Genomic DNA, 110,422 nt, shown 5'->3' on the forward strand with positions numbered 1-110,422 from the left:
TGCCCAAGCTGCACAAGTTCTGCGTTCTGCTGGTTTTGTGCATGTTTCTCAACTGAAGGGTGGTTTAGCTGCCTGGAAGGCGATCGGCGGCTCAACAGAAGGTATTGCGGAATCTAGAACTCCCGCAGGTGCAGATGACTATAATGTTGTCTCTCGGCTGAAAAACCACGCCGAAAATCAGCAAAAAGAAGTCTAGATTTTGGTCAAATAGCACCAAGCCCTAACGAATAGAATTCGTGGCTATACAAACAAAGTCCGCCTACGCGGACTAACGCTAAATCTGGGGTTTGAAACCCGCGTAGCCCGCATTTCTCACAAGCTTCAGGCGTTTGATGGGGCAGAGGGGCAGAGGTGCGGAGGGGCAGGGGAGAGAGTACCTCATTCTCCCCTGCTCCCCTGCACAGGCTTTGAAAGGTGTAGTGAGAAACCTGCGTAGGTGGGTTTTGTTCGTGTAGCTGCGACTTCAGTCGCTTGGTGCAAGAGGTGAATATAGGAGAATGCTTTGACTCTTGACTATTGACTTTCAATCAATGTTCAAATAAATCTTTGAACTGTAATAAATCTAATGCAACAATTGTTGGTAAGACTTGAAAGCATTCTTGTGCGAGTTGCCAACGTTCTTCTCGTTTGAGCATTTCACTCAGCTTGTGTTGGACACTAATTAAATAACGCACATCATTAGCAGCATAGCTTAATTGCGCTTCTGTTAAATTAGCAGCATTACCCCAGTCAGAACTCTGGGCGCTTTTATCAAGTTCTACTTGTTCTAATTCTTGTACTACCTCTTTAAGTCCGTGACGGTTGGTATAAGTCCGGGCTAATTTACTGGCGATTTTGGTACAAAAAACAGGCTGGACGAAAATTCCTAAGTTGTGGCGTAAAGTAGCAACATCAAACCGCGCAAAGTGAAATATCTTTAGTATATTTTTGGCTTCGAGAAGCTGTTTTAAATTGGGAGATTCTGTTTGTCCTCTGGCGATGCGGATGGCTGTGACTTTACCTTCCGGGTTGCACAACTGCACAAGACACAAGCGATCGCGCTGTGGTAATAATCCCATAGTTTCCGTATCAACTGCGATCACCTCGGCTTTTAAGTACTCACTGAGGGTAGAGTCATTAATGTCGCGATCGCAAACCTGAAAATCTGGTAATGTCATAAATTACTAAACCATAAATGCAGTGTCTTCCACAAAAGAATACCCTTAGACACTACATAATTTCAGCAAGTCAATTTATCTAGTCAGTAAGAAAATTTGCGTTAAGTAGACTTCACCTTGCTGATTAGTCGCCACACCAACACCAGTTAAGTTGTAATTTCCCTTGATATTCTTCAAATGTCCCGGACTTTCTAGCCACCCAATTACAGCTTGAGAGGCAGGATTACTATATCCTTGGTTGACTGCCACATTTTCGCCTGCACTATTAAAGCGAATTGTAGTCGCCATAACACGCTTTTCAAATCCGTTATGACTGAAGGGAACTTTCCCTTTAGCCATATTTTGACTGTGAATCCTGGCTTGTCGAGAGATATTGGCATTCAAAGTTAACTTTGGCAGTTTTTTAGAAGCTCGATAGCGGTTGATTTGTTCAAAAACTGATTTTTCTAATGCAGTGGTGTTAAAGGTAGTAGTGGATGAGGCTAGTTGACTAGAAGCAATGGGATGAGTTGTGCTGTTGGTAGATGAGTGGCTTGGTATCGGAGTAGTGATAAATCCACTAGCAAGGACAAGCGTACTTAAAGCGATGCCAAAAGCAGGTTGTCGTAACATGGAGAATTACAAAGTATAGATGATTAAGACCTATACTCTACCTTCGACTTCCTTGAATCTGTAACAGGATATTATTAAAAATTGCTCAATCTGGGAAAGAGGGGTTAGGGATTAGTACAACAATTTTTTAACTATTTGATGGACTGTCTCGGTCAAATCGTGCATTTCGCCATGACCTTTTGTGGCGATCGCAATTTGTTCTTGATAAACCATAAATTATGCCAATCTCAAATGAGGACACTTAGCAAGAAACGTTGCTGCTTTGTTTTCAGCATCTGGGTTGTGAATATGGGCTGGTGTTGGTCGAATAATTCCAGAAAACAGGTCATCTAGTCCGTAAGGTGTCAAAAACTCCCATTCACCTTGGCTATTTAACCTGACACCAACAGCAGTGGCAGTATGTAACCAATCTTGTATACCATCTTCAGTACTAGTGTAAGTCCGCCTACCAGCCCGCCACAGGGCAAAACTAGCCTGATTTTTGACATCGAACTTATAGTTAGGGAATTTTTCTGTGAGAATGGTTTTAGCCGCTAATTCCTGAGAGCGATCGCCATCTGCATCAAAAAAGGCAATATCAAAGTCATTGATGACTAAGGCGCAGTCTTCGCCAAATATTGACCGCCAAACGCTGTTACGGACTGCACCTCCAGCTAACCACCAGTTAGGTAAGTTGACTTGGGCGATCGCGGGTAACACAGTTGCGATCGCTGTGTCAGTTAAAATTGCTTGTAAACGAGCATTCGTATTCATCGGCAACTTAAAGAATTCTTCGCTTGAATGTGAAGATATTATGAGTTATCTTCGACACCAAGAAAACTTTGATCAAGATTTTTTGAGAATTTTCATAATTCCCCAACTAAACCTACTGTTATTTGCGGAAAAGTAATGTTTACTTCAGTAGTTTACTGGGTGAAATTAAAACCCTATATTGCTTATTCACCGTACATTTCCCGATTACAACTGTGCTAGGCATCAGTGTAGGCTTGAGTTGCCAAACCCAGCTAATTGGCTGGTTAGTTCCATTCTCTGCCTATTGTTTATTCTTTTTATGTAAAAAAAATATTCCCGATTGTGCTAGACTTGACAAAATTACTGATAAATTACAGTTCTTTCACAAAAACGTGCCAATGCTCCAGATCAACCTCAAGAAAATTGCGGGTAATCACGTAGAGCAAAGCTCATCTACTGCTAATTATCACCAGTATTGTAAGCGATCGCTCGTTGATGAAAAAGCTCTAAAATTACGTTTCAGTCCTAAGCATAATCACAGATTAACGCTACAGTGGTTATCTGCCTGTAGGAATACAAGCTGAGGCGATCGCTGTGTAAAAAATATCCTTGATTTCAGCAAACAACATCTACCATCGTGATTGACAACTGTTGCACAATTACACTAGCTTTCTATTTCAGTACACATTGTGAGTTACACAGTGCAATCAATAGAGTATCAATCATAAATTGTTTCACTGTCTAGCATTTATCCAGGCAAAAATATCACGTTTAAGTAAATTTTTCAGGAGTAAAAAGTTTTGATGAAATCAATTAATTCGGCAATAAATAAACTTAAAAAAGAAAATTTTCTCTCAAAACAAAAACTTAAAAAAAAGTAAAGAGTTCCGGCGTTTACTCAATGTTAAGACGTGGTTAACTTGTTCTTAATAATTAATAAGAGCCTGAATACATATCATGATTTTGGTACATAATTTTTATTATATGAATCATCATTTGTGATAAATTAACATGGTTTTCCCACAACAACAACTAACTTTTTTTAAACAACTAAGGAAACTCACAAATGTTTAGACAGGGTTATCGAGCAGACAACATCCGCAAAATTAACAAGCAGCACGCTGGACAGAAATTGCCTAATTTCAAAGAAAACTTGGAATTTTGGCGGATGACTTTTTTAGAGTCAGTGCCATTTTTGCTGGCTTGCACTGTATTTTTGAGTGTGATCAGCTTACACAGCCCAGTACTGCTTTTTTGTTTATTAATTGGTAGTTTAATTGTTATATCGATACAACAAATTGGGCAATTAGTCAACTTACCAAATCGGTGGCGGATTGCCTTACAAATATTGGCACCAATCGTAATTTTAAGCTTATTTTGGTTAGATTACTTGGCTGCCCCAGCCCAAGCCCAATTTTTTGGTAAAGCCGAAAGATTTTTCAAAACTAATCTGACACAAGGTGCTAATACCAATACTGCTGGTACAGAAACAGCCGTTAGTTTAATATTCAACGTTCTGAGAGGAATTTATCTGCTTTATATTGCAGTTTCGTTAATTGGGGTAATTAATGCCGTACGGAAAGATGAAGACTGGCAAAGTATTGCGAGAACCCCATTATTAGTTGTTTTGGCTGTCACAATTGCCGATGTCATGACAGGCTTCGTGATTGGTAATTAATGGTATGTCTGAAGAACGAGAACAAGATTTTCGACCAGTAAATCAGATTTTAGGCGCACAACCATCGTTAGGGCCAATTCCTGCCGATCAAATTTTTCCTTGGTTAGTAATTGCCCTAACTGCATACTTTATTATTAATGGCGTTTTTGGTGGCTTGTTCACCGATGAATTTCAAAAATGGTTGTGGACATTTTTAATTGCTGGTTGGGGAATCGCTACTTGGTGGATATTATCTGGTGGTAGGAGTTGGCGTTTTTTAAGCAAATTTATCGGAGTTCCCACTTGGACTAGAGGCTTTGCTCGTTATCAAAGCTTGCTGGAAATTAATCATGAAGCAAAAAATCGGAAAAAAGAGCATCGGCACCCCAGGAAACGAAAGTAGATTAACGCCATTTGAAGACGCTTTACACCTAGCAACAATGCTCCGTATTGCAGTGGATGGACGTGATCTTGGCGCTTATATTTTAGCGAAAGGCACACAAAGAGATAGATTTTGCTTTGTCTTTGGCTTTGAATGTAAAGGCATCCATACCACTTTAAGAAGTGAACAGATAAATACTATATTTAATAATATTGAATCTGGGCTGAAAGATATCCCTGAAGGTGAAAGAATGACCTTACATATAGGGTCTTTTAGTTCCGACAAACAGCGTCAACAAGAACTAGCAGATTTAATTAAAAGCACGCCGTCGAATGACATTAAATATTTAATTATGGCAGAAAGAGCCAGAATTAGAGAACTGACTAACGCTGGCATTCGCAAACCAAAATTTTTACGGATTTATGTTACTTATACCGTAGAACAAAATTCTACTAATGCCGATGATTGGATTGAAAAACTTTTGGCTAGAGCAGAATCTTGGTGGCTGAAATTTAAAGGCGAACTTGAAGAAATTGAGAATCAACGCCTTGAAACTGTAATTACTGAGGCTTATAAACAAGGTTTTTGCCGTTGGGAACAGTTGTTATCTAACAAAATGGGTTTAGATATTAAACCTTTAAATGCAGAAGAACTTTGGGAAGAAGTTTGGTTGAGATTTAACGATACAACCCCCATAGAAATTCCGCAATTACTCACCTTAGATGAAACAGGATTACACGAACAAGTTAACTCTGATTTATCTAGTAGTAAATTATTGGTCGAGAATGTCCACAGTACAACTTTACTGATGGAATCAAGTGTGCCTCGTGCCGATCGCCGTTGGGTATATATCAACAATCACTACGTCGGTGCGATGACCTTTTTAGAAAAACCAGGTGGCTGGCCGAATAAATTTTCGCAACTGCGGTACTTATGGGAATTATTGGCGAGGGAAAGTGTCGTTGATACCGAAATCTTTTGCCAATTAACCGCCGCCAATCCTGCCATAGTCAAGACTACATTACAACGAGTGCTGAAACAATCAAATGTCTCAGCACTTTTGGCACAGGAAAAAAGTAAAACAATTGATGTCAACGCCCAATTAAAATTAAAAAAATCGGTCGCAGCCCAAGAACAATTGTATGAAGGAGCCGTACCGATTCATACAGGAATTGCTATTTTTGTCCATCGTCCCAGCCAAGTCAAATTAGATGAAGCCATCAGATATATTGAAAACTGTTTTCAACGTCCAGCGCAGGTAATTCGAGAAACCGAATATGCTTGGAAAGTTTGGTTACAATCTCTGCCAATTGTTTGGGAAGGTTTGTTAGTTAAACCCTTTAACCGCCGACAGTTGTATTTAACCAGTGAAGTGCCTGGATTAATGCCGTTAGTAATGACTAAAGCCGGCGATAAATATGGCTTTGAGTTGATTGCTGAAGAAGGTGGGACACCCATACATTTAGATATGTTTCACCAACACAAAAACTTGGCGTTGTTTGCTACTACCCGCGCCGGAAAATCAGTGTTGGTATCGGGAATTTTAACTCAGGCTTTAGCTCATAATATTCCCGTCGTGGCTCTAGATTTCCCCAAACCAGATGGCTCATCGACCTTTACCGACTATACCGAGTTTATGGAAGGGAATGGGGCGTACTTTGATATTTCCAAACAATCGAATAACTTATTTGAACAACCAGATTTGCGATCGCTCTCTGCGGAAGAACAACGCGATCGCCTCCTGGATTATGTCGCCTTTCTCGAATCAGCCTTAATGACAATGGTCTTAGGCTCATCTACCGAAAATCAACTCCTCTCCCAAACTGTACGTTCTCTCCTCAACCTCGCATTGGGAGCCTTTTTTGCTGATGAAGGTATTCAAGAAAGATATCGCCTCGCTATTAACGGTGGATTTGGCAGCCCAGAATGGCAAAAAACCCCAACTTTACAAGATTTTCTTTATTTCTGTTCACCAGAACATCTCCGTCTCGATTCTGTGAGTGGTCGAGTTGAAGATGCACTCAGTCAAATTCAACTGCGCTTGCGGTTTTGGCTATCCAGTCGTGTAGGACAAGCGATTTCTTCACCGTCCAGCTTTCCCACCGATGCTCAATTATTGGTTTTTGCCCTGCGAAACCTTGCTGACAACGAAGATGCAGCCGTCCTTTCCCTAAGCGCCTATTCCGCCGCCTTGCGCCGCGCCTTAAGCAGTCCAGCTTCTATCTTCTTTATTGATGAAGCGCCAATTTTGTTTGAATTTGACCAAATTGCCGACTTAGTAGGCAGAATTTGTGCCAACGGTGCCAAAGCCGGGATTCGCGTTATCTTATCAGCCCAAGACCCCGATACCATTGCTAAATCGAAAGCCTCATCCAAAATTCTGCAAAACTTATCCACCAGACTCATCGGCCGGATTCAACCAGTCGCCGTTGATAGTTTCATCAGTATTTTGAAATATCCCCGCGATATTATTGCCCGTAATGCTTCTGAAAGCTTTTTCCCGCGCAAAGAAGGAGTTTACAGCCAATGGTTATTAGATGATAACGGCATTTATACATTTTGCCGCTACTATCCAGGTTACGAACAATTAGCGGTAGTTGCCAATAACCCCAATGAGCAAACTGCCCGCAAAAAAGCCATGCAACAACATAGTGATAAATACGAAGCAGTTTCTATTTTTGCCCGTCAATTATTAGCCTCTCTGCGCGGAGGATAACATTCTAGTTTCGTAATCTAAAATCATTTGTAAGAAACTACAAATGACAAATGAAAATTAACAAATGACAATTGAAACTTATGCGGAAAACAACTTTATTCACATTATTATTTTCTAGCTTATTAATTTTGCCAGCAATGGCACAACTCGGCAAAGTTTGGACTGATTTTCAATATTATTCGGTAGATTTACAAAACTATCTCAGAAGTAATGTCAATGAAACTTTTAGACCACTAGATATTAGAACTCAAGGGGCGCTGAGTAATTATAGTGGTGAATTGAATTTACCTGATCCAGTTTCAGCAGGTAAACAAGTACGCAGCGATATTATTATCAACTCCATCTCAGGAAGATATGAAAATAATTCCGCAGTCAATGGCGCAGGCGTGAGTAATGAAGTTAATCGCGTAGTTACTCGCGGTGCTGTAGTTGGGGTGCTGGGTAGAGAAGGACAAGTACGCTTAAAAACCAAATTAGAAGATACAGAAAGAAGTATTGAAACTATTGCCCAGACTATTGAAGATGCTGATAATTTTCTGGATGATTTGAAAGACCAGGTATGTAAGATAACAGGTTCAGCCGGCGCTGTAAATGTTGCCAATCAAAGCTTGTGTCAATCGAGTATCCAACAAGATACAACTGTTAAAATTCTCCAAGAACAAGCAAAAATTAACGCGGAAAATCTTGCTCAAACCATCCAAACAAATCAGTCAATACAATACACTAATTTAAATTTAGCGAATATTTCTCAGCAAGTTGAAGAAGCCAACCGCGCTCGGCGAGTTGATTCTGCTACAGAAGCAGCCAGACTTTTAAGAACTGCTTCACAAACAGATTTATTTGGACGCGAACCATAATCATTCATCATCAAACAATGTGATTTAAAATGCAGCTTTATCTTGCACAGGTTTTTCCCGGTATTACAGATACTCTAGAAAATGGAGCAACAACAGCTAAAAGTATCGCTGAAAGCTGGGATAATCAATGGGTGAATTTATTACAAAATGACACTAGTAATAACTTATATGGAGCCATCACCAATTTAGGTGTATTTTTTGCTGTTGGGACACTGTTATTTTTTATGGTGCAGTGGCTAAAAGATGTTATTTATAGTGAATATTCTCGCCCAATATCTGGGTTAATTTGGCCGTTTGTGGTAGTAGTTTTATTAAGTAATCCTGGCAATGGTAGCGCACTTTCTAACCTGACTTTGGGTGTGCGGAATTTTATTAATACGGTAAATCAACAAGTAGTCACCACCGCCGATGCTGAACAAACTTATCAGCAAGCCATTAGTATGAGTGTGGCGGAAGAAGTTGCAGGTTCCCTACTGCGTCCTTGTCAAGCACTGACTGGTGAACAACAAACTCAATGTTTAAATAAAGCCACTGAACAAATTGATGACCTCTGGCAAGAATATAGAAATAGATACGGTAATCGAACTTGGATAGATAGATTAGAAAATCAAGTTAATCAAATTAAATTCGGTACAGGAATTATCACCGACGCAGCATTTAACGCGCTGTTAGGCAATACAGGACAAACAACTATTAAAAACTTTTTAATTTCATTACAATATGCTTTTCAAAATTTGCTAGAAGCTACGATGTTGCTGATAGCAGCTTTAGGCCCCATAGCAGTCGGGGCTTCATTATTACCTGTAGCTGGTAAACCTGTTTTTGCTTGGATTACTGGATTTTTAGCGGCGGGAATTGCCAAAATTTCTTTTAATATTGTGGCTGCATTAACATCCGCAGTGATTATCAATGGCCCAGGACAAGATATTAACGCTAGTCCTGATTTAATGTGGTTTATTATCTTTTTGGGAATTTTAGCGCCGTTGTTATCGTTGTTTTTAGCTGCGGCTGGAGGGTTCGCAGTTTTCAGCGCGATTAATAATACTGAAAGTTTAGTGAGGAATAGAATATAGCAAAAAAAGTCTGAAGTGTGAAGTCTGAAGTATGAAATGGAGAAACTCTTATAGTAAGGTTTTCAGCAATTTAAAGACAGACTTTCTTCCCCTACTCACCATTCCCTACTCCCTACTCCCTAGATCGTATGGTCAATTTACTTAAAAAAAGACAAGCCAAACAAACAGGAAGTGTATTGACAACTTTTGCGATCGCCACTTTCAGTTTGCAAATCTTAGTGTTAATTTTATTTATTATTCAAGGTTTAAATATCCGGCAACTGAGTCTGAGAAAACCACCTAACTTTGTGCAGATGATTGATGGTAAGACACCCACAGCCACTGATGAGTTAGAACGAGACACGGAAAGCATCAGCCAATTTGTCAGTAAAACCATGACGGCTATGTTTAACTGGTCGGGAAACTTACCACCCCAAAATATTGAAGAAGTCGCCAAACCTAAACCAGACCCAGGAATTCAAGTGCGAACTCTCAAAGGTGGTAACAGAAACGTCACCACTAGCACTTGGATAGCGAGTTTTGCAATTTCCGAAGACTTTCGTAAAGGTTTGTTAAGTGCGATCGCGGAACTTACACCCCCAGAAGTTTTTGCTAACAACTCCAGCCAAAGCATTACTGCTCAATTAGTAATTAAGCGCCTTTATCCACCCCAAAAAATTTCCCCTGGTAAATGGCGTGTCAGCATGGTAGCAGACTTAGTACAAACCAAACGTTCCGATAATCGCCGCAAAGTTACAGCATTTAATAAAGATTTATTAGTCCGTGCAGTTGATTATTTTCCCTATCCCTTGAGTGAAAACAGCACAGACTTACAAAAAGCCATATACAGCACCCGCACAGATAAATTAGAAATTTATGAAATTCGGAACTTATGTTTAATAGACGAATATAATTCCCCAGACGACCAAACCAAGCAATGTCTCAATAATAAATCAAACAGTAATTTTCTCAGATAAATTTTAGCAATAATTAAACCCCATTCTCCACTCCCTACTCCCCACTCCCACAAAAATATTATTCATGCAAATCCTCAAAACCGAAAATAAAAAAAGCAATATTCTCCCCTTATTTGCCGTCGCTACCTTTGGGTTAAATATATTTGCCTTACTGCTATTAATGTTTCATGGGTCAATGTTACAAGCTCTGAAACAACAACTAACGCCCCAAAGTTTGGTACAACTAATAGATGGTCAAGCTGTAACAGTAGATCCTAAACCCAGCTTTGAAAGATATCCCGAAACCATTCGGCGGTTTGTTGGCGAAACCATAAGCCTGATGCTCACTTGGTCGGAACAACAACCACCGCAAACAGCCTGGGATATTAGTTCTCAGATGGTATCCAATAACATTAAACAAAAATTACTCTTAGAAATCACCAGTTTAAAATCAGGTTCACAATTTCAAACTATTAATAAAGGTAGTGAATATGTATTAGTGATTGATAGTATTTCCCAACCTACCAAAATCACAGAAGGAAGCTGGAAAGTAGAAATGTATGCTCACCAATTAAGTTTTACAAATTATGACAAACTAGGAGTGTCCAGTCCTTTTAATAAACAAATTCTCGTCCAAGTTGTTGATGAACCCTTAGCATCATTACCAGACAAACCCCTATCCTGGGATTTTGCTGCTTACCGTCTTGGCGAAGCAAGGCTACAAATTTACAATATATGTGACATAAAAGACAAAAATTGTTCTTAAACATTATTACCAAAGCCATATACCATGACTTCATATTCCATTTCTTCAGAACTTAACCCCCAAGGGCTAACAAATCGCTCTCATTCCGATTCGCAAAAACATGCAGAATCTTCCGATTGGGAATCAAAAATCGCCAGATTGGTAGGTTTTGAAGATGAATCGAAAACGGTGAATGTCGAAGCCACCGAAGAACCAGACATTCCCGAAGCTTTAATCGAAGAACCACAAGAAGTTAAAACCACCCAACCCCTATCATCAAATCCTTTTGCTAAATTAACTTTAGTCGGCTCTGCCACCTTAGTAGTAGTTTTGTTAGCTGGTGGCTTTTTATCGCAAATTATGAGCGGTGGTCAAAAATCGGCAACTCGTCCTGTTTCCGTTCCCACTCCAGCCGCAGCCAATACAGCACCCCGCCAGCAAGACTTACAACAACAAATCGAAGATTTAAAAACCAAATTAGCCCTATCCGAACAAGCTGATGAAGTCGCTGCATCCCAACAAAGTTTGCGAAATCCAGTTAGATTGGTTGCATCAGTAGATAGTAGACCGAACCGTACAGCCAGAAATGTCCGCCCAGCAGTCCAAGCGCCAGCCCAGGTAGTGTATGTTCCACGTCAAGTTAATCCACCTCTAGCCAGACCTGCTGTTGTTCCACCTTTTATCCCCGAAACTCGCTCAGTTCCAGACATTCCACCACCACCACAAGCAGTTGTGACAACTCCACCTGCGCCACCAGATCCGCTACAAGAATGGGCAAAGTTAGCTAAATTAGGCAGTTACGGTCAAGTTTCCACCACTGGAACATCGGGAGTAAATATTAGTCAAGTTCCCCCAGTTGACAATAACGATAGAGTTACGCCACCAGAAGTCACACCACCCCAAACCCAACCACAACCTCAAACAAGTCCTGGAATTGGTACAACCCAAACTCAAGGGCCGAAGACAGTAGCAGTTGGTACTAGTACTAAAGCCGTAGTTGCGACAGCGATTTTTGGTGAAACTACCAGAACCAGAGGTAACGCCAGAGATGATGATGATGATGATAAAAATGTCTTTGTCATTCAATTAAAACAACCTTTAAAATCCATCGACGGTCAAGTTGCGATTCCCGCAAAAACTGAGTTATTAGCTGAAATTAAATCTCTGTCTGATCAAGGTTTGTTGCAGTTGAATGTGACCAAAATTGTCTCGCAAAAAGACGGTGTTTTAACAGAAACAACCTTGCCCAAAAATGCGATTATTATTCGTGGTGTGAGAGGTAGACCGTTAATCGCAAATAAATTTCCTAATGCCAGTGGTGCGATCGCAAGTATGGATTTAGGGTTATTTGTCTTGGGTGGTATTGGTAAAGCCGCAGAGTTATTTAACCGTACAGAGGCTCAAGTAGTCACAACAACTGCTACAGGTACGATTGTAAGTAACACTAATCCCAGACGTAACATTGCAGCTGGGGTATTAGAAGGTGGTTTTAACTCTGTAATTCCCCAAATTTCCCAACGAAACCAGCAAGCAATTGCCCAATTAACTCAACAAACCAACGTGTGGTTTATCTCTGCGGGTAAAGAAGTGGAAGTCTACGTCAATCAACAGTTACAGTTTTAATTTTGACTTAGTTTAGCGATCGCAGTCATGAAAAATGCCAAATTTCCTCCTTTCTTCTCTCTGGCCTCCTTAATTGTTTCCACTGGAGTGATATTATTAGCTGGCCGTGCTATTGCTCAAAATACCGTTTTGCGTTCTATGCTTTCTTGTCAAGCACAAGGCTTAAGTGGTATAGAACCAACTATTACCGTATCTTATGTCCAAGGTACAAATTTAAGCTTTTTACCTGCTGGTGAAACAATTAAAAAAGTCTGGTTAAATGACCCATCACAAGTAACCATAGACTTTGATGGGCCAGTTTGTACCCAATTCGGACAAAATCAAAATTTTAATTCTGGAGATTGTAAAAACTCCGCCGCCAATGTCATCCAAATGCGACGCATTCCCAAATTAAAAATTCCCGGACTTCCCAACACAGATAAAACACTGTTAACTGTAATTACTGAAGGGCAGGGCAAAAGTAAACTGTACACATTTCGCGTACTGTATACAGATTCTGACCCCGGATATCATACCTTGGCAATTTATGGTGATGAAGCCACCACCGATAACAAATCGCCTTGTCTCAGATATCCGCGATGATATAGCAGAAGGCAGTGGTTCGGCTCCTTTCGGCTTCTCCTGACGGAGACGCTGCGCGAACGCTCAAGGCAAGTCGCTCACCAACCGGAGGCAGGAGTAAAAGTCTTACTATTCCTGGCATTCGAGCGTTCAAATTGTCCTAACATATCTGACTCCCGCTATTGTTATAGCGCAATACGGTTCAGTTAGTGAAATTTAAACATTGCAGATCCCCCTAAATCCCCCTTAAAAAGGGGGACTTTGATTCTAGTTCCCCCCTTTTTCAAGGGGGGTTAGGGGGGATCAAAACCTTAACTGAACCGTATTGTGTTATAGCGGGAGTCGGGAGTAGCTTGTAAGGCTAAAGCCAAATCTTTATGAAATCTAACCTCTAGCCTCTAGCCCCTAGCCCCTAACCCCTTTCTATTGTTTAGACTCCCCAGGCGCAGCAGCAGGCGCAGACTCAGATGATGGTCGAGAACGACGCAGTGCATTCCGCAACTTACTAGCACTATCAGATGTAGTAGCAGAATCTGGACGACGACGGCGGCGCACCCTTGGCGCGTTATTTTCACCACTAGATGTTGTTGCTTGACTCGGACGTGATGCTGGCGCAGGAGTTTCAGTACGTGGGCGCAACCGACGACGCAACGGAGTACTTTCGGATGTAGCGGCTGCTTCTCTGATTGTTCTTCTTTCTGGGGGAACATCAACAATAGTTCCAGAAGTTAAACGCCGCCTACGTCTAGTAGTTTCGCTGGTTGTACTTTGATTAGCAGTAGCTGTCGCTTGATTTCTTTGTTCGGTTTCTCTTGCTTGTCTTTGTCGCTTACGTTCTTGGGCTTCTCGATATCTCCGGGAGCCACGAATTGCATAATCTGTAGCAATTGATACGCCTTGTCTACCACTTTCACTTGGCTTTAATTTCCAATCACGAGCTTGTCTCAGGTGGGCTTCATCTAATTCTCGATTACCACTCGAACGAGTTAATCTCACATTAGTAACATTACCTTTAGCATCAGTATCAACTGCAACCTCTACCTTGCCTTCAATACCTCTGCGTCTGGCTTGTTCGGGATACTTGTTATCGCACTGACGGCAGGCGGCACGGCCATTACCGCTACTACGATTGGTCGATGGTGGCGCTGGTGCTTCAATTTTTGGCTGACTGGGAGCAACAGCTACTGGATTAGGATTGCTTGTACCAGTACCGTTACCGTTACCAGTTCCCGTGCCTGTACCACTGCCACTCCCAGTCCCGGTGCCAGTGCCAGTGCCTGTACCGTTACCGTTACCAATGCCAGTGCCTGTACCACTGCCACTAGCAACACCAACACCACTACCACTCCCAGTTAAAATTCCCGTACTACCACTTGATCCTGAACCGCCACCGTTATTAGTACTGGTTGATTCAGATGTAGTACTAGTGCTGGTCGATGTCTGGGTAGTTCTAGCCGTAGTAGTGGAAGGCTTATCTGATGAAACAGGCTGTTTTGGTTGTTGAACAGGCTGAACTTGAGGCTTTTCAACAAATTTTTGGACTGGAGCAATTGCTACTGACTGTTGTTGAGGAATAACAGGCGACCTTTCAGGAATCTGAGTTTCAGACTGAGATACAACTTGATCAGGCGGCTCCTTTTTTTCTTCTATCGGAGCTTTTTCTATTTCTGATTCTGGAGTAGCTGGAGCTTCTACGATCGCTAATTCTACTGGTTCACTATCATTAGCAGGTAATCTTGCCAAAAAGTTACCTATCCCAGAACCCAGCAATGCAATATGCAACGCCAGAGAACCCACCAAACTGTAACCCAGAACAAACTTCAGAGCCTGAGCTTCTTTAGAACGTTGCTCAATAGCAATGCTGGAAAAGCTCATAGTTATTGCCACCTATTATCACTAAACTATGTCATCTTATAATGACCTCTGACAAATATCAAGCTAAAAGATTTTTGAGAAATAATGTCATTTGGGAGAGAAAAATAAAAAATTGGAGTAGGTAGTGCTACTCCAAAAAAATCACGCGGTACGGTACCTGGGAAACTCAAATTTAGAAAGGACGGCTACCTGCGAGGCTAACTCGCTTCATCACGCGGCGTTCATTTGCATCAAAAGCTTGACGGTAGTGTAAGGTAGCTTGATTGTCCCAATAAACAATATCGCCGACAGACCATTTGTGTTGGTAGTAAAACTGCGGTTGATTTAAATGTTCTCGCAACTGTTCGATGAGTTCTGCACCCTCTTCTGGTTCTAAACCGACAATTTCAACTTCTGTGGCGTAGTCCAAATAAAGAATTTTCTTACCGCTTTCAGGGTGTGTTCTGACCAAAGGATGGGGGAAAACAGGACTAATTAACGGAATATTGCGGTCAAGACGATATTTGGTTTTGGGTGCGTTACGTTCCCGTAAAAATGGATTGTAGGTAATTAACTGTAAATCTGCAATTCGGCGTTTAGTTGCTTCATCCAAAGTTTCATAAGCCAAATTCAGGTTCAACCAATAAGTATCACCACCTTGGCTTGGCACTTCCAAAGCATAAAGCAACGAACCAGCAGAAGGACGCGGAGTCCAATGGTGGTCGGAATGGAAGGCTAATTCTCCCGTACCTGTATAACCACCATCAACATTAGAAACGTTAATTACTACTGGTGTGACACCTGGTTGAGAAGCCAACACAGGAACATCATCTGGCGGAACATATAAATCGCCAAAATAATAGGCAAAATTCACCAGTTGCTCATCAGTCAACTTTTGATTTTTGAAGATTAAAATGTGGCGATCGCGCAAAGTTTGTTTCAGTTGTAAAATTACTTCCGGTGCAACAGGTTGACTCGCATCCAACCCAGTCACTACTGCACCTAAAGGTGCATCAATTGGTGTAATTTTTACTTCTGTTAACGTCAATGTTGGCATAATCTCTCCTCACGGTTGCACGAAAAATTTCTACAAAATCCCCTATTCCCCATTCCCTACTCCCCACTCCCTATTTCTCACTTTTTCGCCAACACATCCGCCGGAGTGATTTTGGCATATTCTTCAGGAGTTAAAAATCCGTCTCTCACATTTACTTTTTTCGGTATTTGACCTAATGCAAACCATTTATCTGCAACTTCTTGCTGTTTAGCAATCACTTGTTCGGTAATTGGTTTCAAGCCATAGTCATACTTTTCGTGCATAATTTCTAGGGTAGGCGCATCAAGCTGAGTCACTGGAGCTAGTAATTTTGCGACTTCTGCACGATTCTCCTTAGTCCAGAGTTCTGCTTTTTCTAGCTCCTCAAAAAACACTTTAATGACATCAGGATGTTTTTGATAAAACTCTCTTGTAGTTGAGTAAAAATTACCTGTATCGCGTAAACTTCCCCCATCTAAAAGTACGCGACCAACTTTCTTTTGTACGGCTCTAGTTACAAATGGTTCCCAAATAAACCACCCATCTACTTTGCCTTGGCTAAATGCTACGTTAGCATCAGGTGGAGGTAAGAAAACAGACTGTACATCACTTAATTTTAATCCATTTGATTCTAAGGCTTTAACTAAAAGATAGTGACCAATTGAGGCTTTTTGAAAAGCAACTTTTTTACCTTTCAAGTCAGCAATAGATTTCACAGGAGAGTTACTTGGAACCAACAGTGAGACAGCTTTACCACTAGGTTGCGTAGTACCTAGATAGACCAGAGGTGTGCCTGCGGCTTGGGAAAATACTGGTGGTGATTCTGCGGTTGATGCAATATCAAGTCCACCCGCATTTAAAGCTTCTAACTGTTGTGGCCCCGCAGCAAATTCTGGCCATTCTACTTTATAACCTAGTGGTTCTAATCGTTTTTCTAAATTACCTTGTTTTTCTAAAACAGCTAGTGCTGAAAGTTGTTTTGACCGCACAATTCGCACCACTTTTTTTTCAGTATTAGTGTTAGTTGGTGCGGCATTATTGGGTGCAGATGCTTGCGGTTGATTATTATTAGATGGTGCATTACAACTAAACAGAGTCGTTGATAATGCTAAAGAATAACCAGCTACAAATAGTAGAGAACGACGGTTAATTTTGAGATGTTTCAGAAAATTAAATTTTTCGGGTGAGACTGACATAGTTCGCTGAGTAATGCTTGGATAAAAATTAAGAAATAGGGTGGATATTACTTACCCACCCTGTATTGACTCGATGAGGGACTGAAAACTCAATCAACTGTTAGGAGGCAACTTTTAAAAACTTATATTCTGGAAGGTTACAGATTAGTCAAAATCTCTGACATCAACCTTCTCTTAACTTTTAAATTTTGCTTGGTTAATGCTTCCAAACCACATGAATATTAGCTGTAATTTCTTCTGTAAATTTTCCAGAAGGTTCAACTGCTAATAATGTCTCTTGTAAATCAGCTTCAAATGCTGGAGCATTATCACCAAAGAAAATTTTTAAGGCAAAAGCTGTAGTGTATAAATAGCCAAGGTAACTAGAGACTGTCCAAGTTTTTTGAAATGGAACTTCAAACACTTCTTGACGAGCAAAAGCAGAATTAGCAATTACCACTTCATGAGGTGGATCTACTGGTTTACGAACACCTTGTCCCCTTTGTCCAGTCCGACGTTCTTCACCTAACCATTTTTTGACAACACTAATAGCGGCTTGTTTCCAAGGAAGAGAACTTGACCAAGGGTTTTCGTTAGTATTAATTAGAGCTATGCCACCATCATCAGCAAGTAGCTCATAAAGTTTCTCTAATACTAATTCTCGCTCCATCCAATGAAAAGCTCTACCGATGGTAACTAAATTAAATATTCCTAAACTAGAGTCAATAAGTTCTGCACCTTTTTCTATCCAAGTAATATTATTAGCTCCCTCTGCTGCTGCTTGACGTTGCGCTTCTTGCAACATTTCTGAAGAAGGATCTATCGCAATTACTTCGGCAAATTGAGTCCGCAAAGGAATAGAAATTAATCCTGGGCCACAGCCTAAATCTAAAAGTCTGCCTTGACCGTTAAGCTTAAATATTTCTGTTAATTTAGCAAATAACTCAGGTGGATATTTAGTTCTGTACTGAGCGTAACCTTCCGCAGCACCTTCAAATAAGGTTGGGTCATAATTAGGAAGGGTTTTTAATGCTTGTACCATTATAAAATTTCCTTTCAAGTTAGGAAAATAGGATGGACATTTAATTATGCCCACCCTAGAGTTAACGAGTAGACAACTGTATTGAAGTGTGAAGTCTGAAGTATGAAGTGGAAAATTTTTATCCTTCAGACTTTTACTTCTTAATCATGATTTTTTTGACATGATCAATTGCAGAAAACCTGATTTATGAAGTTGTATTGATTTCAGAATTCATACTTCATACTTCAGACTTTTGCAAATATTTTTCTGCATCTTTTTCAACTGCTGTACCTTTGAAAAAGTCGCGGTTGAGGCTGGTGTACAACTCTAAAGGATGGATGGAGAGGAAATAACGTAAATCTTCTGCTGTGATGATTTCTTGTTCTACCATTGCGTAAGCATTGGCAACAACAGCAGTAATATCCGGCACATCCCAGTGACCAGCATCGGAACCTAAGAAAGCTTTGACTCGATTGCCAAAAGGTAAGGCTGCTCGGTTAAATGCCTGTGATACCCGTGTATCATCGGATTCTGTGCCGAAGTAGAAGTGATTCAAGAAGCGATCGCGCACATCTTCTGGTTTCTCAATCCCCGCCAGTGCAAATTCATCTAGTTCACCTGGGTCTTCAGGAGCCAATAAGTGATGGTGGAATCCCAAACCATCGCCAATTTGATCCAACCGACCATGCACTAATTCGCCACCATAACGCGCATAGTATTCGGTGAGGGCTTCTTTATCTACCAATCTGGGGTCATTCCCACTTAACAAATGCTGTTTGTTGCGGGTTTCCCAATGCCAGATAATATCGGCGTATAAACTAGCACCCCAAGCTGAACCGCCTTCCATAAAGGCAAATTTTAAGGAGGGGAAGCGACGGGTAACACCACCAAAGAATAGGGATTTACAGAGTGCTTCGGCAGCGATCGCAAAGTGGTTGATGTGATTATACTGGGCGTTAGTAACGGAGCGTTGAGTCGTCCAACCTTGGCTAGAAGCGTGCGTCGTTGGTATCACCTTTAATTCAACGCACTTCGCCCAAAATGGATCGTAATCATACTCACTATCCAAGCCAAAGTTATCAATCCAAACCACCTCATTGGCTACTTCCGGGCCATACTTCTCAAAAGCCGGAATCGGACGGCGCACATAACCAGGGATTTGAATTGTTTTCAGTCCCAAAACATTCACCGCATATTCCAATTCTTCAATCGCCTCTTGGGGCGTGTGCATTGGGATAGCTGCAATTGGGGTGATTCTATCAGCATAGGGACGGAAAATATCAGCGTGGTAAATGTTAATCGCCCGACAAACAGCCCGACGCATTTCTTCATTGCCAATATTGGGAGCCATCGTCGCCAAGTTAGGATAGACGACAGCAAAATCTGTACCCGATTCTTGCAGCCGTTCGTGGAGTAACTTCGGCAAGCTGATAGTAGCTAGATTTAAAGTATTTTTGGTAGGACGACCCCACCAGTTAGGCCGATTGGTGCGATATGCAAAACGCTCTTCCCAGCTTTGCTTGTACCACTTAAAGCGGGAAGCCCCTGGTAAATGTTCCTTGAATCGTTCGGCAATCGCACTTCCACCAACTTGTTCTAAATAATCTAAGACTGCTGGTTCAAATTCCTGGGTATGGACATCGGTATCGATGACCGGATAACCCAGCTTTTCCCGAATCTGCGCCGACCTAGATTTTTGTGGACGTTCTAAGGCAATGGTCATGATGGTTTACCTATTAGACTTCTGGTACTGATGTTGGAGAAGAAGAATTTTTTTTGTCTCACGCAGAGGCGCAAAGGCGCAAAGAGTTATGGGATTTATGCAAGAACTCTCTCAAACTCTTCTTCGCGCCCTACCCTGCGGGAAGCCGCTAACGCGTCTATGCGCCCTTTGCGGTTCGTTAAACTGATTGACTTGCCAAATACTCTTCTGCTGCTGTTTCCACCGCCGTTCCCTTGAAGAAATCGCGGTTGAGGCTGGTGTACAATTCCAACGGATGAATCGACAAGAAATAACGCAAATCTTCTTCGTTCAAAATCCCGCGTTCGACAAAAGAATAGGCATTAGCCGCAACCGCAGTAATATCAGGCACATCCCAGTGACCAGAGTCAGAACCTAAGAAAGCTTTGATGCGATCCCTGTATGGATTCGCCTTTCGGTTAAAGGCATGGGCAACACGGGTATCATCTGATTCTGTGCCGAAGTAGAAGCTATTTAAGAAGCGATCGCGGATATCTTCTGGCTGCTTCACTCCTGCTAACGCAAACTCATCCAGTTCACCAGGATCATGCGGTGCTACCAAATCGGCGTGGAAGCCTAAACCACTACCCAAGCCATCCAAGCGGCCATGTACATGTTCGCCACCATAGCGGAGGTAATACTCTAAGAGTTCTTCGCGGTTGACATTAGCCGGGTTGTTAAATTCCAGCATGTGGTCTTTGTTGCGCGTATCCCAGTGCCAAATCAAATCGGTGTAGAGACTCGCACCCCAAGCCGAACCACCTTCTAAAAAGGCAAATTTCAAGGTCGGGAAGCGATGAGTCACACCACCGAAGAACAAAGCTTTACAGAGTGCTTCTCCAGCAGAAGCAAAATGTCCAATGTGGTTGTATTGATAGTTGGATATAGAACGACGTTGTATCCAGCCCATACCACTAGAATGGGTGGTAGGAACAACTTTTAATTCGACGCACTTCGCCCAGAAGGGGTCGTAATCATATTTACTATCTAAGCCATAGGTATCAATCCAAATAGCTTCATTGGCAACTTCTTGGCCATACTTCTCAAAGGCGGGAATCGGACGGCGGACGTGTCCAGGGATTTGAATAGCTTTTAATCCTAAGACTTTGACAGCATATTCTAATTCGGCGATCGCTTCTTCGGGAGTGTTCATCGGGATTGCTGCGATCGGTGTCAGGCGATCGGCATATTGGCGGAAAATGTCGGCGTGGTATGTATTCACCGCCCGACAAACAGCCAACCGCATTTCCTCGTTACCGATGTGGGGAGCCATTGTTGCCAAGTTAGGATACACAACTGCGAAGTCTGTACCAGCTTCTTGCAGTCTTTCGTGTAGTAACTTTGGCAAACTAATAGTGGCTAAATTCAGCGCATCATTGGTTGGACGAGTCCAAAATGGTGGACGCGCAGTCCGATAAGCGCGACGTTCTTCCCAAGATTGTTTAAACCATTTAGAACGAGATGAACCTGGTAGATGGTCTTGGAAACGTTCAACAATTTTGCTTCCAGCAACTTGCTCTAAATAATCTAAAAAAGCCGGGGGAAATTCTTGGGTATGAACATCTGTATCAATGATGGGATAACCCAATTTTTCCCGAATCTGCGCCGATTTAGTTTTTTTCGGACGCTCTAATGCAATAGTCATAGGAATAATCCCGGTTATATGTTTTCAGTACATGGCGGGGATGGCAATGTTTTTTAACTCAGACTAGTAGTCTGCCAAGAGAACTTTGTGTGGTGGCTGGCAGAGGGGCAGAGGGGCAGAGGAGAGAGTACCTTCATTCCCCCCTGCTCCCCTGCTCCCTTACAGGGTCTACACAGCAATATTGGGTTGGTGGACTACTAGAGATGATGCAAGACTATTTCACCATCCAATCTGATAAAGCAAAGTCTGACTTCGCTAACTTTTGCGCTACCAGAAAATTTTTCGTACCTTCTAAAAGTTTCACTCCTTCAGATGGAAATGGTTCTTCAGGAACTTGATTGAGTGGGTAAGATGTCTTGATAATGTTGACTGGATATTTACTAGTCTGAGCGTGATATTTGTAATATTCTTCGGAGTTAGCTTTTAAATCTTTGACAGATGTTGTCAGGATTGTATTGAACTTCTGGGGAAAATCTGGCTTTTGGGCGAGAAACTTTTCTGTTGCAACTACTAATGATGTCCCCGACAAACCTTGATGATCTGCCGATGAATCAATTATCGGAAACCCTTGGGATTTGAGAAAAGGCCCCATATCGCTAGAAGTTGCATAAGCCGCAATATCACCACGTTCTAAAGCTGACTTTGCCTCGGTACTCATTAAGTGAACAACTTTGACATCTTTAGCCAATTTTGTCTGATCTAATAAACCCAACAGGTAGCGGTGCATATATGAGCCTTTTTGGGTAGCTATTCTCTGCCCTTTTAGTTCAGTCAAAGAATTTGCCCCGTTTTTCTTCGCTACTAGCCAAGCGGTGTTATTAAATTGAGTAATCCGCAGCAACCTAGTATCAATACCCCTAGCTTTCAGAACTACGGCTGGTGTATCCCCCAAAAAACCAACATCTATTTGTCCTGCAACCAGAGACTCATTTAAATCTGGGCCGTTACCAAATCTGGCAAAGGTAATATTCTGAAATCCAGATTTTTGCAGTTCTCGTTCTAATATTCCTTGTTTTTTTGCCCAACCTAAAGGCCCTGTAGGTTCTGCACTCCCCACATAGCCTATGCGTAAGGTAGTTACAGCCGGACTAACATTTTCCGCTTGGACTTTAGAACTATTACTGCCTTGGCTACAAGCTGTTGTTAGTAGCAGCAGGAAGCAAACAACTACAGTTGATATTGTTTTTGGTCTGAAGAAACTATTTCCTACTGCAAACGACAGCATATCTATATTGATTACTCCTTATTTCATCTGTTTTAAGACTTGAAAAGTTTGGTCGGTTTTGGCAGTAGAAGTTTGCTGCTTTCCCCAACCAACATTTTTGCGGTAACTGCCCAATAATCCGGTAGCCGCCAATTCTGCCTCGTTAACTGAGGTTTGTAGCTCCGTGTCTGGTGCTACATAAAGAGCGTCAACGGGGCAGTACAATTCGCACATAAAGCAGGTTTGACAATCGCTTTGACGTGCAATTGTGGGCGGTGCATCAGGTACAATATCAAATACGTTGGTAGGGCAAACGTTAACGCAGAGATTACACTGAATACATCGTGACTCGCTGACTAACTCAATCACGCTGCTGCTCCTGCTACTGATAAAGATTTATCGGTACTGCTGAGTGGTTGAGTTTTGACCCAAACTTGATCTAAACCACCGCTAATTAAGTAATGCTGTTGATTAGCATCTTGTTGGGGATAGTCTTGGTGTTTGTGCATACCCCGTGTTTCTTTGCGTTCTAAGGCACTGTTGTACATCCATCTTGCTGTCGCTACCATTGCGGCGGCTTCTCGCGCTCGGATGAGTTGACTGTCTTCTATTTGGGTATCGCGGATTATTTGCCACAGGTTATCCAGGCGGGAAAGAGAATCGGATAAGCCTTTTTCTGTGCGGAAGTAATTGCGATTGTAGGGGAAGACTTCGGTTTGTACGGCTTGGATAAATTCGTTGATGTTTGGGCTAGAAGCGTTCTCAGCTTTGGGTTGTAATGCTGCTTCACCCACGCCGCGAACTAGGCGTTGATTTGCTTGCTGTCCTAAGTTTAAGGCATACTGCGCCGCCGAATTTCCCGCCCAATAACCAGAGGAAATTGCCCAAGCTGCATTATGGCTACCGCCACCTGTAAACCCACCACAAATTAATTCGCGGGTAGCCGCATCACCAGCTGCATACAATCCAGGGACGGAAGCAGCGCAGGTGTCATCGGTAATCCGAATGCCACCTGTACCGCGTACTGTACCTTCTAGGCGTAAGGTAATGCGAAAACGCTGGGTAAATGGGTCGATTCGCGCTCTATCAAAGGGTAAGAAGAAGTTGGGCTGGGCTGAACGCATAGATGAGCGCATTTCTGGGGACGCTTGATCTAAAATTGCGTAAACAGGCTGTTGCAGTAAGGTTTCTGCAATCACAGAACGTCCACGTTGGGAACCTGCGCCAGGTACGGGCGTGCCATCTTCGTAGGTAAAGGTAGCCCAGTTGTAGAAGAGGGTTTTGGTGACTGAGGAAAAGGCAGGAGAGATGCCGTAAGCATTGGAAAACTCCATACCCGACATTTCGGCACCTGCTTCTGCCGCCATCAAGTAACCATCCCCAGTTAGGATGTTGCACCCTAACGCTTTGCTCAAGAATGCACAACCACCTGTGGCGATGATGGTCGCTCCCGATATGACTTTCCACTTTTCATGAGTTTGGCGGTTAATCCCCGTTGCGCCGGCAACTTTGCCTTCTGCGTCTACCAAAAGTTCTAAGGCGGGGCTGTGGTCTAAGATTTTGACTCCAGCCCGTTGAATTTGCCGCCGCATTAGCCGCATATATTCTGGGCCTTGGAGCGATCGCCGATATGGTTTACCTTCATCATCGGTGGGGAAGGGATAACCCCAATCAGCTAATAAGTTGACGTTCGTAAATGTCTGATCCAAAACACGCTTCATCCAACTGCGATCGGCTAAGAATCCCCCCAATGATTCTCGACTCGCCATTGCAGTCTCTCGTGCTTCTGGTTCGGGTGGTACATACCACACGCCATTACCAGAGGCCGCCGCACATCCCGACGTACCACAGTAACCTTTGTCTACCAATACCACCCTCGCCCCACCAGACGCAGCACTCCAAGCAGCCCATGTACCTGCCGGGCCACCTCCAATTACAAGTACATCTGCCTCTAAATTGAGTGCAAAATTATTTACCAACGTCTTCAACATTCACCTTCTCTCCCCATTGATAGCTGCACACCGGAGAAAATTCTTTTCTTACTCTGCTAACTGCTTAATAACAGTCCTAGTACATCAGTTTTTGTGGCTGATGATTAGCAGATTTGTCTTATTAATACGGTAACTTGACCAATTTACCGTAGTTTTAACCATAACGAAGTCTCTCATGGTTCTCTAAAAAAAGCAAGCCTCTTTGATCAATTCCCAAGTAACGTTATATGAAGCAGCCTTTATGCCCAGACAAATGGCTTGCTTTTTACATTAGTTTATGCAAATATCACAAGAGTAATCACAAACAACATAAACTCTATCGATTTACCGTTGTTTAAGTATCTAGTATCAAACATAAACCAAGTTTGGGCTATTTATCTATCATTACCAACCCGACTCAGATGTTTGTTGAGTTGGCAGAAATTGATATCAACTAGGTACTACGAGATATTATCACTAGATTTACAAGCCGAATTATGCCAGTTAAAAATTTTTACTAGAAATGTTTAATTTTCTCCAAACAACTTTTATTTGTCATGAAATTTGTATAAAAATTTGAATTTTTCGCTTGACAAATACACCATAAAATCTGAAAAAATGAATCATCAATAATATTTTATTAGTTCAATCGGGGCAATTGAATTAATAATCTATGGAACTAAAGGATTTGGATTGTCGGAAACAAAATTTATCAGCATTTGCATTGATTCAGTGTTTAATTATTTTTTAAGAATTCAGCAATCAGGAATCATAAATAGGAATTTCCCAAAAATCCAGGATAATCGATTCTTTGCTTGATCAATGTTTTCTGTTTTGTCTCAGCATCTTAACTCCTAAAATTATTATTCCTTCATGCTGACAAAATTGTTTTGTAAAAATTGATTGATAGTTAACAAGTAAATATTGCAACTAAATAACTTGGAAAACATAAATTCCAGGAATAATATCATCCCTATTTTTGCTCTTACATAAGGTTTTATTACCTTTGCTAGAACATAAATCCAGATTTTGTGAGAACAACCCATGTCTAAATTTTTGTGGAAACATTTGCTAGTGATCCCCACCGTTTTTTATGGATTTTTATTTCTATCTTCAGTAGCAAATGCAGATGTTTCTAACGTCACACCAACAGAAACTCAAGCAACACAAGAAATCCCCAAGACAATTACGCAACTTGAAGAAGTCAACAATTCTGCCACTGAAATGACTGGACAAGTGACATCAGTTTCGCAACTATCTGATGTCAGACCGACAGATTGGGCATTTCAGGCCTTGCAATCTCTGGTAGAACGCTATGGTACGATCGCAGGCTATCCAGATGGTACATTTAAAGGCAACCGTGCTTTAAGTCGCTATGAATTCGCCGCAGGTTTAAATGCTGCACTTGACCGCCTGAGTGAGTTGATTGCTTCTAATACTGCTGATTTAGTTAAGAAAGAAGATTTAGCGACACTGGAAAAACTACAAGCAGAATTCGCCCCGGAATTACAACAATTACGCGCAAGACTAGATAGTTTAGAAGCGCGGACTGCGGAAGTAGAAGCCAATCAATTTTCTACTACGACTAAACTAGTGGGTGATGCTGTATTTATAGTAGCTGATACCTTTGGCGATCGCGCCAACAATCGCCCCGCCAATGATACAAAAGATGATACTCAAACCGTTTTTGGCTATCGCTCTCGGTTAATTTTACAAACTAGCTTTACGGGCAGAGACCAACTTTCAGCCATCTTATCATCCAATACTATTCCTAACTTAACCAGCAGCACTGGCACAGCCATGACGCGGTTTACATTTGATAGAGGTAATGATGAAGGCGTATTTCTAAGCCAATTAGTCTACCGTTTTCCTCTAGGGAAAAATGCCACTATTTGGGTAGGGCCAAGAGCATTGCAACCAGCTCTTTATGCTCCAACTTTAAACTCTGCTATAGGTGGACTGAATGGTGCTGTTTCTCGATTTGCCACATTTAACCCAACTGTTTACAGACCTGGTTTTGATGGTGCTGGTGCGGCTTTGGGTTACAAATTTAGTAATCAAATACAATTGAGTTTAGGCTACACAGCCGATAACCTCCAGGCTAGTAATCCTAGTGGCACAGGTAACGGATTTACTGATGCTAATAACATCATTTTCAGTCAGCTAACTTTATCGCCCAGCCGTCAGTTAGATATTGGTCTCACCTACGCACATAAATATTTTGGGACTAGAACTGGGTTTAACTTAACTGGTGGTACAGGTAGTGCTTTCGCCAGAAATCCGTTTGAACAAAACTCCACCTCAACCGATAACTTTGGGTTGCAATTTAATTGGAGAGCCAGCCGCCGCGTTGTTGTCGGTGGTTGGTTTGGCTATACATTGGCTCATCAAGAAAGTGGCCCTGATAACGATGCCACAATCATTAATGGCGCACTCACACTTGCTTTTCCAGACTTATTTAAAGAAGGTAATGTTGGTGGATTTATCGTGGGTGTACCACCAAAAGTTACGAGCAACGATTATCGGCCTAGAGCAAACGCCGCACGTCGGGAAGACCCAGATACGTCTTTACATTTAGAAGCTTTTTATACATTCCGCGTGAATGATAACGTGCGGGTGACACCAACTTTTTATGTGATTACAAGTCCAGAACATAACGATGCTAATGATGCAATTTGGGTAGGTGCATTGCGGACTACCTTTAGCTTCTAAGACAAAAAAAAGAAATTGTCAAATTTGGACTTGTGTTTCTCATGATTTACGGTATAATCATCACTATTAAATACGGTAACTCTACCGAAAAACCGTAGTTTATTAAGTTAGCTTAACAATAATGCAAATTCTTTGGTTTATACCTACGGCGCGTGACGGACAATATTTAGGAACACAACTTGGGGGACGGGATGCAACTCCAGAGTATTTACAGCAAATTGCCCAAGCTGTAGATAACTTAGGCTATACAGGCGCTTTATTGCCCACAGGGCCTTTTTGTGAAGATGCTTGGATAACAGCCGCCTCACTCATCTCTGTTACCAAAAGGATGAAGTTTTTAGTAGCGATTCGTCCTGGAATTAGTTCACCCAGCTTTGCGGCACGGATGGCAGCAACGTTTGACCGAATGTCGCATGGGCGATTGCTAATTAACGTCGTCACAGGTGGAGAACCAAAGCAATTAGCAGGGGATGGCTTGCATCTAAGTCATGACGATCGCTATGACTTAACTGATGAATTCCTCACAGTTTGGCGGGGAATTATGAGTGGGGAAACAGTGGATTTCCAAGGTAAATACCTTGATATTCAAGGCGGTAAACTGTTATTTCCACCCCTTCAAAAACCCTATCCGCCACTGTGGTTTGGCGGTTCATCAGCAGCAGCCCAGCGTGTTGCCGCCAAACACGTAGATGCTTATTTAACTTGGGGAGAACCCCCAGAACAAGTCGCCCAAAAAATTGCTGAAGTTAAGCAACTAGCAGCAGCCCAAGGTAGAAGCGTGCGTTTTGGGATTCGTTTGCACGTCATTGTGCGGGAAACTGAGTCCGCCGCTTGGGATGCAGCCAACGAGTTGATTAAATACGTCGATGAAGATGCGATCGCCCAAGCCCAAAAAGCCTTTGCTAGTTCCGATTCCGAGGGGCAGCGACGGATGACGCAACTACACAACGGCAGTCGAGAAACTCTAGAAATTAGCCCTAACCTCTGGACAGGAATTGGATTAGTCAGAGGTGGTGCTGGTACAGCATTAGTTGGTGATCCCGATACCGTAGCCGCCAGGATGTTGGAATATCAAAAACTAGGCATAGAAACCTTCATATTTTCTGGATATCCCCATCTAGAAGAAGCGTATCGGACTGCCGAATTATTATTTCCGCACCTGCCGTTACAAACTGAATCGGCACCATCCACACAACCAGTTTTGACTTCTATCGCCAGTGAAAAATTTGCGAAACAACTAACGAGTGCCTCATGACTATTACCTTAAAAAACACCAAAAATATCAGCATCTCGCTGAGTGAGTTATTCCAAAATCAGCAAGTCCAAAAAATAGTCCCTTGGATTGTGCCGATTAGTGTAGTCATACTTTGGGAGTTATCATCCAGAGTTGGTTTACTTTCCAATCGGATTTTACCTGCGCCCAGTGGCGTAGTAATTACAGCACTTAGATTAGCTGCCAGTGGCGAATTATTTCAACATATAGGAATTAGTGCCGGAAGAGCAATTTCTGGTTTTTTAGTTGGGGGCAGTATTGGGTTTAGTTTGGGTTTACTCAATGGGATTTTTCCTGTTGCAGAGAAACTCTTGGATAGTTCATTACAAATGCTGCGAACAATCCCTAACTTGGCATTAATTCCCCTAGTAATTTTATGGTTTGGTATTGGTGATCAAGCCAGATTATTTCTTGTCTCTATGGGTGTATTTTTCCCTTTATATTTAAATACATTTCATGGAATTCGTAGCGTCAATCCAGGATTGATTGAAATGGGACGAGTCTATGGATTAAAGCCCGTACAACTTTTGTGGCAAATCATTTTACCAGGGGCATTATCTTCAATTCTTGTCGGTGTACGCTTTTCTTTAGGAATTATGTGGCTGACACTGATTGTTGCCGAAACAATCGCTGCTGATTCTGGATTAGGCTACATGGCGATGAATGCCCGTGAATTTATGCAAACTGATGTTGTAGTTTTGAGTATTTTTATTTATGCCTTGTTGGGCAAATTAGCAGATGCAACTGCCAGATTTTTAGAAAGAAAATGGTTGGCTTGGCATCCTAATTATCAAAATGTCTAGTAATTCTCACTTCTCATCAGAAAAGAGAGTAGGGAGTAGGCTTTCTCACAAACAAAAATGGACAATGTACTAAGGAGGTATTATGAGTATTCATCCACAAGGAACCCAACTAAGTATTTTAGATTTAACGAAGGCTTTCGGTAAAAAAACTGTTTTAAATTCCATTAATTTGGAAGTATCACCTGGAGAATTTGTTGCCATTGTTGGACGTAGTGGTTGTGGTAAAAGTACCTTATTACGCCTTGTCTCTGGGTTAGAAAAAGCAAGTGCTGGCGGGATTCTGTTAGATGGAGAACCATTACGGAAATTGAGTAGTTCCGTCAGAGTGATGTTCCAAGATCCCCGCTTGTTGGAATGGAAGCGCGTCATTCAAAACGTAGGCTTAGGATTACAAAACAATTGGCGCGAAAAAGCCCAGTGGGCATTAGAACAGGTGGGATTGGATGATAGAGGGGAAGAATGGCCATCGGTACTCTCTGGAGGACAAAGACAAAGGGTATCTTTAGCTAGAGCCTTAGTGAGTCAACCCCGTTTATTACTATTAGATGAGCCTCTAGGCGCGTTAGATGCTCTGACTCGAATTGATATGCAAAAATTGATTGAAAAACTGTGGCAAGAACAGCAGTTTACAGCTTTTTTAGTAACTCATGATGTGGAAGAAGCTGTAGCCTTAGCAGACCGTGTAATTTTAATTGAAGACGGCAGAATCGCTCTTGATTTACCTGTCAATCTCCCTCGCCCCAGAGATAGAGGTAATGAAGTATTTGTGAGCATCAGAGAAACAATTCTCGACCAAGTAATGAATCGAGAAGGTAGCTATGCTTACAAGGAATTATTGCAGTTGGGCAGTTATTAATTCAAGACTAATGTGGTGATAGGAAAAGTAAAGGGTGTGACAAAGGAGTGTAGGGGTTGTGATGGTGTAGATAGAACAGGACTTACGCACAAAGATTATCTGTGGAGATTGGGTGTAAGGGTGAAAGGGTTTGGGGTGTAAGGATTTTGAATCAGTACACACGCCACTTGGCTCAAGTCGGGAAACCCGCCCACGCCAGTGGCTCCCCTATACCCCTGAACCCTCGCCACAACCCTTGATTTTTCGTTTTGAGGCGTAAGTCCATAGAAAAATCTACGCCATCATATCCTGATCCCAGTCAAGTTTCCGCACAAGAAAAAACGACCCTGTAATTCGGTGACTTAAACTATGAAAATCATTTTGCCTATCGAAATCGCTGCCGAAATTGAGCCACATCTATCGGCAGATACTAAGGTTGTACTGGTTGATAGTGATGGCAATCTTGATCAAAATGCGACGGATGCAGAGATTTATTTAAGTTGGTTTTTTCTCAAAAGCAATGTGTTGCATAAAGTGTTAGCAGCCGCACCCGCTTTACGTTGGCATCATGCGCCGAATGCAGGAGTAAATCATATTTTGACTCCGACTTATTTAGAACGGGACTTGATTCTGACGAATGGTGCAGGTGTTCATGCAATTCCGATCGCAGAATTTGTTTTAACTTATATACTTGCTCATGCTAAAAATCTGGCTGAATTGCAAGCCTTACAAGCAGAACACCACTGGAAAAGAGGTTTTCCGATTCAAGAATTAACTGATGCTACTTTGTTAATTATCGGTGCTGGTGGTATTGGTCAAGCGATCGCTGCTCGTGCTAAAGCTTTTGGGATGAAAATTATTGGTACTCGTCGCCACCCACAAGAATTAGCAAATTTTGATCAGGTTGTCGGTGTTAATGAATGGCGTTCATATTTACCAGAGGCGGATTATGTTGTAGTTGCAACACCCCTGACAGCAGAAACCCATAATTTAATTGATGAGACTGTATTGCGATCGCTGCCGCCTCATGCTTATCTGATTAATATTGCTCGTGGTGCTGTGGTTGATGAATCAGCTTTAATTAAAGCCCTCACCGAAGGTTGGATTGCTGGTGCTGCTTTAGATACAGTAGTTACAGAACCATTACCAGATGATAGCCCTTTGTGGTCAGTCCCCAATATTTTTATTACCCCTCACTGTTCTGGTCATTCTCCCAAAGTCAAACAGCGTTCAGTGGAATTATTTCTGGACAACTTCAACCGCTACCAAACTTCTCAGCCTTTACGTAATTTCGTAGATAAGCAAGCAGGGTATTAGAAAGAAGGTAGCATTCTTAGCTGATTGTCTGAAATAAACCTGCCCTAGAGTAGCAAGAGCAGGTCAAGGAATTTGTATCAGGAATTCCGTGGAATAGTATTCAACATTATCCTCAGTTTTGCATGATTCGTTGATAATTCTTCACTTGCAAATCAATGCCAGTGATTGCAGTACCAACTACAACAGCATAAGCACCTAAATTTAAAGCGTGACGTGCCATTTGCGGTGAAGAAATTCCTCCTTCACAAATTATCGGAACTTTTAACTCCTCTAATATCTGAGTTAAAAGTTCCCAGCTAGGTGGAGAATCATTATTAGTTTTGGGAGTATAGCCATAAAGAGTCGTTGCTACAATATCTGCACCAGCAGAGGCGGCGGCTTTAGCGGACTCAATTGTATCCACATCAGCAATCACTGGTTTCTCTAATTCCTGATGTATGCGGCTGATAATCTCTGCCACTGTCTCACCATCAGGACGATGCCTTGTTGTAGCATCGATCGCAATTATATCGGCTCCAGCCACCGCCACAGCCGTAGCATGATGAAACTGGGGTGTAATGTATACATCGTATTTAGGAATTACTTGTTTCCATAACCCAATAATCGGCACTTGCACTCGCTCTCTTACCGCACGGATATGAGTTGGAGTATCTATACGTACACCAACAGCACCATTATTAACCGCAGCCTGCGCCATTGCAGCAATAATAGTTGGTTCATGTAGAGGTGAATCAACAGGCGCTTGGCAAGATACAATCAGTCCGTTTTTTAAGGTATGAATTAAGTGGTCATTGGTCATTTGAGATAGAACTACTGTATATATAGGAATCCGATTTGATTTCTGAATCTAGTTGTGTAGGCTGGGAGTAGGGAATGGGGAGTAGGGAGTAGGAAAAAAGCCTGACCTGGGTGTACTGATTTTTTTCATAAATCAAATATGAGTCCTATACAATCTCAATTATTCCAGTTGCTCTCTGAGAGATGGAGTCAGAATCATTAATCCTCTGACAACTTCTTCAGGAGTAGCTGTGCCATCAATTACTTTTGGCGTAATTTCCATCAATTCTAAAGCTAAATGGGTAGGAATCCCCTTGGCTTCTAACCGCTTCAATTCCAAAATGTCAATGCCTGCGGCCAATCCATCTAAATATTCTTCTACACTTACACCCAAGTCTTCAATTTCTGCCATAGTAGAATTTTTATTTGTATTTGACTTTCATATTCACATTGATTACGTATAGCAACCCTAAATCATTTACAAATATCTATCTCCCTTGTCTCCCTTTTCTCCCTTGTCTTTACGTGAGCAAACAAAATATTTTTTTAACAACTGAACTGGAGCGATCGCAAAATTCATCAGTTATGAATCAGCACTGAGAACTTTCGCAGACTGGGGAGGTATCCAGACAGTAAAAATAGAGCCGATACCCACAGTCGATTCTACTTCAATTCGACCCCGATGCAATTCTACCAGTTGTTTAGTTAAAGCTAAACCCAATCCGGTACCTTCATAACGGCGACGATAAGGCGTATCTAACTGCTGAAATTTCTCAAACATTAATGGTAATTGCTCTTCAGAAATCCCAATTCCTGTATCTTCAACTTGAAAAACAGCAGTATTATCTTCTACCCAAATTCTGAGAGTAACACTGCCACCTTCTGGTGTAAATTTAATCGCATTGGTTAACAAATTCCATAAAATTTGTTCGATACGCTCGGCATCAGCACTAAAGATATCGCGTCGAGGATCAATTAGTAAATCCAGTTTGAGGGTAACTTGTTGGTTATTCGCTTTATCAATTAAGGCGGATATAGCACTTTCCGCTATCTTTGCCAAAGAAAATTCATTAATATTTAAAACTGTTTTTCCAGCCTCGATTTGTGATAAATCCAGGATGTCGTTAATCATTTCTAATAAATGTTCGCCACTGTCGTGGATGGTTTGCAGATAATCTCGTTGTCGTTGGCTCAATTCACCTATCGGCCAACGTAACAAAGTAGAAGACATCCCAATTACATAAGTTAACGGTGTGAGTAATTCATGACTAATGGTGGCAAGAAATTCGTTACGTAAACGGCTGGCAGCTTCAGCAGCTAATAAAGCATCACGTAAAGCCATTGTACGCTCTAACACTCGTTGTTCGAGCGTTTGTTTTTCTTGAGTGAGCGATCGCATTAACTCTGATTGATGAATAGCGATCGCTAATTGTTCAGCAATTGAAGAAAGTAAATTTCGCTCATTGTCAGTCCACTGGCGCGGAATATCGCACTGATGAGCAATTAACAAACCCCAGAGTTTTTCCTCAAACATAATTGGGGCTGCTAACTTTGCCCTAACTCGATTAGCGCGGAGAAAATTCAACAAACACTCTTCCAGCGCATAAGTTTTTTCCACATCTTCCACCACTAAGGTAAAACCTTGGCGATACTTCTCCCAGCAAAGCGAATGGCGAGTAAAGCAAGTTGTCTCTTGGGAATGTAACACCGAAGAAATCTCATCCGTCGCCCTGACTTCATAAACAATGCAACCACCATACTTTTGCCAGTCTGAGATCAGGGATGGAGTAGGACTCTGCCCATTTGCTGTAGAGTTTTGGGTATTGACCCCTGACCTTTCAAATTTATATATTACTAACCTGTCTAACTTCAAAAACTCACGCACTTGGGCGATCGCAGTTGCCATAATCACTGGCAAATCTAAACTTTTGCGAATCTGAGTTGTAACTTGATTTAACAATCGCTCTTGGGAGATTTGTTTTTGTAAAGCAATTTCAATCGCTTGACAAGCATTCTCTGACTGACTGGTATTAAAAGATTCTGTTACCGCCTGATGTTTTTGAGGTAGCAGATACTCTAATAACAACAGCGTGAATCGACTTTGAAGGGTAGCATCATTAGGGCGGAGAATTTGACTGTAGTAGTCAAGATTTTGATAAGTCTCGGAATCACTAGCAAACAAACCCTTCAAATTGTTAATAAAATCGGCGATCGCTTCTGAATTAAACGTCAAGCTAGTGCTGAGTTGGGAGTTGGGAGTTGGGAATGGGGAGTGGGGATTTTCTTCTGCTTCTTGCTCCTCCTGCGTCAAAGCGCCTCGTAACAGCGCACTAAACTGTTCTGAAACCACCAAAATGAATCTTTGACTTTGCCATTCTTCAGTTATGAGAACTCTAGCCAGCACAGATTCTGTCAGCACTAGCACAGAACTTTCAACAGATTGAGCCATTTGCTGTAACAATTCCCCAAGCTGATTAAATACAACTAAAGGCAAATTTTGAGAAAAGCTCAAATCAGGTGAACTAAGCATTTTCAAAGTCTAGTGAGAGGGGTTGAAGAACCAGTTTATGGGAGGTGTTACCTCTTGTTTAGCAACTGGCTGTGCTAGGCTGAAATGTTCTTTAAATCGTGTTCTAACCAACAGTTTAAGACGGTAAGGCGGGATCATGCACCGAATAAATGCTAAATCAGTCGGATGGAATCAGTCAGAAAGTTTAATGTTTTTAGAACAAACTCCAGCACCGTTTATATTTATTACGGCTGCGGATACTGACATTCAAACTTTGGCAGCAGCAGTTACCAAATTACCGACGAATTTTCCTGCATTAAGAGTCGCTAACTTATTGCAGTTACAACAACAAATCACTATTGACACATACAGCGAGCAAGTTTTAGAACTTGCCGAGGTAATTATTTTACGTCTTTTAGGCGGACGTGCATATTGGGGTTACGGTTTAGAAGTCGTGCAGGAAATTGTACAACGTAACGGTACAACCTTAATTGTAATGCCTGGAGATGATGCCCTCGACCCAGAATTAGTTGCTCAATCTACTGTACCTGTAGAGATTGTTAACCAAGCATGGCAATACTTCAATGAAGGCGGTGTTAATAATTTTGTTAATGCTTTGCAATTTATTGCTGACACTTGTTTAGAAACATCCTTTCAACCCCTACCACCGCAAATTGTTCCTCGTGTGGGTTTGTATGAATGGACAATTGGGAGTAGGGAGTGGGGAGTGGGGAGTGGTGAAACAGCCTTACTCACACAGGAGGAATACAGAAAGAAAAATCCCGAACTTCCTCTTCCCGATTCCCGACTCCCAACTCCCGACTCCCCAATCCCCAAAGTGGGTATTTTGTTCTACCGCGCTCATTATCTGGCGGGAAATACTCAGGTAATTGATGCTTTGTGTACAGCTTTAGCGCACAGAAACTTACAACCAGTGCCAGTGTTTGTTTCTTCATTACGTGACCCCAGCGTACAAGATGAATTGAGTGAAATTTTCCAGCCAAAAGATGCTGAACAAATAGCCATCCTGTTGAATACTACTAGTTTTTCTTTGGCGCGTTTAGACACAGAAGCACCCGAAACAGAAATTTGGCAAAAACTAGATGTGCCAGTTTTACAAGTAATTCTCAGTGGTGGTTCGCTGGAACAGTGGGAGTCACTGTCTCAAGGTTTGTCTCCCCGTGATATTGCCATGAATGTGGCACTACCAGAGGTAGACGGCAGAATTATCAGCCGCGCAGTATCTTTTAAAGCTTTGCAAACACGCAATTCTGACTTAGAAACAGATGTCGTTGTTTATGAACCAGTGAGCGATCGCATCGATTTTGTCGCTCAACTTGCGGCTAATTGGGTACGTCTCAGAACTAAACCACCACAAGAACGGCGCATTGCCCTAATTTTGGCTAACTACCCAAACCGCGATGGTCGCCTTGCTAATGGTGTTGGCTTAGATACTCCCGCCAGTTGCGTAGAAGTTCTCAAAGCCTTACAAATGGCTAGTTATGCAGTAGATGACTTGCCAAAAGATGGTAACGAATTAATCAAACGTCTTACAGATGGCGTAACCAATGACCCCGAAGCCAGAGAATTACGCCCCATTCAGCAAAGTCTTTCAAATGAAGCATATCAGGAATATTTCGCCTCATTACCAGAATCAGTTAAACAAGGTATTAAGGAACGGTGGGGAGTCGGGAGTGGGGAGTCGGGAGTAGAGAATCAAGAAGAAATTTCTTACCCCCATTCTCCTTTTCCCATTCCCGGAATCCAACTCGGCAACATTTTCATTGGGATTCAGCCAGCGCGGGGTTATGATATCGACCCTAGTTTGAATTATCACGCCCCAGATTTAGAACCAACCCACACTTATTTAGCCTTTTATTACTGGGTAAGAGAATACTTTGGTGCGGATGCTGTGGTACATCTTGGCAAACATGGCAACCTGGAATGGCTACCAGGGAAAAGTTTAGCTTTATCCAGCGATTGTTATCCCGAAGTTGCTTTTGGTGCAATGCCTCACCTCTACCCCTTTATTGTTAATGATCCGGGTGAAGGTTCCCAAGCCAAACGCCGCGCCCAAGCGGTGATTATCGACCATCTCACACCACCAATGACTCGTGCAGAATTGTATGGGGCTTTGCAACAATTAGAAAACTTAATTGATGAATTTTACGAAGCCGAAAGCTTAGATCCTTCTCGATTACCAGCCATCCGCGATCGCATCCGCGAACTCGTCATCAACGAAAACCTCCACCTCGACTTAGGACTAGAAAACAAAGAAGCCATCTTCAACTTTGAATTATCAATATTAAACTCATTAGATGGTTATCTATGCGAACTCAAAGAAGCTCAAATCCGCGACGGTTTGCATATATTCGGGCAATGTCCCCAAGATAGACAACTACGCGACTTAATAGTTGCGATCGCCCGTATCCCCAACCGCCACTCCATCGGCATCACCCGCGCCCTATCCCAAGCCTGGGGATTAGACATCGACCCCCTCACCGACGAATTTAGCGCCCCCTTCACCCCCTCAGAATCACTCTCCGCGCCTTTGCGCCTTTGCGCGAAAATAAAATCCTGTCGCACCATCGGCGATGTAGTCGAACTCCTAGAACAACAAGCCGCCGAACTAGTAGAACAACTCCCCCACTCAGCACTCAGCACTCACACTTCGACTTCGCTCAGTGTACAGCACTCAGCACTCAACACAACCCTAGACTGGATCAACACCAAACTCCTCCCCGCCCTTCAACAAACACCCGCAGAAATCACCAACTTACTGCATGGACTTGACGGCGGATACGTCCCCAGTGGTGCTTCCGGCGCACCCACACGCGGCAGACCAGAAGTTTTACCCACAGGCAAAAACTTTTACTCAGTAGATATCCGCGCCTTACCCACCGAAACAGCCTGGGATGTCGGTAGAAAAGCAGCAGAGAACTTAATTGAAACTTACACCCAAGAACATGGCGAGTATCCCAAAACACTAGGCTTATCCTTGTGGGGGACAGCAACCATGCGGACTGGTGGTGATGACATTGCTGAAGCTTTAGCCTTGTTGGGTGTGCGTCCTGTGTGGGATGGTGCGGCGCGGCGAGTCATCGATTTTGAAATTTTACCCTTGTCGATTTTGGGTCGTCCGCGTGTAGATGTTACCTTAAGAATTTCTGGATTTTTCCGTGATGCCTTCCCCAATCTGATTGACTTATTTGAACAAGCAGTGATCGCAGTCGCCGCATTGGATGAATCGCCAGAGGAAAATCCCTTAGCAGTGCAAGTGCAGCAAGATACAGAGTATTGGGTAACGCAAGGATTACCAGAATCAGAGGCCAAGTTGCGATCGCGTTATCGCATTTTTGGTTCTCAACCCGGTGCTTACGGTGCGGGACTCCAAGGTTTAATGGAATCGCAAAATTGGACTGATGACCAAGATTTAGCCCGCGCCTACATCAACTGGAGTTGTTACGCCTACAGCAGCATTACTGCCAGCCAAGAAAAGGGCAAACTCACCGGAATTGCTGCGCCAGAAGCATTTGGGCAACGTTTACAGCAAATGCAAATTGTTCTGCAAAACCAAGATAACCGCGAACATGATTTGCTCGATTCTGATGATTATTATCAATTTCAAGGTGGTTTAACGGCTGCTGCCCGTTCTTTGCAAGGTAAAAATCCGCAAATTTACTTCGGTGATCATTCTATTCCCGCTAATCCCCGCATTCGCAAACTGCAAACAGAAATTGCGCGAGTGTATCGTTCCCGTGTGATTAATCCTAAGTGGATTGCCGGAGTCATGCGCCACGGTTATAAAGGTGCCTTTGAAATGTCAGCAACTGTTGATTTTTTATTCGCCTACGATGCCACGACCAAATGCGTAGAAGACTATATGTATCAAGGGATAGCGGAGTCTTATTTATTTGATACTACCGTTTCCGAATTTATTCAGTACAATAATCCTCATGCGTTGCGTGATATTGCTGAAAGATTACTTGAAGCACACCAGCGTGGTTTATGGGAGAATGTCGATATACTGACACTGGAAAATTTAAGAAATTTAGTACATCAAGCAGAAGCAGCCATCGAAGAAAAATATATTCCAGACAAATCAACGGTGTAGGAATCTACTATGGACAACCTTGCATATTTGCACCTAGCTTTCGCCTATGAAGACTGTGAATCCAGTGACTTGGTGTTGCTGAGTGATTTATTAAACAAAGCCTCAGCCCCAGACTGGAGTAAACTCTCTGGTAAGGCTTGGAAGTATATGTTACCTCTGGCGCTTACCTTGTCTATTCTCAGTAGTGTTAATAGTGTCTTGGCTCTAGAGCGAGGAGATCAAGGCCCTTCTGTGAGAAGTCTGCAACAAAAACTCCAACAAGCAGGCTTTTATCAAGCACCTATCACGCAAGTTTACGATTTCCCCACAGAAGAAGCTGTCCGACGCTTCCAAAAAGCTGCGGGTTTACCTGTTGACGGTGTGATGGGTGCAAGCGCCATCCAAAAACTAGACAACTGGCGTAAGTCATCTGCAACTAACCAAGCTAAAAAGCCAACAGTTGTGCGGACAACTCAAACCACAAGAGTTGCGGCTGCTAGTACATCTAGTACAAAAAAACCAACAGTTGTGCGGACAACTCAAACCACAAGAGTTGCGGCTGCTAGTACATCTAGTACATCAGTCAACAAAACCACAACCCAAGCTACCAAACGCAGTAATTCTCAATACCTGATGAGAGGTGATGAAGGGGAACAAGTGAGAGTTCTGCAAGAAAAATTGCGGGTAGCAGGTTACTACTACGGAAATGCGACAGGGATATTTGGCCCCATTACCGAAGAATCGGTGAAGCGGTTCCAAGAAGCCTATAAACTAAACGTTGATGGGATTGTTGGCCCGGCAACTATCAGCAAACTGCCAGGGAGTGGTGTAGGTTATGGTGAAGATGCTCCGCCAAGACGTGCAGCTGATAAAGATAATCTTCGCATGGGCGATCGCGGTGAAGCCGTGAGAATGCTGCAAGAACAATTAATTAAAGCCGGATATTTACAAGGAGAACCAAACGGCTACTTTGGTTCTTACACTTCCGATGCTGTACGCCGCTTCCAATCTGACAATTACTTAGCCGCCAGTGGAATTGCTGGCCCTACCACCAGAGCTAGGTTATATAGTAAGGTGAGCAATGCGCCCAAAAGCGACTTTAGTGTTTTAGAAATTCAACGACGGCTGCGAGACAAGGGCTTTTATAAAGGAAAGCTCAATGGTGTTATGGCAGAAGACACAAGAAAAGCCATTAAGCAAGCCCAAGAATTTTACGGTGTCAGTCTTAGTGATATTAGAAGCGGACGCTTTTAACATCCGCTATGGCTTGTCGATGTGAATCCCCAATAGGTTGCTTCCCTCCGATAACTCTGCCAATTTTAGATTTTTTGGTCTATCACCAATTGAGTCTTAGATTGGCTGATTGATCAATCCAAAATCCAAAATTTAAAATCCAAAATTCTTTGGTTATCCTGCCCCAATGCTATAGCGGCATTAATGCCCTTTGGCACTTGGGGCATACTGCATGAATGGTCATTTGACAGTCGAGTAAATGAAACCCTTCTTTTTGAGCAGTTTTCGCACCAATTTTTAAAATCGAATCGTTTTTAAACTCAATTGTACTGTTGCACCGGACACAAATTAAATGGTGGTGATGGTGCGGGTAAGGTTGGTTAATTTCGTAATGTTTATGACCTTCGCCTAATTCCAATTCCCGCAAAATGCCCATCCGTGCCATCAGCTTCAACGTCCGGTAGATAGTTGAAAGGCTGATACCTTCGCCATCGGTTTCTAATCGATGGTAAAGATCCTCGGCACTGAGGTGTTCACCTTGTGGTAGCTCTTGAAAAATGTGTAAAATTGTTTCTCGTTGGGGAGTTAAACGCCAGCCTCTTTCATTTAACTCTGCTTTGAGTGAAGTAGTTGTGTAGACAGTCATACTAATTTTTCTCAACAAAGCCTATTAGTTGAGAATATAACAAATGTTCGGAGCAATTTGCAACAAACAATGCTTATTGACAATCTTTGTTAAGTTCCCATAAATAATCCGTAAAGTTCTTAAATCCCTACTTGAGTAGCGATCCCATACTCTCGGACAATTCAGCAGCAGTGTCTGGCAGTATAGCCAAGACTAGCTGCAAAAGTTTTTCATAAGCTAGAGAATTTTTAGCACTAAAATCCAAATTAACTGTGCTAAAACGGAAGAATCCAAAGTCAAAAATCTATAGAAGTGTAAAGAATGAAGGATAAAACTTCATCTTCATACGTCACGCTACCCTTCTTCCCAAGGGAGATGCTACGCGAACAGGAAGCCACGCAAAGCGCGTCTACACACTTTACACTTCATACATCAATTAGCTCAGAGACTCTAGATAGTCGCGGATGAGATTACGACGCTTGGGTTGACGGAGCTTTTGCAAAGCTTTCGATTCAATTTGGCGTACTCGTTCCCGTGATAAATCCAGGGCGCGGCCAATTTCGGCTAAAGAATAAGGATGACCATCAGCTAAACCAAACCGCATCAGAATGACATCTCGTTCGCGGCTAGTTAAATCAGCTAACAGATTTTGCAAGTCTCTTTGTAAAGATTCTCGCATTAACATTTCTTCAGGAGTCACGCTATCGGTTTCTAGCAATTCTCCTAACTCTGTATCTTTATCTTTACCAACTTTGGTTTCTAGAGAAACAGAACGTGGCACTCTCAACAACACTTCTCTCACTTGAGATGGTGTCATTTCTAATTCAATTGCCAAGTCTTCTAAAGTCGGAGTCCGACCTTTTTCTTGAGCAATTTTGCGTTGCGCTTTTTTAATTTTGTTTAATTTTTCTGTAATATGAACTGGGAGGCGAATTGTGCGACTAGAAGTTGCGATCGCTCTTGTAATCCCTTGACGAATCCACCAGTAAGCATAAGTACTAAAGCGATAACCTTTGGTGGGGTCAAATTTTTCTACGGCTCTTTCTAAACCAAGAGTTCCTTCTTGGACTAAATCTAATAATTCCAAGCCACGATTTTGGTATTTCTTGGCAACAGAAACCACAAGACGTAGATTCGCCTTGATCATGTGTTCTTTAGATTGCAGTCCTTGAGATTGAATTTGCTCCAATTCTTCGACTGTGATTTTGGCAATTTCTGCCCAACGGCGTTTACCTTCTGACAAAATCGGCTTGAGATCCGACACTTGCACACCAGCAGTATTAGCCCATCTTTCTAATGATGGACGGTGGCCAAGCTCCGATGCTAAACGCTCTTGAACTTCAATTAATCGCAAATAAGGCTCAACTACAGCATCACCTTGCTTGGCAGCATTGGCAAGTACTGTCCGCATCCGTAGGTAACGTTGAACTTTTTGAGCTTCTGAAACTTCTTCATCACGCCCCAACAACCGGACTCGTCCAATTTCCTGAAGATATAGACGTACCAGGTCTGTACTGCGGCGATTAGTATTTGCGCCAAAACTAGCAGGGTCAACAGAAACTATCTCCAAATCGTGAAGCTCTTCGACCGATAAATCACCGTCGTCAACCGTGATATCTGGGTCTAAAACCTGGCGGGACTTTTGGGAATTGTAGGCGGCATCCGGGTAAAAAGATGTTGCTGGCATATCGTCTCAATGGCTCCAGGTAACAATAGATTACGGTGAGTCAGCGCGGCGGGAGGATATAACCTCCGTAAGCGACTGCGTTCCCCGAAGGGTCAGCTAATCAAAATCAACTGTTGCTATTGTTCCCGTGATTCACGATGAAATAACACGGTAGAGGATTCCAATACAATTTTTTTTCAAAAACTGCACTAGTGTTTCCAACATTAATGCCGAAATCCTTCGGCCGTTGAACATTTGATTGAACCAATAGCTATTCAAATCTACAGATAAGCTTTAAATTCTGAGCTACCTAATCAGCATTTCGACGTAATATGTATTAAGTGTTACTTTTTTAACTGGTATAAACATCTGTCAGTAAATTTATGTTTAACATTGGGTTAGTCATATCTACATGGTTATTAAAGTAATTTCCTGACGATTTAGTATTTTCTGTCTAGGGATTTTTCGGGAATATGTGAAGTAAAACAAAGGCAGAGTTTAGACAGGCAAAGTAGGCAACCGAGGAAAAAGTAATGATGAATAGCTTTTCATCCCAGTCAGGTTGCTACACCAATTTTGGGCGATCGCACCCTGGACATTATTCTTATATCTAATGTAGCCGCCTCAACTCGCTACCAAACTCGGTTGAGTATAGGAAGGAATCCGATTTGATTTCTGAATCTAGTTGTGTGGTGCGCGTTCGCAAAGCGTCTCGCAGAGAAGCGCAGCGCAAGCGCGATAGGCAGGGAGTAGGGAATGGGGAGTAGGGAGTAGGAAAAAAGCCTGACCTGGGTGTACTGGTTTTTTCATAAATCAAATATGAGTCCTATATCATCTGTAATTGATAGCTGAAACCATCGTCTAATTCAGCAGAGCTTCATACTCGTCATGATTACCAATCCAGAACCAATAATAATCGTCGCCCTTTTTCAAAGCTAATGCGCGATAACCACCACTAATACGCGCAGACCATAGATTCTTGTCTACTTTTTTGAAGTGTAAAGAAGGATGCACAGGATTTTCTTGCCAAAGTTGATATGCTTTTCTTGCTTGTTCCTTCACTTCTGGAGCTAATTTTGCATAGGCTTGCCAAAAGTCAGGGGTTGTGAAGGACTTCATCAAGATCCCTTACTTTGTTATCTATAATATCTGCCTCTGCTTTAGCAATCAGCTTATTCAACTTTCCTGACACTGCATCTGTTTCAATTTGCTGATCCCACATCTCATCCAAATACTCTTGTAGCCACACAGAGAGTTGGCGGATATCACTTTCAGGTAATTGTTTGATGGCTGCTTCAATGTCTCGTAAGGTAGCCATAAGAAAAACTCATTCTTCAGGTTGAATTTATGGTATCACAATCAATTTTTTGCATAATCTCTCAAATACTCAGTAGTACAGGGAGAAAAAGCATAACAGAAAGTTCCATGTAATCTCCTTTATCTCTAACTTTTTACTTTTGACTCACTCAGTGATATTCCGGCTTGATATCTCGTAGCATTAGTTCATCGAGTGCTTGTTGAGGAGTAACTTCACCTTGGAGTAAGCGATAAACTTGCTCTGTAATTGGCATATAAATATTTTGCTGCTTGGCTAATTGCATCAGAACTTGGCAAGTGTTAACTCCTTCGGCCGTTCCTGGCAAATTAGCGAGGACATTTGTCAGGGTTTGACCACCAGCCATTTGATAGCCGACTTGGTAGTTACGACTCAAAGGACTATTGCAGGTAGCTAACAAATCTCCCAGACCAGACAAACCATAAAAAGTTTCCGTTTTCGCACCTAAAAAATTGCCGATGCGAACCATTTCTGTGAGTCCACGGGTGACTAAAGCAGCTTTGGCGTTGGTTCCCAATTTTAAGCCATCGCAGACACCAGCTGCGATCGCCATCACATTCTTGAGTGTTCCCCCTAATTCCACACCCAGGGGGTCGGGATTTGTATAAACCCGGAAACGTGGTGCAGAAAATATTAACTGCACTTTTTCCGCCGCAGTGGTGATGTTGCTGGCCACTACGGTTGCAGCTGGTAATGATTGTTGAATTTCTGCTGATAAGTTCGGGCCAGATAATACGACTACTGGATGATCAGGAAATGCAGCTTGCCAAATTTGTGACGGCGTAGCAGTTGTTTGTGGTTCTAAGCCTTTGGTTGCTGTGACAAAAATTGTTTCTGGTGAAAGGGGACAAGATTTTACTTGCAAAGCAACATCTCTTACCCCTTTCATGGAAATAGCAGATAGCACTATTTGAGCATTTTGGAGAACAGCTTCTAGTGTTTCTGTGCCATGACGTGACCATAGCCTAACTTTGTGACCATTGGCCTCTGCTAGATTTGCTAAAGCTGTACCCCAAGCACCTGCACCTAAAATTGCAATGGTAGTTTCTTGCACCACTTTTATCAGTTATCAGTTATCAGTTATCAAGTCTACTCCCTGTTTACTGATGACTGATAACTGATTTATCAGCACTCAGCACTCGTCGAGGATAACGTTCCATTAATTCCCGGACTTGTTCTGCATGATATGAGCTTCTGGTTAAGGGAGAAGAAACGACTTGCAAAAATCCGAGTTCTTCACCAAAGGCTTGCCATGCAGCAAATTGTTCTGGGGTAATGAAAGTATCGACTTGCAAATGTTTTTGACTGGGTTGGAGATATTGCCCAATTGTCAAAATATCACAATCGACTGCGCGTAAGTCTTGCATCACTTGGCGAATTTCGCTATCGGTTTCGCCAAGTCCTACCATGATGCCCGATTTAGTATAGAGCCAAGGTGCTATTTGCCGCGATCGCTGCAATAATTCCAATGTGCGATCGTATTTTCCTTGGGGACGCACCCGACGATACAGGCGAGGAACCGTTTCTGTATTATGGTTAACTACTTCTGGGTTAGCTTGTAGAATTATTGCCAAAGCATCCCAGTTACCACATAAATCAGGAATTAATACCTCAATTGTGGTTTGAGGTGACACATTCCGCACCGCCGTAATGCACTCGACAAACTGCGAAGCACCACCATCAGGTAAATCATCTCGGTTAACAGAAGTAATCACCACATGATTTAGCCTCATACGGCGGACTGCTTCGGCTAATCTGGCTGGTTCTGTAGGATCTAAAGGTTTTGGTTTTTTCTCAAAATCAATGTCACAGTAAGGACAAGCACGGGTACAAGCTGGCCCCATAATCAAAAAAGTGGCAGTACCGACATTGAAGCACTCACCAATATTCGGACAGGATGCTTCCTCGCAAACCGTATTGAGTGCTAAATCCCGCAAAATTTCTTTAACGTTACCAACGCGCTCCCATTGAGGCGCTTTAACTCGCAACCAGTCTGGCTTTTTCATAAGTACGCTAAATCAACACTTTCAGCCTAATGTGTCTCTTAAATGCTCATCTAATGCTCAAAACAGCAATATTTGGCATTTTGGGTTTCATTTCGAGCATTATTTTGTAGCTAGAGAAAATGCTCAACGAATGCTCAAAAAAATTAAACAGCAAACAACTAGCTTGCTAGAAGCTAGGGCGAGTTAAATTTTGAGGGTTTAACTATTTTAATCTCATGTCATACACCGTGGGATAGCAGCGTCTATTTTATCGTCTATTTTATCGACGGTAATATCGACGATAAAACAGACGGGAATATCAACCAGAATATAGACAACCTTACTCTGTGGTATCAGCCTTTAAAGCATTGATTTTTTCTCTTATAGAAGCAGCTAAGATAGCCGCTTTACTGTAACGTGGGTTAGTTTTTAAATCCTTTGATTGTATTTCGGCTTCCCATTGGGCAATCTCATCATCTAATTCAGTAAGGAAGCACAATAGCTCATCAATCTTGCTTGCAATACTAAGTGGAACTCTGACTTGAGTGGTATTCTCACCGTATTTAAGCTTACGACCGCCGCCCGGCTTACGCTTGCCTGCTGCTGGTATTCCTCTTGGCATATAACCTGAAACCCTTGTATAATAGGCATATTCTTATTTATGTGACAAAATAAGAACTATGTCAAGGGTAAGGAGGTACAGCGATAAAAATAAAAAAACCACCGTCGGCTAGTACAGTGGTGAAAAAAATATCAGCGTCAGTGATTAGGATTGTTGGACTGCTTTAAATAAATAGTTGAGTGCTATTGTAATGATTTTCTTATCCCCCCAATTACGACCAAAATTAGGATTATCGGTTTTAGTGTTAGAAGCAATAACGGAAGCCAGAGCAATAATGTCATCGGGACAATCGGTATGCTTTAGTGCTTCACTCCATTGTTCATAAATCTCAGGGTTTCTAACCAATGATTTGATTGTAAAAGGAGGTGTGGATTCAGGCATAGTATAGGGTAGATGTACATGGTAAATGCTGTTTTTTACCCTATAGAAAATAACGAATGTGAATCAATAGCTGGTCTTTGAATTTCACTAAATATTATTCAAAAGTTCACATGAAATTCACAGTATTAAAAGACAAAAAGGTACAACTAGGATAATCACTAATGTTTGTGGATTCAAAGCAGTGAGAATAAGCTTTGAAAGCCATCACAGTAATAAGGGTAGGCAAATAAGAACAAGTCTCAGAGATTGAATAGAACAGAGTAAATCACTGGTAATTGATAGGCAGTAACAAGGGTAGGCAATGAGATGTATATAGGGGTTATTGAACCGTCTATTTTATCGACTATATTATCGACGATAATATCGACGGTTTTATCGACGTAGTAAAAAGGGATATATACACCTCATAACTTGCAACGGAACAGGAAACTTAAGTCACACAGCACTGTACGACCGCAAGGGAACTGAATGTACATAACATCTCTACGGGAATCATGAGTACTAACTATTTTGCATTCACCTAAAGCTTTATGTATGACGGTCAGTTTAAATTCCATATATGTCAACGCTGTGTAAAAATTCAATATTTCCATATTTATGTACCTCTGTTGTTTGATAAGGATTATATTTTTCCGACGGTGGTATTTTTTTGAGGTAATAACTGTTCCCACCAATCAGAGCGTTTACAACGGTCACGCTTTTTATTTGTCTTGTCTTTGAAATCAAAATATTTTTCATCTGTCGCTATTAACGCTATAGCAACCGAAATATTTTCACCGTCGTTAATAAGTTTCATTAGTGCGTCAATAGCTTTTATTGAATAGTCGTTACGTAGCTGTAATTCATAACGCAACCATTGGGAATTTATTTTTAATTGCAGTGCCTTGTCGTAGATACGTAATTGCTTATCGCTGTCTTTACTGCCAAAGTAAATTGTTGAGCCTACAACCCGCGTTTTAGTAGCGCCAAAAAAACTACTAGTTGCCCTAGCGCACTCAAACTTAGCAAGTAGCTCAGGGAAGTTAAAAAAGTCTATAGATAGGTCTACCCTTGTTAATGTCACATTAGGGGTAGCTAGGAGCGTTTTTAAGGCTTGTATTTGTTGTAATACACTTAATTGTCCTAAAACACTTCCAGGCACGGTAAAACGCATTTTAAGGGCAAATGGTGAGTTATCAGCTTTTGTTGGGTATGAATACTCAAGGTGTATACCGTTGCTGAAATCTATGGCGTGAGAGTAAAGCTGATAACCCCGTTCTTTTTTGGTGCGGTTATTGTTGCCAGTGTTTTGAGGTGCTTTTGCTTGAGTCTTGACCGGATAGGGACTACCAGGAATACCGCCAAATGTATTGGCGACAAGGGTTATGAGTGCTTGGTAATCCTGTTGTGTAGGCAGGTTACTGGTAAACGAGATGTGGTCTATGTGTGGGTATGCAAGCTGAGAGTGTTGCTGGGCAAGGGTTTCGGGTGTAGAGTGTCCATCCAACACGCTGCTAGTTCTATATATATGCCCAAAAAGTTTTTTATTTGATTCACTGCCAGATAAGTCACACTCGTTATGACTTGCACTAAAGTGAATATCGCTGCTACTATCGCTTATGTCGTCTGGTAAAAAGTCGCCAGAATCAAGTATATTTTTCATAGAAAATTCTAATTGGTAATACCTGAAACCCACACGGTTGCAACGTTGTGGGTGTTTTTATGCCTTGAAGCGTAGATGCACTAGTACAAAAATATCATTATCAATAGGAGTCGAATATATAAGAATTTCTTATAAGTAGAAGTACCGCAAAATAGAGGTTTTTCACTCTGTGGAGGCATCACGCGATAACGCACTATGAGTTTCCAGATGGTCATAGACCTTCTACGCACAATGAAAAAAATTAGGCTTCAACCAACAAGGCTTTCGAGCCGCTAACGCGATAAGTTGAATTTATAAATCAATTGACAGTTTCACTCTGGCTTGTGGTGTAGCGTGTGCTAAGTGGGATAGTTGCGATTAGTTGCAAGTATGCACAAAGGGATTAAAACTAACGGGGATAAGGTTTTATAAATAAAAAAATAAGGGAATAAAATTATTCCCTTAAAGTGCTTGAAATTATTGATTAATTGTTTTTATTTTCTAGCAGTCTTCTAATTAATTCCTCTTGTTGTTTCATTTTCTCTTGTTGCTGCTTTAATTCCTCTTTTAATGCTTCAATATCTGATGATTGTTGTGTCACTGAATTGGCTGGTAACTCTGGATTAATTTGTAAGGCAATTTGTGACGTATTCCGATAATGTTTGGCTGATATTTTCTCCCCATGCTCACACCAAGCATTAACGATGTCTTTTTCTCGATTTAAATCATAAATTTGATGAGTGATGAATGTATGCCTAGTGTTATACGGTGGTAAATATTTTGATACTTTACCCTCATCAATTAACGTCTCGATTATACCTGGGTAATAATAAGTGCCACTTTTACTAATGCTTCTCTTACCCTTCCATGCTTCCCCAAATACACAATGATGAATTGTATTACCTTCACGATTTTTAAAAACAACTTCGTTAGGTTCTCCTTGTGGTAACTCTTTTAATAAATTCCACAATCTGCCGTCTTTTGGCATCGGAAAAATACGCGTAGTCTCATTTTTCGTTGGTTTGAATTTCCTTAGCGTACTACTGTAAGAACGGTCAATAACAATTATTTCCCTATCCCACTTAACATCCCCCCACCATAGAGCTATTGCTTCACCTTGCCTACAACCCGTTAAAAACTTAAAGCTTACAAAATGATACCAATGATTAAATCTTGGTTTTTCTGATGTTCTCAAAAACTCCATAATTGATTCTGCTTCATCCCACGTAAAAGCAAAATCTTTGCTTTCTACTTCGTCATCCTCTCTATATTCATCCTGTTTTATTTCTTTAACACGCTTTCCGCTTCCTATACCTTCTGTTAATCCATCAAAATAATTTTTACCAGAATATAAATTTTGTCGGATTACTAGAGCATACGCTTTACTTAAATGACTTAATATTTTTTTGACATTTTGATGGTCACGATTATCAAGTAACCACTCTCTAATCTGTAAAGCATTATCACCAACATGATTAATAGCAGTATCAAGATAACGTCGATAAATACCTGTGTGCTTATCTACTGTTGTTATCGCCCATTCACGCTTTTGGTACTCACAATATATATCCCAGATTTCAAGTGAAGATAATTCTGGCTTAGGTGGCAACTGATTATCTGAAACAAGAATAAGCTTCGGATTTTTAAGACTGGCTTTTAATCCATACTCTTGCAAAATCTCTTGGTAACGACCGATGTTAAAGTTACCAGAACCATCATCAAGCTTCCCCTCTTCAAGCTCCAACTGCAAGCGTCTTTGTAATTGACCCGCTTTAACTTCCCAACCACTAACCAACGGGATGCCAGTACTTAGCTTTACTTGTTTACCATCCGCGAAATAATTACGCGGGAAGCAAGCTTTAATGCTTTTGCTGTCTTCCCTGACAGATACTTGACCTTTTTTAGCCTTGCTTGATGAGGTTTTGACGCTGTTAACCATAATGCTCAAAGAATGCTCAAAATTGGATATTTAATCTTGTAAGTATTGGCTCAACAAGCATTATACACTTTTTCTTGCAACCAGTCTGGCTTTACTGTCACAATCCGCTTTTACCACTGAAAGTTATACAAATCTAATCCTAGCAAGCAATCTATATATATATATAGTTGTCATTGGTTATTTTGTTGTGATGACATCTATGCAGTTTTAGATCAGCTAATTTTCTGGTTGCTCTACCTACTCTCTTTTTTCGGACATTTATGATATCATAATCAAGATATTGCCTTTTTTTGGCGGGATGTAGCGCAGCTTGGTAGCGCACTTCGTTCGGGACGAAGGGGCCGCTGGTTCGAATCCAGTCATCCCGATTTAAAGTTTTAAGCTGAAATCATTACTGTAAGTAGATAGAAAAACTTGTTTCTTTTTCAGGGAACTTTTTGTGAGTTATTTAGTCTACAAGGCTGAATTATCTTGTTGTTATACCAATTGAAATCAAGATACTTTCAATTCAACTGGCAATATCATTCCAAAGATATATTGACTTAAGACAAATCAATTTGCAACATTTTTATTAATAGATAAAAATTGCAAGTACATTAGGAACTCAGGAGCCAAAATTTAGGTAAGCTGATGCCACTTATTATCAATCAATAGATAAATCATCCTGACTTACTTTTACGTTTTGATCCTACGATAAGCTCAAGATATTGCTTGTGACTCCTGATTGCTTAATCCTTGCTGAGTATATGTTTGCCTATTTTCCGAGTTGTAGTTATTGTTCCAAGATTACTCGAACAAGATATTAATTATTTGTGCAGCAAATAACTGTATCATTAATTCCAATTACCTAATTAATAATTGATGGATTGATTACTTTAATTACTACCTCAATTTTGTAGTGATCAATGATGAGAGTAATTAATTGTTGACAGTCAGATTAATTGATTATTTATATTACTTCACAATTGCTTTATAAAGTTAGCGAGTTTTAAAACAAAGGATGAAGATATCAAGCTTACGTAACAGTAATTTCCACAAGGGTGATATAAATTGTTTTTAGTGTGAACAGTTAAAAATCAGTGATTATACTATAAAGATGCCAACAAAACTAAGTTCATCAGAAAACTTAAGTGTAGTAGCCTCTAGAGAGCAAATCTGTTCAGACTTGCAAGGAGAGGTGGTAATTCTTGATATTAAATCTGGTGCGTACTATGGTTTGAATCAAGTAGGAGCAAGTATATGGAACTTCATCCAATCACCAAAAACTGTCCAAGAAATTGAAGATGCCATCCTAGCGGAATACGAAGTAGATGCAGATGTCTGCAAACGTGATATATCCGCTTTGCTAGAAGATTTAGCAGATCAAGGATTGATAGAAATAAACAATGAAGCGGCTGCTTAAATTATGGCAACTCAGCAATAGCGATCGCCAATTTTTATTGAGGACGTTCGTTTTGCTGGGGTTAGTTCGGCTAGGAATGTGGTTACTGTCGTTTAATAAGTTAAGAAAACTGATCAACAAAATCAGTAAACCAACTTTCCAGCTAGAACCAATTTCTCTGCACAAAATTGTTTGGGCAATAAATGTTAGCACGCGTTACACACCAGGTGGAGCCAAGTGCCTAGCGCGGGCTTTAACTTGCCAAGTATTAATGACTCGTTATGGTTACAAACCAGAATTGCGAATCGGAGTTGTTAAAAGTGAAGCTGGCAATTTAGAAGCTCATGCTTGGATTGAAACTCAAGGGTATGTTGTCATTGGCTACCTTCCTGATCTCTCGCGCTTTACTCCATTACCGTCTTTGGCAAGGATATAAATCATGAGCGGTATAGTTGGCATTTACAATCTAGATAATCAGGCAATTGAACAGAAAAAGCTGGTCTTGATGGTAGATGCGATCGCTCATCGGGGGCCGGATGGTGCAGATATCTGGTGTGCTGGTGCAGTTGGCTTGGGTCATCGGATGCTGTGGACAACACCAGAATCACTGTTAGAAAAACTACCTTTTGTTGATCACACCGCTAATTTAGTCATTACAGCCGATTTACGCATAGATAACCGTGATGAACTAATCTCTGCCTTATCGATTAATCACTGTCCACCAGAAAAAATCACAGATAGCCAGTTAGTACTATCAGCTTACGAAAAATGGGGTGAACAATGCCCAACCAAATTGCTTGGTGACTTTGCATTTGTGATCTGGGATCAAAATCAACAGAAATTATTCTGTGCGAGAGATCATTTTGGCATCAAACCCTTATATTACTGCTATCAACCAGGTAAGAAATTTTACTTTGCTTCGGAAATGAAGGCGCTGTTGTGTTTACCGGAAGTGCCGAAAAAGGTGAATGAAATTGCGATCGCCAATCACCTACAACCATTCACAGAAGATAAATCAATTACGTCCTACAAACATATACATCGATTACCTCCGGCGCACACAATGACAGTGAGTTCCACAGGTAAATTAAGAACTCGCGCTTACTGGGCTTTAGAAATTGGTGAAGAGTTAAAACTCAACTCCGATGCTGAATATGCCGCCGCTTTCCGAGAGATATTTATCGAGGCAGTGCGTTGTCGTTTACGCAGTGCATTTCCTGTTGGCTGTCATTTGAGTGGTGGTTTAGATTCTTCCTCAATTGCTTGTGTAGCTAGGGATATCTTACAAACTAAAGGTATCAAGCTGCACACCTTCTCCAACATCTTTGAAGAAGTTCCAGAATGCGACGAACGCCAATACATTAACCCTGTATTAAACCAAGGCGGATTTGTCCCCCATTACGTCCACGCTGATCAATCAGGCCCCTTATCAGAATGGCAGAAATACTATCAATATATAGAAGAACCCTTTATTGGGCCTAGCCATTTTCTGGTGTGGGAATTAAATCGTGCCTCCCAACAAGCAGGGATTCGGATTTCTTTAGATGGTTTTGATGGTGATACAACCGTATCTCATGGCGTGACATACTTTGCCGAATTAGCACGTCAAGGAAAATGGCAGAAATTTATCCAAGAAGCTCAAGCCGTATCACAACACTTTAATACTTCATTAGCCGCCCTTTTTTATCAATATGCCATTACCTACTTACAAGAATTAGTCAAACAGAGAAAATATTTCACCTTTTTGCAAACTGTTTGGCAAATTGGACAGCATTTTCGAGTGTCGCGGCGGAGATTGCTTGTTAGATATGGCATTAAATCCTTAGTTCCTGAGTATATCTTAAAGATTTGGCGATCGCTCCGGGGTAAAAAGCAAAATCAACCCCAAGTTACTTCTTTAATCAACCCACAATTTGCCAAACAAGTCGGGATAAATCCGCAAACACCATCTCAGGAACAAGCCGTCACAGTGAGAGAAGAACAGTGGCGTACCCTAAATTCTGCCCTATTTACCACAGTACTAGAACTGGGAGATTTATGTGCGGCAGCATTTTCTCTAGAGTCGCGTCATCCCTTTATGGATAAACGCTTGATTGAATTTTGCCTGTCTTTACCACCAGATCAAAAACTTTATCAAGGATGGTCTCGCTTTATTATGCGGAGAGCCTTAGATGGTATTCTTCCCCAAGAAGTGCAGTGGCGTGGTGGCAAAACAGATATGACACCAAACTTCCAGCGCGGTTTATTACATCTTGATCGCGCACTGCTAGATGAAGTGATTACTAATGATGTCAGTAATATTCAAGAATTTGTGGATACCAACTTGCTCTACAGATTCTACAACAACCTGATATCGACAAAGGAGGAGATAAACGATGATTCATTAATGCCAGTTTGGAACGTGCTAACACTTTCTCTGTGGCTAAATCATACTCAAAAAACCATAAGTCGGACTAGGGGCAGTGCAGTCTCAGCCTGCTCCTACCTAGACTGATTTGGTTAAATTTCAAAGCCAATATCTAGTCCAGTCAAAAACCAACAAAACAACAGGAGACTTAACAATGAAAAAAACTTACGAAGCGCCTCAACTGACAAACTACGGTAGCGTACAGAATATTACCAATGCTTTTGGGAGAAGAGGCGCACAAGATAATTTCATCATAGGAAATGAAACTTTTCCTGCTGTCGGCTTCGAGGGTTCTAGAGATGGTGTAGTTACTCCCGCACCCAGACCATAGCTTTAGCAAGGTTATAGGTGTAATAGCATCACGGATACTATTATCCCTAAATCAAATCTAGAGCTAAGAAAGAAGGTAATCCTAAAAAAGTAAGTTAGTTTTAGGATTACTGCAAAATCTAAATGAGATGTTTGGAAACATCAGGAACGCTATTTCCTGATGGCTTCCTTTATTACAGATTGTCAGAGCTTTGTCAATTCAAAAGTGATACTAAAACTGAGTTTTGCGTAAATAAAAATTCACTCGTTATCCAGCAATATTTTAGATGTACGTTTACACAGCATACAACTTAGGCATTCACTCGGAATTACCCTTACCTGAACTCATCCCCAGTGACAAACCAGCAGATGTAGTCATCCGTTTTGGTAAGTTAAATGATCAACAACAAAACTTTAGTGATGGTGGTAACTACCTGTTAGCGAGAATTGCCCAATTCGGGATGGTGTTGCTGAAAGATGGAAAAGAAATTGTCCTTGATCCCGATCCTGGTGTTGATGAAGCATTAACACGGACTTTTCTGTTGGGTGCGATTATTTGCGTCTTGCTCCGACAGAGAGGCTTGCTTGTACTTCATGCTAGTAGTGTAGTCATCAATGGTAGTGCAGTTGCCTTTATGGCTGACTCTGGTTTTGGCAAGTCAACTCTGGCGGAATGTTTTCACGCTCACGGCTACAGCATTTTGACAGATGATGTTTTGGCCATTCAAGTTGGTGAACAACAGCCACTAGTCATTCCGGGTTTTCCTCAAATTAAGCTGTGGCCTGATGCGGCGACTTCTTTTGGTCATGTTCCAGATAGTTTACCTTTACTAAATTCCCAAACCATCAAGCGGGTTCATCGACTGCAAGATGGTTTCTTTCAGAAATCTGTACCCCTGAAGAAGATTTATGTGTTAGCTGGCGGAACCCACCCAGAAATCGTTCCTTTAGAACCAAAACAAAGCTTTGGTGAATTAGTGCGACATTCTAGGGAAATGCAAGCCTTGACTGCACCAGAATTTCTCAAAGCACATTTCCAGCAATGTCTGAGTGTAGTTCAACAGGTGCCGATTTGTAGTTTACAACGGCAACGTTCTTTAGCTGCACTACCGGAGTTGGTGAAGCTAGTGGAAAATGATTTGGCTGAAAGAAACTTGTCTCCAGTTACAATCAAAGTTTAAGAAATTAAATTTAGTGCGATCGCCATTTTAAATATGCAACTAGGCAAAAAAATTCGAGATAGACTGCAAAATACTCTGCGACTTTTGCCGGCATTGCGTCTAGTATGGCAAAGTAGCCCCCGTTGGACGATCGCCCGTGTCGTTTTACTAATAATTCAAGGTATCTTACCTGTAGTCTCAATTTATCTTTCAAAACTGATTATTGATACGGTCGCTGCTAACTTGAGCCTAGCGGATAAGACATTAGCATTTCGGAATGTCTTAGTATTAATTGCGCTGGCGGGTGGAATTACTTTATTAACAACCTTGGCTAACTCCTTAACAGAACTAGTCACCACTGCCCATTCTCAACGGGTAACTGACTATATGCAAGGAATTATTAATGCTAAATCGATTGCGGCTGATTTAGAGTATTACGAAAATGCTTTATATTACGATACCTTACAAAGAGCGCAACAAGAAGCACCTTATCGACCACCGCAAATTCTCAATCGTCTAGCACAAATTGGTCAAAATAGTATTTCCTTAGTAGCAATGATTGGTTTGTTACTAACACTGCATTGGGGAATTTTGGGGGTTTTATTTGTAGCTGCTTTGCCTGCTATGTTAGTGCGGATTAAATATAGCCGTATTATGTATGATTGGCAGCGCAAATGGACACCAATGCAACGCCAAGGTTTTTATTTAGCTTGGATGTTGACATCAGACCAATTTGCGAAAGAAATCCGCTTATTTGATTTAGGTCACTATTTTAGTGATTGGTATCTTCGTATTCGTAGACAAATCTATAAAGAAAGCCTGAAAATTTTCACCAGGCGCTTTATCGCTAACTTTTTCGCCGAAGCGATCGCCGGGGTTCTCATATTTGCAATTTATGCTTTAATTATCTATCAAGCAATCAATGGTGTGCTGCGTTTGGGTGATTTAGTGCTTTATTACCAAGCACTCCAACGAGGGCAGAACGATATTAAAAGTTTATTAGCTAACGTTTCAGCACTCTACGAAGATAATTTATTTTTAGGTAATCTCTACGAATTTCTTGACCTCCAACCAAGATTAGCTGACCCAGTAAATCCCAAACCAATACCGCGACCAATGCAGACTGGGATTGTGTTTCATGATGTGAGTTTTCAATATTCTACTACCACTCGTCAGGCACTCCATAATATTAATTTGAGTATTAAACCAGGAGAAATAGTCGCACTGGTAGGTGAGAATGGTTCGGGAAAAACGACTTTAATTAAATTGCTGTGTCGTTTGTACGATCCATCCTCTGGCTGCATCACAATTGATGGTGTTGATATTAAAGATTATCAAATCTCTGAATTACGCCGTGACATCAGCGTGATTTTTCAAGACTATGCTAAATACAACTTTACCGCACAAGAAAATATTTGGTTAGCTAATATTGACTTGCCAGCTAATAGAGAGAGTATTATAGCGGCGGCGCGTCGTTCTGGTGCGGATGATGTCATTAGCAAATTACCCAAAGGTTATGACACAATTTTGGGTAAACTATTTGACCAAGGAGAAGAATTAAGTGTTGGTCAATGGCAAAAAATCGCTTTAGCGCGGGCATTTTTACGAGATTCCCAGTTGATCGTTTTAGATGAACCTACTAGTGCAATGGACGCGAAGGCGGAATATGAAGTGTTTGAAAAATTCCGTCAACTTATCCAAAATCAGTCGGCGATTTTAATTAGTCATCGCTTGTCTACTGTCAAAATGGCCGATCGCATTTATGTGATGGAAAACGGCACAATTATTGAAAGTGGGACTCATAACGAACTGATACAAATGGGTAATCGCTACGCCTACTTATATGAAACTCAAGCCAAGCAATATCGTTAACATCAGCAAAATAGGCTACTGTTCAGCGAGGAATTTATAAATATCACGCTTTACCTGAACAAGCAATTCCTTGACTCGGTTTGCTTGTTCTAAATTGCCACTGCGACCAATTTGTGCGACGACATCATGTAACTCTATTAAAGTTTGGCGCAACTCAATCAATTCCGAAGGCTTGTTTTCTGCAAAACTGTCATAAGGATTTTTTGAAGGAGATTGCTGTTGGCGATCGCTTAGTAACTGTCTACCATTATCTGTAATTGTGTAGATGCGCTTACCTTCGACTTGTTCACTAGTCAAATAACCGCCTTCTTCCAACATTTGTAGTGTTGGATAAACTGAGCCTGGACTCAGCTTACGAAAGCCTCCACGACGATTTTCTAGCTCTTTAATCAGTTCATAACCATGCTGGGGACGCTCTGATAAAAGCGCCAGCAGCATAAATTTGATGTCACCGCGCCGGGTGCGTGGCTCATCTCCCCAGTCACCACCAAATGAACCCCGGTGTCCATGTCCATGTCGTCCACTCATAGCAAATTGATGGGCAAATTTATGCTGGTGATGCTCCGATAAAAGTCCCAGCAGTTTCAATTTGATGTCACCGCGCCGGGTGCGTGGTTCATCACCCAATAAATCTCTGTGTCCACGTCGTCCACCGCCCGAAAATTGCTGGGCAAATCCTTCTCCAGCGTGGGCTGGTACAGGAAAACGTGAATGAAATTGTCTAAACATTATGTAACTCCTTGTGTTTGTTTGACGTATCACGATATATCGTTATCGTTAAATAAAATATATTCCGATATATCGGAATTGTCAACAAATAATTTTCAACACAGCAGTTAAAGCATAGATATAGGACTTACGCGCAAGGTTGTTTGTTGAGATTGGGTGTGAGGGTATGGGAGTGTAAGGGTTTGGAACACTTACACCTTTACTCTTTACTCAGCACTCACAAAAAGACTAGTACAGGTCGGCTTAAATACAATACGGTTCTGCTCTACCTATTAAACAATGAGAAAGATTTGGGGGATTCTCCACGCCACATGCTTCAAGTCGGCAAAGCCGCCCAACGCAGTGGCTCCCCAAGCCCCCGATTGGGGGACGGTTGCGTCCCCCAAACCCCCTCCAAAATCATTTGGCTGTTTTTTTTGAGTTATCATTTACTGGTTTTGTTGTAATTTATTTTTCTTACCTGAACCGTATTGGGCTTAAATAAACAGACCACACTTCGACCACGCGGTAGTTGAATCTCGAAACTTCTCTTCTCCTGCCGGAGACGCTACGCGAACGACAAGCTGCTCAGTACATCGCTTCGCTCGATTACCGCGAAGCCGAAACTCAGTGACCATAAGGAATTGCTAAAAGGCTTGTGGTATCAATATTCTTTCTTTTTCTTTTTGCCCTTCGGGTTCACCATTTGACGACAGTTGCCTCAAGTCGGGAGACCCTTTCAGCAGTTCCTCCTGGGGGAAACCCCCAAGACCGGACTGCTTCACCACGGCACTGTCTCCTTTATGCCGGGAAACCCGTCCACCGCAATGGCTCACCTTTTTACTTTTGCCTTGTTGTACTAATTTTCCATCAACATCAAACGCAGAGGGTCTAAACACACGTACCAAGGGAAAGGTTTGTCTTTGATATTCACCCATTTCTCTTTGAAGACCTCTGCTTGTAGGTGATAGTCTTGCAGATTATTAGGGGCGGTGTGTAGTTTTAAAAATAATGTCATCCTATGGGGTGTTTCGCTGGTTCGCACTAACCAACAGGGAAAGGTATTAACGGGAGATTCATCTGCGGAAAAGATGAGTTGATGAGCGCGAATCCCGATGTGAGAGAGTTCATCAGGAATTGGTTGAACAACTTGCAAATGACAACCCCAATCTAGGGCTTGGATTGTTTGCGTTCCTTGAACAGCAGCACGAGAAAAGTTTTTACAGCCAGTTAATTTAGCTACGCTCACACTAGCAGGATGCTCGAAAATTTCATATTTGGAACCGTGATGAACGGCTTGACCTTGTTCCAAGACTAATAAATTTGGACAAACGCGGTAAGCTTCATCCATGTTATGGGTGACAAATAAGGCCACACCTTGGTAATCGGCTAGAGTTTCGGTCATCTGTTGTTCTAGTTGACTCCGCAGATGAGTATCGAGGGCGGAAAATGGCTCATCGAGAAGTAATGCTTCTGGTTGACTGGCTAAGGCTCTGGCTAAGGCGACCCGTTGTTGTTGACCACCGGAAAGTTGATGGGGATAGCGATCGCCCAATCCAGGTAACTGCATTGCTACTAGTTGTGCTTCGATTTGCAGTCGGACACTTGACGCAGATAATCCCTTGGGTAAGCCAAAAGCGATGTTTTCCGCCACTGTCATATTCGGGAACAGAGCATAATTTTGGACTAAAAAACCAATGCGGCGATCGCGGCTAGGTACATTAACGCCTTTTTCAGAATCAAATAACACCCTACCATTCAAAACGATTCGCCCTCTAGTTGGGGTTTCAATTCCTGCAATGCAACGCAGAATCATACTTTTACCTGCGCCGGAACCACCCAACAAGCCTAGTGGTTGTTCGTTGGTACTAAAGGAAACTTGCAAATGAAAACTGGGTAATTTTTTTTCAATGTCTACAAACAGACCGATTTCAGAAGTTGGCGCAGACACAACATAAGATTGAGCCACTCGTCTTTCTGATTTTCTTGTTCCTGTTTCCTTGTGTCTTCCCTTTTCTTTGACTTCTTGCCAAAAATTTACCGCAATAATCCCCGACAGGGAAATTACCATAATTGCGATCGCCCAAAACCAAGCTTCATCCATTGCGCCTGCTTCCACAGCAAAATAAATCGCCATTGGAATTGTTTGGGTTTGTCCAGGAATATTCCCCGCCAACATTAAGGTTGCGCCGAATTCACCCAAAGCACGGGCAAAAGCCAAGGTCGTCGCTGCTAAAATTCCCGGTAAGGCTAAAGGTAAACTAATTCGCCAAAAAATTCTCGATTCACTTGCACCCAGGGTTCTCGCTACCCGCAGCAAATTACCATCAATTTGTTCAAAAGCTCCCAGGGCTGTTTTATACATTAACGGGAAGGAAACCACAGTCGCGGCGATCGCTGCACCATACCAAGTAAAAACAATCGTGAAATCAAAAGGCTCCATGAATTTCCCCACAGGCCCATTCTTGCCAAAAAATAACAGCAATAAAAAGCCGACAACTGTGGGTGGTAAAATTAGCGGCGCAACAAAAATACTCTCAATTAAAGATTTAGCCTTACCACGATAACTGAGCATCCAATAAGCCGCCGCAATGCCCACAAAAAAAGTGATAAATGTTGCCAATAATGCAGTTTTTAGCGATATCCAAAGCGGTGATAAATCCTGTGGCATAGTTTATATAATCAAATATTTTCAACTTTTCCCAAGAGATAATGACAAAAAATATAGGGATACGGTTTGATTCCTGAATCTAGTTGTGTAAGCAGGGAGTAGGGAGTAGGAAAGACGGTTGATCTGGGTGTACTGATTTTTTTCATAAATCAAATATGAGTCCTATCGCAGACAATATTTTCTTATTTGATGTATTCCAAATCTTGCATCTTGTTGATGAGCGAAGTCGAACAACGGTTAGTTATCGCCATCGAACCAAGCTTGGTGAGCGAAGTTGAATCAACCTCCAGCCCACACAAAACCATGATTTTTAAATACATTTTTAGCTTCATTATTACTAGATAAAAACTGCTCAAATTCTTTAGCAGCATCAATGTTTTTACTACTTTTAATCACTGCAATGGGATAAACTATAGGAGAATGACTATTTTCAGGTGCATTAGTTACCACTTTAACTTTTGAACTAGTTTTGGCATCGGAAAGATAAACTAACCCAGCATCAACATTACCGGATTCTACATAATTTAAAGCTTGGCGTACATCTTTAGCGTAAACAACCTTACCTTTAAGTTTGTCAGCAATTTTTAACGAAGTCAAAACTTGTTGAGCATATTGTCCCGCAGGGACACTTTTTGGTTCACCCAAAGCAACTTTCTTAATTTGATTTGAAGTTAAATCTTTAAAATCTGATATATTTGTCGAGTTTTGTGGGGCAATTAATACTAGTTGATTTTTTAATAAATCTTTCTTAGTACCATCAACTAACAAACCCTTTTTATCCAGTGCATCTATTTGTTTAGTTGCGGCGGAGATAAAAACATCAACTTTTGCACCTTGTTCAATTTGCTGCTGTAAAGCACCCGATGAACCAAAGTTATAGGTTAGGTTCACGCTTGGTTTTACCTGATTGTAAATTGGTTTGATGGCTTCAAGTGCATCTTTGAGACTAGCTGCGGCTGAAATAGTTAAAGTGGTGGTCTGGGCTTTTGGACTAGTAGTTGTGGCTGAGTTGGGTGTATTTGCTTGATTACAACCAATAACTAATAGACAAGCGAAGAATAACCAACAACTAAAAGCTAAAATGCGTTTAAAACTCATTGCCAGTTTTTAATTCATCTAATTACCAACCTAACACGAGAAAAGTTGGTAAGTAACAGTAAATTATTTAAATACACGAAAATCTGGAATTTCTGTAACGAAGAGTTCCAAATCTTAACCTATTACTCTGAATGATTACATCTGTTCAGATTCCCGACTTCTGGGATCTAGCGGCTCAAAACTTTACTATAGCTAGGTTGCAAATAAAAAGCCCCCGGTGTTTACCAGGGGTATCTATCTCTATCAGCATCAACCTATTCCTACATAAAAGAGAATCGCACTTATCAGGGTTTATTGCATCCGCATTCATGTAATAATTGCATATTTTGAATTGAATTTTTGCATAAAAATATCAGGTATGGGCTGTAAAAGTTTTTCACACCTACACCCTGACACCCTCAAACCCCTAAACCCTTGATTTTTCATCTCACTGCGTTATTCATTTTCAAGAAAAAGGCTTAACGTTTTGTTAAGCCTTAAAATGTCCTAGTGCTTAAGCAGACATCCGTGATTAATGTAGAAATATTAGCTTGACAGTTCATCTCTCTAAAGGAAGTCATTTTTACTTACAGAAAAAACTTGAGAAAAATTACACATCGCGTTAAGCTTCCTAAGCGTAACTGCACGCTGTGACATCAGGCGATGACAAATCAAAACTCCCACGAAATTCCTTCTTGTACTTGGAACCGTCCCATCGGGTTAGGTTGGGATAAACCTTATACCGTCCGCTATGCCAGTAATCTTGACGATGGCCCTTGGCATGGAATGCCTTTGGGTGGTTTTGGTGCAGGCTGCATTGGGCGTTCTTCGAGGGGAGATTTTAACCTGTGGCACATCGATGGCGGTGAACATATCTTTAAAAATGTGCCGTCTTGTCAATTCAGTGTGTTTGAGTCCAATGGCACAACTTCTCAAGTTTATGCTTTATCGACTCAATCACCGGAAGATGGTAGTCTCCAGACTTGGCAATGGTACCCAGCGAGTAGTGAGTCAACTTCCACCGGGACTTATCATGCTTTATACCCACGTAGTTGGTTTGTGTATGAAAATGTCTTTCAAGCAGAATTAACTTGTGAGCAGTTTTCGCCGATTTGGGCAGATAATTATCAAGAAACTAGCTATCCGGTGGCGGTGTTTTTGTGGAAGGCGCATAACCCCAGCAATGTACCAATTACTCTCAGCATTATGTTGACTTGGGAAAATATGGCGGGCTGGTTTACTAATGCGTTGAAGTCGCCGGAAGTCAAGATACGCGATGATGGTAGCCCAGTGTATGAATATCAGCCGCGCTGGGGTGAAAGTCAGGGCAATTACAATCAATTAGTGGAAAATTCTCTACACTTTGGTTGTGTTTTCGGAAGGGTTGGAATTACGGAACCTGTGCAGGAAGGTGACGGGAGTTGGTGTATTGCAACGGTGAAACATCCGCAAGTGGAAGTTTTTCACCACAGTAAATGGCATCCTGACGGTACAGGTGAGGAGGTATGGCAAAGCTTTGCTAGTGATGGTTCTTTGCCTAACTATCTAGATACCAATCCGGCGGTAGAAAATCAACAGTTAGGAAGTGCGATCGCAGTTCGCTTTACTCTCCAACCAGGAGAAACTTTAGAAATTCCTTTTGTGTTGGCTTGGGATTTACCAGTGACGGAATTTGCGGCGGGAGTGAATTATTACCGCAGATATACAGATTTCTTTGGTAAAAATGGCAATCATGCTTGGGAAATTGCGACTACTGCTTTAGACAATTATCAAACATGGCGATCGCAAATTCAAAGTTGGCAAGCACCAATTCTCAACCGCGAAGATTTGCCAGATTGGTTCAAAATGGCGTTATTTAACGAATTATACGACTTAACTAGTGGTGGTACTCTCTGGAGTGCAGCTTCAGAACTCGACCCTATCGGCCAATTTGCTGTGCTGGAATGTTTAGATTACCGTTGGTATGAAAGTTTAGATGTGCGGTTGTATGGTTCCTTTGGGTTGCTGTTGCTGTTCCCAGAACTAGAAAAGTCGGTGATGCGGGCTTTTGGGAGGGCAATTCCCCAAAGTGATGACCATCAGAGGATTATTGGCTATTACTATACCATTGGTGCAGATACGACAACTGCCGCCCGGAAAGTCGCAGGTGCAACACCCCACGATTTAGGCGCACCCAATGAACACGTCTGGGAGAAGACGAATTACACCTGTTATCAAGACTGTAATTTGTGGAAAGATTTAAGCTCTGATTTTGTTTTGCAAGTTTACCGCGATTATTTGCTGACTGGTGCTGATGATGTAGAGTTTTTGGCAGATTGTTGGGATGCAATTGTCCAAACTCTCGATTATCTGAAAACTTTCGACAAAGATGGCGATGGTATTCCAGAAAATTCTGGCGCACCAGACCAAACTTTTGATGATTGGCGGTTACAGGGCGTGAGTGCTTATTGTGGCGGGTTGTGGTTGGCGGCTTTGGAAGCAGCGATCGCAATTAGTGATATTTTAATAACGAACCGCCAAGGCGCAGAGGGCGCGGAGAAAGAGAAGCAAAAGTTTATTTATGAGGGTTGGTTAGCGCAATCTCGTCCTATCTATGAGGAAAAGTTGTGGAATGGACAATATTATCGGTTAGATAGTGGCAGTGGTTCTGCTGTGGTGATGGCAGATCAGTTATGTGGGCAATTTTATGCCAGATTACTAGAACTACCGGATATTGTACCGAGCGATCGCGCCCTTTCTACCCTGAAGACTGTTTATGATGCTTGTTTCTTGAAATTCCAAAATGGTGAATTTGGTGCGGCGAATGGTGTACTTCCCGATGGTTCCCCAGAAAACCCCAAAGCCACCCATCCTTTAGAAGTGTGGACAGGAATCAATTTTGGACTAGCGGCGTTTCTTGTGCAGATGGGAATGCAGGATGAAGCTTTACGAGTCACACAAGCTGTTGTGCAGCAAATTTACAACAACGGCTTGCAATTCCGCACCCCAGAAGCCATTACCGCCGCCGGGACTTTCCGCGCTAGTACTTATCTTCGTGCAATGGCAATTTGGGGTATTTATTTAGTGATGAGTAAATAGACATCTGGTGAACATCAATGTAGAGACTTTATACAGCAAATTCGATGTTTATGAGGTACAAAAAATGATTGAAAAAAGTCAGGAATTACGCAGAATCATGAAAAAACGAACCGCAAAGGGCGCAAAGGACACGAAGTTAATAGGATTCGAGAGTGTTTTTGCGTAAGTCCTAAAAGTAATGAGTAATGAGTAATGAGTAATGAGTCATAAATTTACTTATAGCGTTTCTTATTCTAGTGAAGTACAAGCAAGCCCTAATTAAACGCAGATGGACGCAGATAAATTTGTACCTCAGCAGACTAGGAAAGGCTATATTACTCATTACTCATTACTTAATACTCATGCTGTATCTCACTTACTTCAAAAGTGATGTATATAACGTCTCTACATTAGTGAAATCTTGACTTGGTTAAAATCAACATATTGAGAAGTTGAAATATGACTAAAATATTACAACCAGGACAAAGTTACACTTTTAGTAATTACTTCCAAATGTCCTTTCCAGTAGAAGATATATTAAAAGAGCTTGACTACAATTATACTAGTCAAAAATTAGACTTACCTGTTGTCGAGAATCTTCCCAGTAGCTTTGAGCAGTTAAATACAACTATCAACAGAAATCTACGGCTGACTAGTTTGTTGACAGAGGATGCTAGAAAACAAGCGGCGGTCGCTCCGATATTATTCGAGGTGTGCGATTATTATCAAACTAAGCTGAACATTGAGTATCCGGTGAATGCCGGTGAATATTTAAAAGGCACATTAGATTATTACATCAAAAACAGCAAAGAATTGTTAGTGGTGGAAGCCAAAAACGCTGACTTGACTAGGGGTTTTACTCAACTAGCTGTAGAGTTGATAGCATTGGCAAAAATTAATGAGTCGGAATCAACCAAGATTTATGGTGCGGTAACAATCGGTAATATCTGGAAGTTTGGTTTTCTAGAGCAGCAAAATAATTTAATTTATGAGGATTTGAATTTTTACATAGTACCAGATCAACTAGAAATATTGTTCAAGATATTACTAGGGTTGCTGGGTACACCTGTTGTAGAATAACAACAATATAAAATAAAAGAAGACACGAAATCTCGTGTCTCTAGATAAGATTTGCTTTGCTGAATTATTTAAGTTTCCAGCACTTCTCGCAACAGAGAAGCCAATTTATCCGCACTATCAGGAACTGCGATCGCTTTGGCATTTTCCCTCATTTTGGTTAACTCGGCGGGATTTTGCAATAACTCTAAAACTTGAGTTTGCAATTTTTCGGCGGTTAACTCTGATTGTTTATCTGTAATTGCTGCGCCAGCTTTAGTAAATACCTCGGCGTTGTAAGATTGATGATCTTCCGCCGCAAAGGGGTAAGGGATCAAAATTGCAGGTGTACCACACACGGCTAATTCTGTTAAGCTACCAGCACCAGAACGACTAATTGCTAAAGTTGCACGTCGCAACAGCGCCGCCATATTGTCATAAAAGGGTAACTCTATATATTGCGAATGTTTAAAAATCCCGGCATCGGGATCGCGATCGCCTGTTAAATGCACAATATAAGCACCAGTATCTAACCAAGCACTCGCCGCTTGACGGACGAATTTATTTACAGCCACTGCGCCTTGACTACCCCCAAAAACCACAATTAAGGGTGCATTCTCAGGAATATTTAAATCGAGCGGGGGAACTGCTGCTGCTAAAAATTGCGATCGCACTGGTGTACCAACACAAACATTTTTCGCTTTGGGTAAATACTTAGCAGCCGCTTCAAACCCCAGCGCCATTGCATTGCACCAAGGGCCAAAAAACCTTGTTACCTTTCCTGGTAAAGCATTAGATTCGTGAAAAACTACAGGTAAACCCAAAGAACGCGCCGCAATTACCGCAGGCCCCGCAATATAACCGCCTGTAGTAAACACCCCTTGAAATTTCCCCTGTTTGAGAATTCGTCGAACTTCTATAATCGAACCAGTGAGTTTACCCAAAATCTTTAGAGATGCAAGTCCGAACCCTTGCTGGAACCCTTCAACTTCAATAATATTCAAGGGATACTGTTTGGGAACAAGTTGCGTTTCTAGTCGATTCGGCACACCCAACCATTCAATTTCATAGTTTGGCAGTTTTTCTGCCAGTGCGATCGCCGGAAACAAATGTCCACCAGTCCCACTGGCAGCTATGAGTAATCTTATCGGTGCGTTTGTCATCAAACCTCTACCGTTTAGCGCCTAGCTTAACTAAGATAAAACAATTTCCCGACCTTCATGAATAAAATCAGTAAACTGTTACCAATGACTAACATTATTCCTATATTCCGCAAACGCCAACCCCGATTTTTAACTCCAAGTTGGCTGTTATTATCGCTACTCACACTTGGTTTAACTAGCAGTTTACACAGTGTGCAAGCCGCTACTCCCCAAGCTCCACCAGCAGAACTAAATAATTTACTAACGCAAATTGATACAGCCGCTAGTAAAGGCAATGCTCAAGCCGTACTTCAATTCTATAGTCCCAATTTTACCAATGGAGATGGCTTAAACCGTACAAACTTGGAAAAAGCCCTGGTGACTCTTTGGAAACAATACCCCCAATTACGCTACACCACAAAGCTGCAATCTTGGAAATCAGAAGGTAATGCCATTATTGCCGAAACTGTCACTAACATTTCTAGCGCCCCATCCACTAACGCTAATAATTTGGCGCTAAATGCCACAATCACATCCCGTCAAAGAATTGCAGGCGGCAAAATTGTCAGTCAAGACATCTTAGGCGAACGGACTTTGATTACTAGAGGTAATCAGCCACCCCAACTTGATGTTAAATTACCCCAGCAGGTAAAAGTTGGGCAGCAGTATAGTTTTGATGCCATTGTGAAAGAACCATTGGGAGAAGATTTTCTGCTAGGAGCAGCCACGGAAGAACCAGTCAAAATCGAAAAATATCTCAACCCCGCACCTTTAGATTTGCAATTACTCACATCCGGCGGCATTTTTAAGGTTGGACGCGCACCTGCTACACCCGGTAATCAATGGGTTTCCGCCGTGGTTGTTCGCGGTGAAGGAATCACAATGGTAAGTCAGCGTTTAAGAGTAGTGAAATGAAGTCGGAAATTTGAAGCACATACTATACAAACAAACCCCGTATTTCGGCAAGCGCAATGACCGCCTGCGCGGTTTGTAGATCCTCCTGTTGGTGAGCGCAGTCGAACCACCAACTCCTTTCATCTTCACCTTGGTCAATAGTTCAGAATTATTGGACAATTAACACTGGACTATTGACTATTGACTAACAATGATTTCCCTACAAAATCAAATTGTGTTAATTACTGGCGCAAGCAGTGGAATTGGTACTGCTTGTGCCAAAGTTTTTGCAGGTGCTGGTGCAAAGTTGATTTTAGCGGCGCGACGGCTAGAACGTTTGCAGCAGTTAGCAGACAGTTTAAATCAAGAATTTGGTACAGCCACTCATTTATTACAGCTAGATGTGCGCGATCGCCCTGCGGTAGAATCAGCAATCAATAATCTGCCTGCTGAATGGTCGAATATAGATATTCTCATCAACAATGCCGGTTTGAGTCGCAGTTTAGATAAGCTGCATGAAGGCGACTTTCAAGACTGGGAAGAAATGATTGATACCAATATCAAAGGTTTGCTTTACCTCACCCGCTACGTCGTTCCCGGAATGGTCAGCCGTGGTCGTGGTCATGTGGTCAATCTTGGTTCCATCGCCGGACATCAAACTTACCCTGGTGGTAATGTTTACTGTGCAACAAAAGCTGCTGTTAAAGCAATTTCCGAAGGTTTAAAACAAGACTTGTTAGGTACTCCAGTCCGCGTCACTTCTGTTGATCCTGGGATGGTAGAAACGGAATTTAGTGAAGTGCGGTTTCATGGCGACACAGAACGCGCCAAGCGAGTTTATCAAGGCGTAAATCCCTTAACGGCTGATGATATTGCTGATGTGATATTTTTCTGCACCACGCGATCGCCCCACGTTAACATTAACGAAGTCATCCTTATGCCAGTAAATCAAGCCAGCGCCACTCTCGTTCATCGTCATAATTAGTACTGTTTTAATATACGTAAACAATTATTAGATAGGACTTACGCACCAAGATTGTCTGTGGAGGTTGGGTATAGGGGTGAAAGGGTATGGGGTGTAAGAGTTTTAAATACATACACCCCTATACCCCTACACCCTTAATATTTCGTCTTACTGCGTAATACCATTTTGGATTTTAGATTTTGCGAAAAGTTGCGTGGGCGGGTTCCCCGACTTGAGCAAACTTTTCAAGACAGATTTTGGATTGATACAAGCTTTACTGGTAAGCTTTTGGGCAATTCATTTGTCGCAATCATTCTTCAATTTGGTATAAGTCCTAAATTCTTATGTACCACTTGTGAATAATATTCCTAACATTGTCTAATAAAAAAGGGATGATTTACTCATCCCTTTCTATAACTAACTTTATCTACACCCATAACAATTAGAAAACTCGGAAAATAAACGGATAACGGAAAGGCTCATCAGGATTACTGAAACAGTGTAAAAGTGCAACAATTGTTAATCCCCAGTGTAATAAAAAGCCAAAAGCGACAACGGGAAAAAACAAAATTCCACCAATACCAAAAGTCAGCCAAGATAAAACAGTAATGGGTACACCAACTACAGTTGCCCAAAACCAAACATTGAAGTGAAAATTAATTGATTCCTTAGCGTTACTTTTAACAACTGGGTCATCCGAGATAATGTTAATAACAATCGGCACACCAACTGAAAACAACGCCGTACTAAAAAAAATCGCCCCATGACACAGAGATGATAGCAACTTGCGCTTATCAGAATCGTATGAAACTTGCATCCTGCAAGGCTCCTCAATTTGTTTCTTGTCTTTTATTCTAAAGGCTCTTTGTTAAGCATTGTATGGTAGTTTACCGTACTCAGTAAATTATCGACTATTTCTTAACTATTGATTAACTTTGCTGCTACTCATCAGATATAAATGATAGTGTTTACCGTACTTCTATGTTTGAAGGCTATTGCCTAGAAGATATTTGTAAAGCCGTCCTTTAACGAAGCGAAGGACGGGGTTTCAGACCCATTTTTCTGATGAAAATTACGTCATAAACCCTTGATTATTGGGGGTAAGTTATGAACAATTTAATAATTTATGGCAACATTGTAGATATTCTTCACAAAACCATATTTCCGGGAAAAGTCTTCATTGAGAAAGGGCGCATTCAGTCTATCGAACGTCAAGATGGGCAACACTACGAACAATATATTCTCCCAGGTTTTATTGATGCTCATGTTCATATTGAAAGCTCAATGCTTGTACCCTCAGAATTTGCCCGACTCGCAACGGTACATGGTACAGTTGCCACAGTGTCTGACCCCCATGAAATAGCTAATGTTTTGGGTATTGCTGGTGTTCGCTTTATGCTGGCCAATGCTGCCCAAACACCGTTTACAGTTGCCTTTGGTGCGCCTGCTTGCGTTCCAGCAACTCAATTTGAAACCGCAGGTGCAGCACTAACACCCGAAGACATCCACCAACTCTTTCAAGAAGATGGTATTTCCTATCTAAGTGAAGTGATGAATGTTCCTGGTGTTTTGGCATCAGATCCAGAGATAATGGCAAAAATTGGTATGGCTTTAGAACTGGAACATCCTGTTGATGGTCACGCGCCAGGACTTTGTGGTGAAGCAGTACAACGCTACGCATCTGCCAAAATTTCTACTGACCACGAGTGCTACACCATAGAAGAAGCACAAGACAAACTTGCAGTCGGGATGAAAATTTTGATTCGAGAGGGTTCAGCAGCCAAAAATTATGCAGCCCTACACTCCTTGATTGATTCTCATCCTGAGCAGTGTATGTTCTGTAGTGATGATAAACATCCTGATGATTTGGTAAAAGGGCATATCAATGAACTGGTGCGGCGTTCAGTCGCCCTCGGTCATGAGGTAATGAAGGTACTGCAAATTGCCTGTGTAAATCCTGTACTCCACTACAACCTGAATGTGGGACTGCTACAAGTGGGCGATCGCGCTGATTTAATAGTGGTAAATAATCTGCAAGAATTTCAAGTGCTGTCTACCTATTGCAATGGTGTTTTAGTAGCGAAGTCAGGCAAAGCTTTACTTGCATCTGTCCCAGTTACACCCATCAATAACTTTGCTACCGAACCAAAGCAAATCGCGGATTTTTGCTTACCAGTACAGGGTTCTACTGTACGAGTTATTGAAGCCAGGGATGGACAGTTAATTACAGGAGAGCAACATTTACCAGCACATATTCATCAGGGAGAAGTCATTGCTAATTTAGAGTATGACATCTTGAAAATTGCTGTTGTTAATCGTTATCAAAATTTACCACCAGCGATCGCTTTAATCAAAAATTTCGGCTTAAAACGAGGTGCGATCGCTTCTAGTGTTGCCCATGATTCCCATAATATTGTTGCAGTGGGTACAACTGACACAGAAATCTGTACTGCTGTCAATGCAGTAATTAATACTCAAGGCGGTATAGCCGTAGCTGATGGTGACACCATTCAAGTGCTTTCACTTCCAGTAGCAGGACTGATGAGTATTGCAGACGGTTATACTGTTGCTCAAAGTTACGCCAACCTGGATACTTGGGCAAAATGTCTCGGTTCAAAACTTTCTGCACCATTTATGACCCTTTCATTCATGGCGCTTTTAGTGATTCCCGATTTAAAACTCAGTGACCAGGGATTATTTAACAGTAAGAATTTTCAATTTGTACCAATTTGGGTGAGCTAATGAGAACACTTCATAAGGCGTACAGAAAGATTAATTGCACAATTGCGATCGCTTGGCGTTGAACCTGATTTAGACTGATGAATGTTAAATCATGCACTCATCAATGCTCAAGGGAGAAATTTTCCTGAAAACTGGCACTTTATGGACAAGTGTCAAAGAAACTACGTTACATGCTCTCAAATGTGGGGCATTGCTTTCTATTCCAACAGAATTTGAATTTGTTGAGCAAGACGGCGTTAACTTTCTAGTCCGAATTTTATCGAACCTAACCCGCAAAGACGCAGCCAAGAAACAGCAAGATAAACAAACTAATGCTGGTAAAGATTTCAACCCTTTCCTTCCCTATGAACAAGATTTATTTGTGGCGGAAATTTCCGATACTCATGTCTGTATTTTGAACAAATTCAACGTTGTTGACTATCATCTACTCCTCATTACCCGCGCTTTTGAAGAACAAGAAAGCCTACTCACCCCAGAAGATTTTGCGGCGTTATTGGCTTGTTTTGCTGAGTTTGAAGGTTTAGCTTTTTACAACAGTGGTAAAATCGCAGGTGCGAGTCAGCGACACAAACATTTACAGATAGTACCTTTACCACTCGCTCCTGCTGGAGTACAGATACCTATTCAACCATTATTCGCATCAGCAGAATTGAAAGATGGTGTAGGAAAAATATCGCAACTACCGTTTGTTAATGCTTTTGCCACTTTAGATCCGAATTGCTTGGAATCTCCGTTAACCTCAGCAGAAGCTATTTGCCAGGTATATCACAATTTGTTAAGTGCTGTGGGGATAGAAATAGTTGATAGTCAAACACCATCTGCGGCTTACAACTTACTAGCAACTAAAGAATGGATGTTAATCGTACCGCGATCGCAAGAAAAATACCAATCAATTTCTGTTAACTCATTAGGATTCGCTGGTGCTTTACTAGTACGAAATGAACAAGAAATGCAACTCCTCAAAAACACAGGCCCAATGAACATCTTGAAAGAAGTGGCTGTCCAAGAATCAATAGTCAATACTAATTTAAGTACTAAAAATCACTTTACCGTTTTGGACAGCTAATAATTTCACGCGCAGAGGCCCGGCTGTGTATGTATCTTCGGCGGCGATCGCTTTAATATCTAAAGGCTGATCATATTGTCTTAGCTGGTTAATAAAGCGCAAAAATGTGCCATCTACTTGCACGCCTTCTACAATGCCGGCATTTCTGGCGCGAAACTGGGAAGCCGAAATCAGCAAATCTAATCTTTGCCGTAACTGATAAGATGTCATGGTTTTGGGGTCGGCGCTAGTACTGGCTAACACCTCTCCTCCCGCAAAGACTAAGACATTACGTGCGGCATCTGCAAAAAATTCTATCTGTTTTTCGCCCCGGACGTAATTACCTGCGGAGAAAATTCGCACGACATACTCCCTACCATCACTAATTTGTCTAATCAACTGCTCAACTCTTTCGGGAGTGACGCGCAATATTTGGGTATTTTCTGGCGTTGCGCTCGGTTCAGTTAATTGAAAGATGGCATTTTGGTTAGCATCGCCTAAAAGTTGCAACACCGCCTGACGCGCCGCCGAGGCTTGACTGACTTGAATTACTGCACCAGCTAAAACTTGACCACGCACTAACGCCAACTTGCCTAAACGCAGGTCTTGATAAGACTGATAATATTTTTCGAGTCTGGCTACTTCTTGTTCTAAATAATCCTGTTGTCTTTCTAATTCTTTGAGGCGAGCTTCTCTGGTTGCAATTACCTGTTCTCTGGCAGTAATTTCTAAATTGCGATTTTGAATGAGTTTATCTAATTGGGCGATTTTGCGATCGCGCTGTTCAATAATTTCTTGACGATTGGCGAGTTCCTGATCTCGTTTGGAAATAGCGGTTTTCGCTTCATCAATCGCCTTTTTCGCCTCTGCGTACAATCTTTGTTGTTCTGCCTTTAATTGTCCTACCGCTACTTGTAAGGCTTTTCTTTGGTTATAAACGTTTTCTAATTCTGACCGCGCTTGCTGATATTGAGTTGCAACTTGATTCAAACGCCCTTGAGTGCTTTGTAATTGCCCTTGGATCTTTGCTTGGCGGCTTAGAGTTTGGTTAAGTTTTGCTTGGGTTTCCCGTTGTTTTGCATTGGCCGCTTGCAAAGATTTATTAATTCTTTGTAAGTCTTGTTGCGCTTGGGTTTGTTCTTTTCTGGCTTGACTTAATTCTGTTTCGACTTGGCTTTTTTGGGCTTCTGCGGTTTTGAGTTGTTCCCGCTTGTTTCGCAAGTCTTTTTGAATATCTTCTAATTCAAAGACTCCCTTACGCAAGCCCTCATCCGCAGCAAACAAAATGCCCAAAGTTGATGCAGAAATCAAGCCACCAGTAAAAATCGTCACCACCACCGCCGTATTTTTGGGACGAAGCTTAAAGAGTGAGAGGCGAGCTTTGCCAACCCGTGTGCCAATGCGATCGCCCACAGTGGCTATTACGCCTCCCAAAATTAAAATTGCTGCAATGAGGATGTACCCGGTGGTCATCTTCAGCTACCGAAATGGTTCCAGATACAGCCTACTACTTTCGACCATTGTCTGTGGAGGGTTGGAAATTGGCAATAGCGAAGATTTATCAATTTATGATTTGCCTCCAGCTATGGGTATTATCTGCAAAAACACCAGACTTGCCAACTTCATTACCTCCAATTGCTTTGAACAACCAACAATGCCAGAGTCAGAAAGCCCAAATGCAGAATGAATCAAGGTTTGATTCTGACTTCTGACTTCTGTTTTAAGTGAACTGCCTACTTAAGCTAACAGGTTTATGCACAGTAATCTTCTTTTTATGAATAGAAATCATTTTCTTTTCGCGTAAATCACCAAGTAACCTAGTGACTGTGACGCGAGTCGAACCAATTGCTTCTGCGATCGCTTGATGAGATAGCTTCAGATCAATTGTGATTCCATCTGCACAAGGAACACCAAAATCACGACAAAGAATTAATAAAAAACTCACCAATCTAGAACCCATATCCCGGTGAGCGAGAGTTTCAATCATCATCTCTGTCTGTAAAATCCGCGAAGATAGACCCCGCAGCATTAACATAGACAATTCTGGATTTTCCTTGAGTGCTTGCTCTACTTGTTCGATTGGTGCTGATAGCAATTCTACAGGTGTAAATGCAACAGCATGGTAAAACCGATCTGACTTATTTCCAGTCAGCAAAGACAAAACACCAAAAACACTATTTTCCCGTAACAGTGCTACCGTTATTTCTTCTCCTGCTTCGTATACCCTGGAAAGTTTTACAGCACCCTTAAGAAGAAAATAAACTCGTTCAGCAGGATCGCCCGGAAAAAAGATCGTTTTGTTTCTTTCAAACGTTTCCACCACTGGCGGAAACGCCCCAGTTGCCATCTGACGAAAAACATTTGCTAGGGCTTTATCTTGTGTCACGATCATCTCCCTTCCCCTACCCAATGCCGGAAAAACAAATAAACTGATTACCTAAGAATACACCTGAAAAATCAATAAATCACCGTCAACCTTTCTGTACTTTCCTATACTCAAAAGCCGAACTTCAGACTTATTTGTTCATAATGATACATAATTTTTCACCTTTTTAGCTAGTAGTTGTTATAAGTACTTACAAACTCCTATTCATCAGGTTTTTTGCTAAAAAATTCATTATATCTTGAGAATATCTTCAGGAATAGCAGACAATTTTTATGCAGCAAACACACCAATTGAATTAAAGAAAAATTCAGATAGCAGAATTGAAGACGCAAAATTAGTCAATGGAGAAAAACACTCACCACTTAATTTGCTGTGTTGTTTGTTGATTCATCCACTAGCCTCACAGAATTTCACCCTCAATTCAGGCTTCTGGTTTCTTGATTCTGGCCTGTGAAACATGATTTTGATAAATCAAGAAAAACAGGCCTCAGTTTCTAGTATCCTCCTAAGAGGATGTCTGAAAAAGTCCCAGGTGATACACTCAGCAGTTGAAGTATCCTCAATTCCCCTAGAAAATTTAGACTTCTGGCTGTAATTGCCTTTGAAACAGAAAAGTGAACACAGCCACACAGCAGTCAAAAACAGTGATTAGGGGGAGCAAAACCCGAATTTCTCACGTATGGGTAAGGGATGTGGGGAGTGTGGGGAGTGTGGGGAGTGTGGGGGGAAAGATTTCTTCACCATCCTCCCACTCCTCCCACATCCCTGGATTTCTCTCTTGTGAGAAATCCAGGAAAAATCTTTGATACTGCTCAGACATCTTTTATCATGATTGATCCTGTTAATAATTTCTATGCTGAATCTGACTGGAAAAAACGCCCTCGTTACAGGTATTGCCAATAATCGCTCCATCGCTTGGGGTATCGCCCAACAACTGCACGCAGCCGGGGCGAACTTAGGTATTACTTACCTCCCCGATGAACGTGGCAAGATGGAGAAAAAAGTTGCGGAATTGGTAGAACCTCTGAATCCCAGCTTATTTGTTCCCTGTAATGTTCAAAATGATGAACAGATTCACTCTACCTTTGAAGCGGTGCAAGAAAAGTGGGGTAGATTAGATATCCTCATCCACTGTTTAGCTTTTGCAAATAAAGATGATTTGACTGGAGGCTTTAGCCAAACTTCCCGTTCGGGTTTCAATACAGCTTTAGAAATTAGTACCTATTCCCTAGTACAGTTAAGTGGCGCAGCGAAACCGTTAATGACTGAAGGCGGTAGCATTGTCACCTTGACATATTTGGGTGGCGTGCGAGCTGTGCCGAATTACAACGTGATGGGAGTTGCCAAAGCAGGTTTAGAAGCAAGTGTGCGTTATCTTGCAGCAGAACTCGGCCCGCAAAATATTCGGGTTAATGCTATTTCGGCTGGGCCAATTCGGACTTTGGCTTCTTCGGCTGTTGGGGGAATTTTAGATATGATTCACCATGTAGAAGAGGTAGCGCCTTTACGACGTACTGTAACTCAACAAGAAGTGGGTAATACTGCGGCCTTTTTGTGCAGTGACTTAGCTAGTGGTATTACTGGGCAAGTGCTGTACGTGGATGCAGGATATGAAATTATGGGAATGTAATAAGATTTGGGGAGTAGTGAGTGGGGAGTGTGGGGAGTGTGGGGAGAGAGGGGAGTGTGGGGGGAAAGATTTCTTCACCATCCTCCCACACCTCCCACCCCCCTGGATTTCTCTCTTGTGAGAAATCCAGGTTTATTCCCAACTCCCCACTCCCAACTCCCAACTCCCTCAATTAACTATGCAAATCAGCGATACTTCTCACAAAGACTCAATTCTGCACCAAGTTTCCCTAAACACAGCGCGTATTGCTTCGGTTCACCGTGTGACTGGTGAAACTGATGTGCAAGTAACTGTCAATTTAGATGGGACAGGAAAATGTCATGCGGCGACTGGTATTCCATTTTTAGACCACATGTTGCATCAAATTTCCTCTCACGGTTTGATTGATTTAGATGTCCAAGCCAAAGGAGACTGGGAAATTGATGATCATCACACTAATGAAGATGTTGGGATTACTTTAGGTCAAGCTTTGCATCAAGCGTTGGGTGATAGAAAAGGAATAGTTCGTTTTGGTAATTTTTTAGCACCATTAGATGAAGCATTGATTCAGGTGGCGTTAGATTTTTCGGGACGGCCTCATCTCAGTTATGGTTTAGAAATTCCTACCCAAAGAGTTGGTACTTATGACACTCAGCTAGTGAGGGAATTTTTTGTTGCATTGGTGAATCATAGCCAAATGACCTTACACATTCGTCAATTAGATGGTATTAATTCCCATCACATTATTGAAGCAACATTTAAGGCTTTTGCTAGAGCTATGCGAATGGCTACAGAAGTTGATCCCCGTCGCGCTGGGACAATTCCTAGTTCTAAAGGTGTTTTATAAAAAAGGCAGGAGGCAGAAAAGTCAAAAGTAAAAAACCAAAAATCAAAAGTACTCTTGATCTTTGACTTTTAACTTTTGCCTTTTGACTTACCGCTACAAGGTTGAGGCAGGAGGTAAATATTATTACTCTACCTGCCATTTGTGCTTTTGAAATGTCCTACCTTATGCCTAGACTGCTATATTTAGATGTGTTTCCAGGCTAGACAGCTACTTATTTGATTCTGACTCCTGGATTCTGACTTCTAACTTCTTCAAGCAGATTGAAACTGACATAATAACAAACCAAACCACTGATTTGTATCAGTCCATGTTTGAACCGGAACTAAACCACGGCTTTGGAGTTGTTGTTTAATGGTGTTCAGGTTAAATTTGCGCGAGATTTCGGTCAAGATAGTTTCGCCTGGGGCAAAGTTAACGGTGAGGTTGAGAGATTTTAATTGCACAGTTTGCGATCGCATACTCCGCAAGTGCATTTCAATTTGATTTGCAGTTTCATTATAAAATGCCCAATGTTCAAATTGTGTGGTATCAAAATTGCCCTCAAATCTGCGATTTAAATGCTCCAGCATATTGATGTTAAATGCTGCTGTCACACCTTGGCGATCGTTATAAGCTGGTTCCAAAATTTCTTTTGGTTTTTGTAAATCGACTCCCAGTAAAAAATATTCACCTACTTGCAGTGCATTGGTAATTTGCGAAAAGAAAGCATCACACTCTTGGGTTGTCATATTTCCCAAAGAACTACCAATAAAACCAATCATCCTACTTGGTGACTGTTTTGGTGGGAGTTGTGCTAAAGCCATTTCATAAGTTCCCGCCAATGCGTAAACTTGCAGTGAGGGATATTCTTCGAGTAACTTTCTCGCGCTATTTTCCAACATTCCCGCGCTTATATCTATTGGCAAATAGCACTGAAGCCCCCCTAACTTTTGATAAGCATCCAGCAAAATTCGGGTTTTGGTCGAACTCCCACTACCCAGTTCTACTAATTCACAAGCACCTGTGATTTGAGCAATTTCATCTGCATACTGTTGCAAAATTGCTGTTTCTGTGCGAGTTACGTAATATTCGGGCAATTCACAGATTTGTTCAAATAAATCAGAGCCTTGGTCATCATACAAGTAGTATGGAGGTAAATATTTGGGGTTGTGCGTTAATCCCTTGACTACATCACGTCCTGCTGTTGATGTGACTACTTTTGTGGCTTCTACCAAACGCTGTATTTGCAAACGTTCTTCTAGGCTGGTTAGAGAAGTAACTTTGCTGTTGACAGCTTGAGATATTGTCATTTAACCTCCGTAGAGTTGCAGTAGTAGATTGCTTGGCAACCCAAGCTTTCCTCTAGCTAGTGAAACACACAGCCACAGCTGCTAACCTCACGCTTAAGCTAGATCAATCAAGGTTTAACACTAAATTTGCGTATTTACCACTAAAAAAGCCATAAACTTTCGTTAATTAACACTTGTAGCACAGCGAAAACCTGTAAAAACTTGGCGTACACAGGGATAGTACCAGTTCCGAAAACTACAACGTGCTACCCAGGGACGAGTTGCCCAACTACCGCCTTTTAATACACGGTGTTGGTGATCAAAATAAACTTGCGAGTAACCCACATAAGGGTAACTTTGAAAACCTTGGTATGGTGTAAACCAAGAAGCTGTCCATTCCCAAACATTGCCGAGGGTATCTAATAAGCCGTAGGGACTTTCGCCTCCAGGGTAGTTACCGACTGGGGTTGTCTGACCGATGAGGCGATCGCAATTACAATATTTTTGTGAGGGCATTTCTTCACCCCAAGGATAGGTGCGCCGACGTTGAGCTTGAGCATCCCAACTAGCAGCTTTTTCCCATTCGGCTTCTGTGGGTAAACGCTTGCCAACAAACCGCGAATATGCTTCCGCTTCGTACCAACTCACACCGCAGACTGGATGATCATCATAACTGCGATCGTTCTGCCAATATAGCGGTTCTGTTACCTGTTCTACTTGTAGCCATTGCCACCCAGCATCAGACCACCACTCAGGATTTTTATAGCCTCCCGCCGCCATAAATTCCCGATACTGCCCACAAGTCACCGGGTAACGGTCAATCCAATAAGTATCCAGATATACTCGATGACAAAAACTCTCATTATCCAACGCATCCAAAGAATTATTTCCCATTTCAAATTCCCCAGCCGGAATCATCACCATCTGGGTGTTGAGTGCTGAGTGCTGTACACTGAGCGGAGTCGAAGTGTGAGTGCTGAGTGCTGTACACTGAGCGGAGTCGAAGTGTGAGTGCTGAGTGCTGAGTGTGATGTTATTCCCTTGTACCCCTACACCCTCGCACCCTTGCTTACTGAGCGCAGTCGAAGTAGGGTTACTGAGCGCAGTCGAAGTAGGGTTACTGAGCGCAGTCGAAGTATGCACCCCTACACCCTTTCCTCTTTTCGACAATTCCAACACATAGCTGAGAATTTCACAGTGTTGACTTTCGTGCTGAATTAAAAATCGCCACAGACGTTCTTGGGGTTTAATATCAACCACTTCCAGATATTGCAGCACTTTCTCGCGGACTGTCTGCAAGTAATAACGGATTTCGGCTAAGTTTGGTAATTTGACACGTTCTGACTTGGGTAAACCATCAGCCGCAAACAGCTTACGATATTGCGGAAATAAACACCTTAAACCCGCACTATGTTCTAGCAACCATAAAGACTCAGTGTAAGCAATATGTCCTAAGTGCCAGCCAATAGGACTAAAATCAGGATGATACTGATTGCAAAATGTAATATCGTCTAGCTCATCCAACAGCTTTAAAGTTCTTTTTCGACAATCATTTAAAGCATAATAAATAAATTCTTTGGTGCTAGTAGATTTGCTCAATTTTGATATCACAGTCTTCTCCCACACTGATGATGCTATTCTCTGGGCAAGGATTCCAATTACCAGGAAATAAAGGTTCCGAAGCAATAATTACTGAGTTCGGGAAATTCAGATCATCTCGTATCCAATACAAAGACGGATTTGCTGCACCAATAGCAAAACGCGAAGCTATCAAACGTTTACCATCACTGAAAATAATGTTAGCTAAAACCTTGATTTGATGACGTTTCGCTAGTTCAGCAATACCTAACAAAGTAGTGCGTAAGGCATATTCTGGCGGACGATGTTTGTTAATTTGACGCTGAGAAAGTAACAACGCAAATAAATGTTCAGAATCTGTACTGCCATAAATTTTGTCGTAAAATTCTGGTGCTAAAGTGCTACGAATTCTGCGGTGTAATGTTTGCCGAAAATTTTCAATGAATCCGTTATGCAGAAATAGCCAATTTTCGTGATTAAATGGCTGACAATTGGCAAAATCTAAAGCTTGCCCGATTGTGGCACTGCGGACATAACCTAATACGCAACTTGATTCTACGTAACGGCTCAGATGGGGTAAGTTAATATCATTCCAAATCGGCAATGTATTTTTGTAGATGTAGGGAGCAGTATCTTTGTGACTATGATACCAACCCATACCAAAACCATCTGCATTTACTACCCCAGAATTCATTTCACGGGGTTGATAACTTTGGACAATCAAAGAATGTTCTGGTTTATACAGAAGATGCTCCAAAGATACAGGCGAACCAAGATAGGCAAGTAAACGGCACATGATAAAAGTATTTACTCCCAATTGCAGTACAGAATAAGCTTTTTGGCTGAGAATTTCCTGAATTGTAAATGAGTTTGCCCTATACTTGCCGTTTTCACTCTGCCAACCTCCTGATGCACTACAATTTTTTCAAGTTATATTATTCTCTAGTAATTAGTAACCTTGACTACAAAATTATTTACCAATTACTTAACCGATAATTGCTCATGACTAACTCAATGATGGTGATTTTTCCATACAGGCACAATCAAACATGGGTATTTGATGATGAGCGTCTGGGTTTGGTGCAAGAACCGTTTGTGAGTGGTGTACCTGAGATGATTGATATTCTGGTTCAGGGTATAGCTAATGTGGATGAAGGGTTTAAATTGCTGTTTTCTGCTAGTCCTTTCCCTGGTTATCAAGCCGAATTAACTTGGTTACGTGAGGAGTACAACGGTAATTGGTATTTGTGGCGGGAAAAAGGTCTGGAAGGTTGGTTATGTCCAGCGTTATTTAAATATTTTGAGCAAGCGCCAGCAAAAATATATTGTCAAGCTGAAGGTTTGTATTCCTAAATTATGCGTGAAATACAAAATCCCCGAATTCTTAAAAAAATCGGGGATCTGAGCATATCGATATTTAGCTATATTTACGAAACGCCAGGTATCAGAGAACGCAGAGTATTAATAAAGTTTTGCGCGTAGTTCTGGGTGGAAAAATCGAGGGCGCGTTGGCGTGCAGCGACGGCGACCTTTTGGGCAAAGTCTTGTTCATCTAGATAGCGGAGAATTGCGATCGCCAATGCTTCAGAATCACCGTAAGGTGTTAATAAGCCATTCACTCCGTCGGTGATAATTTCGGTGGGGCCGCCAGCATTACCCGCAATGACAGGTTTACCTAGCGCCATCGCTTCGATAATCACAATGCCAAATGGTTCTTGATCAGAAGCATGGACAAAAACATCCATCGCTTGCACCCATTCGGGGATATTGCGCTGGAGTCCGGGCAGAATGACTTTTTCTTGCAGTCCTAAATTTACTATTTCTGATTTCAGAAAGTCTTCGTAGTCTGCTTCTAAGTCATGCTTACCACCAACTACCACACAATGAGCATTAGGATATTTCTGTAAAACTTTTGGCATTGCTTGAACGAGGACGTGCATTCCTTTCCAGCGTTGCATTCTGCCGACAATGCCAATTAGCGGCCCCTGTAATGGCAAACCCAACTTTTGCCGCGCCATAGCAGGAGTAGGCAAAATAGCAGGATCAAAACGATCTAAAGCTACCCCTGGATACACTAAAGATACTGGTAGTTGTGGGGTGATTTTTGATTGCGCCGCTTGAATAGCTTTGGTAATGGTGACTACGCCACGCGCCGGCATCAGATTAACTAAGCGTTTTAAAAAGTTCTTCCCATCGGGTGTTTCTTGTTGATACCACAGTGCCGGTTTACCTGCTAGTAATCCTGCCAGTCCGCCTGTTAAATGAGATAGCCACATCCAACTGATAATTACATCTACCTGTTGACGTTTAGCTATGAGTGCTATCTTGATGGCTGTGGCAACTAAACGGTGTAATTGACGGACACGACCACTAGGAAAAACCTGTGCATCAATACCAAGCGATCGCACTTGTTTGACTAAGGAACCATCTTCACCAAAAATTACTAACCACTCAATATCACTATTTCGTCCTTGCTGCAACAGATCCCAGAAAGTCATTTCACTGCCACCGCGTTGTTCAGCCAATGGCATCAGGATCATCACTTTCATATAATTAACCTCTAATGAAGTTGGGTGATTTTTTGCGACTGGTGGTATTTATGTCCTGCCATCGCCATAGCCAAAAATCCCCACAGAATTATTCCGGCGATACTTAACATCCCACTGCCGATAACTAGCTGGGCAGTAGCACTAAAACCAATGGCACGGGCTGTACTTATAAAGCTATCAAAACGTGATTCTGTGTAATTAGCAACGCTAAAAAGCGTCAAGATTAATCCACCCAGATAAAATACGGCTCCAAACCAGCCAAGGGTGAAAAACATATCTAAAATACCACTGTCAATTACAAAAACTTCGATTTGTCCAGTCTTTTCATTGACTTTCCAAGTATTGCCGATGCCATTACCTAATAAATTAGAAAGAGCTAAACTGAGGTTTCTGTCGTAACTTCCCGATCTATCCCTAAAGCTAGTATCTTCTTGCAGATTCGTAAAAGTCTCTAAACGCGCTGCCACCACGTCAGAAATTGGCTCGATAGTAGTCAATGGCACAACACAGGCGGCTATAACTAAAATCAAGATGATGAGTCGCATTTGAATACGGGCTTTGACTGAACCCATAATCATGATGACTCCTAATAACCAGCCTCCCCAGTTAGTCCGCGCTTGTGTGAGTAAAAATGATAAGTAACCAACAGCCGAAGCCGGAAAGATTAAGGGGCCTGAACTGGTAAATAACAACAAAAGGCCTGCTTGCATCACCGCACCAAACGGCCCGACTGAGTGCAGCGTACTCCAAACACGCATTCCGAATGGTACAGGGTCGCCAGAACTGGTAAATAATTTTGACTGAATTAGCCAATATCTATCCCATTCCGGGGCGACGACAAATTGATAGATGCCGTAAGCACCAGTTAGCAATACGCACCAAAGAAATGTCCTTTGTAAATTTTGGCGATAACTGGGATAATCTCGCCAATTCATGAATAGGTGAAAAGCAAAAATAATTGGACTGAGCCAGTCTAGCAAGCCGCGTGCAACGGGGACTGGAGTGTTATAAATTAAGCCGACGAGAAAACCATAAATTACGCCGACAAAAGCCAATATAAAAGGTAAACCTCCCTGACGAGAGGCTTTAGGAAAGTGTCGTAAGAAGGTGGCAATTGTGACAAATACAACTAAATATGGTGCAATCAAAATTTGGCGGGTAGGGTCCCAACCAACCTTATAATCAATTAAACGGGCAACTAAGGGTGTGATAAACCACATCCACCAAGTAAAACCGATGTATAAAATCGGATGTCGCAAGTATAAAAATATCGCTACGATTAAGGCGGTGACTGGATAAATTAGGCGTAAACTACCAGCTACACCCGCAAAGTAACAGGTTACACTCAGCAAGATAAAACCGAGGATGGCACTCCAACCTTGTAGCGATCGCTGTTTTGGTGAAAATGGTGTTTCTGAAAAACTATTAAAAAGTAATGATTGAGATATCATACCAATTTGTTATTTGTCATTGGTCATTTGTCATTGGTTATTGGTCATTAGTTCTTTGGCTCCCCCTGCACCCCGGTCACTGAGCGCAGCGCCGCCCTGAGCCTGTCGAAGGGTCGAAGTGCTGCACCCCTGTAACCTGTCACCTCTAACCTGTCACCTGTAACTTGCCATGTCTGCCATCCTTGCCAGCGACCGCGCCAGGAGGCTAAAAGTTTGCGGGTGGCGAGTCGGCCTTGGCTGGGGAAGAATCTTAGCCATTGCAGGCAACCAAAACAATCTCTAGTACCAATGAAAACTGCCCACAGCAAGAAGATGAGGCGACGTAGGGGTGATAAATGTTCGAGTAATACTAAAGTTTCGTTATGAACTAAGTTAATTTGCGCGATCGCATTAAAATTATTGCGTTGGTCTTCGTCAAATCGCTGGGCGGGATAGTGGTCTACTGCAACTTGTGGGTCATAAATGATCTGCCAACCAGCACGTTTTAAAGCGAGGGTGAATGCCATTTCAAAATGTACCTGTGCGCCTGAACCTCTCATTCTCTCGTCAAAACGTAAGTTGGCGATCGCCTGAGTACGGAAACTCATGTTCACACCTTTGAGGACATCGACTGGACGGGCTGCGCCGACTCCGAGATGATGGTTGCCAATTACACGCCCAAACCACTGCAATTCACCCACCACAGCGCGAGATTCATCTTCAATTTTGTCACCATAATGTATCCAATCACGCCCACCAACACCGCCTATTTTGGCATCTGCGAGTAAGTGGGCGTTAATTTTCTCTAACCAATCAGGACGAGGTGCAGCGTCATCATCAGTAATAGATAAAACATCTCCCTCAACGGCTGCAAGTCCAGCGTTGAGGGCGGCGACTACTCCAGGAATGGCGACGGTGACGATTTGTAAAGGTAAATGATGGGCAGGAAAGGCTTGGAGAAATTGCCAAGTTTGGGTATCTGTATCCCGCACAACGACGATGACTTGATCAACGGGTTTAGTTTGCGCTTGCAGTGCCGAAAGGCAACGAGATAGATCCAGAGGACGGCGATAGGTCGGGATGAGAACTGTGTTCTTCATGCTGTTGTAACTCCTCAAATAGATCCATATAGGTTTGGGCCATTGTTGACCAACTGTGTTGTTGGGCGACGGCGCGGGCGGCTTGACCCATTTGTTGCATCAAGGTGCGATCGCTGGCTAAAGATGACAAAGCAGCAGCTAAGGCTTCCACATCATCTGAATCTGGTAAAACAATTCCACATTCAGATGTGACTAACTCTGCCCCACCGGTAGCTGTGGCGGTAATGACAGGCAACCCAGAGGCGAGGGCTTCTAACAAGACCAAGGTGCAAGCTTCATAACGGGAGGGGAAGACAAATAAATCTACCGCCCGCATGATTTCGGCAATATCCCGGCGATAACCGAGAAAATGTACCCGTTCGCTAATGCCTAAATCGGCGGCTAACTGTGGAAAGGGACTACCATCAGTACTCCCGACTACGGCTAGGTGTAAATCAGGTACTTTCACTAAGGCCTGTAAGACGCTATCTAAATTCTTCCGTGGTGTACGGATGTCTCCGGCAAATAATCCTAAATTTACATTCTCTGGTAAGTTTAATTTTTGGCGAGAAGCAATACCAGGGATAAACTCTTGCAAATCGACACCATTGACGATGACTCGGATGCGATCGCGTGGTACGCCAATTTTAATTAACTCTTGGGCAACTTTCTCTGAGACAGCAACTACAACTTTAGCGCGTTGAAAAGCTTGTTTTTCCCAACGGGCATTTAAGGCGGTGTACAGCCATTGATAAAAACCGTAAGCATCGCGGCGAACGCGGGAAATATGTACAGGCGATCGCAACCAAGAACTATGAACAAAATGCACAGCATTCACATCTGCTGCCACATTTGTAATTGCGCCATTGATTTTTAATAAATCGATTTCTGAACGATTTTTTTGTAACCAAGACGCACTTTTATAAGCAAAGATAAAATTCCGAATAAACTCGCTCGGATAACCATCAACCGAAATTTTAATCCAGTTAACTTTACTGTTTTGCTCTATTTCTGGTGCAACTTCACTGGCTAATAATGTTAATTGATGACCACGAAGAATCGCTTCTTGAGCAACTTCATAGTTGACTCTTCCTTGTCCATCACCTTTTTTAAGTTTGTGGGTAACAATGCAAAGTTTCATTGATTTTTATACTCCCAGCAATTGATTAGCTAATGGTTGCGGAATAAAACTGAGTATCAGTGCTGCTAAAGTTCTGGGGTTCAATTTTTGTCTTTTAAATGCTTGGAATAAGTAAGGACGGGCTGCTGTTGTTTGATGATTCCGCAGTAAACCAATGCCTAAAGTGGTATGTGATTCTAACCATTTAGCTTGAAAATAATCATGAAATTCTTGCAATCTGCCATCTTCCATGAATGCTTTGTAGCAAAAGATTTCGCTTTGGGCTTTGCGAATTTTGGCGTTAGCATTTCTACTCCCACTTAACATTGTATCTGTGAGTTCATGGGCGCGATAATAAGTTAATCTTTCGGGATAATAGTACGCACCATAACCCGAAATGCAGCAGAGATAAGTTAGATATAAATCCCACATCCCGCCGACTTCTTGCGGAATGCTATCCCAATCAATGACACCATTACGAATTACACAAGCAGCAGCCGTGGGGATACTTTTATCAATTAAACCAATTTTAGCGAAAAATGTATGAATACCTGGGGCTAAAATATCTCGCTTGAAACCGCGTGTATTTGCTTCTGTACCAAGATGATTAATGTTACTGTCACTATCAATAATATATTGGTCAGAAAAAGCCAAAATAACATTAGAATGAGCTTCCAGTGTTGGCACAAGTTTCACTAAAAAATCTTCGTGCCACATATCATCATCATGGAGACTGGCAACATATTTACCTTGTGCCATTTTGAAAGCATTCATTTGATTAGACAACATCCCAATATTTTCAGGATGTTGCCAAAATCTAATGCGTGAATCATTAAAAGATTCGATAATTTCTTGGGGGCTTTCGTCACTACAATTATCAGAAACGATGATTTCAAGATTCTGATAAGTCTGGTTAACTGCACTGGCGATCGCCTGCTTTAAATAATCTGGTCGATTGTAAGTTGGGATAACAACACTAACCAGAGGTTGCTTTACGTTCTGCTGTAACATATCCCTTCACACTGATAAATGTATTGATTAATAAGCTGTAGATAAAACTGAATAGCAATGCTGCGATCGCTCTCACACTCAGCTTTTTCTTTTGCCAGACATACCAAAAATGAGGGCGTGCTGATTCTGGCTGTCCAGCTTTTAATAAACTCATACCTAGATATTGATTAGCTTCGATTAATCTCTGCTGAAAATGTGGATATAACTCTTTTAATCTGGTATCTTGCATAAAATGTTCATAACAGAAAATGTGATTTTTTGCCTTACGGATATTAATTTGAGCATTATCTGTTAATGTATCTGTTAACTCATGTTCACGGTAACGAGTGAGTTTTTCTGGAGTATAGTAAGCGCCTAAACCAGAGCGAGAACAGAGATAATTGATATACAAATCGTAAAAGCCACCCACCTCTAAAGGAAATGCTTGCCAATCTACAACATCTTTACGAATAACAGCAGCATTGGCAGTGGCTACAGACATATTTTCGATAGCAATCTTATAAAAAGGCTGATGAATTCCTGCTGTTAAATTAGCTCGTTTCCATGTCTTGGAACACTCTTGAGTCAGTTTATCATCTATCTGCCCATCAGCTTTAATCACGTAATGATCACAAAAAGCTAAAGCCAAATCAGAATTAGCTTCTAGAGGGGGAACAAGCTTGGCTAAAAAATCAGGTTCCCACATATCATCATCATGGAGGCTGGCCACATATTTACCTTTAGCGATGACAAAACCGTTAATAATATTGGCAACCATCCCAATGTTATGTGAATTGCGGCAAAACCGAATTCTTTCATCTTTAAAAGCTTCGACTATTGGTTGAGGACTGACATCACTACAGTTGTCACAAACAATAATTTCAATATTTTTAAATGTCTGGTTGACAGCACTGGCGATCGCCTGCTTTAAATACTCTGGGCGATTGTAAGTAGGAATAACAACACTAACTAATGGTTCTGTTAATTCAATACTGCTAGACATACAATTAAATCGTTATCTTTTTTAATAGATTTATCTGGAGACTAAGCATCCCTAGCTATTTTCTAAAAACCCCATTGATGATTGCTAAATTTCGTATTTTCTACTTTCATCAAAGTATGAAATTCAGCAATAGTCTGGGCATAAATTTGATTTAAACGCTGAACATGAACATCAATCGTAAATTCTTCTTGATACCAAGCTTGTCCTTTTTCACCCATTGTTTTCGCTTTAGCATAATTGGTTGCCAATTCATTAATTGCCGCCGCTAATTGTGCAGTATTATTAGGTGAAACTAAAAGCCCAGTTTTGCCATCTTTTATATGTTCAGGAATGCCCCCGACAGCACTGGCAATTACTGGACGATAACGCGCATAAGCTTCTAAGGTGACTAAACCCGCAGGTTCTGGCCAAAGACTAGGAAAAATCACCGCCAAACACTGTTGATATAAAGTTTCTAATTGTTCAGAATTACACCAACCATGCCAAGTAATGCGATCGCCTAGACCCAAATCATCGGCTAATTTTTCCATATTGGCTTTATCCCAACCATCACCAGCAATATCTAAATGGATATGTTTTTCAGTTTTGCTTAAGGCTTTGAGTAGCCACTCTAAACCTTTATCGGGAACTATCCGACCAACAAAAAGAATGTGCTGATTTTGATAAATTGTTCGACTCAGAGGTTCTGTCTCCACCTTGGGTAACTGCACACCGCAACGTAGTGTAATCACTCGTTCTGGTGATATTCCAGCACTAATGATTTGCTGACGAACATATTCACTATTAGCTATTACAGGGATTTTCAATTTTTTCAGGGTATTTAAGGGATTGTAAGCATTCCACCAATTACCTAAAATTCTGTGTGGTCGCCGACTACCACAACCATCAACTACATGACCCCAAGCACAGCCTAAAGGATTCATGACGCGATCGCAAATTTTACCTCGGTCTGCTAAATATTTGGTTCCACTCGGACAGTAACTACAATGATTGTGCAGGGTAAAAATAGCTGGACATTCTTCGCGTAAATCCGCTAAAAATTCTGGGTCGTGAAGGTGTAGTAATTTAAATTGCTTTTGATCCTCTGTCTTAATCGACTTGAGAATATGTTGATGTACTGTTGCTTGTTTGGAGATATCACAAGATTCTGAAATTTGTGAAAGTGCTAAAGAAGCCACATAAGTTTCAATTCCCCCTCCTCCGTTAATATTAGTGTTTGTGCAGTGGTAAATCATCTCTGTATGGGTTACATTTTTGCTCATTTTACTGGTAATCGGAAATCGGGGATAGAAAAGAAAAATATCTGGATTTATGTAATGTTTTATTTAGAAAAAGCCAGGATAAAGTTTGAATTTTACCTGTTGCTTATTCCTTGTTTCCTTTCACAAACCGACATTTAACCACAATTTATGTCTAACATCATTGACATAATGCCTCATGGCAATCTTTGGACTGGCAAATTTATCTGGATAAATGAATTGGTCTTCTACATTCAAAATATATTTTTGCGAACAGAAAGGTTTAGCATGATTATGGTGCATTGTTAAATGGGCAATTGTTTGTTCTGTAAAATAGATAGGCTGATCTGGCAATTTTGCCAACCGTTCAATTGCCCAACTCCAATCTAATTGATGGTTAAATAAAATAAATCCAGCATTAACTGGCTGCAATTTTTCGTTTTCATCATAGATCAGTCGTTCATCTAAAGAAGCAGAACAATCAGGAAGATAATAGCAAGATTTATCAGCTACCTTAGTGAAGTTATCTAAATCTACACCACCAGGAAAGAATAAAATATCGGAATCTGTATAAATAGTTGTACCGTTTACCGGAATTGACATCAATGCAGCTAACTTTTTACCTAATGGATGAATTTGAGCATAATTAGTAACACATTGAGGTAAATCATCCCGAATGAGTTTCGTGACAGGGACAACATCTACACAAGGATGAATCCGACAAAGTAATTTACAGCTAGAGTCGCTATAACTACCATCAGAAATGACAATAAATCTTTTTGGTATACCAATATTCCGAATAAATGAACGAATACTAGCGACTTGTTCTGGTAAATCACGCTCGCAAGAAAGCGAATAAACTGTGATATCAATCTGGCGAGTTTGCTTGATTGGTAAAGTGCTAATTATATTAATAAACTTGGTGTAGATGTTACGGATAAATCTACCTTGCATTCTAGCAGCATGGTAGCCAATATTTACCATTTATTTAACCTCAAAATATTAGAAGAATAATTAACCGCACATAAATAACAGAGGCTAGGGACTAGGGACTAAAGCTTTTGAAAATGAGATTTAGTGAGTTAGGGATAGAAATACTAGCCTCTACTTCTTACCCTCGAATTTCTCACGTATGGGTGGGGAGTGTGGGGGGAAAGATTTCTTCACTATCCTCCCACACCTCCCACTCTTCCCACCCCTCCCACACCCCTGGATTTCTCTCTTGTGAGAAATCCAGGTTATCCCGCTTGTCCCATTTCATACTGAGTTTTGTGATATTCCCAAAGCTTACCTTTTAGCTCTAAGAGTTCTTGATATTTACCTTGTTCGACGATGCGTCCTTGTTCTAAAACAACAACTTTATCGGCGTTGGCGATAGTAGAAAGACGATGAGCGATCGCAATTACCGTCCGACCTACCGATAGCTTTTCGATGGATTCTTGAATCAAGCGTTCAGTCACAGAATCGAGTGCGCTGGTGGCTTCATCTAATATCAAAATTTCTGGGTCGCGTAACAAAGCCCGCGCGATCGCTATTCGTTGGCGTTGTCCACCAGATAATCTTACGCCTCTATCTCCTAATTTGGTGTCAAAGCCTTCGGGCATTTCTTCGATAAATTCTACAGCGTTGGCTAACCGCGCTGCTTCTCGAATATCTGCGGCTGTCGCGCCTGTTGTCCCATAAGCAATATTTTGCCAAACAGAAGTATTGAAGATAAATGTATCTTGACTAACAACGGCAATTTTTTGCCGTAATGAATTGATATCAAATCTTTGGATATCAACTCCATCAATCATCACATGACCTTCTGTGGGGTCGTAAAATCTCGGAATTAAATCAATTAAGGTACTTTTACCAGCACCCGTGGCTCCTACTAAGGCTGTGGTTTTGCCTTTTTCAATACTGAGTGTGACATTATTTAATACTAAATAATTGGGGTCATAACCAAAATCTACAGACACAACATCAATTGAATGTTTTAACCCAATAAATTGAAGTTTGCCATTCTGTAAATAGGTTTTATCATCAGTCCTCACTAAATCTTTAATATTGTCGGCTGCACCTGCTAAGGTACTCAAATGCGCTCTCGTACCATTAATATCCTGCACAATCGGCACTACCCGAAACAGCACAAAGAAAAATGTTAGTAAAGACGCAACTTGCAGTGTGCCATTCACAACAAAAACTGTAAAAGCAAAAATGATCATCCCGATGAGAATTGTACTAGCGATACTTTCTGCTAATGGTCTCACCATTGCCCAAATTAAGATAACTTTTTTGGAACTTTTAAGTACATTATCACTAGCCTGATAAAAACGCTGACGTTCAAAATTTTGCGTCCCAAATGCCTGAACTGTACGAATCCCGTTAATAAATTCTATGGCTGTGGAAGTAAAATGACCGTTAGCAATAGAAGTACTAAAACTACTTTCTCGCGCACGCGCATTGAGAGTTGATAAGCCGACACCAGCCAAGGTAAATAGTAATAAAGATGCAATCGATAACTGCCAAGATAGCAAAAACATCGAGATAAAGTAGACAGTAGCGGTGATAGTTCTGGTCATTAAAAATGCCGTACCACTAAACCACTGTTTGATGCGCTCAATTTCTGTCGTAATTGTATTAATCAGTTCCCCAGAGCGAGTTTTTGCGAAGTAACTGAGGGGCAAACTTTGTAACTGTTCAAAAATCTGCTTCCGCAGGCGATCGGCTAAATATAGCTGAGTGCTTTCTGTATAGACTTGCGCTAAATAATTAAAACCAGCCCGGAACCAAGTACTGAGTAAAATCAGCAAAGATATCCGATACAACCGATTAATTGCCGAACTATTTGCAGCTAAAATCCAAGTATCAAACCACTCGACACCAGTTTGAATTGGTTTTGCATTGGGGTCAGTTAAGTTTTGCAAAAATGACAGCAAAAACCCAATACTAAAACCTTCAAATGTTGCCGCTATAAAAGAGAAGACTAAAGCAAATATAGCAACCTTGCGAAAATGTTTAAATTCTCGCAATATTAAATAGTTATTTTGCCAAAATGTAGTAGCTTTAAATATATTATTTAATTGTTGGTTTAGTTTAAAAAGCATGAGTTTGCGAATAAATGTTTTCTAATTCCTACAGGTGGCTACAGATGCTCTATGATATTTAGCTCTAGTCTAAGTGCGGCAAATGATGTGATCAATTACCGCACTGTTTGTAGAGGTTGTTAGCTAGATAGAGAAGCAGGCAGTTAATAATTATGAATTATGAATTATTAAGTTTGATTCCGCCTGGGCTGACCAAGATTTTGTCATCACAGGTAATTGATTAAGGGAAATTTGAGCTTCTGAACTTAATCTTATTGCTGTTGCTAAAGTCCAAGAGCGAGACCCAATAAAACCCATATCACCCCGCAGTACATTGAATAACTGTGGTAAGTTTTCTAGACCAGATTTACGCATCCAAAGAGTTAAGGGTGTAAGCTTAGGTTTGCTTGTCGTGGAGAATTTAATAGCTTGGAAAAGCCTACCTCGTTCTCCTACATACCACTCAGTAGAAAATAGAGAGTCAGGTGAGGTAATTTGCAACAACATTACTAATCCCAACATAGCTGGACTTAGTAATAGCAGCAGAAATAAAGCTGCTATCCAATCAATCAGTCGCAGGAACCATCCCCAAGGTTTACTATTTTGTTTAAACAGTAAATTTTCTGAAGATCCGTAAAGAAACATGGGCTTATGAGATTTTTTACAAGCATCTGCCCAAAACTTTACCCAAGTCTCACCAATTTGAGGGTCTACGCTCACCAAATTTACAGGAGAATGTTTTAAGCAATCGATTAATAATTGCTGGTTTTCTAAAGCTGGCAAATATGGCTGTTTAAATTTACCGGGAGATTTCACTAACAATTTATCCCGCCGCCATTGTAGTGTGCAGTATGGGGTAGCTTCGGTTGCAGGTTGTAGAGTTACAGTCTGTGGAGTACGAACTAATGAGCTAGTCATGTGTCTTTGGATTAGTACGATAGTAAGTTGCTGATCTCGAAGGCGATTCATGCCAAAGACTTTGATCTGAATCTTGTCTTGCTCTTAAAATTAGTAGATGAATGATTAGTAAGAATTCAGTACCCAGGAGTCAGAAGTAATTCAGTATGATTGCTAAATTTGATGGGAGCAAACTTGTTGTTGATGCTGATGAATATTCTGAATATAGCAATCCTAAATGATTTATAAACTTCTTTCTCCCTTGTCTACCCTGTCTTCCTTGTCACGCCACTGAGGGAGTCGGCAGAGCCGCCCAACGCAGTGGCTCTCCCTTGTCTCTGTTGTTTACATATCAAATGGAACTGATATACCAATCAATATTTAGGGAAAACTTGCAGGTAAACTTGGTATTTTGTGAGTAAAAGAAATATTGGATAGATGTAGAGGCAAATCATCCAATATTCCTTTAGGTTATGGATGAGAACTATGTTGAACTTTATCTACCTTTGTTATTGATTTTCTCAGTTGAGAAAAACTAGTCCACTGTTGTCTTTTAGCTGCTTGGAAGGGGCTTTAATCTCTAGGATATAAGAGTCTGTAGAATTGACTATATACGGAAGCAAATTCTTTATTTAGTCTTTAAAATCATGAGACTTAATCATCATAATTATAAAGATGAGATAAATATACTGATTTTCCACACAGTAAATAGGATTTAATTTTGACAATTAAAATGTTTAATCAAGACATTAAAAATAAAAAACTTAGATCCCCGATTTCTTGAATAAGTCGGGGATCTATTTTTTCCAGGACATAAAAAATATGTGCGATCGCATCCACCAAAAGAGCGATCGCACATATCTATAAACTTCCAAGTTGTACTATTTTTCTACCGCTTGTTTCAAAGCCAAACGGTATTCTTTGGGATAATGGACAAAACTGCTATCTGAGCTAGAAACACCATTAGCCACTACCCCAATCAGATTTAACCGACTCAACATTCCTGTAGCTTGAGCAAGTTGGTTACGAGTCACCACACCCATACTAGCCACTAACACCACACTCCGACAGGACGATGCTGTTAACATTGCATCTACCAAACCCAATACAGGCGGCGCGTCTATCAGTACCAAATCATAATTTTCTTCAAAGGTTCTCATCAGTTGCATCATGCGCGGAGAACTCAACAAATGGGCGGGATCAGTCGGTTTTGGCCCAGCCGTCAAAATATCAATATAAGCTGAACCTAAAGATTGAATGCCAATCTGATTCGGTAAAGTAATCTCGCTACCCAGTAAAGTCGAAAGTCCTTGCTCATTAGGCAAATTTAGCTGTTCGTGCAGACTGGGATTGCGTAAGTTAGCATCAATCAACAGCACTCGTTTGTGTAAGCGAGCCGCACTCATCGCCAAACCCAAAGCCATACCTGATTTAGCTTCATCAGGTAAAGCTGAAGTAATCATCAAAGACTTCAAACTAGATACAGTATTGAGCAGTTCAATGTTTTTGTAAATTAAGTCTAGAGATTCCCAACGTGGAGGCGACTGTAACACCTGAATTGTCCAAGGTGCAGGGGTTTCTGGCTTCCCAAAGGGTAACTTGATAATTGAATCTCTGGCTTTAGCGGGGGGTAATTTTGGCGTTGTTCCCAACAAAGGTAAAGCAACTTGCTTTTCTAACTCAGCCGTTGTATGTACCGCATCATCAGAAGCCTCGCGTAAGAAAGCTGCAATTCCGCCCAACATTAACCCCACCACAGCACCTAATAAAAGGTTTTGTTGCAAGTTGGGGCCTAACTGCACACCTACATGGGGTTCTTCTACAACTTCCCAATTAAATCCACCTTTAGCTAATTCTTGGCGCAGTTGTTGTTCGGCTCTTAACAACTGCTCAAATCTTTCGCGGCTAAATACCAACTGTGGTTGGATGCGATTGTAATAAGCCAACAAAGGCGGGAAGCGTTTGATTTCAAAACGTAATTGAGTTTCTTTTTGCGCCAAAGTTTGATCACGGGCGCTCAATGCAACTATTGTTGTTTGAGTTTCTACTAGTTCACTCGCCAAGTTCAAATCAATTTGGCCAAACTGTCCTTGTTCTAACAGCGAGTCTCTAGAACCAACTACACCAGATGATCTTCCGCCTAGAGTTCTGCCTACTTCTTGTTCTAATAATGCTTTTTGACTACCTAACTGCTCTTGTAGCTTCTGTACATTGGGAGTTTCATCAGTAAAGCGCAAACGTTCTTGAGCTAAAGCTAATTCTGTTCTTTGAATTTCATTGAGTAAGCCTTGGTAACGTGTAGATTGGCTCAACCGGGAAGCAACGAGGGCATTTTGGGGAGAACGGTTCAATTGTTCTTCTAAAGATTTCTGTCGTGCTATAGCTTCTTGATATTGAGCGCGAGTTGTACGACGTTCTTGCTCAACATTATTCAGTGCATCTTCCAAAGCTTTGGCTTGAGCTACCGGGTCGATTAAATTTTGGTTACGACGGAATCTTTGGAGGTTAGACTCAGCCGCATTGACTTCTTCACTGGCCTTACTCAACTGTTCTCGGATAACTTGTAGACCTTTTTGCAGCCGAGAATCTTGTTGTTGTTTGTTGTATTCCACATAAACTTCCCGAACAGCAGTTAAAACTTTTTGGGTTTTGATGGGGTCTCTGTCGGTGTAGTCTACTTGGAAAATTTTGGTGGCGATATTATCTTCTTTGGTTTTGAGTTGATTTAAAGCTAAAGCGCCTTTAATCTCACCTACAGTGATGTCTGGATATTCTTTACGCAGTTTATCCACTGCCTTTTGAATCAGTCCTGAACTCTGCATGAGATTTAGCTGAGTGCCTGTGTCTATTTCTACATTTGATTCAGTAAACTGATTTTCAACTCCACCTGCTTCTTGTTTACCTTGATAGTTAGGTTCTACTAACAGTTGCATTGAGCTTTTGTAAGTAGGTTTAGTCTTAGCAGTCATAATTGCTGCCATCGCAATTGAAGCTACGAATACTGCGACAAACCAAGGAAACCTACGAATAAAAACTGCTAATAGTTGTCCATAACCCGGCTCTGTATCAGTAATTTTATTTACACTGGGATTAAGACTAGTTTGAACCACTTTTATTATCCTTCTCTGCGAGACGCTACACGAACAACTAACAAGCCAGATGAATAATTAGAATAGAATTCAGGAGTCAAGAGCCAGAATTGAGTATAAATTCTGTGCGACTCGTGGATGAATAAACGGTTTTAAAACTACCTCTAAATTGAAAATTGAGAGGTTTTCCATTAGCTGCGGGTATAAATCACGCACTAATTGATTCTGACTTCTTACTTCTGAATTCTTCTACATACAAGTTTGATCAATAAGTTGCTCAACCTTCCTAAAAAATACTGGTTCTGAGAAATTGTTCACTGCATGATTACGAATATTTTCATAATTCCAAGTGATGCGTCCGGACTCTAGTAATGCAGCTTGTAGAGAGTCTGGTGATTGTCGTTTAAAAAAGACTCCAGTTTCGCCGTGAATTTGGGTATCTAAAACACCACCAGCACCATAGGCAATAACTGGTGTACCACTAGCATTAGCTTCTACAGGAACTAATCCATAATCTTCTAAGGCGGCAACAATCACTGATTTGGCTTTTGCAAACAAATCTTTACGTTTGCGATCGCTAACATGACCTAAAAATTCAATATTATTTAATGCCTTGGCTTTGAGGCGTGCTTGTTCTGGGCCGTCACCTGAGATTAATAATCGCCACCCCAACCAATTAAAAGCTTCGATGATTATATCTAGCCGCTTATAACTGATCATCCGTGCAGATGCTAAATAATAATCTTCTTTGGTATCAGAATAAACAAACTTACTGGTATCAATTGGATAGTTAACTACAATTGCGGGTTTACCATAAATCTGTTGAATTCTCTTAGCAACAACGCTGGAATTGGCAATATACAGGTCAGGTTCCTGAGCATATTTCAAGTCTACATTCCGCATCAATTGAAAAATTTGTTCAATTAACGGCGCGAAATATCGATAATCTCCATACTCACGTAAATATGTTTCTGTATCCCACAAAAAACGGGTGACATTATGACAAAAACAAACATGGTGAGCATCATGTCTTTTGCGTACAGCTTTGGCAAAACTAGTGCTACTGCTAATAATTAAATCGTAGTCTTGCAAATCCAAAGCCCGAAAAGCAGGAAAGTAAAAGGGTGCCATCATTCTAAAATATTTGGCTGCACCCGGAATTTTTTGTAAAAAAGTTGTATTGACTATCCGCTCACCTAAATCAATAGTTTTTTGTGGGTCATACAACGAAGTAAAAACATCGGCTGTGGGGTAGCGCCTACATAATAATTCAAATACGCGCTCTGCCCCTCCACGCTGTGTTAAATAATCATGGACAAGAGCAATTTTCATAAATTTAATTCAACCTGCTACCAAATTTTATTAGACAAGTAATTTAATCAATTACTGTTAAAACTTTAGTGTTTAGAACTATAAAATTTTATAACCAATTCATTGGTTCAATAGAATACTTTTTGGCAATATTTATCTGATTTTTTTAGTTGCTTCAATTATTTATAATAGTTACTTCTGATCAAAATTCATTATTCAGCAAAAATATTTCTTTAGAGATAGAATAAAGACCGAATTGGAAAAATTGCTAGACTCAGATCCCCGACTTCTTTAAGAAGTCGGGGATCTGGTTACTCACGAATAATTAAATTAAATGTCAGAACTCAGGAATCAGAATTAGATAAAGCCAAACCGTAAGAATTCAGGAGTCAGAATCCAGGAGCCAGAAGAGTTAAAGAATAAGGAGAAATATTTGATGAGTCAATTTGCTAATCTACAAATAGATACCTCTAAATTCTGACTTCTGACTCCTGAGTGCTGAATTCTTACGCCAAATCTTACACCACATTGAATAATGATTGTGAGAAATAAGTAGAAGGACTAAATTAAACCTAACTTGAAGTTGCCGGGTTTCGACACTTCGACAAGCTCAGTGCATCGCTGCGCTCAACCCTCGTCTTCTCAAGGATCGAGCATTGAGCGTTCGCGTAGCGTCTCCCTTGGGGAAAAGTCGAAATGCGTCTTCTAAATAATTGTGTCCACCTACTTAGATTTATTGTAAAGACGTTGTATACAACGTCTCTACTCACTTCTACAATCTAAAATCCAAAATGGGATTACCCAACAGCTACGAGAACTTTTTCAGAAGCAAAATAAGCATTTTGTTCTGCGCGTAATTGGTCACAAAGTCTACCTTCGGGTAACTCTACATCGTCATAAGTCAGCACTTGATCGCGGGGAATATCTCGTTTTAAGCGACAGCCTTCAGCTAAACCCATTGGTAAGAGTTTTTGTGCTTGAACGATGGGTGAATTTTCACATTGACCGTAGGTCATATAGTAACCAATGCCGTCGAGAGTTTCGCCAGCTTTCAAATCGATTTTGGCCGTTGTGACTACATCGACCATTGGTTTATTAATTGGAGCCATGACTGCATCATGGAATAAGACAGCACGAGCCACTGACAAGGGAACTTCAAAATGACAGAGGTGATAAGGAGTATAGAAGCTATAGAGAGGCCCTTCACCTAATTTGTAGAGGTTGAGATAGTGGCGTTGTTTGGGGTCGTCGTGGGTAGCGAAGACAAATACACCGGGGCCTGGTTTAGCACCAACTACATAATCGACGATACCGCCTAATTCTTTGAGTTGGTCAATGTCATACATATTGGTCATTTCATCAACATGACCTGTGAAGTCATAGCCCAGCATTCCCCGTTTAGCGACTTGCATCCCGGTTGCATTAGCCACGATCGCCTGCTCAAAGGAAATTTTGCTACCATCAGCAAAGCTTGTTACCATGTGGGCTTTTTGTCCCCAACGTTTAGCAAAGCCTTCTTGGGTGGTGGGGTTGCGATAGGGGTCTTGCAAGCCTTTGATGTTACCGCACAGTAATGGTGTTAAACCAATGCTCTGCACGAAGCGGTACAGATTCATTTCTACCCCTGGTTGGTCGCCATCGCAAGCACTGAGGATAACGCCTGCTTTGTCGGCGTAAACTTTCAGGATGGGGCCGACAGTACCATCGAGTTCAGCATTCATCATAATGACATGCTTGCGATGGGCGATCGCTTCCATAACGATATGAGCGCCAAATTCAACTGCGCCAGTTACTTCAATAATTGCTTCAATGCTCTCAGCTTGACAGATGATTTTAGCATCGTCGGTGATTGTATATTTGCCACTGGCGATCGCATCTTCTAAATCGCTGACAGTGTTCACCACTTGCACATCTGCAATACCAGCTTCTGTATAAGCTCTTTTGGCTCCATCAATACTGCGGTTGAAGATAGCAACTAACTCCATTCCCGGAACAGAATTAATAATTTGATTAGCAATTCCTCGCCCCATAAAGCCAGCACCAATCATTCCTACTTTGATGGGATTACCAGCAGCAGCACGAGCTTTTAAAGCATTATCAATAATAATCATGAAATTCCTCTTTGAATATCACTAAATTATCTGTGGTTAATATCAACTATTAACTAAATTGTCAGCGTAAATATGTCTCATTATCTTACTAATGACAAATGACAACCTTAAGTAGTTACCTTGATTTGCACCTACTTACTTATACATTTGCCGAAACAGCTTCAGCTTCTCCAACACGCATCATACTCAGCAATGGCCAATTCAAATCTTTTTCAGAAATTTCTGTGACTTCTACAGGCCATTCAATGTTGAAAAATGGGTCATTGTAGCGTAAGCCACGCTCATATCCTGGTGTATAAAACTCACCAACTTGATAGATAACTTCTGCATCATCTGTCAGTGCTTGATAACCATGAGCAAACATTTCAGGAACATATAAAGCCCGACGATTCTCGGCTGTTAATTCCACACCAATATGCTGTAAAAATGTTGGTGAATTAGGACGCATATCAATAATTACGTCATAAATTGCCCCTTGAGTACAGCGCACTAATTTTGTTTCAGCTGCGGGGTGGAGTTGATAGTGCATTCCCCGCAGAGTACCTTTTTTATAGTTATAAGATAAATTACATTGAGATACTACTGGTTTTAATCCGTGGGCTTCAAATTCTTGAGCGCAAAAATATCTAGCAAAAAAACCACGATGATCATTTTTGGCTTCTAAGTCAATAATGTAAGCATCTTGAAGACTTGTAGCGGTGAAAATCATGAATTACCTCAATATTAATGTTTGATTGTTTCAGAATTTGGGAGCTATAAATCAGTACTCAAAATACTTAAAAAATCAGGAAAAATTCATCAATATAAATATCAATTATCCTAGATATATTTTAAATACTCACCCTTCGACAAGCTCAGGGCATCGCTTCTGAATACTGAGTTATAAACTCTTACTTAATTTGTGAAACCAGAACTTTTTCTGATTCAGGTACAGTCACTTCGGCTCTGGGATGGGTATCATCCCAAAATTGGGTACACAGGTCTGGTCTTTCAGGAGGGTTAGCTGTGTAGCAAAAGAACAGGGTTGAGCGTGTTTCGCTGCGTACAGTTCCGTGATGTAAAGTATTTTTAGTATCTACAAAAATGATTGTACCTGCTGGCCCTGGACAAGATTTCCAAGCTGATGGAGGTATGACTTTTTTGACAATTTCATCATCAATCCCCATATAGTTTGACTTTAAAAGCTGGTAGTAAAGCCACCAAGATTTCAGACTAAATAAATGTGTTAAAGAACGGGGAATGTATTGAAAAGGGCCAGTTTTTTCTTCTACATCATGCAAGCAAACAAAGATTTTGATTAAGCGTCGGTCTTCAGCATCGCTATGCCATAATAAAGTGCCGAATTGATGATCACTAGGGAAATCTTGGCGTAAGTGTACACCATGAAAAGTGATAGGTAGGCCAATATAATTTTCAATTATATTTAGCAATCTTTTTTGCGTTGCCCATTGAGAAAATTCGGGTAAAGCCGTCACTGTGGTAATGTGCGGCCATTTTTCGGCTAAATTTTCATTGTTGGGATTTCGTATCCGCGACAATTGATAATTAGCAGCTTGGAGTAGTTCAGCACTAAAATCTAAACCCAAATCTGCCAAGGTTGTCGTATAAACACCGTCTCGTTTGAGAGTCTCGACAATGATGCGATCGCGTGATTCTAATACTGGTAAATTTTTAGTATGTCGCCAACGTTTGAGGTTAAAAACCAAGTCGGAGTATAGGGAAAATATTTTGTATTTAATTTTTTTTAGCATGAGCTTATGATGTCGAAAATTGTCAGTCAACAGTTGGGAATTTATTTCCTCAATTACTAGAGTGATACATAGTATCACTAAGCAATTTCTTGCAGCATTTCTGGTTTTGGAAAAGTGTCATCCCAATATTGAGTGCAAAGTTCTGGTCGTTTGGGTGGATTAGTTGTATAAACAAAAAATAGTGCTGACCTTGCTTCGGTGCGGATGGTACCGTGATGTAAAGCAGTTCTGGGATCTGCAATTAATACTGTACCGGCTTTCCCTATACAAGATTGCCAAGCTGATTTGGGAATAATTTTTTCTACTTGTTCATCGTTAATTCCTAAGTAACCAGACTGACGCAACTTGTGGTCAATTCGATAGGAATTTAAGTGCGGATATGATGTTAAAGATAAAGGAATATACTCAAACGGCCCGTGCTGTTTCTCAACATCATGGAGATAAATAATTACCTTAACCATTTTGCGGTCTTCGGAATCTTTATGCCATAATAATGTGCCGAATTGATGTTCATTTGGAAAGTCTTTGCGTAAATGTACACCGTGAAAAGCAACGGTTAAACCTAAATAATTTTCAATTATCTTTAATAGTCTGTTATTACTTCCCCATTGATAAAATTCTGGTAAATCTGTGACTGTATAAATTTGTGGTAGTCGCTTATTCAAATGAGCGTTATGAACATCTGCCATTCTGCTTAATTGTTGATTAGCAGCTTGTAGCATTTCTGGGGTGGATGGTAAGCCTAAATCGGCGAGTGTGGTTACATAAGCACCTTCTCGTTTGAGGGTTTCGACAATCAAGCGATCGCTTGATTCTAATGCCGGCAGTTTGGCTGTATGCTGCCAGATTCTCATTCTATAAGCTAACTCTGAGTTGAGTGTTGCCATTTTGCCTTTTAGTGTATTCAGCATGGCACAAATACCCCATTAATTTACTGTGATTACGTTAATAAGCGTTGGAAACCAGAATTCAGGAGTCAGAATTCTGCTAGATAGAAATTTTGTAAGTTTCTATGTATTAATTGTCAAACTTGATTCAACTCTGACTCCTAAATTCCGTATTCTGAATCCTTAGATTTTCTGGAGTGTTTCTGGTTTAGGATAAGTATCATCCCAGTATTGAGTACAAAGTCCTGGTCGTTTAGGTGGGTTAGCAGTGTAGACAAAAAATAGTGTGGAACGCTCTTGAGTGCGTACAGTTCCATGATGTAAAAGTCGCTGGGTATCAACGATAATGACGGTACCGGCTTTACCTGGACATGACTTCCACGCTGATTTAGGCACAATTTTGTCTAAGGTTGCATCGTCAATGCCTGTGTTATAAATTTTGGAATACAGGCGATAGAAATTAAGATTAGAGATAGAAGTAAACGATGCTGGTACATATTCAAAAGGGCCGTTTTTTTGTTCTACATCATTTAAGTAAATGATAATTTTAATAATCCGGCGATCTTCTGAATCTCTGTGCCATAGCATGGTGCTGAATTGACTAGTATTTACAAAGTCTTTACGTACTTGTACACCATGATAGGCAACAGGAAGACCAATATAATTTTCCAGAATATTTAACAGCCTTGTTTCCTTTCCCCAGTTATAAAAGTTAGGCAAATGGGTAACTGTGTAAATTTCTGGAGGATTTTGAGCAGAAGCTGTATAGTTATCAGTACCAATATTTGGTAATAAGCTATTAGCAGCTTCGAGTAATTGTGGTGTAGTGGCTAATCCCAAATCAGCGAGTGTTGTTATGTAAATACCTTCGCGTTTGAGGGTATTAACGATTAAGCGATCGCCTGGGTCTAGGGTTGGCAAATTTGGAGTATACTGCCAGAGTTTGATTCTATAAGCTAACTCTGAGTTTATTGCTTCTATCTTGTCTTGAAGTATATTTAGCATAGGTAGATTATTTTGTTTTGATAATAGATTTTGGTTGCGATCGCCTGTTATTTGCACATCGTACTTCTTGGGGAGTTGGTTCGTGAGCTTCGGCAAGTTTCAAGTCTCCCAACGCCATCACATCAAACACCGAAAGACTAACTAAAGCAACAAACGGAACCGCTACTTTAATGGCAGATACAGGCCATCTTCTTAAAGCTCCCAAGAAAACTTTTAAATTAACTTCTTTGCCATTTTGTAATAGCATCCGTCTGCAAAATTGCTTAGAATAGCCACATTCCTCTAGTTTCAAAATGACTTCGGGAATATGTTTATACTGCATTAATAAGGCTGATTTTGGCTCTTTTTGCCAATAACTCACACCCACAATACATTCTAAATAAGTTTCTTTAGTGACGATTATCTTACCGTGTCCAGCGCAATAGCCAGCCAAATATGCTAAAGAAATCCAATTACTTGCAGCATCCGGCCAAATTTGTAAGGCACGTTTTATAAAGTCAGCGCGGTAAATACTAGCTGTGAGAAAAATAACTGCGCCAACGCTTTTAGCAAAGCAATGTTCAAATATCGCTTTACTATCTCCACGACCATCTTCTGCATCAGCATCAAACCAGCGATTTCCCATAATTGTGGGGGGATGAACTGGTTCGTTGGTAATTTTATTTCTTCCAGAAAAATTGAGAAATAATAATCCTAAATCTTCATGTTCTTTGAGCTTATGAATTACATAAGGAATAGCTCTATCTTGAATTGGATCATCATCTCCAATTGTCCAAACATACTTGGTGGTCACAGAACTTAGGCAATACATAATATTCCGCATTACACCTAAGTTTTCAGGATTTCTATTTGACCTAAAGGTGATATTACTCAGTTTTGCTTGCCATTTCTGAATCACAGCCTGAGTATGATCTGTAGAACAGTTATCAGAAACTAAAATTTCACATTCAGATTCAAAACCTTGAATTGCTTTTCCGAGCCATGATAACTGTTTATCTAGTAATTCAGCCCGATTATATGTAGGAATGGCAATGGTGAGTAATTTATTCATAAATGGAGAAATTTTTCAGGTTTATTAACTAACTTTTAGTGCTTTTGCGGGTAAAAATGACTTACGTATAGATGCAATGACTAAAACTAGATATGAAATAATAATGTTTATGGCTAAACCTGGCCATCTTCTTAAAGCTCCCAAGAAAATTATCCAGTCGCTTTTAGTAACGATATTCTGCAAAATCATTTGCAGACAAAATGTTTTAGAATAGCCAATTTCTAAAAGTTTGGCATAAACTTCCGGTATATAAACAAACCTCATCATGAATGACCATTTTGGGTCTTGCTCCAAATAACTCGCGTGCATTGTACATTCCAAATAATTATCTTTAGTGACAATCACGCTACCATTGCTGGCACAAAATCCTGTCCAATATGCTTGGGATGCCAAATTTTTACAAGCAGATTGCCACTGTTGCAGAGCGCGTTGTACTAATGCTGTTTGATAAACTGTTGCAGTCATAAAAATTACGCCGCCAAAGCTTTCTTTGAGATAATGTTGTAAAGCCGCTTTGCCATTAGCCATTGGTGCATCACTATCACTGTTAAACCAGCGTTTTACAGTAATTTCATTTGTTAACTTATTCCTGCCATAGCAATTCAAAAAAATCAGTGCTGTCTCAGGATTTTGCTTGATAGTTTTTAACAAAAAAGCTAGAGCATTATCTTGAATTGGGTCATCATCGCCAACTGTCCAAACATATTTACCACTAGCAGCTTGAATGCAGGCAGCGATGTTAGGCATTAAACCTATATTCTCTTGATTTCTATAATATTTAAATGTAGTTTCACTAAAGATTGGTTGCCATTTTTTAATGATTTCTTGAGTGTGATCTGTAGAACAATTATCAGAAATAATAATTTCACACTCAGATTCAAATCCTGGCAGGGATTTAGCTAACCAAGATAGTTGTTGTTCTAACAGTGCGGCACGATTATAAGTAGGAATTGCAATGGTGAGCAACTTATTCATTTTTTTGCTAAGATATATTACAGGATGAAATTTAGTATTGTTAATATTGGCTTAAGAAGGCAAAAGTAAAAAGTTAAATGGCAAAAACAAGAGAATAAACAATGGTTAAAAATCCCTAAATTAATTTACGGTAATTACTTTTTACTTCTTAAGTAATTTTTATATCCCCGACTTCTTTAAGAAGTCGGGGATATAACTTTGTTAAGACTGGGATTTACTTTTTAGTCCAGAAGAAATCTTTGTCAATTTGTTCGGTACGGATGAGATACTCTAGCTGCTTTAAGCGAGTAAAACCTCTAAATAAGAAGGTGTCTTCAGTCATATCAATTTGACTGAATAAGTTAAATAATTGTTGTGCGCCTAATTGAGCATTCCAATCACATTTAAAACCAGGGAGAATGCTGTTAATTTTATCGAAGGATACGCGATAACTGCGGTTATCTGCGCCATTTTGACCAAAGCTTAGTTTACAGCCGGGGAAAGCATCAGCAATAATTTCGGCAATTTCTTTGACGCGATAGTTATTACTGGTATCACCAACATTGAAGATTTGATTATGTACAAGGTCGCGTGGTGCTTCTAAGGCACAGATAATGGCTTTACAAATATCTAATGCGTGGACTAATGGCCGCCAAGGTGTACCATCGCTGATCATTTTAATTTCTTTACTTGTCCAAGCTAAACCAGCGAGGTTGTTTAATACAATGTCAAACCGCATTCTAGGAGAAGCGCCAAAAGCTGTGGCGTTTCGCATGAATGTTGGGGAAAAATCATCATCTGCCAGGGGTCTAACATCCCGTTCAACGAGGGTTTTACATTCTGCATAAGCAGTTTGGGGATTGATGGGAGATTCTTCTGTCACATCGCCTTCTGTAGCAACACCATAAACACTACACGAAGACATATAGACGAAGCGTCGGATACCCATTGTTTTAGCTAAATTAGCAAGGCGTACAGAACCTAAATGATTGATTTCGTAGGTAATATTGGGTGCTAGTTGTCCAGTGGGGTCGTTGGAAAGTTCCGCCATGTGAACAATTGCTTCTACACCTTCTAAATCTTCTGGGGTGATGTGGCGGATATCTTTGTTGAGGGTTTTAGCGGTAATTTCTGTACCGTTGTATAGCCAACCAACTTTATAAAAGCCTGTATCAACACCGATGACTTCATGGCCACGTTCAATTAACAGAGGAGGCAATAAAGAACCTAAGTAGCCTTCTGTTCCGGTTACTAATATTTTCATTTGTGGAAATTCCTTTAAAAGTTTTGAGGTAAAAATTCAGGAGTCAGAAAATGTTTTAAAAGCCCTCTATTTGCTAGTAAGACATTTGAGATCCCCCTAAATCCCCCTTAAAAAGGGGGACTTTGACGCATTTTCTGGCACTCTGGGATACTTACGCCACTCCCAACTCCCAATGCTTATGCAACAATTACAGTTTCAAGATGGGATTGTTGGGGAACTTGAGAAGCGATCGCTTTGCCAATTTCTAAAGAAGATGTGGCTGCGGGCGAAGGCGCATTGCACACATGAATGGAGTTTTGACCAGGAATGATCAAAAAGTCGTCTACTAGTTTGCCATCATCCATTAAAGCTTGGGCGCGGACTCCCGCATGGGTGGGAACTAAATCTTCGGCTTGAACTTCGGGAATCAGTTTTTGCAAACTTTTGACAAATGCTGCTTTGCTAAAGGAACGAATGATTTCTTGGATACCTTCGTCAGCGTGTTTGGCTGCAAGTTTCCAGAAACCGGGGTAAGTCATGACTTCTGCAAAGTCCCGCAAGTCGAAGTCGGTTTTTTTGTAACCTTCGCGCTTGAGGCTGAGAACGGCGTTGGGGCCAGCATGAACTGTACCATCAATCATTTTGGTAAAGTGAACGCCCAGGAAGGGAAAATCAGGGTTTGGTACTGGATAAATTAGGGTTTTTACCAGATACCGCTTTTCTGGGGTGAGTTCGTAATATTCGCCCCGGAAAGGTACGATTTTCGCTTTGGGTTCGACTCCACCTAACTTAGCAATGCGATCGCTATGTAATCCGGCACAATTGATGATAAATTTCGTTTCAAAGTTGCCTTGATCGGTTTCTAGTACTTGATTTTTCCCACTCGCAGAGATTTTCAATACTTTGGTATTGAGGCGTAAATCTCCACCTTGATTTTGAATTAATTGGGCGTATTTTAAACAAACTTGCTTGTAATTAACAATACCTGTCGAAAATACCCGAATACCCGCCACACAGCTTACATGAGGTTCAATTTCTTTTACCTCTTCTGGTCTGATTTTCTGGACTTTTAAGTTATTTTCTAAACCACGTTGATAGAGATTTTCTAACCGTGGTAGTTCTTGTTCATCGGTAGCAACAATAACTTTACCGCAGATTTCATGGTCAATTTCATGCTCTTGGCAGAATTCCACCATCGAGCGACTACCATCACGGCAAAATTTAGCTTTAAAACTCCCTGGTTTGTAGTAAATGCCAGAGTGAATTACCCCACTATTATTGCCAGTTTGGTGAAATGCCCAGTTACTTTCTTTTTCTAATACTAAAATGCGTGCTTGTGGATAGCGTTTACCCAAGGCCATTGCTGTTGATAAACCTACTATGCCACCGCCGACAATCGCAAAATCGTACATATTATTTGTCATTAGTCATTTGTCATTAGTCAAAAAGCTGAAAGTAGAAGCTTGAGCATAAAATTTCATACTTCAGACTTCATACTTCCTACTTTTCTTACCATACTTGCCAAGGCGCTTTACCACTCTGCCATAGTTCTTCGAGATGATTTTTATCGCGCAAGGTATCCATTGGCTGCCAAAAACCATTATGTTTAAAAGCAGATAACTGTTCCATGTCAGCTAACTTTTCTAATGGTTCTTTCTCCCAAACGGTGCTGTCATCCGCAATTAAATCGATAACATCTGGTTCTAGGATAAAATAGCCACCATTTACCCAAGCACCTTCACCGTCGCGTTTCTCACGGAAGCTGGTGATTTTTGTTTGCTCTTGTTCTAAGGAAATAGCGCCAAAACGTCCGGCTGGTTGTACTGCTGTGAGTGTCGCTAATGTTTTTTGTTGTTTGTGAAATTTAATTAGCTCAGTGATATTTATATCACTCACACCATCACCATAAGTAAAGCAGAAAGTATCATTTCCGACATGTTCAGCAACTCTTTTTAAGCGTCCACCAGTCATGGTACTGTCGCCAGTATTGACTAATGTTACACGCCAAGGTTCTGCATAACCAGAATGTACATTCATTTGGTTAAAACGCATATCAAAAGTTACATCTGACATGTGTAAGAAGTAATTAGCAAAATACTCCTTAATCACGTAACCTTTGTAACCACAACAAATAATAAAATCATTAATGCCGTGGGCAGAATAAGTTTTCATTATGTGCCAAAGAATTGGTTTACCACCAATTTCAACCATTGGCTTTGGTCTGATACTGGTTTCTTCACTGAGGCGTGTACCAAGTCCACCAGCCAAAATCACCGCTTTCATGCAATTACCTCGGAGATTTGTAGGGAATTATTTTTTATTTTCTGGAGATGAAGAGGATGCACTTGGTTGGAGAGAATTTGTCTTTGCTCTGTGTTTCTCCGTACATAATCTAACTAGAATTTTTGCTACTTGTATGAAGGAAAAGTAAATTAAAATCTGGAATGTGTAAAAGGTTTATGAATAGTTTTTACACAAAAAAATTATCACGTAAATGAATATAATTTTTAACAAAAATATGATTTCAATTTACGTGTAATATAAATATATACGTAATATATAGGAATACGGTTTGATTCCTGAATCTAGTTGTGTAGATAGGGAGTAGGGAATGGGGAATAGGGCGTTGAAATATTATGTTTGATCGCAACTTAGTATCAGATCAGAAATTTAACCGCCGATCAATTAAGAATTTGATTGATTTGTTTTATTTGTAGCTTTTGTGGACAGTGCAGAAAATATTTTCTAGTAATAATTAGTGCCAATTTTTACATAAACTCAGATACCCGACTTCTTTAAGAAGTCAGGTATCTAATTGTTCAATATTGAAGAAGAACTATTGACAAATGGTAAGTATTCAGTACCCAGGAGTCAGAAGTCAGAATTTAGAGGTATTTAGTAGATTAGTAAATTGATTCATCAAATAATTCTCCTCATCAATACCGTTGCCAAAATAAGAGCATGAAGAGGTAGGGCGTTTCGTAGTAGAGTTATTGTCTCTCACAACGACAACTCAGAAACTACTAGCCGCCCATGCCCGACATCTTATC

Annotated in this window: 91 protein-coding genes and 1 tRNA gene (1 of these 92 only partly in view); 35 read left to right on the plus strand and 57 right to left on the minus strand. The window is 41.1% G+C overall.

The features are described from left to right. Nucleotides 1-196, plus strand: partial view of a rhodanese-like domain-containing protein gene (locus H6G28_RS08895; protein ID WP_190670326.1) — the 3' end only. Its footprint begins 257 nt before the window's first position; the window shows 196 of its 453 coding nt (coding positions 258-453); its start codon lies beyond the left edge, outside the window; it ends in the stop codon at nt 194-196. A 331-nt stretch (nt 197-527) separates the two neighbouring features. Here the strand turns inward: H6G28_RS08895 and H6G28_RS08900 are convergent, their stop codons facing one another. The 3 genes from H6G28_RS08900 to H6G28_RS08915 form a co-directional block, all read right to left on the minus strand. Continuing rightward, nucleotides 528-1,157, minus strand: a complete 630-nt coding sequence (locus tag H6G28_RS08900; protein WP_190590005.1) for a ribonuclease H-like domain-containing protein — start codon at nt 1,155-1,157, stop codon at nt 528-530. A gap of 75 nt (nt 1,158-1,232) precedes the next feature. Beyond that, nucleotides 1,233-1,769, minus strand: coding sequence for a CAP domain-containing protein (locus H6G28_RS08905; RefSeq protein ID WP_190590006.1), 537 nt, complete (start codon nt 1,767-1,769; stop codon nt 1,233-1,235). Nucleotides 1,770-1,985: 216 nt separating this feature from the next. Beyond that, nucleotides 1,986-2,522: a nucleotidyltransferase family protein gene (locus tag H6G28_RS08915; RefSeq protein ID WP_190670328.1), complete on the minus strand. Its 537-nt coding sequence runs from the start codon at nt 2,520-2,522 to the stop codon at nt 1,986-1,988. A 122-nt stretch (nt 2,523-2,644) separates the two neighbouring features. Between H6G28_RS08915 and H6G28_RS08920 the strand changes: the two genes are divergently transcribed. The 10 genes from H6G28_RS08920 (at nt 2,645) to H6G28_RS08965 (ending at nt 13,071) form a co-directional block, all read left to right on the plus strand. Continuing rightward, entirely contained in the window at nt 2,645-3,085 is a 441-nt protein-coding gene (locus tag H6G28_RS08920) for a hypothetical protein (protein ID WP_190670329.1), read from the plus strand. Between the two features lie 482 nt (nt 3,086-3,567). Beyond that, nucleotides 3,568-4,179 carry a hypothetical protein gene (locus H6G28_RS08925; protein WP_190590008.1) on the plus strand — a complete coding sequence of 204 codons (612 nt, stop codon included), beginning with the start codon at nt 3,568-3,570 and terminating at the stop codon, nt 4,177-4,179. 4 nt (nt 4,180-4,183) lie between these two features. Further along, nucleotides 4,184-4,561: a hypothetical protein gene (locus H6G28_RS08930; protein WP_190590009.1), complete on the plus strand. Its 378-nt coding sequence runs from the start codon at nt 4,184-4,186 to the stop codon at nt 4,559-4,561. Next, nucleotides 4,509-7,256: a putative type IV secretion/conjugal transfer ATPase gene (locus tag H6G28_RS08935; protein WP_190590010.1), complete on the plus strand. Its 2,748-nt coding sequence runs from the start codon at nt 4,509-4,511 to the stop codon at nt 7,254-7,256. Before H6G28_RS08930 ends, H6G28_RS08935 begins: the two co-directional genes overlap by 53 nt. Nucleotides 7,257-7,336: 80 nt before the next feature. After that, complete coding sequence (locus tag H6G28_RS08940; protein ID WP_190590011.1) at nt 7,337-8,113, plus strand: hypothetical protein; 777 nt, start codon at nt 7,337-7,339, stop codon at nt 8,111-8,113. A 29-nt stretch (nt 8,114-8,142) separates the two neighbouring features. Beyond that, nucleotides 8,143-9,186 (plus strand): hypothetical protein, encoded by a 1,044-nt coding sequence (locus H6G28_RS08945; protein ID WP_190590012.1) that lies wholly within the window; start codon nt 8,143-8,145, stop codon nt 9,184-9,186. Nucleotides 9,187-9,314: 128 nt separating this feature from the next. Beyond that, nucleotides 9,315-10,142 (plus strand): hypothetical protein, encoded by an 828-nt coding sequence (locus H6G28_RS08950; protein ID WP_190670331.1) that lies wholly within the window; start codon nt 9,315-9,317, stop codon nt 10,140-10,142. Nucleotides 10,143-10,206: 64 nt separating this feature from the next. Then, nucleotides 10,207-10,887 (plus strand): hypothetical protein, encoded by a 681-nt coding sequence (locus H6G28_RS08955; protein WP_190670332.1) that lies wholly within the window; start codon nt 10,207-10,209, stop codon nt 10,885-10,887. Nucleotides 10,888-10,911: 24 nt separating this feature from the next. After that, entirely contained in the window at nt 10,912-12,489 is a 1,578-nt protein-coding gene (locus H6G28_RS08960; protein ID WP_190670333.1) for a TrbI/VirB10 family protein, read from the plus strand. 27 nt (nt 12,490-12,516) lie between these two features. Beyond that, nucleotides 12,517-13,071, plus strand: a complete 555-nt coding sequence (locus tag H6G28_RS08965; protein ID WP_190670335.1) for a hypothetical protein — start codon at nt 12,517-12,519, stop codon at nt 13,069-13,071. 402 nt (nt 13,072-13,473) lie between these two features. Here H6G28_RS08965 and H6G28_RS08970 read toward each other — a convergent pair whose 3' ends face one another. The 9 genes from H6G28_RS08970 to H6G28_RS09010 form a co-directional block, all read right to left on the minus strand. Further along, nucleotides 13,474-14,925, minus strand: a complete 1,452-nt coding sequence (locus tag H6G28_RS08970; protein ID WP_190590017.1) for an energy transducer TonB — start codon at nt 14,923-14,925, stop codon at nt 13,474-13,476. Between the two features lie 172 nt (nt 14,926-15,097). Then, nucleotides 15,098-15,961, minus strand: a complete 864-nt coding sequence (locus tag H6G28_RS08975; RefSeq protein WP_190670336.1) for a TauD/TfdA dioxygenase family protein — start codon at nt 15,959-15,961, stop codon at nt 15,098-15,100. Nucleotides 15,962-16,038: 77 nt separating this feature from the next. Further along, a complete protein-coding gene (locus H6G28_RS08980) occupies nt 16,039-17,136 on the minus strand; it encodes an aliphatic sulfonate ABC transporter substrate-binding protein (RefSeq protein ID WP_190590019.1) in 1,098 nt (365 codons plus the stop codon). 196 nt (nt 17,137-17,332) lie between these two features. Then, complete coding sequence (locus H6G28_RS08985; RefSeq protein ID WP_190670338.1) at nt 17,333-18,157, minus strand: class I SAM-dependent methyltransferase; 825 nt, start codon at nt 18,155-18,157, stop codon at nt 17,333-17,335. Between the two features lie 217 nt (nt 18,158-18,374). Beyond that, nucleotides 18,375-19,859, minus strand: a complete 1,485-nt coding sequence (locus H6G28_RS08990) for an amidohydrolase family protein (protein ID WP_190590021.1) — start codon at nt 19,857-19,859, stop codon at nt 18,375-18,377. A gap of 178 nt (nt 19,860-20,037) precedes the next feature. Then, the gene (locus tag H6G28_RS08995) at nt 20,038-21,522 is read right to left on the minus strand and encodes an amidohydrolase family protein (protein ID WP_190670339.1); all 1,485 of its coding nucleotides are present in this window, start codon (nt 21,520-21,522) and stop codon (nt 20,038-20,040) included. A 214-nt stretch (nt 21,523-21,736) separates the two neighbouring features. After that, nucleotides 21,737-22,747 carry an ABC transporter substrate-binding protein gene (locus H6G28_RS09000; RefSeq protein ID WP_190670341.1) on the minus strand — a complete coding sequence of 337 codons (1,011 nt, stop codon included), beginning with the start codon at nt 22,745-22,747 and terminating at the stop codon, nt 21,737-21,739. A gap of 18 nt (nt 22,748-22,765) precedes the next feature. Continuing rightward, nucleotides 22,766-23,095 (minus strand): 4Fe-4S binding protein, encoded by a 330-nt coding sequence (locus H6G28_RS09005; RefSeq protein ID WP_190670343.1) that lies wholly within the window; start codon nt 23,093-23,095, stop codon nt 22,766-22,768. Further along, nucleotides 23,092-24,717, minus strand: a complete 1,626-nt coding sequence (locus H6G28_RS09010) for an FAD-dependent oxidoreductase (RefSeq protein ID WP_190670345.1) — start codon at nt 24,715-24,717, stop codon at nt 23,092-23,094. Before H6G28_RS09010 ends, H6G28_RS09005 begins: the two co-directional genes overlap by 4 nt. Before the next feature lie 1,023 nt (nt 24,718-25,740). Here H6G28_RS09010 and H6G28_RS09015 point away from each other — a divergent pair. From H6G28_RS09015 to H6G28_RS09035, 5 genes are all read left to right on the plus strand, one after another. After that, on the plus strand, nt 25,741-27,408 hold the full coding sequence (locus tag H6G28_RS09015; RefSeq protein ID WP_190670346.1) for an iron uptake porin: 1,668 nt from the start codon (nt 25,741-25,743) through the stop codon (nt 27,406-27,408). 121 nt (nt 27,409-27,529) lie between these two features. Continuing rightward, nucleotides 27,530-28,663: an FMNH2-dependent alkanesulfonate monooxygenase gene (ssuD, locus tag H6G28_RS09020; protein ID WP_190670348.1), complete on the plus strand. Its 1,134-nt coding sequence runs from the start codon at nt 27,530-27,532 to the stop codon at nt 28,661-28,663. Next, nucleotides 28,660-29,484 (plus strand): aliphatic sulfonate ABC transporter permease SsuC, encoded by an 825-nt coding sequence (ssuC, locus tag H6G28_RS09025; protein WP_190590028.1) that lies wholly within the window; start codon nt 28,660-28,662, stop codon nt 29,482-29,484. Before ssuD ends, ssuC begins: the two co-directional genes overlap by 4 nt. Nucleotides 29,485-29,566: 82 nt before the next feature. Continuing rightward, entirely contained in the window at nt 29,567-30,340 is a 774-nt protein-coding gene (locus H6G28_RS09030) for an ATP-binding cassette domain-containing protein (RefSeq protein WP_190590029.1), read from the plus strand. Nucleotides 30,341-30,688: 348 nt separating this feature from the next. Next, entirely contained in the window at nt 30,689-31,636 is a 948-nt protein-coding gene (locus H6G28_RS09035) for a D-2-hydroxyacid dehydrogenase (protein ID WP_190670349.1), read from the plus strand. A gap of 112 nt (nt 31,637-31,748) precedes the next feature. Here H6G28_RS09035 and H6G28_RS09040 read toward each other — a convergent pair whose 3' ends face one another. From H6G28_RS09040 to H6G28_RS09050, 3 genes are all read right to left on the minus strand, one after another. Next, nucleotides 31,749-32,435: an N-acetylmannosamine-6-phosphate 2-epimerase gene (locus H6G28_RS09040; protein WP_190670351.1), complete on the minus strand. Its 687-nt coding sequence runs from the start codon at nt 32,433-32,435 to the stop codon at nt 31,749-31,751. Between the two features lie 159 nt (nt 32,436-32,594). Then, nucleotides 32,595-32,825: a hypothetical protein gene (locus tag H6G28_RS09045; RefSeq protein ID WP_190590032.1), complete on the minus strand. Its 231-nt coding sequence runs from the start codon at nt 32,823-32,825 to the stop codon at nt 32,595-32,597. A gap of 171 nt (nt 32,826-32,996) precedes the next feature. Further along, nucleotides 32,997-34,943 (minus strand): GAF domain-containing sensor histidine kinase, encoded by a 1,947-nt coding sequence (locus tag H6G28_RS09050; RefSeq protein WP_190670353.1) that lies wholly within the window; start codon nt 34,941-34,943, stop codon nt 32,997-32,999. A gap of 136 nt (nt 34,944-35,079) precedes the next feature. Here H6G28_RS09050 and cobN point away from each other — a divergent pair, with 136 nt between their 5' ends. Then, entirely contained in the window at nt 35,080-39,036 is a 3,957-nt protein-coding gene (gene cobN / locus H6G28_RS09055; RefSeq protein WP_190670355.1) for a cobaltochelatase subunit CobN, read from the plus strand. 9 nt (nt 39,037-39,045) lie between these two features. Then, a complete protein-coding gene (locus H6G28_RS09060; RefSeq protein ID WP_190590035.1) occupies nt 39,046-40,269 on the plus strand; it encodes a peptidoglycan-binding domain-containing protein in 1,224 nt (407 codons plus the stop codon). Between the two features lie 169 nt (nt 40,270-40,438). Here H6G28_RS09060 and H6G28_RS09065 read toward each other — a convergent pair whose 3' ends face one another. The 10 genes from H6G28_RS09065 to H6G28_RS09110 all read right to left on the minus strand — a co-directional run bounded on the left by H6G28_RS09065 (nt 40,439) and on the right by H6G28_RS09110 (nt 50,423). Then, nucleotides 40,439-40,894, minus strand: coding sequence for a Fur family transcriptional regulator (locus tag H6G28_RS09065; protein WP_062295370.1), 456 nt, complete (start codon nt 40,892-40,894; stop codon nt 40,439-40,441). A 415-nt stretch (nt 40,895-41,309) separates the two neighbouring features. Then, nucleotides 41,310-42,560, minus strand: a complete 1,251-nt coding sequence (gene sigC / locus H6G28_RS09070; protein WP_190590036.1) for an RNA polymerase sigma factor SigC — start codon at nt 42,558-42,560, stop codon at nt 41,310-41,312. An 840-nt stretch (nt 42,561-43,400) separates the two neighbouring features. Further along, nucleotides 43,401-43,658: a type II toxin-antitoxin system RelE family toxin gene (locus tag H6G28_RS09075; RefSeq protein ID WP_062295366.1), complete on the minus strand. Its 258-nt coding sequence runs from the start codon at nt 43,656-43,658 to the stop codon at nt 43,401-43,403. Continuing rightward, on the minus strand, nt 43,636-43,857 hold the full coding sequence (locus H6G28_RS09080) for a hypothetical protein (protein ID WP_190590037.1): 222 nt from the start codon (nt 43,855-43,857) through the stop codon (nt 43,636-43,638). Before H6G28_RS09080 ends, H6G28_RS09075 begins: the two co-directional genes overlap by 23 nt. A gap of 148 nt (nt 43,858-44,005) precedes the next feature. Continuing rightward, on the minus strand, nt 44,006-44,929 hold the full coding sequence (locus tag H6G28_RS09085; protein ID WP_190670416.1) for an NAD(P)H-dependent glycerol-3-phosphate dehydrogenase: 924 nt from the start codon (nt 44,927-44,929) through the stop codon (nt 44,006-44,008). A gap of 46 nt (nt 44,930-44,975) precedes the next feature. Then, nucleotides 44,976-45,881 (minus strand): lipoyl synthase, encoded by a 906-nt coding sequence (lipA, locus tag H6G28_RS09090; protein WP_190670356.1) that lies wholly within the window; start codon nt 45,879-45,881, stop codon nt 44,976-44,978. A 319-nt stretch (nt 45,882-46,200) separates the two neighbouring features. Continuing rightward, a complete protein-coding gene (locus H6G28_RS09095) occupies nt 46,201-46,482 on the minus strand; it encodes a hypothetical protein (RefSeq protein WP_190670357.1) in 282 nt (93 codons plus the stop codon). A 144-nt stretch (nt 46,483-46,626) separates the two neighbouring features. Next, a complete protein-coding gene (locus H6G28_RS09100) occupies nt 46,627-46,863 on the minus strand; it encodes a hypothetical protein (RefSeq protein WP_190670359.1) in 237 nt (78 codons plus the stop codon). Nucleotides 46,864-47,485: 622 nt separating this feature from the next. After that, a complete protein-coding gene (locus H6G28_RS09105; protein ID WP_190670360.1) occupies nt 47,486-48,505 on the minus strand; it encodes a replication initiation factor domain-containing protein in 1,020 nt (339 codons plus the stop codon). A 463-nt stretch (nt 48,506-48,968) separates the two neighbouring features. After that, a complete protein-coding gene (locus H6G28_RS09110; protein WP_190670362.1) occupies nt 48,969-50,423 on the minus strand; it encodes a site-specific integrase in 1,455 nt (484 codons plus the stop codon). 294 nt (nt 50,424-50,717) lie between these two features. Here H6G28_RS09110 and H6G28_RS09115 point away from each other — a divergent pair. The 7 genes from H6G28_RS09115 to H6G28_RS09145 all read left to right on the plus strand — a co-directional run bounded on the left by H6G28_RS09115 (nt 50,718) and on the right by H6G28_RS09145 (nt 57,552). After that, nucleotides 50,718-50,791, plus strand: a tRNA-Pro gene (locus H6G28_RS09115). Nucleotides 50,792-51,519: 728 nt separating this feature from the next. Further along, nucleotides 51,520-51,825, plus strand: coding sequence for a lasso peptide biosynthesis PqqD family chaperone (locus H6G28_RS09120; RefSeq protein WP_190590039.1), 306 nt, complete (start codon nt 51,520-51,522; stop codon nt 51,823-51,825). Then, the gene (locus H6G28_RS09125; protein WP_190670363.1) at nt 51,809-52,240 is read left to right on the plus strand and encodes a lasso peptide biosynthesis B2 protein; all 432 of its coding nucleotides are present in this window, start codon (nt 51,809-51,811) and stop codon (nt 52,238-52,240) included. Before H6G28_RS09120 ends, H6G28_RS09125 begins: the two co-directional genes overlap by 17 nt. Before the next feature lie 3 nt (nt 52,241-52,243). Beyond that, nucleotides 52,244-54,298: a lasso peptide isopeptide bond-forming cyclase gene (locus H6G28_RS09130; protein ID WP_190670365.1), complete on the plus strand. Its 2,055-nt coding sequence runs from the start codon at nt 52,244-52,246 to the stop codon at nt 54,296-54,298. Between the two features lie 67 nt (nt 54,299-54,365). After that, nucleotides 54,366-54,542, plus strand: coding sequence for a lasso peptide (locus tag H6G28_RS09135; protein WP_190670367.1), 177 nt, complete (start codon nt 54,366-54,368; stop codon nt 54,540-54,542). 265 nt (nt 54,543-54,807) lie between these two features. Beyond that, complete coding sequence (locus H6G28_RS09140; RefSeq protein WP_190670369.1) at nt 54,808-55,701, plus strand: serine kinase; 894 nt, start codon at nt 54,808-54,810, stop codon at nt 55,699-55,701. 33 nt (nt 55,702-55,734) lie between these two features. Then, nucleotides 55,735-57,552, plus strand: a complete 1,818-nt coding sequence (locus H6G28_RS09145; protein WP_190670370.1) for an ABC transporter ATP-binding protein — start codon at nt 55,735-55,737, stop codon at nt 57,550-57,552. A 15-nt stretch (nt 57,553-57,567) separates the two neighbouring features. Here the strand turns inward: H6G28_RS09145 and H6G28_RS09150 are convergent, their stop codons facing one another. The 3 genes from H6G28_RS09150 to modA form a co-directional block, all read right to left on the minus strand. Further along, nucleotides 57,568-58,281, minus strand: a complete 714-nt coding sequence (locus H6G28_RS09150) for a PadR family transcriptional regulator (protein WP_242054495.1) — start codon at nt 58,279-58,281, stop codon at nt 57,568-57,570. Nucleotides 58,282-59,119: 838 nt separating this feature from the next. Next, nucleotides 59,120-60,931: a molybdate ABC transporter permease subunit gene (modB, locus tag H6G28_RS09155; protein ID WP_190670372.1), complete on the minus strand. Its 1,812-nt coding sequence runs from the start codon at nt 60,929-60,931 to the stop codon at nt 59,120-59,122. A 279-nt stretch (nt 60,932-61,210) separates the two neighbouring features. After that, on the minus strand, nt 61,211-62,029 hold the full coding sequence (gene modA / locus H6G28_RS09160) for a molybdate ABC transporter substrate-binding protein (protein WP_190670374.1): 819 nt from the start codon (nt 62,027-62,029) through the stop codon (nt 61,211-61,213). Nucleotides 62,030-62,671: 642 nt separating this feature from the next. Between modA and H6G28_RS09165 the strand changes: the two genes are divergently transcribed. Then, entirely contained in the window at nt 62,672-65,086 is a 2,415-nt protein-coding gene (locus H6G28_RS09165) for a GH116 family glycosyl hydrolase (RefSeq protein ID WP_190670375.1), read from the plus strand. A 438-nt stretch (nt 65,087-65,524) separates the two neighbouring features. Next, nucleotides 65,525-66,145, plus strand: a complete 621-nt coding sequence (locus H6G28_RS09170; protein ID WP_190670377.1) for a hypothetical protein — start codon at nt 65,525-65,527, stop codon at nt 66,143-66,145. Nucleotides 66,146-66,213: 68 nt separating this feature from the next. Here H6G28_RS09170 and murG read toward each other — a convergent pair whose 3' ends face one another. Beyond that, the gene (gene murG, locus H6G28_RS09175) at nt 66,214-67,284 is read right to left on the minus strand and encodes an undecaprenyldiphospho-muramoylpentapeptide beta-N-acetylglucosaminyltransferase (protein WP_190670378.1); all 1,071 of its coding nucleotides are present in this window, start codon (nt 67,282-67,284) and stop codon (nt 66,214-66,216) included. Nucleotides 67,285-67,368: 84 nt separating this feature from the next. Between murG and H6G28_RS09180 the strand changes: the two genes are divergently transcribed. Beyond that, complete coding sequence (locus H6G28_RS09180; protein WP_190670379.1) at nt 67,369-68,178, plus strand: DUF8623 domain-containing protein; 810 nt, start codon at nt 67,369-67,371, stop codon at nt 68,176-68,178. A gap of 190 nt (nt 68,179-68,368) precedes the next feature. Then, nucleotides 68,369-69,142, plus strand: coding sequence for an SDR family oxidoreductase (locus tag H6G28_RS09185; protein ID WP_190670381.1), 774 nt, complete (start codon nt 68,369-68,371; stop codon nt 69,140-69,142). 421 nt (nt 69,143-69,563) lie between these two features. Here H6G28_RS09185 and H6G28_RS09190 read toward each other — a convergent pair whose 3' ends face one another. Beyond that, a complete protein-coding gene (locus H6G28_RS09190; RefSeq protein ID WP_190670382.1) occupies nt 69,564-69,938 on the minus strand; it encodes a DUF4870 domain-containing protein in 375 nt (124 codons plus the stop codon). A gap of 290 nt (nt 69,939-70,228) precedes the next feature. Between H6G28_RS09190 and ade the strand changes: the two genes are divergently transcribed. After that, entirely contained in the window at nt 70,229-71,863 is a 1,635-nt protein-coding gene (gene ade / locus H6G28_RS09195; protein WP_190670383.1) for an adenine deaminase, read from the plus strand. Nucleotides 71,864-71,966: 103 nt separating this feature from the next. Next, entirely contained in the window at nt 71,967-72,929 is a 963-nt protein-coding gene (locus H6G28_RS09200; protein ID WP_190670417.1) for an ATP adenylyltransferase family protein, read from the plus strand. On the opposite strand, the gene H6G28_RS09205 is transcribed toward H6G28_RS09200, so the two are convergent. After that, a complete protein-coding gene (locus H6G28_RS09205; protein WP_190590708.1) occupies nt 72,891-74,381 on the minus strand; it encodes a DUF3084 family protein in 1,491 nt (496 codons plus the stop codon). The two genes, H6G28_RS09200 and H6G28_RS09205, sit on opposite strands and share 39 nt — an antisense overlap. Here H6G28_RS09205 and H6G28_RS09210 point away from each other — a divergent pair. Continuing rightward, nucleotides 74,374-74,595 carry a hypothetical protein gene (locus H6G28_RS09210; RefSeq protein WP_190590707.1) on the plus strand — a complete coding sequence of 74 codons (222 nt, stop codon included), beginning with the start codon at nt 74,374-74,376 and terminating at the stop codon, nt 74,593-74,595. The two genes, H6G28_RS09205 and H6G28_RS09210, sit on opposite strands and share 8 nt — an antisense overlap. Before the next feature lie 33 nt (nt 74,596-74,628). Here H6G28_RS09210 and ntcA read toward each other — a convergent pair whose 3' ends face one another. Then, the gene (gene ntcA, locus H6G28_RS09215) at nt 74,629-75,300 is read right to left on the minus strand and encodes a global nitrogen regulator NtcA (protein WP_015113299.1); all 672 of its coding nucleotides are present in this window, start codon (nt 75,298-75,300) and stop codon (nt 74,629-74,631) included. A gap of 847 nt (nt 75,301-76,147) precedes the next feature. Between ntcA and fabI the strand changes: the two genes are divergently transcribed. Beyond that, a complete protein-coding gene (fabI, locus tag H6G28_RS09220) occupies nt 76,148-76,924 on the plus strand; it encodes an enoyl-ACP reductase FabI (protein WP_190590706.1) in 777 nt (258 codons plus the stop codon). A gap of 178 nt (nt 76,925-77,102) precedes the next feature. Next, on the plus strand, nt 77,103-77,750 hold the full coding sequence (gene hisB, locus H6G28_RS09225; RefSeq protein ID WP_190670385.1) for an imidazoleglycerol-phosphate dehydratase HisB: 648 nt from the start codon (nt 77,103-77,105) through the stop codon (nt 77,748-77,750). A 251-nt stretch (nt 77,751-78,001) separates the two neighbouring features. Here hisB and egtD read toward each other — a convergent pair whose 3' ends face one another. From egtD to egtC, 3 genes are all read right to left on the minus strand, one after another. After that, nucleotides 78,002-79,039 carry an L-histidine N(alpha)-methyltransferase gene (gene egtD, locus H6G28_RS09230; protein WP_190670386.1) on the minus strand — a complete coding sequence of 346 codons (1,038 nt, stop codon included), beginning with the start codon at nt 79,037-79,039 and terminating at the stop codon, nt 78,002-78,004. Nucleotides 79,040-79,201: 162 nt separating this feature from the next. After that, the gene (gene egtB, locus H6G28_RS09235) at nt 79,202-80,629 is read right to left on the minus strand and encodes an ergothioneine biosynthesis protein EgtB (protein WP_190670388.1); all 1,428 of its coding nucleotides are present in this window, start codon (nt 80,627-80,629) and stop codon (nt 79,202-79,204) included. Further along, nucleotides 80,601-81,392, minus strand: coding sequence for an ergothioneine biosynthesis protein EgtC (gene egtC, locus H6G28_RS09240; RefSeq protein ID WP_190590702.1), 792 nt, complete (start codon nt 81,390-81,392; stop codon nt 80,601-80,603). The genes egtB and egtC overlap by 29 nt, the downstream gene beginning before the upstream one ends. 206 nt (nt 81,393-81,598) lie before the next feature. Here egtC and H6G28_RS09245 point away from each other — a divergent pair, with 206 nt between their 5' ends. Then, complete coding sequence (locus H6G28_RS09245; protein WP_190590701.1) at nt 81,599-81,949, plus strand: DUF6717 family protein; 351 nt, start codon at nt 81,599-81,601, stop codon at nt 81,947-81,949. A 74-nt stretch (nt 81,950-82,023) separates the two neighbouring features. Here H6G28_RS09245 and H6G28_RS09250 read toward each other — a convergent pair whose 3' ends face one another. From H6G28_RS09250 to rfbF, 22 genes are all read right to left on the minus strand, one after another. Then, complete coding sequence (locus tag H6G28_RS09250; RefSeq protein WP_190670390.1) at nt 82,024-83,145, minus strand: glycosyltransferase family 4 protein; 1,122 nt, start codon at nt 83,143-83,145, stop codon at nt 82,024-82,026. An 11-nt stretch (nt 83,146-83,156) separates the two neighbouring features. Then, nucleotides 83,157-84,596: an O-antigen ligase domain-containing protein gene (locus H6G28_RS09255; RefSeq protein ID WP_190590699.1), complete on the minus strand. Its 1,440-nt coding sequence runs from the start codon at nt 84,594-84,596 to the stop codon at nt 83,157-83,159. A 47-nt stretch (nt 84,597-84,643) separates the two neighbouring features. Then, a complete protein-coding gene (locus H6G28_RS09260; RefSeq protein ID WP_190590698.1) occupies nt 84,644-85,675 on the minus strand; it encodes a glycosyltransferase family 2 protein in 1,032 nt (343 codons plus the stop codon). After that, nucleotides 85,593-86,795, minus strand: coding sequence for a glycosyltransferase family 4 protein (locus tag H6G28_RS09265; protein ID WP_190670391.1), 1,203 nt, complete (start codon nt 86,793-86,795; stop codon nt 85,593-85,595). The genes H6G28_RS09260 and H6G28_RS09265 overlap by 83 nt, the downstream gene beginning before the upstream one ends. Nucleotides 86,796-86,801: 6 nt before the next feature. Further along, complete coding sequence (locus tag H6G28_RS09270; RefSeq protein WP_190670393.1) at nt 86,802-87,785, minus strand: glycosyltransferase family 2 protein; 984 nt, start codon at nt 87,783-87,785, stop codon at nt 86,802-86,804. Beyond that, nucleotides 87,751-88,767 (minus strand): glycosyltransferase family 2 protein, encoded by a 1,017-nt coding sequence (locus H6G28_RS09275; RefSeq protein WP_190670394.1) that lies wholly within the window; start codon nt 88,765-88,767, stop codon nt 87,751-87,753. Before H6G28_RS09275 ends, H6G28_RS09270 begins: the two co-directional genes overlap by 35 nt. A gap of 62 nt (nt 88,768-88,829) precedes the next feature. Further along, on the minus strand, nt 88,830-90,029 hold the full coding sequence (locus tag H6G28_RS09280) for a glycosyltransferase family 4 protein (protein WP_190590694.1): 1,200 nt from the start codon (nt 90,027-90,029) through the stop codon (nt 88,830-88,832). Between the two features lie 120 nt (nt 90,030-90,149). Then, complete coding sequence (locus tag H6G28_RS09285; RefSeq protein ID WP_190670396.1) at nt 90,150-90,989, minus strand: hypothetical protein; 840 nt, start codon at nt 90,987-90,989, stop codon at nt 90,150-90,152. A 254-nt stretch (nt 90,990-91,243) separates the two neighbouring features. Continuing rightward, nucleotides 91,244-93,094, minus strand: coding sequence for a heterocyst formation ABC transporter subunit HepA (gene hepA, locus H6G28_RS09290; RefSeq protein ID WP_190670397.1), 1,851 nt, complete (start codon nt 93,092-93,094; stop codon nt 91,244-91,246). A 150-nt stretch (nt 93,095-93,244) separates the two neighbouring features. Then, nucleotides 93,245-93,991 carry a heterocyst development glycosyltransferase HepC gene (hepC, locus tag H6G28_RS09295; protein ID WP_242054497.1) on the minus strand — a complete coding sequence of 249 codons (747 nt, stop codon included), beginning with the start codon at nt 93,989-93,991 and terminating at the stop codon, nt 93,245-93,247. Between the two features lie 860 nt (nt 93,992-94,851). Beyond that, nucleotides 94,852-97,080 (minus strand): GumC family protein, encoded by a 2,229-nt coding sequence (locus H6G28_RS09300; protein ID WP_190590690.1) that lies wholly within the window; start codon nt 97,078-97,080, stop codon nt 94,852-94,854. A gap of 228 nt (nt 97,081-97,308) precedes the next feature. After that, nucleotides 97,309-98,391: a glycosyltransferase gene (locus tag H6G28_RS09305; protein ID WP_190670400.1), complete on the minus strand. Its 1,083-nt coding sequence runs from the start codon at nt 98,389-98,391 to the stop codon at nt 97,309-97,311. Between the two features lie 776 nt (nt 98,392-99,167). Beyond that, the gene (locus H6G28_RS09310; protein WP_190590688.1) at nt 99,168-100,481 is read right to left on the minus strand and encodes an NAD(P)H-dependent oxidoreductase; all 1,314 of its coding nucleotides are present in this window, start codon (nt 100,479-100,481) and stop codon (nt 99,168-99,170) included. A 139-nt stretch (nt 100,482-100,620) separates the two neighbouring features. Beyond that, complete coding sequence (gene rfbC, locus H6G28_RS09315; protein WP_190590687.1) at nt 100,621-101,190, minus strand: dTDP-4-dehydrorhamnose 3,5-epimerase; 570 nt, start codon at nt 101,188-101,190, stop codon at nt 100,621-100,623. Between the two features lie 181 nt (nt 101,191-101,371). Continuing rightward, complete coding sequence (locus H6G28_RS09320) at nt 101,372-102,232, minus strand: phytanoyl-CoA dioxygenase family protein (protein WP_190670401.1); 861 nt, start codon at nt 102,230-102,232, stop codon at nt 101,372-101,374. Nucleotides 102,233-102,309: 77 nt separating this feature from the next. Beyond that, the gene (locus tag H6G28_RS09325; protein WP_190670402.1) at nt 102,310-103,143 is read right to left on the minus strand and encodes a phytanoyl-CoA dioxygenase family protein; all 834 of its coding nucleotides are present in this window, start codon (nt 103,141-103,143) and stop codon (nt 102,310-102,312) included. 159 nt (nt 103,144-103,302) lie between these two features. Further along, a complete protein-coding gene (locus tag H6G28_RS09330) occupies nt 103,303-104,124 on the minus strand; it encodes a phytanoyl-CoA dioxygenase family protein (RefSeq protein WP_190670404.1) in 822 nt (273 codons plus the stop codon). Between the two features lie 7 nt (nt 104,125-104,131). Next, the gene (locus H6G28_RS09335) at nt 104,132-105,175 is read right to left on the minus strand and encodes a glycosyltransferase family 2 protein (protein ID WP_190590683.1); all 1,044 of its coding nucleotides are present in this window, start codon (nt 105,173-105,175) and stop codon (nt 104,132-104,134) included. Between the two features lie 24 nt (nt 105,176-105,199). Then, nucleotides 105,200-106,150 (minus strand): glycosyltransferase family 2 protein, encoded by a 951-nt coding sequence (locus tag H6G28_RS09340; protein ID WP_190670405.1) that lies wholly within the window; start codon nt 106,148-106,150, stop codon nt 105,200-105,202. Between the two features lie 214 nt (nt 106,151-106,364). Beyond that, nucleotides 106,365-107,393, minus strand: a complete 1,029-nt coding sequence (locus H6G28_RS09345; protein ID WP_190670406.1) for an SDR family oxidoreductase — start codon at nt 107,391-107,393, stop codon at nt 106,365-106,367. Nucleotides 107,394-107,569: 176 nt separating this feature from the next. Then, complete coding sequence (gene lhgD, locus H6G28_RS09350; RefSeq protein ID WP_190670418.1) at nt 107,570-108,784, minus strand: L-2-hydroxyglutarate dehydrogenase; 1,215 nt, start codon at nt 108,782-108,784, stop codon at nt 107,570-107,572. A gap of 97 nt (nt 108,785-108,881) precedes the next feature. Beyond that, nucleotides 108,882-109,655: a glucose-1-phosphate cytidylyltransferase gene (gene rfbF, locus H6G28_RS09355; RefSeq protein WP_062287188.1), complete on the minus strand. Its 774-nt coding sequence runs from the start codon at nt 109,653-109,655 to the stop codon at nt 108,882-108,884. Between the last annotated feature and the right edge of the window lie 767 nt (nt 109,656-110,422).

The organism is Nostoc sp. FACHB-190 (assembly GCF_014696905.1).
Taxonomy (GTDB): Bacteria; Cyanobacteriota; Cyanobacteriia; order Cyanobacteriales; family Nostocaceae; genus Nostoc_B.

What these genes read in the sequence shown, in the direction of transcription:
- H6G28_RS09265 (WP_190670391.1), bottom strand. Translation starts at nt 86,795, where the DNA reads ATGAAACTTTGCATTGTTACCCACAAACTTAAAAAAGGTGATGGACAA.
- H6G28_RS08900 (WP_190590005.1), bottom strand. Translation starts at nt 1,157, where the DNA reads ATGACATTACCAGATTTTCAGGTTTGCGATCGCGACATTAATGACTCT.
- ntcA (WP_015113299.1), bottom strand. Translation starts at nt 75,300, where the DNA reads ATGATCGTGACACAAGATAAAGCCCTAGCAAATGTTTTTCGTCAGATG.
- H6G28_RS09130 (WP_190670365.1), top strand. Translation starts at nt 52,244, where the DNA reads ATGAGCGGTATAGTTGGCATTTACAATCTAGATAATCAGGCAATTGAA.
- H6G28_RS08905 (WP_190590006.1), bottom strand. Translation starts at nt 1,769, where the DNA reads ATGTTACGACAACCTGCTTTTGGCATCGCTTTAAGTACGCTTGTCCTT.
- hisB (WP_190670385.1), top strand. Translation starts at nt 77,103, where the DNA reads ATGCAAATCAGCGATACTTCTCACAAAGACTCAATTCTGCACCAAGTT.
- H6G28_RS09075 (WP_062295366.1), bottom strand. Translation starts at nt 43,658, where the DNA reads ATGAAGTCCTTCACAACCCCTGACTTTTGGCAAGCCTATGCAAAATTA.
- egtD (WP_190670386.1), bottom strand. Translation starts at nt 79,039, where the DNA reads ATGACAATATCTCAAGCTGTCAACAGCAAAGTTACTTCTCTAACCAGC.
- modB (WP_190670372.1), bottom strand. Translation starts at nt 60,931, where the DNA reads ATGCCACAGGATTTATCACCGCTTTGGATATCGCTAAAAACTGCATTA.
- sigC (WP_190590036.1), bottom strand. Translation starts at nt 42,560, where the DNA reads ATGCCAGCAACATCTTTTTACCCGGATGCCGCCTACAATTCCCAAAAG.
- H6G28_RS09190 (WP_190670382.1), bottom strand. Translation starts at nt 69,938, where the DNA reads ATGCAAGTTTCATACGATTCTGATAAGCGCAAGTTGCTATCATCTCTG.
- H6G28_RS09335 (WP_190590683.1), bottom strand. Translation starts at nt 105,175, where the DNA reads ATGAATAAATTACTCACCATTGCCATTCCTACATATAATCGGGCTGAA.
- H6G28_RS08940 (WP_190590011.1), top strand. Translation starts at nt 7,337, where the DNA reads ATGCGGAAAACAACTTTATTCACATTATTATTTTCTAGCTTATTAATT.
- H6G28_RS09150 (WP_242054495.1), bottom strand. Translation starts at nt 58,281, where the DNA reads ATGTTTAGACAATTTCATTCACGTTTTCCTGTACCAGCCCACGCTGGA.
- H6G28_RS09285 (WP_190670396.1), bottom strand. Translation starts at nt 90,989, where the DNA reads ATGGTAAATATTGGCTACCATGCTGCTAGAATGCAAGGTAGATTTATC.
- H6G28_RS09080 (WP_190590037.1), bottom strand. Translation starts at nt 43,857, where the DNA reads ATGGCTACCTTACGAGACATTGAAGCAGCCATCAAACAATTACCTGAA.
- ssuC (WP_190590028.1), top strand. Translation starts at nt 28,660, where the DNA reads ATGACTATTACCTTAAAAAACACCAAAAATATCAGCATCTCGCTGAGT.
- H6G28_RS09045 (WP_190590032.1), bottom strand. Translation starts at nt 32,825, where the DNA reads ATGGCAGAAATTGAAGACTTGGGTGTAAGTGTAGAAGAATATTTAGAT.
- ssuD (WP_190670348.1), top strand. Translation starts at nt 27,530, where the DNA reads ATGCAAATTCTTTGGTTTATACCTACGGCGCGTGACGGACAATATTTA.
- H6G28_RS09100 (WP_190670359.1), bottom strand. Translation starts at nt 46,863, where the DNA reads ATGCCTGAATCCACACCTCCTTTTACAATCAAATCATTGGTTAGAAAC.
- H6G28_RS08950 (WP_190670331.1), top strand. Translation starts at nt 9,315, where the DNA reads ATGGTCAATTTACTTAAAAAAAGACAAGCCAAACAAACAGGAAGTGTA.
- H6G28_RS09120 (WP_190590039.1), top strand. Translation starts at nt 51,520, where the DNA reads ATGCCAACAAAACTAAGTTCATCAGAAAACTTAAGTGTAGTAGCCTCT.
- H6G28_RS09320 (WP_190670401.1), bottom strand. Translation starts at nt 102,232, where the DNA reads ATGCTAAAAAAAATTAAATACAAAATATTTTCCCTATACTCCGACTTG.
- lipA (WP_190670356.1), bottom strand. Translation starts at nt 45,881, where the DNA reads ATGAAAAAGCCAGACTGGTTGCGAGTTAAAGCGCCTCAATGGGAGCGC.
- H6G28_RS09275 (WP_190670394.1), bottom strand. Translation starts at nt 88,767, where the DNA reads ATGTCTAGCAGTATTGAATTAACAGAACCATTAGTTAGTGTTGTTATT.
- H6G28_RS09060 (WP_190590035.1), top strand. Translation starts at nt 39,046, where the DNA reads ATGGACAACCTTGCATATTTGCACCTAGCTTTCGCCTATGAAGACTGT.
- H6G28_RS09065 (WP_062295370.1), bottom strand. Translation starts at nt 40,894, where the DNA reads ATGACTGTCTACACAACTACTTCACTCAAAGCAGAGTTAAATGAAAGA.
- H6G28_RS09015 (WP_190670346.1), top strand. Translation starts at nt 25,741, where the DNA reads ATGTCTAAATTTTTGTGGAAACATTTGCTAGTGATCCCCACCGTTTTT.
- H6G28_RS09180 (WP_190670379.1), top strand. Translation starts at nt 67,369, where the DNA reads ATGACTAACATTATTCCTATATTCCGCAAACGCCAACCCCGATTTTTA.
- H6G28_RS08965 (WP_190670335.1), top strand. Translation starts at nt 12,517, where the DNA reads ATGAAAAATGCCAAATTTCCTCCTTTCTTCTCTCTGGCCTCCTTAATT.
- H6G28_RS09205 (WP_190590708.1), bottom strand. Translation starts at nt 74,381, where the DNA reads ATGACCACCGGGTACATCCTCATTGCAGCAATTTTAATTTTGGGAGGC.
- H6G28_RS08960 (WP_190670333.1), top strand. Translation starts at nt 10,912, where the DNA reads ATGACTTCATATTCCATTTCTTCAGAACTTAACCCCCAAGGGCTAACA.
- H6G28_RS09270 (WP_190670393.1), bottom strand. Translation starts at nt 87,785, where the DNA reads ATGTTACAGCAGAACGTAAAGCAACCTCTGGTTAGTGTTGTTATCCCA.
- H6G28_RS08930 (WP_190590009.1), top strand. Translation starts at nt 4,184, where the DNA reads ATGTCTGAAGAACGAGAACAAGATTTTCGACCAGTAAATCAGATTTTA.
- H6G28_RS08935 (WP_190590010.1), top strand. Translation starts at nt 4,509, where the DNA reads ATGAAGCAAAAAATCGGAAAAAAGAGCATCGGCACCCCAGGAAACGAA.
- egtC (WP_190590702.1), bottom strand. Translation starts at nt 81,392, where the DNA reads ATGTGCCGTTTACTTGCCTATCTTGGTTCGCCTGTATCTTTGGAGCAT.
- H6G28_RS08915 (WP_190670328.1), bottom strand. Translation starts at nt 2,522, where the DNA reads ATGAATACGAATGCTCGTTTACAAGCAATTTTAACTGACACAGCGATC.
- H6G28_RS09040 (WP_190670351.1), bottom strand. Translation starts at nt 32,435, where the DNA reads ATGACCAATGACCACTTAATTCATACCTTAAAAAACGGACTGATTGTA.
- H6G28_RS09050 (WP_190670353.1), bottom strand. Translation starts at nt 34,943, where the DNA reads ATGCTTAGTTCACCTGATTTGAGCTTTTCTCAAAATTTGCCTTTAGTT.
- H6G28_RS09030 (WP_190590029.1), top strand. Translation starts at nt 29,567, where the DNA reads ATGAGTATTCATCCACAAGGAACCCAACTAAGTATTTTAGATTTAACG.
- H6G28_RS09250 (WP_190670390.1), bottom strand. Translation starts at nt 83,145, where the DNA reads ATGAAAGTGATGATCCTGATGCCATTGGCTGAACAACGCGGTGGCAGT.
- rfbF (WP_062287188.1), bottom strand. Translation starts at nt 109,655, where the DNA reads ATGAAAGCGGTGATTTTGGCTGGTGGACTTGGTACACGCCTCAGTGAA.
- H6G28_RS09105 (WP_190670360.1), bottom strand. Translation starts at nt 48,505, where the DNA reads ATGAAAAATATACTTGATTCTGGCGACTTTTTACCAGACGACATAAGC.
- H6G28_RS08980 (WP_190590019.1), bottom strand. Translation starts at nt 17,136, where the DNA reads ATGTCAGTCTCACCCGAAAAATTTAATTTTCTGAAACATCTCAAAATT.
- rfbC (WP_190590687.1), bottom strand. Translation starts at nt 101,190, where the DNA reads ATGATTTTCACCGCTACAAGTCTTCAAGATGCTTACATTATTGACTTA.
- H6G28_RS09095 (WP_190670357.1), bottom strand. Translation starts at nt 46,482, where the DNA reads ATGCCAAGAGGAATACCAGCAGCAGGCAAGCGTAAGCCGGGCGGCGGT.
- H6G28_RS09310 (WP_190590688.1), bottom strand. Translation starts at nt 100,481, where the DNA reads ATGATTATTATTGATAATGCTTTAAAAGCTCGTGCTGCTGCTGGTAAT.
- modA (WP_190670374.1), bottom strand. Translation starts at nt 62,029, where the DNA reads ATGAGTTTTAAACGCATTTTAGCTTTTAGTTGTTGGTTATTCTTCGCT.
- fabI (WP_190590706.1), top strand. Translation starts at nt 76,148, where the DNA reads ATGCTGAATCTGACTGGAAAAAACGCCCTCGTTACAGGTATTGCCAAT.
- H6G28_RS09145 (WP_190670370.1), top strand. Translation starts at nt 55,735, where the DNA reads ATGCAACTAGGCAAAAAAATTCGAGATAGACTGCAAAATACTCTGCGA.
- H6G28_RS08970 (WP_190590017.1), bottom strand. Translation starts at nt 14,925, where the DNA reads ATGAGCTTTTCCAGCATTGCTATTGAGCAACGTTCTAAAGAAGCTCAG.
- H6G28_RS09140 (WP_190670369.1), top strand. Translation starts at nt 54,808, where the DNA reads ATGTACGTTTACACAGCATACAACTTAGGCATTCACTCGGAATTACCC.
- H6G28_RS09035 (WP_190670349.1), top strand. Translation starts at nt 30,689, where the DNA reads ATGAAAATCATTTTGCCTATCGAAATCGCTGCCGAAATTGAGCCACAT.
- H6G28_RS09170 (WP_190670377.1), top strand. Translation starts at nt 65,525, where the DNA reads ATGACTAAAATATTACAACCAGGACAAAGTTACACTTTTAGTAATTAC.
- H6G28_RS08985 (WP_190670338.1), bottom strand. Translation starts at nt 18,157, where the DNA reads ATGGTACAAGCATTAAAAACCCTTCCTAATTATGACCCAACCTTATTT.
- H6G28_RS09185 (WP_190670381.1), top strand. Translation starts at nt 68,369, where the DNA reads ATGATTTCCCTACAAAATCAAATTGTGTTAATTACTGGCGCAAGCAGT.
- H6G28_RS09245 (WP_190590701.1), top strand. Translation starts at nt 81,599, where the DNA reads ATGACTAACTCAATGATGGTGATTTTTCCATACAGGCACAATCAAACA.
- H6G28_RS08945 (WP_190590012.1), top strand. Translation starts at nt 8,143, where the DNA reads ATGCAGCTTTATCTTGCACAGGTTTTTCCCGGTATTACAGATACTCTA.
- H6G28_RS08995 (WP_190670339.1), bottom strand. Translation starts at nt 21,522, where the DNA reads ATGACTATTGCATTAGAGCGTCCGAAAAAAACTAAATCGGCGCAGATT.
- lhgD (WP_190670418.1), bottom strand. Translation starts at nt 108,784, where the DNA reads ATGTACGATTTTGCGATTGTCGGCGGTGGCATAGTAGGTTTATCAACA.
- H6G28_RS09000 (WP_190670341.1), bottom strand. Translation starts at nt 22,747, where the DNA reads ATGCTGTCGTTTGCAGTAGGAAATAGTTTCTTCAGACCAAAAACAATA.
- H6G28_RS08990 (WP_190590021.1), bottom strand. Translation starts at nt 19,859, where the DNA reads ATGACCATTGCCTTAGAACGTCCACAAAAATCTAGGTCGGCGCAGATT.
- H6G28_RS09165 (WP_190670375.1), top strand. Translation starts at nt 62,672, where the DNA reads ATGACAAATCAAAACTCCCACGAAATTCCTTCTTGTACTTGGAACCGT.
- H6G28_RS09260 (WP_190590698.1), bottom strand. Translation starts at nt 85,675, where the DNA reads ATGAAGAACACAGTTCTCATCCCGACCTATCGCCGTCCTCTGGATCTA.
- H6G28_RS09330 (WP_190670404.1), bottom strand. Translation starts at nt 104,124, where the DNA reads ATGCTAAATATACTTCAAGACAAGATAGAAGCAATAAACTCAGAGTTA.
- H6G28_RS09110 (WP_190670362.1), bottom strand. Translation starts at nt 50,423, where the DNA reads ATGGTTAACAGCGTCAAAACCTCATCAAGCAAGGCTAAAAAAGGTCAA.
- H6G28_RS09305 (WP_190670400.1), bottom strand. Translation starts at nt 98,391, where the DNA reads ATGAAAATTGCTCTTGTCCATGATTATTTAACACAGCGTGGAGGGGCA.
- H6G28_RS09200 (WP_190670417.1), top strand. Translation starts at nt 71,967, where the DNA reads ATGCTCAAGGGAGAAATTTTCCTGAAAACTGGCACTTTATGGACAAGT.
- H6G28_RS08955 (WP_190670332.1), top strand. Translation starts at nt 10,207, where the DNA reads ATGCAAATCCTCAAAACCGAAAATAAAAAAAGCAATATTCTCCCCTTA.
- H6G28_RS09255 (WP_190590699.1), bottom strand. Translation starts at nt 84,596, where the DNA reads ATGATATCTCAATCATTACTTTTTAATAGTTTTTCAGAAACACCATTT.
- H6G28_RS09280 (WP_190590694.1), bottom strand. Translation starts at nt 90,029, where the DNA reads ATGAGCAAAAATGTAACCCATACAGAGATGATTTACCACTGCACAAAC.
- H6G28_RS09135 (WP_190670367.1), top strand. Translation starts at nt 54,366, where the DNA reads ATGAAAAAAACTTACGAAGCGCCTCAACTGACAAACTACGGTAGCGTA.
- H6G28_RS08925 (WP_190590008.1), top strand. Translation starts at nt 3,568, where the DNA reads ATGTTTAGACAGGGTTATCGAGCAGACAACATCCGCAAAATTAACAAG.
- murG (WP_190670378.1), bottom strand. Translation starts at nt 67,284, where the DNA reads ATGACAAACGCACCGATAAGATTACTCATAGCTGCCAGTGGGACTGGT.
- hepA (WP_190670397.1), bottom strand. Translation starts at nt 93,094, where the DNA reads ATGCTTTTTAAACTAAACCAACAATTAAATAATATATTTAAAGCTACT.
- ade (WP_190670383.1), top strand. Translation starts at nt 70,229, where the DNA reads ATGAACAATTTAATAATTTATGGCAACATTGTAGATATTCTTCACAAA.
- hepC (WP_242054497.1), bottom strand. Translation starts at nt 93,991, where the DNA reads ATGACTAGCTCATTAGTTCGTACTCCACAGACTGTAACTCTACAACCT.
- H6G28_RS09340 (WP_190670405.1), bottom strand. Translation starts at nt 106,150, where the DNA reads ATGAATAAGTTGCTCACCATTGCAATTCCTACTTATAATCGTGCCGCA.
- H6G28_RS08975 (WP_190670336.1), bottom strand. Translation starts at nt 15,961, where the DNA reads ATGCCAACATTGACGTTAACAGAAGTAAAAATTACACCAATTGATGCA.
- H6G28_RS09345 (WP_190670406.1), bottom strand. Translation starts at nt 107,393, where the DNA reads ATGAAAATATTAGTAACCGGAACAGAAGGCTACTTAGGTTCTTTATTG.
- H6G28_RS09125 (WP_190670363.1), top strand. Translation starts at nt 51,809, where the DNA reads ATGAAGCGGCTGCTTAAATTATGGCAACTCAGCAATAGCGATCGCCAA.
- cobN (WP_190670355.1), top strand. Translation starts at nt 35,080, where the DNA reads ATGCACCGAATAAATGCTAAATCAGTCGGATGGAATCAGTCAGAAAGT.
- H6G28_RS09010 (WP_190670345.1), bottom strand. Translation starts at nt 24,717, where the DNA reads ATGTTGAAGACGTTGGTAAATAATTTTGCACTCAATTTAGAGGCAGAT.
- H6G28_RS09325 (WP_190670402.1), bottom strand. Translation starts at nt 103,143, where the DNA reads ATGCTGAATACACTAAAAGGCAAAATGGCAACACTCAACTCAGAGTTA.